93 protein-coding genes and 1 riboswitch (1 of these 94 only partly in view) are annotated in these 115,343 nt (G+C 58.6%); of the genes, 48 read left to right on the forward strand and 45 right to left on the reverse strand.

Features of this window, described 5'->3' with window-relative positions; translation table 11 throughout:
* Positions 1–272, reverse strand: a 272-nt coding sequence (locus F8N36_RS11250) for a hypothetical protein (RefSeq protein WP_291332907.1), incomplete at its 3' end; no start/stop codon positions are given.
* Positions 273–351: 79 nt separating this feature from the next.
* Between F8N36_RS11250 and guaB the strand changes: the two genes are divergently transcribed.
* The 10 genes from guaB to F8N36_RS11300 all read left to right on the forward strand — a co-directional run bounded on the left by guaB (position 352) and on the right by F8N36_RS11300 (position 9,230).
* Positions 352–1,809 carry an IMP dehydrogenase gene (guaB, locus tag F8N36_RS11255; protein WP_291332908.1) on the forward strand — a complete coding sequence of 486 codons (1,458 nt, stop codon included), beginning with the start codon at positions 352–354 and terminating at the stop codon, positions 1,807–1,809.
* 306 nt (positions 1,810–2,115) lie between these two features.
* A complete protein-coding gene (gene guaA / locus F8N36_RS11260; protein WP_291332909.1) occupies positions 2,116–3,651 on the forward strand; it encodes a glutamine-hydrolyzing GMP synthase in 1,536 nt (511 codons plus the stop codon).
* Between the two features lie 9 nt (positions 3,652–3,660).
* Positions 3,661–4,377 (forward strand): Sec-independent protein translocase protein TatB, encoded by a 717-nt coding sequence (tatB, locus tag F8N36_RS11265; protein ID WP_291332910.1) that lies wholly within the window; start codon positions 3,661–3,663, stop codon positions 4,375–4,377.
* Entirely contained in the window at positions 4,374–5,567 is a 1,194-nt protein-coding gene (gene tatC, locus F8N36_RS11270; protein ID WP_291332911.1) for a twin-arginine translocase subunit TatC, read from the forward strand. Before tatB ends, tatC begins: the two co-directional genes overlap by 4 nt.
* The gene (locus F8N36_RS11275) at positions 5,564–6,163 is read left to right on the forward strand and encodes an imidazoleglycerol-phosphate dehydratase (protein WP_291332912.1); all 600 of its coding nucleotides are present in this window, start codon (positions 5,564–5,566) and stop codon (positions 6,161–6,163) included. The genes tatC and F8N36_RS11275 overlap by 4 nt, the downstream gene beginning before the upstream one ends.
* Positions 6,163–6,822, forward strand: coding sequence for a hypothetical protein (locus tag F8N36_RS11280; protein ID WP_291332913.1), 660 nt, complete (start codon positions 6,163–6,165; stop codon positions 6,820–6,822). The genes F8N36_RS11275 and F8N36_RS11280 overlap by 1 nt, the downstream gene beginning before the upstream one ends.
* Positions 6,819–7,550 (forward strand): 1-(5-phosphoribosyl)-5-[(5-phosphoribosylamino)methylideneamino]imidazole-4-carboxamide isomerase, encoded by a 732-nt coding sequence (gene hisA / locus F8N36_RS11285; protein ID WP_291332914.1) that lies wholly within the window; start codon positions 6,819–6,821, stop codon positions 7,548–7,550. The genes F8N36_RS11280 and hisA overlap by 4 nt, the downstream gene beginning before the upstream one ends.
* A 347-nt stretch (positions 7,551–7,897) precedes the next feature.
* Positions 7,898–8,320 carry a multidrug efflux SMR transporter gene (locus tag F8N36_RS11290; protein ID WP_291332915.1) on the forward strand — a complete coding sequence of 141 codons (423 nt, stop codon included), beginning with the start codon at positions 7,898–7,900 and terminating at the stop codon, positions 8,318–8,320.
* Entirely contained in the window at positions 8,320–8,658 is a 339-nt protein-coding gene (locus tag F8N36_RS11295) for an SMR family transporter (protein ID WP_291332916.1), read from the forward strand. Before F8N36_RS11290 ends, F8N36_RS11295 begins: the two co-directional genes overlap by 1 nt.
* Positions 8,659–8,690: 32 nt before the next feature.
* Positions 8,691–9,230, forward strand: a complete 540-nt coding sequence (locus F8N36_RS11300) for a hypothetical protein (protein ID WP_291332917.1) — start codon at positions 8,691–8,693, stop codon at positions 9,228–9,230.
* Between the two features lie 36 nt (positions 9,231–9,266).
* Here the strand turns inward: F8N36_RS11300 and F8N36_RS11305 are convergent, their stop codons facing one another.
* The 10 genes from F8N36_RS11305 to F8N36_RS11350 form a co-directional block, all read right to left on the reverse strand.
* Positions 9,267–9,854: a histidine phosphatase family protein gene (locus F8N36_RS11305; protein WP_291332918.1), complete on the reverse strand. Its 588-nt coding sequence runs from the start codon at positions 9,852–9,854 to the stop codon at positions 9,267–9,269.
* Positions 9,851–11,083 (reverse strand): DVU_1551 family NTP transferase, encoded by a 1,233-nt coding sequence (locus F8N36_RS11310; protein WP_291332919.1) that lies wholly within the window; start codon positions 11,081–11,083, stop codon positions 9,851–9,853. Before F8N36_RS11310 ends, F8N36_RS11305 begins: the two co-directional genes overlap by 4 nt.
* A gap of 68 nt (positions 11,084–11,151) precedes the next feature.
* Positions 11,152–12,267 carry a DVU_1553 family AMP-dependent CoA ligase gene (locus F8N36_RS11315; RefSeq protein WP_291332920.1) on the reverse strand — a complete coding sequence of 372 codons (1,116 nt, stop codon included), beginning with the start codon at positions 12,265–12,267 and terminating at the stop codon, positions 11,152–11,154.
* Complete coding sequence (trsS, locus tag F8N36_RS11320; RefSeq protein WP_291332921.1) at positions 12,264–13,697, reverse strand: radical SAM (seleno)protein TrsS; 1,434 nt, start codon at positions 13,695–13,697, stop codon at positions 12,264–12,266. Before trsS ends, F8N36_RS11315 begins: the two co-directional genes overlap by 4 nt.
* Positions 13,694–14,158, reverse strand: coding sequence for a DVU_1555 family C-GCAxxG-C-C protein (locus tag F8N36_RS11325; protein WP_291332922.1), 465 nt, complete (start codon positions 14,156–14,158; stop codon positions 13,694–13,696). Before F8N36_RS11325 ends, trsS begins: the two co-directional genes overlap by 4 nt.
* On the reverse strand, positions 14,155–14,880 hold the full coding sequence (gene trsM, locus F8N36_RS11330; RefSeq protein ID WP_291332923.1) for a DVU_1556 family methyltransferase: 726 nt from the start codon (positions 14,878–14,880) through the stop codon (positions 14,155–14,157). The genes F8N36_RS11325 and trsM overlap by 4 nt, the downstream gene beginning before the upstream one ends.
* Entirely contained in the window at positions 14,877–15,092 is a 216-nt protein-coding gene (locus tag F8N36_RS11335) for a DVU_1557 family redox protein (RefSeq protein ID WP_192113326.1), read from the reverse strand. Before F8N36_RS11335 ends, trsM begins: the two co-directional genes overlap by 4 nt.
* Positions 15,089–17,644: a pyridine nucleotide-disulfide oxidoreductase/dicluster-binding protein gene (locus F8N36_RS11340; RefSeq protein WP_291332924.1), complete on the reverse strand. Its 2,556-nt coding sequence runs from the start codon at positions 17,642–17,644 to the stop codon at positions 15,089–15,091. Before F8N36_RS11340 ends, F8N36_RS11335 begins: the two co-directional genes overlap by 4 nt.
* A 254-nt stretch (positions 17,645–17,898) precedes the next feature.
* Positions 17,899–20,622: a molybdopterin-dependent aldehyde oxidoreductase gene (locus F8N36_RS11345; RefSeq protein WP_291332925.1), complete on the reverse strand. Its 2,724-nt coding sequence runs from the start codon at positions 20,620–20,622 to the stop codon at positions 17,899–17,901.
* A gap of 78 nt (positions 20,623–20,700) precedes the next feature.
* The gene (locus F8N36_RS11350; protein WP_366247049.1) at positions 20,701–21,726 is read right to left on the reverse strand and encodes a molybdopterin-binding protein; all 1,026 of its coding nucleotides are present in this window, start codon (positions 21,724–21,726) and stop codon (positions 20,701–20,703) included.
* Positions 21,727–21,854: 128 nt separating this feature from the next.
* Here F8N36_RS11350 and F8N36_RS11355 point away from each other — a divergent pair, with 128 nt between their 5' ends.
* From F8N36_RS11355 to hcp, 6 genes are all read left to right on the forward strand, one after another.
* Positions 21,855–22,013: a hypothetical protein gene (locus F8N36_RS11355; RefSeq protein WP_291332927.1), complete on the forward strand. Its 159-nt coding sequence runs from the start codon at positions 21,855–21,857 to the stop codon at positions 22,011–22,013.
* Positions 22,014–22,021: 8 nt separating this feature from the next.
* Positions 22,022–22,399: a DVU3141 family protein gene (locus F8N36_RS11360; RefSeq protein WP_291332928.1), complete on the forward strand. Its 378-nt coding sequence runs from the start codon at positions 22,022–22,024 to the stop codon at positions 22,397–22,399.
* 179 nt (positions 22,400–22,578) lie between these two features.
* Positions 22,579–24,276, forward strand: a complete 1,698-nt coding sequence (locus F8N36_RS11365) for an SLBB domain-containing protein (RefSeq protein WP_291332929.1) — start codon at positions 22,579–22,581, stop codon at positions 24,274–24,276.
* Between the two features lie 284 nt (positions 24,277–24,560).
* Positions 24,561–25,250, forward strand: coding sequence for a Crp/Fnr family transcriptional regulator (locus tag F8N36_RS11370; RefSeq protein WP_291332930.1), 690 nt, complete (start codon positions 24,561–24,563; stop codon positions 25,248–25,250).
* A gap of 162 nt (positions 25,251–25,412) precedes the next feature.
* Positions 25,413–25,766, forward strand: a complete 354-nt coding sequence (locus F8N36_RS11375) for a cupin domain-containing protein (RefSeq protein ID WP_291332931.1) — start codon at positions 25,413–25,415, stop codon at positions 25,764–25,766.
* A 61-nt stretch (positions 25,767–25,827) separates the two neighbouring features.
* On the forward strand, positions 25,828–27,453 hold the full coding sequence (gene hcp / locus F8N36_RS11380) for a hydroxylamine reductase (RefSeq protein ID WP_291333079.1): 1,626 nt from the start codon (positions 25,828–25,830) through the stop codon (positions 27,451–27,453).
* A 414-nt stretch (positions 27,454–27,867) separates the two neighbouring features.
* Here the strand turns inward: hcp and F8N36_RS11385 are convergent, their stop codons facing one another.
* The 6 genes from F8N36_RS11385 to F8N36_RS11410 form a co-directional block, all read right to left on the reverse strand.
* Positions 27,868–28,308 (reverse strand): hypothetical protein, encoded by a 441-nt coding sequence (locus F8N36_RS11385; RefSeq protein WP_291332932.1) that lies wholly within the window; start codon positions 28,306–28,308, stop codon positions 27,868–27,870.
* A gap of 287 nt (positions 28,309–28,595) precedes the next feature.
* On the reverse strand, positions 28,596–30,143 hold the full coding sequence (locus F8N36_RS11390) for an outer membrane homotrimeric porin (protein ID WP_291332933.1): 1,548 nt from the start codon (positions 30,141–30,143) through the stop codon (positions 28,596–28,598).
* A gap of 501 nt (positions 30,144–30,644) precedes the next feature.
* Positions 30,645–31,709 carry an ABC transporter ATP-binding protein gene (locus F8N36_RS11395; RefSeq protein WP_291332934.1) on the reverse strand — a complete coding sequence of 355 codons (1,065 nt, stop codon included), beginning with the start codon at positions 31,707–31,709 and terminating at the stop codon, positions 30,645–30,647.
* A gap of 2 nt (positions 31,710–31,711) precedes the next feature.
* Entirely contained in the window at positions 31,712–33,403 is a 1,692-nt protein-coding gene (locus tag F8N36_RS11400) for an iron ABC transporter permease (RefSeq protein WP_291332935.1), read from the reverse strand.
* 98 nt (positions 33,404–33,501) lie between these two features.
* Positions 33,502–34,557: an ABC transporter ATP-binding protein gene (locus F8N36_RS11405; RefSeq protein ID WP_291332936.1), complete on the reverse strand. Its 1,056-nt coding sequence runs from the start codon at positions 34,555–34,557 to the stop codon at positions 33,502–33,504.
* 140 nt (positions 34,558–34,697) lie between these two features.
* On the reverse strand, positions 34,698–35,687 hold the full coding sequence (locus tag F8N36_RS11410; RefSeq protein ID WP_291332937.1) for an ABC transporter substrate-binding protein: 990 nt from the start codon (positions 35,685–35,687) through the stop codon (positions 34,698–34,700).
* 279 nt (positions 35,688–35,966) lie between these two features.
* Between F8N36_RS11410 and F8N36_RS11415 the strand changes: the two genes are divergently transcribed.
* The 3 genes from F8N36_RS11415 to F8N36_RS11425 all read left to right on the forward strand — a co-directional run bounded on the left by F8N36_RS11415 (position 35,967) and on the right by F8N36_RS11425 (position 39,049).
* Positions 35,967–37,073 (forward strand): alanine--glyoxylate aminotransferase family protein, encoded by a 1,107-nt coding sequence (locus F8N36_RS11415; protein ID WP_291332938.1) that lies wholly within the window; start codon positions 35,967–35,969, stop codon positions 37,071–37,073.
* A 140-nt stretch (positions 37,074–37,213) separates the two neighbouring features.
* Positions 37,214–37,414: a hypothetical protein gene (locus F8N36_RS11420; RefSeq protein ID WP_291332939.1), complete on the forward strand. Its 201-nt coding sequence runs from the start codon at positions 37,214–37,216 to the stop codon at positions 37,412–37,414.
* A 12-nt stretch (positions 37,415–37,426) separates the two neighbouring features.
* Positions 37,427–39,049: a bifunctional diguanylate cyclase/phosphodiesterase gene (locus F8N36_RS11425; RefSeq protein ID WP_291332940.1), complete on the forward strand. Its 1,623-nt coding sequence runs from the start codon at positions 37,427–37,429 to the stop codon at positions 39,047–39,049.
* Between the two features lie 49 nt (positions 39,050–39,098).
* Here F8N36_RS11425 and F8N36_RS11430 read toward each other — a convergent pair whose 3' ends face one another.
* From F8N36_RS11430 to F8N36_RS11460, 7 genes are all read right to left on the reverse strand, one after another.
* Positions 39,099–40,370, reverse strand: a complete 1,272-nt coding sequence (locus tag F8N36_RS11430) for a glycosyltransferase (RefSeq protein ID WP_291332941.1) — start codon at positions 40,368–40,370, stop codon at positions 39,099–39,101.
* A 15-nt stretch (positions 40,371–40,385) separates the two neighbouring features.
* Positions 40,386–42,518, reverse strand: a complete 2,133-nt coding sequence (locus F8N36_RS11435; protein ID WP_291332942.1) for an HD domain-containing phosphohydrolase — start codon at positions 42,516–42,518, stop codon at positions 40,386–40,388.
* Between the two features lie 77 nt (positions 42,519–42,595).
* On the reverse strand, positions 42,596–44,638 hold the full coding sequence (locus F8N36_RS11440; protein WP_291332943.1) for an HlyD family type I secretion periplasmic adaptor subunit: 2,043 nt from the start codon (positions 44,636–44,638) through the stop codon (positions 42,596–42,598).
* A gap of 71 nt (positions 44,639–44,709) precedes the next feature.
* Positions 44,710–47,070 carry a type I secretion system permease/ATPase gene (locus F8N36_RS11445; protein ID WP_291332944.1) on the reverse strand — a complete coding sequence of 787 codons (2,361 nt, stop codon included), beginning with the start codon at positions 47,068–47,070 and terminating at the stop codon, positions 44,710–44,712.
* Positions 47,071–47,278: 208 nt separating this feature from the next.
* Positions 47,279–48,520: a TolC family protein gene (locus tag F8N36_RS11450; RefSeq protein ID WP_291332945.1), complete on the reverse strand. Its 1,242-nt coding sequence runs from the start codon at positions 48,518–48,520 to the stop codon at positions 47,279–47,281.
* A 584-nt stretch (positions 48,521–49,104) separates the two neighbouring features.
* Positions 49,105–49,680, reverse strand: coding sequence for a rubrerythrin (gene rbr / locus F8N36_RS11455; protein WP_291332946.1), 576 nt, complete (start codon positions 49,678–49,680; stop codon positions 49,105–49,107).
* A 113-nt stretch (positions 49,681–49,793) separates the two neighbouring features.
* Positions 49,794–50,303, reverse strand: a complete 510-nt coding sequence (locus tag F8N36_RS11460; RefSeq protein ID WP_291332947.1) for a hypothetical protein — start codon at positions 50,301–50,303, stop codon at positions 49,794–49,796.
* A 186-nt stretch (positions 50,304–50,489) separates the two neighbouring features.
* On the opposite strand from F8N36_RS11460, the gene F8N36_RS11465 reads away from it, so the two are divergent.
* Positions 50,490–51,560, forward strand: a complete 1,071-nt coding sequence (locus F8N36_RS11465) for a M48 family metallopeptidase (RefSeq protein ID WP_291332948.1) — start codon at positions 50,490–50,492, stop codon at positions 51,558–51,560.
* 108 nt (positions 51,561–51,668) lie between these two features.
* Here F8N36_RS11465 and F8N36_RS11470 read toward each other — a convergent pair whose 3' ends face one another.
* Positions 51,669–52,328 carry a TrkA family potassium uptake protein gene (locus F8N36_RS11470; RefSeq protein WP_291332949.1) on the reverse strand — a complete coding sequence of 220 codons (660 nt, stop codon included), beginning with the start codon at positions 52,326–52,328 and terminating at the stop codon, positions 51,669–51,671.
* A gap of 20 nt (positions 52,329–52,348) precedes the next feature.
* Complete coding sequence (locus tag F8N36_RS11475; protein WP_291332950.1) at positions 52,349–53,713, reverse strand: potassium transporter TrkG; 1,365 nt, start codon at positions 53,711–53,713, stop codon at positions 52,349–52,351.
* An 85-nt stretch (positions 53,714–53,798) separates the two neighbouring features.
* Positions 53,799–53,914, forward strand: a riboswitch (TPP riboswitch).
* 57 nt (positions 53,915–53,971) lie between these two features.
* On the opposite strand from F8N36_RS11475, the gene thiC reads away from it, so the two are divergent.
* Both thiC and F8N36_RS11485 read left to right on the forward strand, forming a co-directional pair.
* Positions 53,972–55,252, forward strand: coding sequence for a phosphomethylpyrimidine synthase ThiC (gene thiC / locus F8N36_RS11480; RefSeq protein WP_291332951.1), 1,281 nt, complete (start codon positions 53,972–53,974; stop codon positions 55,250–55,252).
* Positions 55,253–55,610: 358 nt separating this feature from the next.
* Positions 55,611–56,822, forward strand: a complete 1,212-nt coding sequence (locus F8N36_RS11485) for an iron-containing alcohol dehydrogenase (RefSeq protein ID WP_291332952.1) — start codon at positions 55,611–55,613, stop codon at positions 56,820–56,822.
* Positions 56,823–57,068: 246 nt separating this feature from the next.
* On the opposite strand, the gene ahpC is transcribed toward F8N36_RS11485, so the two are convergent.
* A complete protein-coding gene (ahpC, locus tag F8N36_RS11490) occupies positions 57,069–57,635 on the reverse strand; it encodes an alkyl hydroperoxide reductase subunit C (RefSeq protein WP_291332953.1) in 567 nt (188 codons plus the stop codon).
* A 325-nt stretch (positions 57,636–57,960) separates the two neighbouring features.
* Here ahpC and F8N36_RS11495 point away from each other — a divergent pair, with 325 nt between their 5' ends.
* Both F8N36_RS11495 and F8N36_RS11500 read left to right on the forward strand, forming a co-directional pair.
* Positions 57,961–58,422 (forward strand): transcriptional repressor, encoded by a 462-nt coding sequence (locus tag F8N36_RS11495; RefSeq protein ID WP_291332954.1) that lies wholly within the window; start codon positions 57,961–57,963, stop codon positions 58,420–58,422.
* 182 nt (positions 58,423–58,604) lie between these two features.
* On the forward strand, positions 58,605–58,817 hold the full coding sequence (locus F8N36_RS11500) for a hypothetical protein (protein WP_291332955.1): 213 nt from the start codon (positions 58,605–58,607) through the stop codon (positions 58,815–58,817).
* A 147-nt stretch (positions 58,818–58,964) separates the two neighbouring features.
* Here F8N36_RS11500 and uvrA read toward each other — a convergent pair whose 3' ends face one another.
* Entirely contained in the window at positions 58,965–61,919 is a 2,955-nt protein-coding gene (uvrA, locus tag F8N36_RS11505; RefSeq protein WP_291332956.1) for an excinuclease ABC subunit UvrA, read from the reverse strand.
* 223 nt (positions 61,920–62,142) lie between these two features.
* Between uvrA and F8N36_RS11510 the strand changes: the two genes are divergently transcribed.
* A complete protein-coding gene (locus tag F8N36_RS11510) occupies positions 62,143–62,754 on the forward strand; it encodes a hypothetical protein (protein WP_291332957.1) in 612 nt (203 codons plus the stop codon).
* A 162-nt stretch (positions 62,755–62,916) separates the two neighbouring features.
* Here the strand turns inward: F8N36_RS11510 and F8N36_RS11515 are convergent, their stop codons facing one another.
* Together F8N36_RS11515 and F8N36_RS11520 are read right to left on the reverse strand one after the other, a co-directional pair.
* A complete protein-coding gene (locus tag F8N36_RS11515) occupies positions 62,917–63,804 on the reverse strand; it encodes a DMT family transporter (RefSeq protein ID WP_291332958.1) in 888 nt (295 codons plus the stop codon).
* A 113-nt stretch (positions 63,805–63,917) separates the two neighbouring features.
* A complete protein-coding gene (locus tag F8N36_RS11520; RefSeq protein ID WP_291332959.1) occupies positions 63,918–64,508 on the reverse strand; it encodes an RNA methyltransferase in 591 nt (196 codons plus the stop codon).
* Positions 64,509–64,689: 181 nt separating this feature from the next.
* Between F8N36_RS11520 and F8N36_RS11525 the strand changes: the two genes are divergently transcribed.
* Positions 64,690–66,150 carry a sodium:proton antiporter gene (locus F8N36_RS11525; protein ID WP_291332960.1) on the forward strand — a complete coding sequence of 487 codons (1,461 nt, stop codon included), beginning with the start codon at positions 64,690–64,692 and terminating at the stop codon, positions 66,148–66,150.
* A 118-nt stretch (positions 66,151–66,268) separates the two neighbouring features.
* On the opposite strand, the gene F8N36_RS11530 is transcribed toward F8N36_RS11525, so the two are convergent.
* On the reverse strand, positions 66,269–67,660 hold the full coding sequence (locus F8N36_RS11530) for a radical SAM protein (RefSeq protein WP_291332961.1): 1,392 nt from the start codon (positions 67,658–67,660) through the stop codon (positions 66,269–66,271).
* A gap of 462 nt (positions 67,661–68,122) precedes the next feature.
* On the opposite strand from F8N36_RS11530, the gene F8N36_RS11535 reads away from it, so the two are divergent.
* Both F8N36_RS11535 and ald read left to right on the forward strand, forming a co-directional pair.
* Positions 68,123–69,208: a BMP family ABC transporter substrate-binding protein gene (locus F8N36_RS11535; protein WP_291332962.1), complete on the forward strand. Its 1,086-nt coding sequence runs from the start codon at positions 68,123–68,125 to the stop codon at positions 69,206–69,208.
* Positions 69,209–69,400: 192 nt separating this feature from the next.
* The gene (gene ald, locus F8N36_RS11540; protein WP_291332963.1) at positions 69,401–70,519 is read left to right on the forward strand and encodes an alanine dehydrogenase; all 1,119 of its coding nucleotides are present in this window, start codon (positions 69,401–69,403) and stop codon (positions 70,517–70,519) included.
* A 137-nt stretch (positions 70,520–70,656) separates the two neighbouring features.
* Here ald and F8N36_RS11545 read toward each other — a convergent pair whose 3' ends face one another.
* The 4 genes from F8N36_RS11545 to F8N36_RS11560 all read right to left on the reverse strand — a co-directional run bounded on the left by F8N36_RS11545 (position 70,657) and on the right by F8N36_RS11560 (position 75,319).
* Positions 70,657–71,691 (reverse strand): bifunctional methionine sulfoxide reductase B/A protein, encoded by a 1,035-nt coding sequence (locus F8N36_RS11545; protein ID WP_291332964.1) that lies wholly within the window; start codon positions 71,689–71,691, stop codon positions 70,657–70,659.
* A gap of 291 nt (positions 71,692–71,982) precedes the next feature.
* Positions 71,983–72,969 carry a UDP-glucose 4-epimerase GalE gene (gene galE, locus F8N36_RS11550; protein WP_291332965.1) on the reverse strand — a complete coding sequence of 329 codons (987 nt, stop codon included), beginning with the start codon at positions 72,967–72,969 and terminating at the stop codon, positions 71,983–71,985.
* A 164-nt stretch (positions 72,970–73,133) separates the two neighbouring features.
* The gene (locus tag F8N36_RS11555; protein WP_291332966.1) at positions 73,134–73,580 is read right to left on the reverse strand and encodes a flavodoxin; all 447 of its coding nucleotides are present in this window, start codon (positions 73,578–73,580) and stop codon (positions 73,134–73,136) included.
* Positions 73,581–73,870: 290 nt separating this feature from the next.
* Entirely contained in the window at positions 73,871–75,319 is a 1,449-nt protein-coding gene (locus F8N36_RS11560; RefSeq protein WP_291332967.1) for a radical SAM protein, read from the reverse strand.
* Between the two features lie 83 nt (positions 75,320–75,402).
* On the opposite strand from F8N36_RS11560, the gene F8N36_RS11565 reads away from it, so the two are divergent.
* Positions 75,403–75,795 (forward strand): hypothetical protein, encoded by a 393-nt coding sequence (locus F8N36_RS11565; protein WP_291332968.1) that lies wholly within the window; start codon positions 75,403–75,405, stop codon positions 75,793–75,795.
* Positions 75,796–75,868: 73 nt separating this feature from the next.
* Here F8N36_RS11565 and F8N36_RS11570 read toward each other — a convergent pair whose 3' ends face one another.
* A complete protein-coding gene (locus tag F8N36_RS11570) occupies positions 75,869–76,921 on the reverse strand; it encodes a glycosyltransferase (RefSeq protein ID WP_291332969.1) in 1,053 nt (350 codons plus the stop codon).
* A gap of 146 nt (positions 76,922–77,067) precedes the next feature.
* Here F8N36_RS11570 and F8N36_RS11575 point away from each other — a divergent pair, with 146 nt between their 5' ends.
* The 3 genes from F8N36_RS11575 (at position 77,068) to F8N36_RS11585 (ending at position 84,173) form a co-directional block, all read left to right on the forward strand.
* The gene (locus tag F8N36_RS11575; protein WP_291332970.1) at positions 77,068–80,577 is read left to right on the forward strand and encodes an AsmA-like C-terminal region-containing protein; all 3,510 of its coding nucleotides are present in this window, start codon (positions 77,068–77,070) and stop codon (positions 80,575–80,577) included.
* A 131-nt stretch (positions 80,578–80,708) separates the two neighbouring features.
* The gene (locus tag F8N36_RS11580) at positions 80,709–81,380 is read left to right on the forward strand and encodes an adenylate kinase (protein WP_291332971.1); all 672 of its coding nucleotides are present in this window, start codon (positions 80,709–80,711) and stop codon (positions 81,378–81,380) included.
* Between the two features lie 591 nt (positions 81,381–81,971).
* Positions 81,972–84,173 carry a diguanylate cyclase gene (locus F8N36_RS11585; protein ID WP_291332972.1) on the forward strand — a complete coding sequence of 734 codons (2,202 nt, stop codon included), beginning with the start codon at positions 81,972–81,974 and terminating at the stop codon, positions 84,171–84,173.
* A gap of 98 nt (positions 84,174–84,271) precedes the next feature.
* Here the strand turns inward: F8N36_RS11585 and F8N36_RS11590 are convergent, their stop codons facing one another.
* The 5 genes from F8N36_RS11590 to F8N36_RS11610 form a co-directional block, all read right to left on the reverse strand.
* Positions 84,272–85,459: a serine hydrolase domain-containing protein gene (locus F8N36_RS11590; RefSeq protein WP_291332973.1), complete on the reverse strand. Its 1,188-nt coding sequence runs from the start codon at positions 85,457–85,459 to the stop codon at positions 84,272–84,274.
* 176 nt (positions 85,460–85,635) lie between these two features.
* Positions 85,636–89,892, reverse strand: coding sequence for an alpha-glucan family phosphorylase (glgP, locus tag F8N36_RS11595; RefSeq protein ID WP_291332974.1), 4,257 nt, complete (start codon positions 89,890–89,892; stop codon positions 85,636–85,638).
* A 28-nt stretch (positions 89,893–89,920) separates the two neighbouring features.
* Positions 89,921–91,177, reverse strand: a complete 1,257-nt coding sequence (locus F8N36_RS11600) for a glycoside hydrolase family 57 protein (protein WP_291332975.1) — start codon at positions 91,175–91,177, stop codon at positions 89,921–89,923.
* Entirely contained in the window at positions 91,177–92,538 is a 1,362-nt protein-coding gene (locus tag F8N36_RS11605) for a glycosyltransferase (RefSeq protein WP_291332976.1), read from the reverse strand. The genes F8N36_RS11600 and F8N36_RS11605 overlap by 1 nt, the downstream gene beginning before the upstream one ends.
* Positions 92,539–92,547: 9 nt before the next feature.
* Positions 92,548–94,719 carry an amylo-alpha-1,6-glucosidase gene (locus F8N36_RS11610; RefSeq protein WP_291332977.1) on the reverse strand — a complete coding sequence of 724 codons (2,172 nt, stop codon included), beginning with the start codon at positions 94,717–94,719 and terminating at the stop codon, positions 92,548–92,550.
* A gap of 633 nt (positions 94,720–95,352) precedes the next feature.
* Here F8N36_RS11610 and F8N36_RS11615 point away from each other — a divergent pair.
* From F8N36_RS11615 to dapA, 16 genes are all read left to right on the forward strand, one after another.
* Positions 95,353–96,474: a branched-chain amino acid ABC transporter substrate-binding protein gene (locus F8N36_RS11615; protein WP_291332978.1), complete on the forward strand. Its 1,122-nt coding sequence runs from the start codon at positions 95,353–95,355 to the stop codon at positions 96,472–96,474.
* 160 nt (positions 96,475–96,634) lie between these two features.
* On the forward strand, positions 96,635–97,540 hold the full coding sequence (locus F8N36_RS11620) for a branched-chain amino acid ABC transporter permease (RefSeq protein WP_291332979.1): 906 nt from the start codon (positions 96,635–96,637) through the stop codon (positions 97,538–97,540).
* Positions 97,537–98,508, forward strand: a complete 972-nt coding sequence (locus F8N36_RS11625; RefSeq protein ID WP_291332980.1) for a branched-chain amino acid ABC transporter permease — start codon at positions 97,537–97,539, stop codon at positions 98,506–98,508. Before F8N36_RS11620 ends, F8N36_RS11625 begins: the two co-directional genes overlap by 4 nt.
* A complete protein-coding gene (locus tag F8N36_RS11630; RefSeq protein WP_291332981.1) occupies positions 98,505–99,275 on the forward strand; it encodes an ABC transporter ATP-binding protein in 771 nt (256 codons plus the stop codon). The genes F8N36_RS11625 and F8N36_RS11630 overlap by 4 nt, the downstream gene beginning before the upstream one ends.
* 3 nt (positions 99,276–99,278) lie before the next feature.
* Positions 99,279–99,989: an ABC transporter ATP-binding protein gene (locus F8N36_RS11635; RefSeq protein WP_291332982.1), complete on the forward strand. Its 711-nt coding sequence runs from the start codon at positions 99,279–99,281 to the stop codon at positions 99,987–99,989.
* Between the two features lie 194 nt (positions 99,990–100,183).
* A complete protein-coding gene (locus F8N36_RS11640; protein ID WP_291332983.1) occupies positions 100,184–100,450 on the forward strand; it encodes a PxxKW family cysteine-rich protein in 267 nt (88 codons plus the stop codon).
* Between the two features lie 159 nt (positions 100,451–100,609).
* Positions 100,610–101,851, forward strand: coding sequence for a M20 family metallo-hydrolase (locus tag F8N36_RS11645; protein ID WP_291332984.1), 1,242 nt, complete (start codon positions 100,610–100,612; stop codon positions 101,849–101,851).
* Positions 101,844–103,790 carry a tRNA uridine-5-carboxymethylaminomethyl(34) synthesis enzyme MnmG gene (gene mnmG / locus F8N36_RS11650; protein ID WP_291332985.1) on the forward strand — a complete coding sequence of 649 codons (1,947 nt, stop codon included), beginning with the start codon at positions 101,844–101,846 and terminating at the stop codon, positions 103,788–103,790. The genes F8N36_RS11645 and mnmG overlap by 8 nt, the downstream gene beginning before the upstream one ends.
* A gap of 37 nt (positions 103,791–103,827) precedes the next feature.
* Positions 103,828–104,760: a hypothetical protein gene (locus F8N36_RS11655; protein ID WP_291332986.1), complete on the forward strand. Its 933-nt coding sequence runs from the start codon at positions 103,828–103,830 to the stop codon at positions 104,758–104,760.
* A gap of 80 nt (positions 104,761–104,840) precedes the next feature.
* On the forward strand, positions 104,841–105,704 hold the full coding sequence (locus tag F8N36_RS11660) for a hemolysin family protein (protein ID WP_291332987.1): 864 nt from the start codon (positions 104,841–104,843) through the stop codon (positions 105,702–105,704).
* Positions 105,701–107,296: an apolipoprotein N-acyltransferase gene (gene lnt, locus F8N36_RS11665; protein WP_291332988.1), complete on the forward strand. Its 1,596-nt coding sequence runs from the start codon at positions 105,701–105,703 to the stop codon at positions 107,294–107,296. Before F8N36_RS11660 ends, lnt begins: the two co-directional genes overlap by 4 nt.
* A gap of 106 nt (positions 107,297–107,402) precedes the next feature.
* Positions 107,403–108,516 (forward strand): peptide chain release factor 2 gene (prfB, locus tag F8N36_RS11670; RefSeq protein WP_291332989.1). Its coding sequence is split into 2 segments (ribosomal slippage): positions 107,403–107,477 and positions 107,479–108,516, totalling 1,113 coding nucleotides; the frame shifts between segments, so codons are not numbered across the junction.
* Positions 108,500–109,312, forward strand: coding sequence for a GGDEF domain-containing protein (locus F8N36_RS11675; RefSeq protein ID WP_291332990.1), 813 nt, complete (start codon positions 108,500–108,502; stop codon positions 109,310–109,312). Before prfB ends, F8N36_RS11675 begins: the two co-directional genes overlap by 17 nt.
* Positions 109,312–110,124, forward strand: coding sequence for a MinD/ParA family protein (locus tag F8N36_RS11680; protein ID WP_291332991.1), 813 nt, complete (start codon positions 109,312–109,314; stop codon positions 110,122–110,124). Before F8N36_RS11675 ends, F8N36_RS11680 begins: the two co-directional genes overlap by 1 nt.
* Positions 110,125–110,237: 113 nt before the next feature.
* The gene (locus tag F8N36_RS11685) at positions 110,238–110,513 is read left to right on the forward strand and encodes an HU family DNA-binding protein (protein ID WP_291332992.1); all 276 of its coding nucleotides are present in this window, start codon (positions 110,238–110,240) and stop codon (positions 110,511–110,513) included.
* A 113-nt stretch (positions 110,514–110,626) separates the two neighbouring features.
* Positions 110,627–111,505, forward strand: a complete 879-nt coding sequence (gene dapA, locus F8N36_RS11690) for a 4-hydroxy-tetrahydrodipicolinate synthase (protein ID WP_291332993.1) — start codon at positions 110,627–110,629, stop codon at positions 111,503–111,505.
* 92 nt (positions 111,506–111,597) lie between these two features.
* On the opposite strand, the gene phoU is transcribed toward dapA, so the two are convergent.
* The 4 genes from phoU to F8N36_RS11710 all read right to left on the reverse strand — a co-directional run.
* Entirely contained in the window at positions 111,598–112,389 is a 792-nt protein-coding gene (gene phoU / locus F8N36_RS11695) for a phosphate signaling complex protein PhoU (protein ID WP_291332994.1), read from the reverse strand.
* A 96-nt stretch (positions 112,390–112,485) separates the two neighbouring features.
* The gene (gene pstB / locus F8N36_RS11700) at positions 112,486–113,241 is read right to left on the reverse strand and encodes a phosphate ABC transporter ATP-binding protein PstB (protein WP_022659457.1); all 756 of its coding nucleotides are present in this window, start codon (positions 113,239–113,241) and stop codon (positions 112,486–112,488) included.
* Positions 113,238–115,091: an ATP-binding protein gene (locus tag F8N36_RS11705; protein ID WP_291332995.1), complete on the reverse strand. Its 1,854-nt coding sequence runs from the start codon at positions 115,089–115,091 to the stop codon at positions 113,238–113,240. Before F8N36_RS11705 ends, pstB begins: the two co-directional genes overlap by 4 nt.
* Positions 115,092–115,188: 97 nt before the next feature.
* Positions 115,189–115,343: the 3' portion of a response regulator gene (locus F8N36_RS11710; RefSeq protein WP_291332996.1), read on the reverse strand. The gene runs 523 nt beyond the window's last position; the window shows 155 of its 678 coding nt (coding positions 524–678); the start codon falls outside the window, past its right edge; the stop codon is at positions 115,189–115,191.

The raw sequence follows: 115,343 nt of genomic DNA on the forward strand, positions 1-115,343 counted from the left end.
CCCTTGCAAAAATCGGCTAAAAGCAGTAGTTCGCCAGCACCCCGCATGAACGGTTCAGGCGCGCCAGCGCCCTGCCCGGCGGGTACGACCAGCGCGTAAACCGCACGCGCCCGGTGCCCAGGCACCCAAGGCGCGACAACATGCCCCGCAAGTGGAGCTTGCGCCCCAGCGGCACACCCTGCCGCCCATGTTTTTACGCTGAAACTGACACCGGCACGCACATCCTGCGCACCCGCTACCCCTTGTGGCCCAAGGGCTGGCGAGCGCTGCACTCATTGACATATGAGGCACAAGGGGATAATCTTTTGGATTATAATTTTCAGAATTATTACAGCCAATTACGAGGACGTCATGTTCACCAATCGCGGTAAGGCGCTGACCTTCGACGACATTTTGCTAGTCCCCGGCTTTTCGGACATCACCCCTGACGCCGTAGACATCTCCACCTGGCTCACCCCCGAAATTCCTCTGCGCATTCCCCTGCTCTCTGCCGCCATGGACACCGTGACAGAAGCCGCCATGGCCATTTCCATGGCCCGCATGGGCGGCATTGGTATCATTCACAAGAACATGCCCGTGGCCCGGCAACGCCTTGAGGTGGAAAAGGTCAAGAAGAGCGAAAGCGGCATGATTCTTGACCCCGTGACCATCTCGCCCAACAACACCGTGCAGGAAGCCCTGGACCTCATGTCCGACTTCCGCGTTTCGGGTCTGCCCGTGGTGGACGATGGCCGCCTGGTTGGCATTCTGACCAACCGCGACGTGCGTTTTGTGCAGGATGGAGCCGCAGTACGCGTTTCCGAGGTGATGACGAGCACAAACCTCGTTACTGTGCCCATGGGCACCTCGCTTGAAGAATCCAAGCGCCACCTGCATGAGCACCGCATCGAAAAACTGCTGGTGGTGGACGAACAGGGTCACCTGCGCGGCCTCATCACCATGAAGGACATCGACAAGGTTCAAAAGTACCCCAACGCCTGCAAGGACTCTAATGGTCGCCTGCGCGTGGGTGCTGCCATCGGCATTGGCCGCGACTGCGAATCCCGCTCCGAGCAGCTTCTTGAAGCTGGCGCAGATGTGCTGGTGCTCGACTCGGCCCACGGCCACTCGCTCAACGTGCTCAACGCCATCCGCATGGTCAAGGGCGCGTTTCCCAACTGCCAGCTGGTAGCTGGCAACGTGGCCACCTACGAAGGTGCCAAGGCCATCCTTGAAGCCGGTGCCGACTCCGTCAAGGTTGGCATCGGACCCGGCTCCATCTGCACCACCCGTATCGTGGCCGGTGTGGGCGTGCCGCAGGTTACAGCCGTTATGGAAGCAGGCCGCGCCGCACGCGAAATGGACCGTTGCTGCATCGCCGACGGCGGCATCAAGTTCTCTGGCGATATCGTCAAGGCTCTTGTGGTGGGCGCGCACTCGGTGATGATCGGCTCCCTCTTTGCGGGTACCGAGGAAAGCCCCGGTGAAACCATTCTGTACCAGGGCCGTACCTACAAGATCTACCGTGGCATGGGTTCCATCGACGCCATGAAGGACGGCAGCTCTGACCGTTACTTCCAGGAAAAGAGCAAAAAGCTCGTGCCCGAAGGCATCGTGGGCCGCGTGCCCTACCGTGGCCCCGTCATGGAAGCCGTGTACCAGCTCATGGGCGGACTGCGTTCCGGCATGGGCTATGTGGGCGCGCACAACCTGACCCACCTTTTTGAAAATACCACCTTCTGCGAGATTTCACCGGCGGGCCTGCGCGAAAGCCACGTGCACGACGTTGTGATCACCAAGGAAGCACCCAACTACCGCATCGAGAATTAGGAACAACCGCAGCCAGCGGTTTGCCCTCCGGCTGTGGGATTTCGCCTGCGCACCGGCCCTGCGCCGCAACAGCGCACCGACAGGCAGGCGGCCTTATTGGGCGGAGGTTAAAGACATCTCGTGGCGACATTTGCGGGAGGCGCAGCGGCTACCAAGCCGTTGCGCTTCCCCACAAGCCCCGGCACGCAACCGAACTGAGACCCAGGCCAGCAACAGGCCAACAGTTGAGGATCGGCAGGCAAATTACCGGGCGCACGGAAGCGGCGCACAGCAACAGGCCACGGCCAGCACCAGGCGAGGACACATATGCCCAGCAAAGTCATAATTATTGACTACGGCTCACAGGTTACCCAGCTCATCGCGCGCCGCGTGCGCGAAGCCGGGGTTTACTCCGAAATACACTCCTGCATCACCACCGCCGCGCAAGTGGCGGCAATGAAGCCTTCTGCCATCATCCTTTCCGGTGGCCCCGCCAGTGTGGGTGAAACCGACGCCCCGGTGCTCGACCCCGGTTTTCTTGATCTTGGTGTGCCGGTGCTCGGCATCTGCTACGGTATGCAGCTGCTTGCCCAGAACCTGGGCGGCCAGCTTGCCCAGTCGCTTACGCGAGAATACGGCCCCTCCGACCTTTCGCTCACCGCATCCTGCGCCCTGTGGGAAGGCATAGACTCCACCAGCCGCGTGTGGATGAGCCACGGTGACAAGGTGCTTGTACCCCCGGCGGGCTTTATCGTTACGGGCAGCACCCCCACCCTCGAAGTGGCGGCAATGGCCGACGAAACCCGCAAGATCTACGCCGTGCAGTTCCACCCCGAAGTGCACCACAGCGTGGACGGCGAGCGCATGCTGCGCAATTTCCTGTTCAAGGTGGCGGGCATCAAGCCTGACTGGACCATGTCTTCGTTTGTGGAGCGCGTGGTTGCCGAAATGGCCGAACAGGTGGGCGACCGCCATGTGGTCTGCGCCCTCTCTGGCGGCATCGACTCCACAGTGGTGGCCGTGCTGCTCAACAAGGCCATTGGCAAGCGCCTGCACTGCATCTTTGTTGATAACGGCCTGCTGCGACTTGGCGAAGGCGACGAGGTTGTCAGCTACCTGCGCGAGCACTTTGACCTCAACCTCAATTTTGTGCAGGCGCAGGATCGTTTTCTCTCCAAGCTTGCTGGCGTGGACGATCCTGAAAAGAAGCGCAAGATCATCGGCCACACCTTTATTGAAATTTTTGACGAAGAAGCCAAAAAGCTGCCCGAAGTGGAATTTCTGGCCCAGGGCACGCTGTACCCCGACGTTATCGAGTCGGTGTCGCACAAGGGCCCCAGCGCCGTCATCAAGAGCCACCACAACGTGGGTGGCCTGCCCGACACCATGAAGCTCAAGCTCATCGAACCCCTGCGCGAACTCTTCAAGGACGAAGTGCGCAAGGTTGCCGCAGAGCTTGGCATGCCCGATTCCATCGTGTGGCGGCATCCCTTCCCCGGCCCTGGCCTTGCCATTCGTGTACTTGGCGAAATCACCGAAGAACGCCTGCAGATCCTGCGCTTTGCCGACAAGATCGTGCAGCAGGAACTGCGCGAATCTGGCTGGTACCGCAAGGTATGGCAGGGCTTTGCCGTGCTGTTGCCGCTCAAGACCGTTGGCGTCATGGGCGATGGACGCACCTACGAGCATGTTATCGCCCTGCGCGTGGTGGACAGTGTGGACGCCATGACGGCCGACTGGGCACGCCTGCCCGCCGAGCTTATCGAGCGTATGTCGAGCCGCATCATCAACGAGGTCAAGGGCGTCAACCGCGTGGTGTACGACGTTTCTTCCAAGCCGCCGAGCACCATTGAGTGGGAATAGGGGGGCAGCATGTTTGGAATAGGAAGCTCTGAACTTCTGGTCATCCTGGTGGTGGCCCTCATTGTTCTTGGGCCCAAGAGCCTTGCCAACGTGTCGCGCACGCTGGGCAAGGCCATGGGCGAATTCCGTCGCGTTTCCACAGATTTTCAGCGCACGCTGAACGCTGAGGCCGAGGAAGAAGAACAGCGCAAGCGCAAGCAGGAAGCCGCCCGTGCGGCCAAGGAAGCCGCAGCCGCAGCCAAGGAAGCCCGCGCCGCCGAAATGGCCGCGGCAGCCGCTGCCGCGCCTGGGGCCACCCCGGAGAATATTCCCGCATCCGAAGCGGTAATTGATGCCTCCGCAACCCGCCCCACAGCAGAAGCCGGCCAGGCAGCCCCCGCGCAGCCTGCGCCAGCTGCTACTGCAGATAGTGCGCCAGCAGCAACGACAGACGCTACGGCAACGGCAGCGAACGAGGCCCAGCCGCAAACGGCTCCTGAAGCCGAAACCACTGTGGCCTCAACGCCGGCTGCGGAGGCCAAGGTTGTGGATGCACAGGTGGTTGAAGGCCCCGGCGCAGACGCCAAGGCAGAAGCCGCACCCGTCACGCCCCCTGCTGGCAGTCCGCTGGCCGAAGCCCTTGCCAAAACCAGGGCTCAGGCAGAAGCAGCCGAGGCAAAACAGACAGCAGCCCCCACAGGTGTGGCCCAGCCTGCCGCAGCCTCTGAAAATGGCGGCAAGGCATGAGCACAGACAAGCCCTTGAGCCCCGAGGTGGTCGCTGCTCCGTCTACCCCTGAGAACGCAGGGGATACGCAAAACCTCAATAATAACGAATCCATGGCGGCCCCGGTTGATCCGGTGGCCGCTACGGCTGTTTCTGCGGAGGCGCAAACGCCCGCTGCTCCTGAAGGCGCAACCGAAGCCACTCAGGAAGCAACGGCAGAAGCCGCCCCCGAAGCCGCGCCAGAAACACTGGCCGACGGCCAGCCTCCCCTGCCTCCTGTTCCGCCCGTAGGCGAGGCGCAAAGCCCTGCGGCAGATCCTGAAAATCTGCCCGCCCAGAGCGAAGGGACATCGCCCGCCAACCCGGAAAATGAAGAGGAAGAAGCGGAAGGCGACGACCGCCCCATGGGCCTCATGGACCACCTTTCGGAACTGCGTGGTCGCCTTGTGCGCTGCTGCCTGGCCGTCATGGTGGGCTTTATGGCCTGCTGGGCGGTTGTGGACCCCATTTTTGACGCGCTGGTAGACCCGCTGCTCAAGGTTCTGCCCGAGGGCTCACACGCCATCTACACAACCCTGCCGGAAGGCTTTTTTACACGCATGCACATTTCCTTTGTGGCAGGCGTGTTTGTGAGCAGCCCGGTCATTTTTTACCAGGTATGGTCATTCATTGCGCCCGGCCTGTATGAAGAAGAAAAAAGGCATATCCTGCCTGTGGCCTTTATGTCGGCCTTTTTCTTCATCAGCGGCGGCGCGTTCTGCTACTTTGTGGTCTTTCCCAACGCATTTGCCTTCTTTGTGAGCTACGCCACCGATTCCATTGTGGCCATGCCCAAGATCAGCGATTATCTGAGCTTTGTACTCAAACTCATACTTGCCTTTGGTCTTGTGTTTGAAATGCCCCTGTTTGCCTTCTTTTTGGCGCGCATGGGCATCATCACAGCCGAGCTCATGCGCCGGGTACGCCGTTACGCCATTCTTGGCATCTTTATTGTGGCGGCCATTCTTTCGCCGCCCGACGTGGTTTCGCAGCTGCTCATGGCCGCGCCCATGCTCGTTCTGTACGAAATAAGCATCTATGTTGCGGTGGCATTTGGCAAAAAGCCCCCTACAGAGGATGACGAATCTGAAGAAAAAGCGGATGATGCAGACAACGGCGACACTGCTGACAAAAAGACGGCCAAGGGCGAACACCCCTCGGAGGGAGCATGAGCAACACCGCACCCAGAACCTCCACACAGGAGCGTAAAAGTGCAGAAACCGACATCCGGCTTGAACTGAACCTTGACGGTCAGGGCATTACGGATGTGAAAACCGGTTTTGGTCTGCTCGACCACATGCTCACCCTTACTGCCTTTTGGGGTGGTATGGATCTGCGGCTGGTTTGCGAAGGCGACATGGAAGTGGACGCCCACCATACCACCGAAGACGTGGGCCTGCTGTTTGGCAAGGCCCTGCTCGAGGCCCTTGGCGACAGAACTGGCATTGCCAGGGTGGGCTATGGCCGCGTTCCCATGGACGAGGCGCTGGCCGAGGCTACCGTTGACCTTTCGGGCCGCCCCTGGCTTGAATGGCGCGGTGGCGAGCTGTTGCCCCCCGTGCTGGCAGGTGAAGAAAAAGACCTTTGGCGCGAATTTTACAAGGCCATTGCCAGCAGTGCCCGCTGTAACCTGCATGTGGAATTCCGCTATGGCCAGAACGGTCATCATCTGCTGGAATCGGCCGCCAAGGGGCTGGGGCTTGCCCTTGCCCAGGCAGTGCGCCGAAACGGCACAACTATCAGAAGCACCAAGGGAGGTCTTGATTGATGCAATCCCGACTTCGCATACTGTTGCTGCCCGCGCTCTGCCTGTTGATGATCGCCTGCGCCTGCAGCCGACGTCCCAGCAGCACGGCAGATGTGCCCCGTGTTATTTCTCCTTCATATGTCGTCTCGGTTGCGCCCTTTACCCAGCCGATCAACGCAAGCCAGCTTATCACCGGCCATATCCCCGAAGATCAGGGACGCATTGCCGACGAGCAGCTGCCCTCGCTTGACCGCCGCTTCCAGACCGTGCTCAGCTCCGATTCCAAACGGCAATTCAAGTTTATCAACAAGCTTGACCTGCCCAAGGATCTCACCCGGTTCCACAGCTCCGAGCAGCCTCAGGCCCTGCCCCTGTGGATCGCCTATGGCAAAAAGCAGGGCGCGCAGCTGCTGCTTGTGCCCCAGGTGCTCGACTGGCACGAACGCGAGGGCTCAAACGCTGGCGTTACCCAGCCCGCTCACGTGCGCGTGGAATTTTTCCTCATCAACATTGCCAACGGCTATGTGATGACGCGTTCGGTATTTGAGGAACGGCAGGAAGGGCTGGTGGACAACCTGCTCAACGTTGGCTCGTTCTTCAAGCGCCGCGGCCAGTGGGTCACCGCCGAAGAGCTGTCTGAAGACGGCATGCACAAAGCAGTAAAGGACATGGGTTTATGATTCTGTTTCCCGCCGTAGACATTCAGGACGGTAAGGCCGTGCGTCTCAAGCAGGGCCGCGCCCACGAAAGCACGGTCTTTGCCGAAGACCCCACCGATGCCGCAAAAGCCTGGGAAGCCCGTGGCGCCCAGTGGCTGCATGTGGTTGACCTGGACGGCGCCTTTGACGGGGCAGCCAAAAGCCGCGAGATCGTGCGCCGTATCTGCAACGAGCTCAGCATTCCTGTGCAGCTTGGCGGCGGTATTCGCGATATGGAAACAGCCCGCGCCTACCTTGATGCGGGTGTTACGCGCCTGATCATCGGCACGCTGGCTCTGGAACAGCCCGAGCTTTTTGCCGAAATGTGCCGCACCTTTCCCGGGCGCGTTGGCGTTTCGCTTGATGCCGAAGGCGGCAAGCTCAAGACCCGTGGATGGGTGGCCGATACGGGCCTGACGGTGGACGGAGCCCTGCCCCGCCTGCTGCAGGACGGTGCGGCCTTTATCATCTACACCGATATCGAGCGCGACGGCATGCAGTGCGGCGTGAACGTGGCGGCGCTTGAACACATCTCGCGTCTTTCCACTGTGCCAGTCATTGCGGCTGGCGGCGTGGCAACCCTGGCTGACGTACAGAAGCTCTACCCCCTCACCCTCACAACAAGTCTGGTGGGCGCCGTGAGCGGCAGAGCACTGTACGAGGGCACCCTCAACCTTGAGGAAGCCAACGCCTGGGTTGCAGCCCAGTAACCCTGGGTAGATTACCTGCTGCTGACTGAATGAGGCGGGCCACAAGGCCCGCCTTTTTTGTGGCAAGCTCTTTTCCTCATTTTGCACCGCCGCTGCAGGCAATGCCACTCGTTTGAGGTGCAAACGAATATAGCTGCCTTGACTCACCACATTTCAGGCCTTATATTTGTCTCATGTCAGTCTTCAACGCCTCTTTACTACCGCTTTTTGTCCCGAACGTATCGGGATTTCCTGAAGAACGCTACTGGCGTTCACTTCTGTAATATCTCTCGCAGATTCGTATCCTTGCGTATTTTACTGTTCTTATCCCATGAAGAACAATCCATTTCTTTTACTGCGAGAATATTATGCTTACTGCAAAACCATACCACTGGTACTGTCTGCTTGCATCCATAGCCCTGGAGGTGGGTGGCACTCTGATCATGAAGCTGGCGCAGGGCTGGGCATTTGCCCATGCCCAGCTGCTTGGACTTATTGTCATGTGGCTGGCCATTGGCCTGTCATATATCTTTTTGTCACGTGCAGTTACAGGCATTCCTGTGGGTGTGACCTTTGCCCTCTGGGAGGGATTGGGCCTCACCTGCATAACCCTGGGCGGCATATTTTTTCTGGAAGAAGCAGTGACATTAAACCGCGCGCTGGGCCTTGCCTGTGTACTTGGAGGCGCGCTGCTGGTTAACCACGGAACTGGGCACGGAAAAGCTCACGGCACTGAACGCACCGCAAACAGCACAGCTACCCCCACCGCACTCACAGAAGGGGGCAACTGATGGACTATGCAAACCTGTTTGACAATGCAGCCCTGCCCCTTGTCCTGCTGGCGGCAGCGCTCGATGTGACCGCCAACATGCTGCTGGTGCGCTCCGACAGTTTTCGCCGTCGGGGTCTTGGCCTGCTGGCTCTGGCGCTGGTGGGGCTGGCTTTCTATTGCCTTTCACTGGCAGTTTGTCATATGGATTTGGCCGTGGCTTATGCCATGTGGGGCGGTTTTGGCGTACTTGGCACATCGCTGGGCGGCTGGATTTTGCTGCGCCAAAAACTCCGGCCCAGCGCTTTTGCGGGCATCTTTCTGCTTGTGTGCGGCATGGTTTTGCTGCACTCAAGCTGAGTCAGCCCCAGCTGCTGTTATTGGGAGCGTATATGAGAAAAGGATTCTGGGATTATCTGGCGCACTGGCAAAAGATGTTTCCGCGGCGTCGCACGGTGAGCTGGCGAGATGGCTGGCTCCAAAACGGGTATTGCCGCGACTGTCGCTATTGCTGCGGCCCGCAGGATTCCAACGAGCCCTTTCCCATGGGGCTCTTGCCCGATCAGCTGCGCCCTGGCCTTGCCAACGACTTTTTTCTGCTGACCAAGGATACGGCCTTTATGGATGGCAGGGGCTGCCGCTCATGCACAAGCCAGGGTTGCCGCCTGCCGCGCCCCGACAGGCCGGTAGCCTGCGGGCTGTTCCCCTTTGTGCTCAATGCGGGCGAGCTGTACCTTTACCAGATATGCCCCGCCAGCATGTTTACACCCCTGGCCCACATGGCGGAACTGGGGCGCGAGGCTGCGGCGTGGCTGGCAAAGTTCAGCCAGCGAGAACAGGAGCACATTGCCCTCAATCTGCCTGCGGACGTGCTGACAGACCGCTACATCAAGCTGCATATCACCGTGTACAATCCCACCGCGTGGAGCTGAGCGCAAAAAAACAGGGAATACAACTGGCGACTGCCGCTACCATTCAGGCACAAAGGCCCGGCAACCATAGTATTGTGGTATCTGCAGCACGTGCCTGAGCGGCAGGGCAAGGTAATGGGCCAGCAGCGTGCCAATGATGCCTGCGTGCGAAACCACAAGCAGGGTGGCGCAAGGGTATGCCCTGCGCCAGCGCGCCAGCGCCGCCAGAGCCCTGCGCTGCGCCTGCATAAAACTTTCCCCCTCCGGGGGGCAATAATGGGCCATGTCCTGCCCACGGGCGGCGTATGCACCGGGCCATGCGCTTTCAATTTCTGCCTTGGTCATGCCCTGCCAGCGGCCAAGGCATATCTCGCGCAAACCGGGCTCCACATGCAGGGTGGGTCTGCCCTGTTTGCTGGTTGCAGGCAGGCTCTCAAGCAGCAGGGTTGCTGTTTCACGGCAGCGGTCAAGGTCAGAGCAGATGACTGCTCCCACGCCCTGCCCCAGTTCTGGCACAAACTGACGCGCCATGGCGCGTATCTGGGCGCGGCCCGCATCGCTTAAAGGAATATCACGCGCGCCGACCATGCGGCGCTCGGGGTTGGGCGGCAGGCAGCCGTGCCTTACCAGCCACATGCCGCTCATGCGGCATTAACCTGCGCTGCGCCGCAGTTTCGTTTCAACGCCCGCTCAGCCACAAGGGCGGGATCCCTGCCAATTTCACGCGCAAGGCGTTCTTCCATTTTTTTGGCGCGGGCCAGACGACCCTGAATGGCCTCACAGGCCGCAGCATCCTGCGCGTACGCATCAAGCTTGTTGCCAAAACGGCGTTCGATGGGCACAAAACTGCCACCGTAACAATATTTGTCGGCCAGATAGATCAGCTCGCGCTCGGTGATAGGTTCATCGCCCGGCAAGGAAAGATCACGGTGGTCCTGCACCAGCCGCGCCATGCCCGGCAGATCAAGTTGACGCAGCAATTCGCCCACGGCCTCTTCATGGCGGGGCTGCCCCTTGCAGAGGTCGTGCAGCAGACCGCCAGCCAGCGCCCAGCGCGGATCCACACCAGCATCATACCCGGCAATTTCGCGGGCGTGCGCCAGGGCTTCGGCCAGACAACAGGCCACAGCACCCACAGCGCGGGCATGACGCAGGCCTTTTTCCGGCACGTTGTACAGATGCAGCAACGATTCGGCTTCTATTGGCGAGAGCATTTGCCGCTCAAGGGCGAGGAACCGCAGGCGGGCATAATCGTCGGGGGTGTCCATGTCTTCCAGAATCATGGCATCGGGCACTGGCACATGACGCAGGGACGCGCCTTCAAGCGCGCCGCGCAGGCCGTTTTGTCCGGTGTGAGCCAGAATGCGCGGGGCGAGATGCATGGGAACAAGCGGGGGATGCCCCTCCTGCCCGTCAAAGGCGGGGATCAGCACCGGCAACGGTGCCGCCTTGCCGCTCACGGCCTGTTCCGCCGCGCGACCAGCCTCCTCCTGCTCAGCCGCCTCGCACAGGGCCCGCAGGGTCAGGGGGCGCACCAGCGGAATATCCACCGGCTGTACAAAGAAATATCCGTCAAAACCGCTCTGCGTCAGGGCCGCCACGCCAGTTCGCACAGACGAAAACATGCCCTGCTGGGGATCAGGATTGCGAACCGCCTTCAGCCCCAGCGCCACAGCCTCGCCTTCCACAACGTCGGCGTGATAACCGCTGACCACCACCACGCGCTGCACACCCGCAGACCGGTACTGTTTGACCAACCCCCGCAGGGCCGGGCAGTGCCCCCCATCGGGCAGCAAGGGCAGTGAAAGCAGCGCCTTGGCCGCACCCATGCGTGAAGCCATGCCAGCGGCAAGAACGATAACGGCAGTTTCCATGTGCTTCCTTCCTTGCGTCGCAGCGCGGATCAGCTCATCCACTGCGGCAGATACAGGATGCCAAAAAATTAGTGCAGGTCCGATAAATCAGGGATTTGCCATCCCCTGCCCTTGCTGGGGCAAACAATGCGCGGGCTTGCTCCCGCAGGGCGCTCGATGCGCCCAAGCACAGGCCCAAGCCTGAGCAGGGGGCTGCCACAGTCGCAGGGGCCGGGCAACAGGCGGGCCACATCACCAGTGCGGTAGCGCACCAGCGGCATGGCCTCGCGCTGCAGGGTGGTTATGACCACCTCGCCAGCCTCTCCTACGGGCAAAACCTTATGCCCCGATATATCTACTATTTCTATCAGAACGTCCAGCTCCCGCACATGAAAACCATTGTGCGCGGCACATTCTACCGCGCCGCCGTAGGCTGTTTCCGTAAGGCCGTAGTGATCCAGAACCTCGCACTGCCAGACCTGGCGCAGGCTTTGCCCAAGCGCGACATCCAGAGGCTCGGCGCTGGAAAGCACGCCCGCAATTTTTTTTGGCCCGGCAGAGAAAAACCACCCGAGCAGACAGGCCAGCTGTGCCGGGGCAGCCACAAGGCAATGCGCTTCGGCCTGCTCTATCCATTGGACAAGGGATTCACCTGGCTGACTGGACATATGCACCTGCGCTGGCGGAGCCACCACCTCCACTCCGGCGCTGACAAGGGCCTGCCGCAGCAGATCGGCCACACCGTCTGGCCGTTCCGCGCCCGGCAGCAGCACGGCCAGACGCTGCCCTGCCCGCACGAGCTGGCTCATACCCACAGCAAAAAAATCGCGCGTACGCGCAAGATCTGCATCCGTAAAGGCGAGCCGCTTGGGCTGACCTGTGGTGCCTGAAGTGTGCAGGGTTACCATGCGCTGCACGTCACCCTGCGAAACACACAAAAAATCACCCCAGTTGCGCAGGTCTTCGGCCGTAGTAAAGGGCAGGCGCGTCAGGTCTTCCAGCCTCGTAAACTCGCTGACACGGCCCTGCAAACGCGTTGCGTAAAAGGCCCCGCGCATGGCCTGCTCTACGGTGCTACGCAAAAGGCGCAACTGCATTTGCGCCAGTTTTTCGGGCAGTTCACAGCTGGCGGTTGCGCCGCACTGCACTGCCAGCCAGACATCCAGCGGGCACGAACCAAAACACGCGTCAATTTTTGCCCTCATGGCTGTTCACCATACAGGCGCGTGCCGTTGCTGGCCGTAAGATTGTGCAGGCAAAATGGAATCATGCGGCCATCAGGCCGCACCACATGGATGCAGCAGCCCCGAACACGGTCAAGGTCGAGGCTCAGGGCATCCTGAAAGGCCATGGACGAGAGCGTAAAGCGTTGTTCTGCCCCGGCGTGGGCCAGAAAGCGGCTAAAGCCGTCTGCGCCGGAATTTGGGGAAACACGGCTTTCGCCTGCGGTATCGTCGCCCTTCCAGTGCATGGCCACAAACTGCTTTGCCTTGCGCGCGCCCTCTTCGGCGGGTGGCGGCACGCTTGCCCCCACTGTCTGCGGCGCAGGCGAGCAACACGACTGCCCGGCATCGGACAACCATTGCAGCCCCGGTTTGCCGTTATGCTGCACACGACGGTAAACGGCACTGAAAGAACACAGTTCGTTTTCACACCCCGGCGGGTGCAGATGGCTTGGGCTGACCAGTTCCGGAGCCTGTCGCGCCAGCGCGGCCATCACATCGGGCAAGGTAAGACGCGGTGCTTCTTCCAGTTGCCAGGGGTAGCGGCCAAAAAATGCAGCGGGCTGAATGTGCAGCCCCCGCACCGCAGGCCCCATATCCAGCGCCAGTCGCAACAGGTCGCCCAGCTCACCATCGTTGACGCCGCGCACCACGGTTGCCACAAGCACCACGCCAAGCCCGGCATCGGCGCAATTGCTCACCGCGCGGCGCTTGAATTCGAGGCATTCCCTGCTGCGCAGGGCCATAAAACTGCTTTCACGTACGCCATCCCATTGCAGATAGACCGAATCAAGCCCGGCATCGCGCAGGCTGCGGGCATAGCCCTGCTGGCGCGCGAGCCTCAGCCCGTTGGTATTGACCTGCACCAGACCAAAGCCGCGTTGACGCGCCAAGCCTATGATTTGGGGCAGGTCGTCGCGCACGGTGGGTTCGCCGCCAGAAATCTGCACGTTGCACGGGCCGGACGCCCCCTTGAGAACATCCATCTGCATGGCGATGACATCCAGCGAGATATCGTCGGCCTCGCTGCGTAGGGGATTCGACACTGACCCCGCCTGTGCGTAGCACACGGGGCAGGCCATGTCGCAGCGCTTGGTGACCTCAAACAGGCCCGTGCAGGTATGCTGGGCGTGCGCGGGGCAAAGCCCGCAGTCATAGGGACAGCCATCGCGGATGGGAGTGCGGGGATTGACCGGATAGGAGGGATTTTTGGGGCGCGACCAGCTCGCAAAGGGCGGCGTGGCTGCCGCACCCTCGCCGGATTCGCGCCACACAGGCACACTGAACGTGCCGTGGTCAGGGCAGGTTTTACGCAGTACAACGGTATGGGCATCTGTGGCCGAATACACATAGCTGGCCTCTACCCGCCGCAAACACTCGGGGCAGAGGCTTTGGGTGCGGCGCAGGATCATGCTTTTTCCGTGAGATCCAGCTCGTAACTCTGAACCAGTTCCATGATTTTTCCCCAGCATTCGGCCAGCAGGTCGCCACAGGCCACGGGATTGGGCTGCTCGCCCGCTACGCCAGAAGTAGCGCCCAAGCCAGCCGCTATCTGCCCGCAACGCTGCCCGCCGTAAGCCTCTGTGCGGTCATAAAACCAGCTGGCATAATCGTTGAGCAGGGGGGTAAGCATGGGGTGCGCGGTTTCGTCCTCTGCGCCCTTGCCAGCGGCCAGCGCCAAAGCACAAGCACCGCCGGTCAGCAGGCCGCAGGGGCCGTCAGACTGGCCGATGCCGTGGCACAGTCCCTGCGCGGCGCGTACCACGCCGGGATTCTGCCTGTCCTGCGCCTGAAGCATGAGCAGAAGCAGCAACTGGCTGCAACAATAGCCCTGATGCACCAGGGGCAGCAGTTCCATCATCATGGGATTCATAGCGTCTCCTTTCGGGCGATCCACAGGCCGTAGCCAAAGGCGCGCAAGGCGTTGCCGGGGGTGTGGCCTTCGCAGGCGCAGCCCCTGCCCTGCCCGGTGGATGCATCGCCGTACCAGACCATGCGCGCGGCCAGTTCCACCAGCGCGCGGCTGTTGTCCTCAAAATGCACGATTGTAAAGCCCGCAGCTTCCATGAGCCCGCGCCAGCCAGCTTCGCCCCGCGCGCCCGCAAGGCACGAAGAACCAACTCCCCCAAGGCTGGAATCCGCCGAGGTCTGCGCGTACCCCTGCCGCAGCATAAGATCGCTGACCACCAGCACACCGCCGGACCGCAAGGCCGCAAAGGCCGCCTTTAAGGTCACAAGGGGGTCTGCCAGCAAAGAGAGCACGCATTCGCACAGCACACAGTCTGCGCAGGCCCCTGCCAGAGGTGGACGCGTAAGGTCCGCGCGCACAAGGGCGCAAGTAATGCCCAAATCTTCGCCAGCCAGCCGCTCTGCCCCGGCATATTTGTCCAGCCCCACAGCGCTGTAGCCCCGCTCTGCCAGCAGGCGCAACGTGGCCCCTGCCCCGCTGCCCATATCAAGCACCAGCCCGCCGGGCCGCAGCCAGCCGCTGGCCGCGCACCTGTCGAGCGCGCGGCAGGTCAGCACCACGCCACCGGGCCGCCACGCATCACCTGCGGCGCGCCGAAAATCGGGCCGTTCCCAGAGTGCGCTCACTTGTCTTCCAGCAGGGCTTCCACCTCAAGCATCTTGCCCTCTGCCAGAGATTTGGGAACCTGAGTGAGCCCGCACTTGGGGCAGCGCGGCAAAAATACGTCAAAAGCGCTGTTGAGATAAAATACGGGAACCTTCACCTGCTCAAGGGCAACACGACAACGTCCGCATACCCATTGGCCGCCATCCGGCCCGTAATTTGGCCCCATGCTCATGACTGTCCACCTCCCTGCACGCCAGATTGTCCGCTCCGGGAGCCCGGATTCTGCCCAAGATTCTGGCCAACCCTCTGACCATCGGTACAACACTGGTGGCTGTTGATGACATCCACGGCCTCCTGCCCGCCAGAACCCGGCACCACCATACGGTGACACCATGCATCGTGCAGGATAAAGCCCTCGCCCTGCGGCTGGTATTCCACCCAGAAAGTTACCTTTCTGGGTCGCCACGAACCAAGCCGGTGGCCGTTTTCCAGATTTTCAAACCAGTGGCCGCTGGCCTCGGCCCCCGCCACGGCTCCTTCCACGTCTGAAAGCAGAATATGCCGTTCTTCCATGCGCGCCAAGGCGTTGGGGCTTACCAGCACCCTACGCTTGCCCGCGTGGTCTGGTGCGGTAAAGGTAGCGCTGTTCAGTCCATACATGCTGCCGTATTTTTCCAGCAGAATGCGGCGCAGGGCCGCGCGGTTGGCCCGCCGGGCCGAAAGACCGGGGCCGGGAACTGCGCCCGACTGTCCCTTTGCAAATTCTGCATTGCCAGACTGCGGCAAAAGCAAGTCGAGCATATGCCAGCATTCCTTGCCGCTGGCCGCCATACGGTCGCGGCACATGATGCACGAGGCAAGACCGGGGTGCTCAAGCTGGGCCGCCCGGTGGTCGCTCATGGCTTTTGCCGTCTGCGGCTGGGCGCACCACACAAGGCCACCGTAACCGCAGCAGGCCGTGGAGGCTCCGCTGAGGCGGGGTTCCTCAACCGTGGCCCCGCACTTTCCCGCAAGACTGCGCACAGCAGCAAGCCATGCCTTGTCGTGCCGCGCAGTGCAGGGATCCTGAATGGAAAATATTTGGGGCAGATCTTTTGAAATGGGCGTGGCAGCAAGCCAATCCTGCGCCAAACCGTCCAGCACTTCCCACACAGATACGGTCTGCGCTTCGGGCAGGCCTTCGCGCAGGGCCGCAAGACATGAGGAACAGGCCGCCACAATGCGTGGCTTGCCCAGCCCCTGCCAGGCCTGACGGATTGTTTCCATGTGCTCGCTGAACAGGGCCGACCGACCGGCCCAGCGGGCAGGAATACCGCAGCACGAGAGCATTACGCCCACGCCCTGCCCATCTGCCGTGCCAAGCTTTGCGCGCAGCAGGTCGTACAGATCGACGGTTTGTTCTACCCGTGCCGCAGCCAGCTGACAGCCGGGAAAAAACAGATGAGATACCGCGCCGTGGGCCCCGGTTGCACCTTGGGCAGCCGGGGGCGGCAGCACCAGCGCGCATTCGGCCCCGCTGGCGCTCTCCATATCTTCCAGCGCAAATTCGTGCGCAGTGGGCGGCATAAAGCCGCGCTCCACCATATCTTCGCGTGCGGAAAGGCAGAGCTCGGACATGGAAAAATTCTCCGGGCAAAGCTCCTCGCACTGACCGCACAGGGCGCAGCCGTTAATGACGGCATTGGCCGTGTGCAGGCCTTTGACGATGGAGGCATTATTGTGGATCTGGCGCGCGTAAAGTCGAGGATACCCCTTGTATTTTTGCAGGTACACGCATTCGCGCACGCAGATCATGCACTGGCATTGCAGGCAGCGCTCTGCCTCGCGAACGGCCTCCTCTGCCGAATACAGAGGCTCCGCAAGGGCATTGCCAGCTTGCCGTGCCGCCTCCACGCGCGGTACGGGGTTTATACCCGTAACATCGGTGTGCAGCGGTCCCTGCGATTTGTCGCGCGCCGCGGTGAGTGAAACACCGCTGGTCACGCGCTCCATGGTCTGGGCCGCGTGCCGCCCCTGCCCTGCCTGACGCGAGGCAGAGGCGAAAACATGCCCCGTGGGGGTGCTGACAGGCCAGCCAGCGCAACAGATATTGTCACGCCACAGCAGGGTCTCGGCATCAATCTGGGCCTCGGCCGGTATCAGGTCGGGCGCTGCCGCCAACACAGCGTCGGCGTCCACCAGCACTGCATTGTATTCCACCGCCAGCTTTTCCAGCAGGGGCGCATCCAACGTTGCCTGTTCAAAAACTACCTTTTGGCGGGTGAGGCTTTCAAAATCTTCTGCCGCAAAATCCTTGGTGATGCCTGCGGCATCAGGTGCGGCAGCCAGCGCCGCGTGGCGGGCCAGCAAAAATTCCGCAGGTGCGCCCGCGTGAAATACCGTTACGGGATAGGCCTTGCGCGAGAGATCCCACGCCGCCGCAAGCCCCGCCAATCCTGCACCCATAATCGCCATACGAAATTTTTTGGGCGGCAGGGGCAGAGGACGGCCCTGCGGCCCCACAGCCAGCATACATGCAAGCTCAATCCCGTGCATGGCCACGCTGCCGCCAAGATCCTGCCGCAGGCAGGCATTTTCGCAGGGGTGGTCGCAGATACGGGCGATTATGCCGGGCAAGGGCAGATGCCGCTCAAGCACCTTGCGGGCCTCGCCCTGCTTGCCCTCGGCCATGCGGGCCATAAAGGTTCGCACATCCAGATCAAAGGGGCAGGCCACCCGGCAACGGGGCGGGCTTTCCTGCGTGCAGTGCGACTCTATTTCGTGCAGACGTTGTTGGTCCATCATGGCGATGTTTCTCGCTGGATTGGTGCAGGTGCGGTATTGCGTCAAAGAGTGGCGGGGCCGCTGCCCAAACGGCAAGCGGGGCTTTCAGAGAGCTCCCTGAAAACCCCGCAAACCGTGCCACCGTGGCAGCCCTTGTGGCTGAACCTCGGATAAATACCAAATATAACTCAGGGATCTTTATGCACTTTTGTGGGGGAGAACCCTTTTTGCAAAGGATTCTCCCCAATTATTCAGATGTTTGGCCTTAGCCTACGCTACTTGGGCATGGCCTCCAACACCTTTTCGGGACGGGCGGGCAGATGACGCACGCGCGCGCCGCAGGCATTGTAGATGGCGTTGATGATGGCGGGGTGCGGCGCGGTGAGGGGCATCTCGCCCACGCCGGAAGCACCGAAGGGACCAGCCTTGCGGGGGGTCTGCACATAGACGATTTCCATGTTGTCGGGAATCATCTTGATGGTAGGCACGCCCGCGCCAGCAAGGGTGCTGTGCTTCTTGAGGTCTTCGTAGTCTTCGGTAAGGGCAAGACCCACGCCCTGCGCCATACCGCCGTAGATCTGGCCGTCGACCACCAGCTTGTTGCACAGGGTGCCGATGTCGGCCACGCACACGAGCTTTTCAACGGTGGTCTTGCCGGTGGCCACTTCCACGGCCACTTCGGCCAGGAACAGGCCGTACATGTAGCAGGCAAAAGGTTCGCCCTGGCCCTTGAGGTCGCAATCCTTGGCCGGGGCAGACCACTTGCCGTCGTAGTGCACGGGGCGGCCTTCGGCCTTCATTTCTTCATAGGTAAAGAAACCGCCGCTGGGCTTGCGCATGCCTTCAATCAGCATTTCGCAGGCCACACGGGTGGCGTTACCCGTAACCACCTGTGAACGCGAGCCGCCCGCAGGACCGGAATTGGGGGTCTTGCTGGTGTCGTTCATGACCAGATGGATGCTTTCGGGCTTGATGCCCAGGGGACGCAGGGCTTCGTGCGCGGTGCCCAGAGTACCGGAATCAGCGCCCTGACCGTGGTCTTCCCACGAGTTGCCGATGGTGACGCTGCCGTCGGGGTTCAGTTCCGCCCAGGCCTCGGAGGTATCCGGCCCATCAAGGCCAGCGCCGTACACGCCAAGGGCAATGCCCACGCCGCGTTTAACTTCGGCGGTGGAGCGGGCTTTGACGGCCTTTTTGGATTCTTCGTAATAGGGGCGCATTTTTTCAAACATTTCGGGCAGGCTCATGACTTCAGGAGTCTGGCCCGAGGGGTTGGTATCGCCCTCGCGGTAGCAGTTCAGCGCGCGGATTTCAAAGGGATCCATGCCGAGCTTTTCGGCGAGCTCGTCCATGAGCACTTCAGAGGGGAATTCCGTTTCCGGCGCGCCGTAACCACGGAAAGCGGCGCCCCAGCAGTGGTTGGTGGCAACGGTACGGCCCTTGCCGCGAATATTGGCAATGCCGTAGCCAGCGCCAATGTACTGTGCGCCGCGCAGGGTGAGCAGATCGCCGAATTCGGAATAGGGGCCGTGGTCAACGCTCCAGTCCGTTTCCATGGCAAGAATCTTGCCCTGCTTGTTGGCGGCGTAGCGAACGGTTGTCCAGAAGGGCGAGCGCTTGCCGGTGTAGCTCTGCTGCTGTTCATAGTTGTAGCGCAGGTGGCAGGGACGGCCGGTGGCCATGACGGCCACGCCCACAAGGGCTTCCATGGTGGGGCTGAACTTGTAGCCAAAGGTGCCGCCGGTGGTGTTCTGCACCACGACCAGATCCTTGGGGAATTCCAGGCCAAGGCCGGGGGCGATCATCAACGCGTGCAGGTGGATGGCCACAGACTTGGAGTGGATGACCACCTGACCCTTGTCATTGATGTAGCCATAGCCCACATCGGGTTCGATGGGCAGGTGGGGCTGGCGCTGGGTGTAGTAGCTGCCCTCGGCAACCACATTGGCGGAATCATTGAAGAAGGGAGCGGTATCCGCGCCTTTTTCTTCAAGCTGTTCATAGTAAATATTGGGGGTACCGGGGTGGATTTCGATGGCGTCCGGAGCCATGGCTTCGGGGGCGCTCATGTATTCGGGCAGCAGCTCGAGGTCAAACTTGACCTTTTCGGCGGCGGCGCGGGCGTTGCATTCAGAATCGGCGCACACTATGGCAAGGGCGTCGCCGTACTGGAATATCTTGGTGTCGTTAAGGATGGGGCGTTCCCAGCCGTCACCCTTGTTGGTGGGGAAGGTGATGAGACCGGTGATGCGGTTTCTGCCCTTCACGTCCTTATGGGTGAGCACCTTGTAGACACCGGGCATTTTTTCGGCTTCAGAGGTGTCAATGCCCTTGATAAGGGCGTGCGATACCTTGGCTTGGGCCAGGGCCAGATGCAGGGTGTTGGCGGGCAGGCGATGCGCCGCGTCCGCGCCGAATTCGGCGGTGCCGGTCACCTTGGCAACGGCAGTGGGACGAGGAATGGTGGAACCCCAGATGCGGCCATCGGCAGGCATCTTGAAGGTCACGTCGTCCAGAGATTTTTCGCCGCGCATAAGGGCGGCGGCGTCCATAACGGCATCCACCAGAGGCTTGTAGCCCGTGCAGCGGCATACGTTGTGGTTTTTCTGGAACCAGTCGCGCACGTCCTCGCGACTGGGATTGGGATTGGAATCAAGCAGGGCCTTGGCCGAAACGATGAAACCGGGGGTACAGAAACCGCACTGGGCCGCACCGTGGAATATCCAGGAGTGCTGCAGGGGGTGCAGATTGGCGGGCGTACCTACGCCCTCAAGGGTTGTAACGGCGGCGTTTTCCGCCACGCGATTCATTTTGACAACGCAGGCGCGTACAACTTTACCGTCAAGAATAACAGAGCAGGCGCCACACTGGCCTTTGCCGCAACCAACCTTGACACTGGTGAGCTGCAACTGATCACGCAACACGTCCACCAGCATATCTTCAGGTTTAACCAGCAAACGCCGGGGGATGCCGTTAATCACAAGGGTTTTTGTTTCCATGCGCGACTCCTTTAAATGATGAACAAAGTTATATGCCTACGCGGAAAATCCGCGCCCGGTATCTGGCTTGTCGCCTCCCTACTTGCCAAAGGGACAAATGGGGTAACGGCATACTTCGCACTGCGAGCAAAAACCGCCGTGCCCCAATGCCGCCACATCGGCCGCACTTACCTCTATGCCCGCCAAAAGGCGCGGCACGATCAGGTCAAAGATGCTGGCCTTGTGGTACATGACGCAGCCGGGCAGCCCCAGTACGGGAACCCGCCCAGCAGCGCCCTCGGCATATGCCAGAAGAAACATGGCCCCAGGGTAGACCGGCGCGCCGTAACTTGCCACTTCTGCACCGGAAGCGCGGATGGCTGTGGGCGTGCGGTCGTCGGGATCTACAGACATGCCGCCCGTAACCACAATAAGATCAGCTCCTTGCTCCAGAAAATCCCTGATTGCCCCGGCTGTCATGGGCACTTCGTCGCTGGTGAGGGTTTGCCCCACCACCGTGCTGCCCAGAGCCATAAATTTTTTGCGCAGTACAGGGCCAAAAGCATCCTGTATACGACCATAAAAAACCTCGCTGCCGGTAGTGACCACACCAACCTTGGCGCGGCGTAGCGGCAACACTTCTATGACCGGCCCGCTCACAAACGCCTCAAGCTGACGCAGTTTTTCGTCTTCAATCATCAGCGGCACAACACGAGCCCCTGCAACAGAACGGCCCTTGGTGACATGTTGCATGGTGTGGATGGTTGCGACAGATATTTCGCCAAGGCTGTTGATGCGGTTGAGTACCGGCACATCAATGCGCAACAGCCCATCACAGGCGGCCTGCAGATCGATGCGGCCTTCCTTGGGGTCAGTGTGCACAAGGTTACCACCAGCAACGGCGGCAATTATGCGCGCGGCGGCGTCATTTTCGTGCACCATGCCGGGCAGGGATTCAAAAACGTAAAGATGCTCTTTTCCGACCTGTAAAAGCACCTCAACATCTTCCTGCCGCACCACATGGCCTTTGCGAAAAACTGGTCCTTTGCTTTCACCTGGCACAATTCTGGTGATGTCGTGGCACAAAATACTACCCACGGCGTCATGAACACGGATGGTTTTCATTGCCAATTTGGACATGACCTCTCCCGAAGCTGACTTCTAGATTGTGCATAAAATAGCACCCTCGCAACAAAATGCAAAATAAAATTCGTTATTTATTAATTGTGCTTTTGCTAACCGGCTGACTTGTCATGGTATCAACAGATAAATTCCTCTTTTTTGCAAAAAGCGTGATTATTGTGCCCGCAAGTGCCCGCGCCAGCAGACAGGCGGCATTGACAGCGGCCCTATTCTTTGCGACAGGGAAAGAAAACGCCGCCGCGATTTTTATGATCGCGGCAGTATTATGAGGAACGCCATGCAAACGCTTTCAGCATACTTGCCACTGGGCCAAGCCCGGCTTGCACTTTCCGGACTGGCGCTTTTTGCCACCCTGCTGCTCGGCGGGTGCGGCTTTGGCGGATCGCCTGCCCAGCCAGAAACGCCCCCCGGCCCGGTTACGGGATTCATGATTGCTTCCAACGTGGGCGAAACCGCTACTGTTGACGACCCAGATTTTGGCAAGGGCGTGCGCGTGAGCCTCGATGAACTTTTTACCTCGGCCAAGGGCGAAGACTGCAAACGCGGCACGGTGCTTGCGGGTCAGCGTGAGGCAGAGGTTATTGTCATCTGCCGCGATGCCACGGGCCGCTGGAACATGGCCCCACGCGTGTGGGGACAGGGCCTCTCGCAATAAAACACCCCTGAGCAGAGCCTTGAGGCATGCGGGCAAAAAAACGCCCATACCAGCATTGCCTCTGGCTAATCTGGGCAAATATGATTATTTATTGAAGCGCACGGCGGCTATCATGCCCGTGCGCTTCACTTGTTACGGTTGCAAGCCCTGCAACGGCGCTTTTCCGCATCGGTTGGCACATGGCGCTGGCCATTCCACCCGCGAACCGCGCCACAGGGCTGGTCACGGAACCCAAGGGCAACTGCCTGTTTGTGGAACCATTTCTGGGGGCCATGCAAGCCCGAACCCATTGCATCATCACTACCATGTCGCACAGAACATTTTTTGCTTTTCTGCTGGTATTTCTGGCCTTGTCGTGTACAGCCAAGGCCGAGGACGCTCCGCAACCCTATGCAGCCAACCTTTTTCAGGGCAATTTTTCGCAAAGCAAGGACGCGGCCAAAGACGCCAAGGATACCTCCATCATCGCCCCTGGCGACAGGGTGGTATTGCGTCTTTGGGGCGGCAACCTCAAGGTTGACAGCACCCTTATCGTAGCCGCCGACGGCCATCTTGACGTGCCCGAGGTGGGCGCTATTCCCGTTGCTGGGCTTGGCTACGACAAGCTGACAGAAGCCCTGCGCAGCAAACTGGCCGCCAATGGTCACTCTGACGCGCAGATCTACGCAGCCCCACTCGATGCCCGCCCTGTGGCCATTTTTGTGACCGGCGGCGTGGCCAAGCCGGGGCGCTACACTGGCACGCCCGGCGACCCCCTGCTGAGCTTTCTTGACAAGGCGGGCGGGCTCGACCCGGTGCGAGGCAGCTACCGTGACATTCGCCTTATGCGCGACGGCAAGGCCGTAGCCAACCTCGACCTCTACCCCTTTGCCCGCAAGGGCGTATTGCCAGCCGTGCGCGTACAGGAAGGCGACACTCTGGTGGTAGGCGACAAAGGCCCCACGGTTACCGCCATCGGTGCAGTGCGCACCCCGGCCAAGTTTGAATTCCCCAAGGGCAAATCTTCTGGTGCGGCCCTGATTGAACTGGCCGAGCCGCAAAACAGCGCCTCGCACATTGCCCTTACGGGCACGCGCAATGGCGCGCCCTACAGCACCTATCTGCCGCTCAAGGAACTGCGCAACCTCATGCTGGAAGACGGCGATCAGGTACAGTTTATTGCCGATGCGCCCGGCAACACCATGATGGTTGAAGTGCAGGGTGCTGTGCGCGGCGCCTCGCGCTTTCCCGTGCGGCGCGGCGCCCGCCTGCAGGAAGTAAAGAACTTCATTGCGGTTGAACCGGGCCGCGCCAATCTGCAGGCCATGTACATCAAGCGTAAGAGCGTTGCAGCCCGCCAGAAAAAGGCAATCGCCGATTCGCTGCGCAGGCTTGAGGAAACAGCCCTCACTGCTTCATCTGCCAGCTCGGACGAAGCGTCCATCCGCGCCAAGGAGGCCGAAATGGTCTCCAAGTTTGTGGAGCGCGCCAAAACAGTGGAACCCGAGGGTGTTGTGGTGCTCGATGGTGGCCCGGACAAGGCCGATCTGGCGCTGGAGGACGGCGACATTATTGTTATACCGCCCAAGAGCGACGTAGTGCTCGTGAGTGGCGAGGTCATGATGCCCCAGGCAATGCTGTGGGGCAAAAAGAAGGATGTGGACGACTACATCAAGGGCGCTGGCGGTTACACCAACCGTGCCGACCACGACAAGGTACTGGTGTTGCACCAGAACGGCTCTGTTTCGCAGGACGGAGACAAGATTCTGCCAGGCGATCAGGTTATGATTCTGCCAAGGGTGGAATCCAAAAACATGCAGGCCGTCAAGGATATTACCCAGGTTATCATGCAGGTTGTGGTTTCGGCCCGTCTGCTGCTGGGTATGCCATCCTTGTAATGAACACAAAAATAACGGCTGATTGCAGTGCAGTATCTACCCTGCCAGATCTTTCAGCTGTAGCTTTGCCGCAGGGCAGCGATGTGGAAAAAGCAGTCACTTGAGGTCACAAAAAAAATGCTGGCATCATTGGTCTGATATACACGTTGACTTGGGCAACAAAACCAGGGGGGCTTCGGCCCCCTTTTCAGTTTCGGCTACAAAATGTGCTCACGTGTGGTTGCGTCACAGACACAATTTGTTGTAAGCTGATTCAAGGTATTATGCATCTGTCAGAGGAGTACATGGAACGCGCATTGGAAGCCTCACCACTGTTTTCGGGCATGAGCGGGCACGAAGCCAGCCTGTGCCTTGCCTGCAGTGGAGCATCTGAAGAACAGCACGGAAAGGGCGCACTGATTTTTGCAGAATCAGACCCCCCGGAAAGGCTCTATGTACTGCTTGAAGGCACGGTTAACGTATGCCGAGAATCGGCGGAAGGCAGACGTGCGGTTATGGCCCGCGTAGAGGCCCCCGGCGATCTTTTTGGTGAGGTGCATGTTTTTTTGGGCCGCCCCAGTTATGGATGCAGCGTGCTGGCTGAAACCCCGGTGCGCGTGCTGGGCATACCGGCGCGGTTCTTTTACGCCACCTGCGAAAAATCGTGTTCTGTGCATTCGCGCATGATACGCAATATGCTGGGCATATTTGCGCACAAGGCTTTTTTTCTCACGCGTCGCATCTCGCTGCTTTCATCTGGCAGCCTGCGGCGCAAGATTGCGGCCCTGCTGCTTGAGCACCGCCAGCCCGACGGCAATGTTTCGCTGGCCATGAACCGCGAGCAGATGGCCGATTTTCTGGGGGTTACCCGCCCCTCCCTGTCACGCGAGCTGGCCTCCATGCGCGATGAAGGCCTGCTACAGATTGAAGGACGCGCCATACGCGTGCCCGACCCCGCCTCCCTGAATTTTCTGTGCGAGTACTTTCCGGCCTAAGCTATTTATTTTTTAATAAATATTGTGGTTTGAGATACGTGCATTCCGCTTTTGCAGCCTGACAGAAAATTTTTTTCATCTTTTTTGCGCATCCGTAACAATTGGTACGGAACCATTGTCCCAGCCTTGATAGAACGAAATCGTCAACACAAGGAGGGCCTCATGGAACGCATTCTCAAGAACCTTGATTACGCCGCAGCGCTGCCCCTGGCCGCGCAGGTCGAATGCCAACCCGGCCAGATCGCAAGCAAGACCCTTATCCAAAACGCCTCTGTGGGCATTACCCTGTTTGCCTTTGACGCAAACGAAGAAATCAGCGCCCATACCTCCACGGGCGACGCGATGGTTCTCGTTCTCGAAGGTGCCGCAGAAGTAACCATCAGCGGCCAGTCACATACGGTCAAGGCGGGTGAGGTTATCATTATGCCCGCTGGTCAGCCGCACGCAGTACGCGCGCAAGAGCGCTTCAAGATGCTGCTTACCGTCGTTTTTTCTACCCCCAAGGCCGCCGCTTAGGCGGATCACCCGCACAGCCTCCGCCTTGCGGAGCGTAAGGAGACTTTTCATGAGCAACGCCATGTTCTGCTACCAGTGCCAGGAAACCGTAGGCAATAAAGGCTGCACCCAAATAGGTGTGTGCGGCAAGAAGCCTGAGACCGCCGCCCTTCAGGACGTGCTGGTATATGTGACCAAGGGCCTTTCGCAGGTTGCCACCAAGCTGCGCGCCAAGGGCAAGACCGTGGGCCATGACATTGACCGCATGGTTGTGGGCAACCTTTTCTGCACCATCACCAATGCCAACTTTGATGATGACATGCTCGCCGAGCGTGTTCGCAAAACCTGTGCCGCCAAGAAAACCCTGATCGCCGAACTTGGCTCGAGCGATGGCCTGGCCGACGCCGCCCTGTGGGAAGCTGCCGACAAGGAAGCCATGCTCGCCAAGGCTGCCACTGTGGGCATTCTTGCCACCAGCGACGACGACGTGCGCTCCCTGCGCTGGCTCGTTACCTTTGGTCTCAAGGGCATGGCCGCCTATGCCAAACACGCTGATGTGTTGGGTAAGCATGATCCTGAAGTGGACGGTTTTCTGCAGGAAGCCCTTGCCAAAACCCTGGACGACAGCCTCTCCGTGGCCGACCTCGTTGGCCTGACCCTCGAAACGGGCAGCAAGGGCGTGAGCGTCATGGCTCTGCTCGACGCCGCCAACACCAGCACCTACGGCAACCCTGAAATCACCAAGGTCAACATTGGCGTGGGCACCAACCCCGGCATCCTGATTTCTGGTCACGACCTGCGCGACCTGCAGATGCTGCTTGAACAGACCGAAGGCACCGGCGTTGACGTGTACACCCACTCTGAAATGCTGCCCGCCCACTACTACCCTGCCTTCAAGAAGTTCAGTCACTTCAAGGGCAACTATGGCAACGCATGGTGGAAGCAAAAGGAAGAATTTGAAACCTTCAACGGCCCCATCCTGCTGACCACCAACTGCCTTGTGCCGCCCAAAGACAGCTACAAGGACCGCGTGTACACCACGGGCGTGGTTGGCTTCCCCGGCTGCAAGCACATTCCCGGTGAAATCGGCGAACACAAGGATTTCTCGGCCATCATCGCTCATGCCAAGACCTGCCCCGCTCCTACCGAAATTGAAAGCGGCGAAATCGTGGGCGGCTTTGCGCACAATCAGGTTCTGGCCCTTGCTGACAAGGTTATCGACGCCGTGAAGTCTGGCGCCATCAAGAAATTTGTGGTCATGGCCGGTTGCGATGGCCGCATGAAGGGCCGCTCATACTACACCGAATTCGCCGAAGGCCTGCCCAAGGATACGGTTATCCTCACTGCCGGTTGCGCCAAGTACCGCTACAACAAGCTGCCTCTGGGCGACATCGGTGGCATCCCACGCGTGCTCGACGCCGGTCAGTGCAACGACTCCTACTCTCTGGCCGTGGTTGCCCTGAAGCTCAAGGAAGTGTTTGGTCTGGCCGACATCAACGACCTGCCCATCGTGTACAATATTGCCTGGTACGAACAGAAGGCCGTTATCGTGCTGCTGGCCCTGCTTGCCCTGGGTGTAAAGAACATCCACCTCGGACCGACGCTGCCCGCCTTCCTGTCGCCCAATGTGGCCAAGGTGCTGGTGGAACAGTTTGGCATCGGTGGCATCACCAATCCTCAGGACGACCTCAAGGCCTTTTTTGGCTAAACCAGATTGCTGAAAGACACGGACGGCGCGCGTAAGCATGCCGTCCGTGTAACGCATCTGCGGCGTACCTCATACGGGGTGCGCCGCTTTTTTGTTGTGCCCCTGCCGTGTGGCAGTGCAAAACATACCAAGAAAGTAACAGAGCGTCGCAACAGGCAAAATAATTCACGCGAACGCAACGGGCGTGTCAGATGCATCAGGTCGAGGCACACCTGGTGCCAACGCATGACCCAAATGGGCATAAGCAACAGGGCCAGGGGCGTTATCAACGCTGAGCAGGCAGAGGGGGAACATCACAGAGGCATTGGCATCAATGCAAGATGCGGCAGATGCTCAGCTTTGATAAGGAGGATCAACAGGAAACAAAAAAGGGGAACCCGAAGGCTCCCCTTTTGATAGTAAGGCTGGGTACTCTTAGAAGGAGTACACGAAACGGACGTTCACGTTCCAGGGATCACGTTCCTGGTCGCTACGGCCGTTCATGCGGCTGGTGCCCCACACGCCACGGGACTGGTCAAGCCAGGTGGCGATGTAGGCGGCGTCAAGAGACACCGTGAAGTTGTCATACATCTTGTAATCGTTGGACAGACCAATTTCCAGCGCGGTGTCGTTGGTGGTCATGTACAGCGGATTGGCGCCAGCAATACCGGAGTTGGGGCCGGAGTTGCTGAAGGTGGTGTACGCACCGTTGTGGGGCGCCAGGTAACGGGTCATGGTGGTGCTGTTGGTACCGCCGATGAGGTTCAGGCGCACGGTGTGCTTCAGGTTTTCGATGAAGCTCATGTCCTTCAAGCGGGCGCCGATGCCCCAGGTGCCGGACATGTCGTAGCCAAGGATGGCTTCACGGGCGATCATGGGTCCGCCGTTAGGCTAAATAATTCACGCGAACGCAACGGGCGTGTCAGATGCCATCAGGTCGAGGCACACCTGGTGCCTACGCATGACCAAAATGGCATAAGCAACAGGGCCAGAGGCATTATCCACGCTGAGCAGGCAGAGGGGGAACATCACAGAGGCATTGGCATCAACAAGGCAAGGCATTGCGGGGAGTGACAGATACTCAGCTTTGATAGGGAGGATCAACTGGAAACAAAAAAAGGGGAACCCGAAGGCTCCCCTTTTGATAGTAAGACTGGGTACTCTTAGAAGGAGTACACGAAACGGACGTTCACGTTCCAGGGATCACGTTCCTGGTCGCTACGGCCGTTCATGCGGCTGGTGCCCCACACGCCACGGGACTGGTCAAGCCAGGTGGCGATGTAGGCGGCGTCAAGAGACACCGTGAAGTTGTCATACATCTTGTAATCGTTGGACAGACCAATTTCCAGCGCGGTGTCGTTGGTGGTCATGTACAGCGGATTGGCGCCAGCAATACCGGAGTTGGGGCCGGAGTTGCTGAAGGTGGTGTACGCACCGTTGTGGGGCGCCAGGTAACGGGTCATGGTGGTGCTGTTGGTACCGCCGATGAGGTTCAGGCGCACGGTGTGCTTCAGGTTTTCGATGAAGCTCATGTCCTTCAAGCGGGCGCCGATGCCCCAGGTGCCGGACATGTCGTAGCCAAGGATGGCTTCACGGGCGATCATGGGTCCGCCGTTGAAGGCGAAATCAGAGAAGCCGTTGTTGTTGTTGTTCACGCTGATGGAAGGCATGCGTTCGGAGCCGTTGGCAGGATTGCCGTCGTCACCGGAAGCGTACCACATGTACAAGCCGGGGATGGCCCAATCAAGCTTGTATTCAAACAGCAAAGAACCAAGCCAGCCAGCGCGGTTGGCGCGGGTGTCAGCATAGGAAACGGAACCGTAGTTGAAATCCCACGCGATGCGGAAGGGATCAAACGTGGTCACTTCGCCGGTCAGGCCAGCCCACACGGCGTTGCCGTAGGAACCCATGGCCTTGGTGCTGGCGGTGCCGTCCTTGTGACGGGCGCCACCAAGGGGAATCATGCCAGCGGTGGGGTAAGCATTGCTGGTGGCAGGCACGTTGCTGAAGTAGCCGTTGGAGCTACGGAAGGTGTTGGGTCCGATGGCAGCGTAGCTGACCCAGGGGGTCACTTTCACGCCGTCAAAGGTCAGGGGCACCAGCAGGGCAAACACGTCCATGTTGTCCAGGTAGTTGGTGCGGTTGCCGCCATGGTCGTTGGCATTGGTGTAGTTGTCGTTGTAAGGACGGGCCCACAGGGCGGTCACGCCAACGTTTTCGTTGAACTGGTAGGAGGCGGTGATGCCGGCCACGTCGTCGTTGAAGACGTTGCTGCCGGTGGTGAAGCTGGGCAGAGCCATGCCCTGAATGCCCATGCGGAACTTCAGGTCGGTCTGGGGAACGATCCAGTCGATGTAAGCGTTCTTCACTTCCACGACCTGACCGTCAGCACCAAGAGAGGCGCCCTGAGCGGAACGGCCCCAGGTCTGGTCGCCGATTTCGAAGAACACGGTGCCGGACAGGGCTTCAGAAGCCACGGCGTCCAACTGCAGACGAACGCGCTGACGCGCTTCGAATTCGTCTTCGTTGGCGTAGCGGTTGCCGCCGCCGTTGAAGCCAGTGCGGCCGTTACCGCCGGTGAAACCACCGTTCTGGCCGTAGTCGAAGCTCATGATCCACTGGCCCTTGGCCTTGAAGTCGATGGCGCTGGCGCCCGTGGCAGCGCCGAACACCAAGCCGGCCGCCAACAGAAGAGTAGCGATCTTTTTCATGGTTATCCTTCCTTTCTTTTGCCCCGCTTGGGACTATGGTTTCATATAAACGCCTGTGGAGCGGTTTCCCGCTTCGGTGCAAATATATGGAAGGGCTAAACACAATGCAAGCCCTATCGTGCAAAAATTTTTACCCAAAACGGCCTTAATGGAGCCTCAAATATGTATATACTTACATTTTAGCAGGTTAAAAAAACTTTAGACCTGAAAAAAATTTTTGTCACAAGCTTGCCACAGGGATTTTTTTTAGAGCTTGTAGCCAAAATTCCGCACTGCTGGCGCACAATCCGCCCGAAACCAGCTGGTTAAAAATTTTTTCACGCCATTTTTGTCGCCCCTTGATTGGGAAATATCAGGCAGTTTACAGCATTTCCCACATCCACAATATGAGTGGTCACGCACACCCTTCAATAAATGAAGGGGTTGCGTGACCACTGCGGAACCGTCAGTTGCTGATGCGGGCAGGCCAGCCAAGGCCGACCCGACATAAAGCAGGTATGGTCAGGCCTGTTCGTCCACAGGGAACCACAGGGGCTTCAAAAAATGCAGGCGGCAGGTTTCACCCTGATGTGGGCCACGGTCATAGCGGCCTTTTTGCACCCGTACGCTCTGCTCGCCCACACGAACCTGGTAGTCAAGCTGCTCACCAAGAAATGTTCGTCGCTCCACTATACCCGGCACGCCCCCCTCGTCGACAAATTCGATTTCGTTGGGTCGGCTGGCTATTATTCCCCGACCGATGTTCATAATCTGCGCGTCAGGCTCACACCCGACAGGGAAAGGGGCGCTCACGCCCTCCAGCTGCATGTGGGTTGCCGTCACGGTCATTTCCGTAAAGTTTGACAGCCCGATGAAGCTGAACACAAAACGGTTGGCGGGCCGCGTATATACCTCAAGAGGTGAGGCCACCTGCTGCACCACGCCGTTTTTCATCACCAGTATGCGGTCAGAGAGCGCCATGGCCTCCGACTGATCGTGGGTTACATACATGATGGAGAAGCCGTAGATTTTTTGCAGCTCCTTGATTTCAAAACGCATCTCTTCGCGCAGGTGAGGGTCAAGGCTTGAGAGCGGCTCGTCCAGCAGCATGACCGAAGGGTTGATGGCCAGCGCCCGGGCAAGGGCAACACGCTGTTTGCCGCCGCCAGAGAGATCCGCCGGGCTTTTTTGTGCCACGTCAATCAGGTTGGTGTGCTGCAGGGCCTCTGTGGTACGTTTGTGCAGTTCCGCCGCGCCCACCTTTTTGATGCGCAGTGGGAAAGCCACATTTTCGTACACGCTCATGTGCGGCCATACGGCAAAAGCTTGAAAAACCATGCCAAAATCGCGTTTCTCGGGCGGCAGATAATATTTTTTGCTGCTCGACGAAAGCAGCTTGCCATTAACGCTGATCTCGCCCTCGTCCAGGTCTTCAAACCCCGCCACCATACGCAGGGTTGTGGTTTTGCCGCAACCAGAAGGTCCGAGCATGGAAAAACACTCGCCGTCGCCTATTTCGAGGTTCAGGGATGAAACAGCCTTAACCTTGCCAAAATACTTGGTAACATTGCTTAGTGAAATGGACATGATCAGGCCTGCCTGGACTTGGCGAAGTGGTTGATGATGCTCTGGCCGGTCACGATGAGAATAAGGGCGATGCCCGCCAGAGCCGCCGAGGTAACAGTTTCGCCGTCTTCGTTAAGGGTGTAGATGGCAACGCCGATGGTGCGGCTGGTGGTGCCGTACAGCATGACTGAAACCGTCAGCTCGCGCAGGGCTGGCAAAAAGATGAGAAAGAACGCCGCCACCATGCCGGGACGTACCAGAGGCAGCACAACATCGCGCAGGGCCTGCCACATACTGGCGCCGCAGGCGCGGGCCGCTTCCACCAGCGAATCGTGCACCTGTTCAAGCGCGGCCGAGTTGGCCTTGAGCGAAAAGGCCATGTAACGCGCAATGTAGGCGATAAGAATAATCCATATGGTATTGTAAAGATTCACTCCAAAGCGGCCGCTCCAGGCCAGGATCACGCCAAGGGCAATGACCGAGCCGGGTACGGAAAACGGCAGCATGCCCAGAAATTCCAGTATGCCCTTGCCCCGCACCCGCATCTTTACGATGACGTACGAGATCATTACGCCTGCAAACATGGTTATGGTGGCCGCAGCCAGCCCGAGGCCTATGCTGTTCTTGATGGCCTGCTGGGTCTGATCCCACTCGAACAACACATATTTATAGTTGTCGAGCGAGAGGTTTTCCCAGGTAATGGGCACGCCGTAGGTTTTGAGCCCGCCCACAAGAAAGATTGTAACCGTGGGCAGCACAATGGTAATGGCGATGTACAGCAGGCAAAAAACAAACAGCGGCGTACGCAGGCCACGCAGCTTGAGCTCCATGGGGCGGAAGCTCTTGCCCCCGATGATCTGGTATTTGCCGGAGCCCAGCACCTTGCGTTGCAGCCAGATAATCAGGGCCGCCGTAACCACCAGCACCGAAGCCAGCACAGTGCCGGTGCGGATGGAGGCAAAGCTGCCCGCGCTTTCATGAATACGCTCGTAAATGAGCGTGGGAATATTATAGATGCCCACCTCAATACCAAGCACGGCCACAGTGCCGAAGTGCGCCATGGAATACAGCATGATAAGCAGCGCGCCAGAAAGGATGCTGGGCAGCACCAGCGGCAGGGTTATCTTGCGGGTGATGGTAAAGAGCCCCGCGCCCGAAATGCGGGCCGATTCCTCAAGCGTGGGGTCCATACGCTCGAGCGCGCCGCACACCTGAATGAACACAAAGGGGAACAGGTACATGGTTTCGATGCAGATGATGCCCGCGTACGAAAAAATATTAAACAGGGCGTCTTCCGCACCGGTAACATCGCGCCAAAGCCTGTTTATATAGCCCGCGCGAGGCGAAAGCAGCATCTTCCAGGCCAGTGCACCGATAAATGAGGGCAGCATGAAGGGCACCAGAAACATGCTTTTCATGAAACCCTTGTAGGGAATATCAGTACGGGTCACCAGCCAGGCAAAGAACGTACCCACGGCGGTGGCGCACAGGGTAACGCCGCTGGCGATGAACAGCGAGTTCATCAGGGCCTGATAGGTTTCACCTTCGCCCAGGGTTTTGACAAGGTCGGCGGCGTTGAACTGCCCGTTTACAAAAAAAGCGTTGAAGAAGATCAGCGCCACCGGAACCACAACCACAATAACAAGAATGGCGATGGACAGAAGCAGGATCACTTCTGCCAAACCCCACGAACGCTGCTGTTTGACTGCTTGCATACCTGACCGCCAAATTTGGAGTAAACCTGTGCCCGTCGTCCTGCCAGACAACGGATGTTATGCTGCGCCAGCCGGTGCAGCCTGATGCGCAATACCGCCTAGCTGAACCAGTGCGCGCTGCGCAGGTTGATGACGCACGCATCGCCCTCTGCCAGCAGCAGGTCACGGGCAAGAGCCTCGTGGGTATCCACTGCCGTGCGCACATGCTGGCCACACACGTCCAGCTGGTAATCGGTAAACGCCCCAAGAAAACTGGCACGACGCACGGTGGCGCGCAGGCCCTCGCCCTGCCGGCTCAGCTGTACGTCCGAAGGGCGGAATCCAACGCGGGCCTCGCCTGCCAGTCCCGGCTGCGGCGCAAGAGGAAAGGTGCAGCCATCAAGGCTTGCAAGTCCATCCGCCACATTGACCCGCAAAAAATTGCTCATGCCAAGAAAGGAAAAAACAAATTCGTCCGCAGGGGAGGAAAACACCTCTTCAGGTGTGCCAACCTGGCGGATGGCCCCCTGCTCGTCCAGCAAGGCCATGCGGTCTGATATGGCCAGGGCAATTTCCTGATCGTGGGTGACGTACAGGATGGTCACGCCCAGATTTTTTTGCAGTGCCTTGATTTCAAATCGCATTTCTTCGCGCAGGTTGGCATCAAGGTTATTGAGCGGCTCGTCCAGCAGCAACAGGCTGGGCTGGGCCACCAGGGCGCGGGCAAGCGCCACACGCTGCTGCTGCCCGCCAGAAAGCTGCGAGGGCAGGCGGTCTTCCATACCGGTAAGGTTCACATCGTCAATGCTCTTTTGCACCAGCGCCGCCGCCTCGGCAGGGTCACGCCGGGCGATCTTGAGCGGATAGCCCACGTTTTGCCGCACGGTCATGTGCGGCCACACGGCATAATCCTGAAAAACCACGCCAAGGCTGCGCTGTTCAGGCGGCAGGGCCGTGCCGCTCTGCGCGTCGGCCACCACTTCGCCGCCAATGCTCATGCGCCCCGCGTCCAGGGTTTCAAATCCGGCCATGATGCGCAGCAGCACGGTTTTACCGCAGCCCGATGGGCCAATGAGGGTAAAACACTCGCCGTCGCGCACCGTGAGCGACAGGTCCTTGAGCACCGTGTGGTCGCCAAAAGACTTTGATATGTTCTCAATAAGTATTTCCGCCATGAAATTTCCCGCTTGCGCTGTGCGCGTGGTATGGCGGCTGCCTGCCGCAAACCGCCATGCCCGCGCCACACTATGGTTGTCCCCGCCTCCGCCGTATCTCATCGCACGGAGAAAATCGCAGAGTTGTAACGCTGTTGTCGCTATTTCGACATCATTATGTCTGTAAATTTTTTAACAGTGGATTCTTTTTCGCTCAAAATATGCTGGTAATCAATTTTGATACCCCGTTCAAAGGCCTGCTCGCTGGTGGGCAAACCGAATTCAGCCGGGGGCACAATGCCTTTGCGCACAGGCAGGGTTCCCTGTTCGGCCAGAATCTTCTGTCCTTCTTCAGAAAGCAGGAAGTCCACAAACTTCTTGGCGGCCGCCAGATTGGGTGTGCCCTTGAAAATGGCTGCGGGGCTGGGGATAACCAGCATTTCGGGCGGGTACACCAGGGCGAGATCCGCACCCTTCTTGATCTTGTCATTCACGATGTAGTCAACGCCGATGCAGGCCAGAAGGTCGCCGGAAGCGGTATCGTCGATAACCTGGCCAGAGCCCTTGCCCATGCGCGCGCCATTCTTGTGCACGTTTTCAATGTATTCCCAGCCAAACTTGTCCACCAGCAGCTGAATGCTCATGTACGAGGTGCCTGAAAGGGCCGGGTTGGCAATGCCAAAGGCCTTTTTGAATTCGGGTTTCATCATGTCGTTCCACTGGGCGGGAGCTTCCTTGACGTGGCGCTTGTTGTAGGCAATGCCCAGCGTGCCCAGACGGATGGCGGTAAACGAGCCGTCAAAATCGGGGAAAGGATTGATAACCGCCTTGAGCTCCGGCGATTCGTATTTTTCCAGAATGCCCTCTGCCTTCATGTTGAAGAAGTCCGGCACTTCGCTGGTCCAGATTATATCGGCCATGATTTTGCCAGACTGGCGCTCGGTGGCAATTTTTGCCATAAGCTTGCCTGCGCCAGCAGATTGATAATCCATGGCAATATCAGGATATTTTTTAACAAAGGCCTCCTTGAGCGAACCAATAATGGATTCTTTCATGGAGGTGTAGACCACCAGTTTTTCGGCGGCAAAGGCCGAAAAAGCCGATACTGCCAGAAAAACGGCAGCAAAAAGAAGAGTGGTAATGCGTCTCATCTGTCACTCGCTCCGTTTGAAGGTATTCATAAAACACAGTCACATTCCGGCAATCTGCCACATGCTGCCGGAATTTTTCTTAAAGGTAGCGAATGCCCGCCACGAATACAATGCGTTTTTGTTCCATACGCTCTACTGCCAGTCTTCTGCCGGGCAGGTGACCTATTGCACTGTTCCGCATCGTCAATTTGCGTGATACCGTGCTTTATCCGCCGTCGCAGCAAGCGCCCGGCAAGGGTCTGCCGCACGCAGGCCTCTCACACAAACCAGGAGATTGTCATGACCACGGTTTTCGGAACATTGGACCATGTGCTTCTGATGGCCCCCGGCCCCAGCCCGGTTGCGGCCAATGTGCTTGAAGCCATGAGCCTGCCCACCCTTGGGCATCTTGATCCTGACTGCATCAAGGTGATGGACGCATTGCAGGAACAGCTGCGCGCCGTATGCAAAACGCGCAATGCCGTAACCTTTCCCATTTCCGGCACCGGTTCTGCTGGCATGGAAGCCTGCTTTGTCAATCTGGTAGAACCGGGCGACCATGTGCTTATTGTCAACAACGGCCTGTTCTGCTCGCGCATGGTCGAGGTCGCCTCGCGCCTGGGCGCTTTGGTGGATACCGTGGAATGCCCCTGGGGCGCTCCCATTTCTGTAGAAGCCGTAAAAAAACAGCTCGGCCAGAAAAATTATAAGATTCTTGCAGTGGTGCACGCCGAGACATCCACGGGCGTCAACAATCCCGTGGGCGAACTTGGCGCGCTGGTCAAAAACAGCGACACGCTCTTTCTGGTGGACAGCGTGGCCGGTCTTGGTGGTGTTGACGTGCGGGTGGACGAATGGGGCATCGACGCTTTTTACAGTGGCTCGCAAAAATGCCTTTCCACCCCTCCCGGTCTTGCGCCTGCCTCGTTCTCGGAAGCTGCCATGGAGGCCATGGCGCGCCGTAAAACCAAGGTACCCAACTGGTATCTGGACGTAACCCTGATCCGCAAATACTGGGAAGGCACACCCCGCACCTACCACCATACCGCGCCCATCAACATGTACTATGGCCTGCATCAGGCCCTGGACAACATGCTGGCCGAAGGTCTTGAAGCTTCGTTTGCCCGCCACAAGGCCATGCACGAACGCCTCAAGCAGGGCATGGGCAAGCTTGGCTTTAGCCCCTATGTTACTGAAGGGGCCGCGCCACAGGTCAACCTGTTTGTGCCACCTGCCGGTGTGGACGCCAACGCTCTGCGTGCCCGCCTGCGCAGTGACCACAAGATTGAAGTGGCTGGGGGCCTTGGCGCGCTGGCTGGCAAGGTGCTGCGCGTCGGAGTCATGGGCGAGGGCGCCCGCGAAGAACCCATCGACCGCCTTGTGGCGGCTGTGGCCGCCTGCCTGTAACCGGCACGTCGCCCAAAACCCGTCTTAAGCAAGCCCCCCGGCAGCAGGTCAACACCTTCACGCAAGGTGCAGCCAGGCCGGGGGGCTGGATTTTTCTGCCTGTAGTCCCCGGTCTGTTTCGGGCTGGCCAGGGGGATCAGATGAACGGCAACATGCAACTTCTGCGGGTTGTGGCTCATCCCATAACGCTGACGTTTGACTTTCTTCCGCCCAAAACACTATATTTGAAATGTCAAAACTGTGTAAGGCGTGAGTTCTCTGCCAATTCCGGCATTCCGTTGAGCTGCGGCTTGAAACGGCAAACAGTCAATGCAGGCAGCGCCGCCCCGTACAAGGGCTGAGGAATCCGTCAGATGCAGTCATTATGGCTCCCCTTCTTTCTGACCATGCTCCTGTTCTGCTGCCCTACCGTAGCCGTGATGCCTGCCTGGGCAAGCACAGACAAAGCGCAGACGGCAGCACAACAGACCGAGCAGGGCGTCTCCCCTTTCAATTCACAGGCCGAGCTGCCTGTTTACCCACCCGACGACCCCACAACATTTTCGGCCCGCACCAGTAAGAATTTTGACAGCATCGTGCACGACCACCCGTTGCGCTTCGTGAGCTTCATGAGCGTTATTTTTCTGGTGCTCATGCTGAGCATGCTTATTGCCCTTGCCAACAAGTGCGGCCGTATCTGCCGTATGGAAGCACAGCTGAACAAGGACGACCTCACGGGCCTGCCCAATATGGAAAAGCTCAAGTCGCTGTGCTCGACCCTGTTAGTTACCCAGGTCACGGCTGACTACATGCTGCTTTCTGGCGACATCTGCCAGTTCAAAACCATCAATGACCAGTTTGGATTTGGCATGGGCGACAGGCTGTTGCAGGCCTATGCGGCCATTTTGCAGCGCAATGTGCTGCCAGAGGAATGCTGCGCCCGCATTTCATCAGACCTGTTCGTTTTGCTGTTGCGCTTTGAAAACTGGGATCAGCTTACGGCCCGCCTGCGCGAGATGGACAACGAGCTGGACGAATGGCGCAGGCAGCAGTCGCTGCCCTACGCAGTGCGCACCGTCTTCGGGGCCTACCATGTGCCCAAGGCGCAGCACTACGACGTGCAGCTCATGCTTGATATGGCCAACTACGCCCGTCTTGAGGCCAAGCGCTCGTCGGGCATACACATGGTACTGTACAACGAACGTATGCGGCAGGAGGCTCTGCTCTGTCAGGAGCTTACCGGCAAGCTGGAAGAAGCACTGGTCAATGGCGAAATCGAGGTGTGGCATCAGGCCAAGGTGGACATGCGCACCGGCACAATAGTTGGCAGCGAAGCGCTTGTGCGCTGGAATCACCCCCAGCGTGGCCTGCTGCTGCCGGGTAGCTTTATTCCCCTGTTTGAACGCAATGGTCAGGTGACATCCATAGACTTTCACGTGTTCGAGCAAACCTGCCGCAGCCTGCGTAGCTGGAAACTGCGCAACCTTCCGATGCACACGGTATCGTGCAACTTTTCACGCCTGCACTTTGACCGTCCCAACTTCACCCAGCGGCTGGCCGACATAGCCGACCGCCACGGTGTTCCCCGCCATCTGCTGGAAATAGAGATTACCGAAAGCGCCATCATGAACAACCCGGATGTCGTCTGGGTGCAGATTGTGCAGCTGAAAGAGATGGGCTTCAAGACCGCCATTGACGATTTTGGCGCTGGCTACTCGTCGCTGGGTATTGTGCAGATGCTCGACACCGACTGCCTCAAGATCGACCGTAGCTTTATCCAGCGAGATCTGCCGGGCAGACGCGCCCAGATCGTGCTTGGCAACATTATCCGCCTGGCGGACGATCTGGGCATGAGCGTAATTTGCGAGGGAGTGGAAACAGCGGAACAATCCGCCATTATCATGAAGCTGGGCTGCTACACGGCTCAGGGATTTTTTTACGCCAAGCCGGAACCCACCCACGAATTTGAAGCGCGTCTGGCCATGCAGGGCCTGTAACCCCGACAAGTGACCAAACTTTATAAATACGGATCGGACCAGCCCGTTTCTAGCCTTCTGCCCTGCTCTGCATGCTTGCTTCTATCAAATCCATAAACCTGCGGGTCTGCACGTCCGCATCGTAAGAACGCAGCACTGTCTGCCGGGCATTGCGGCGCACATGGCCGAGCTGTTGCGCCCTTGCAAGCACCTCAGCCAGTTTTTGCGCCATGGTTTCATGATCCCAGAAATCGCACAAAAAGCCGTTTACTCCGTCCTGCACAACCTCACGCACGGGCGCGGTATCTGAGGCAACCACCAGGGTACCGCAAGCCATTGCTTCCAGCAGCCCGGTGGAAAAAACATGCGGCGCGGCCAGATACACATGGGCAGTGGAGTGCTGCAACATGGCCCTGTATTCCTTGAGCGAACGGGCGCCGAGCAGATGTACCCGCGAGCGAAAACTCTGGTCGATGCCCAGAATGTCCACAGCCCGCCTCATGGCCTTGCCTGTCTCCGAGCATTCTACCGGGGCGGGAACGGGGCCATTTTTTTGCCCGGTCTGGGCAATATCAAGCCAGGCCAGCACCACAAGGCAGTTGGGGCGCAGCTCGAGCAGGCGCGGCAGACATTGACGAAACTGGTCAAAACCGCGCGCGGGATCGTGCATGGGGCCGCAAAATGTTACCATCTCGTGGCTGGCACATCCCCAGGGGTCTTCGCACGCAGTGCCTGCCTGTTCTTCTTTTTTCTCGTCACCCGGCACAAAAAAACGTGTGTTGATGCCGCTTGGCACCACCTTGATTTCACGCTGCAATGCTGCCGGATACTGCGCCCGCTGCCACAGGGAGGTGGTTACGGGCAAATGGCACTCGCCAAGCGCATTGTATTCCCACAAATTGCTCACACGCAGGGGGGCAAAGTCCGCAGGAGGTCTGGGGGTGCCTCTGGTGAAAAAGCAGTGGTTTTCCCCATTGGTGTAAAACCAGTCGCCCAAGGCCACAATAAATGCCTTGGGGAATATGTCGCGCACATAAAAACTGCCGCCCATGCTCGCCGCGCCGCAGATGAGGTCGGGCGCAAAGCCGTTTCTGCGCAGGGAAAGCAGGGCATTGCCCGCACGCGCGGCACGCCGCAGGCGCATGACCATTTCTTTTTCTGCCGGGTCATCCCCTTCATATGGTATTGGCGGGGCAATCCGCAGCCGTCGCACACCGGGGATAGCCAACTTCTGCCCTGTTTCTGCAAGAAACAGCACGGTATTCTTGGGGTTGGCCCCAAAGGCCTGGGCAATGGAGCGAAAGCGGCCGGGGAAAACAGAATTCAGAAAAAGAACGCGCATAGAGACCCCTTCCGCTTAGGCGCTGTTTGGCTGCTGGTCTGCAAGCAACTGAGCCATAAAGGCCTTGCCCGGTTCCGTATCCAGATAATTCCGCAGCGCATTTACGATGGCAGCATCATACTTGGGCGGAGTCTCGCCGAGAATTTTCAGGGCATCGACCATGCCGTGCGCCTCGCGATACGACCGGGGCCGCACAAGGGCGCAGAAGGTATTGGCCACAGCCAGAATACGGGCATGCTGACATATGGCCCCGTCGCTCAGACCGGCGGGGTATCCACTGCCGTCGAGGCGCTCGTACATCTGGGTGATGGCCTCAAGCACGGGCAGACCAAAATCTATGTCGGCCAGCGCTTCGCGCGCGAATTCCACATGGTTTCTCAGCAGCGCACGCTCTTCGTCAGACAGGGTCCCTGTCTTGGTGAGCAGGTCCTTGGGCAGCCGGATCATGCCCACATGTGAAAGGTTGGCTGCCGTGCGCAAGGTGGCCAATGTTTCGGCATCGTTGCGCCCAAGTCCGCAGGCCAGAGCCACAGCCAATTGGGCCGTAAAGGCCGACTGCCCGCGAAGGTAGGTATCCACAGCCTCAATGGCCCTCACAAAGGCGTTGACCGTCTGGGCTACCATCTGCTGTGAACGCTGCTGGGTCAGGGCGATTTCCGTCATATCGCTATAGACGGAGACCATGCCGGAAAGGCGACCGTTTTCATCCCTGAACGGCGTGCACGATGTAAGAAAATAGTGCAGCTTGCCATCAACCAGCAGGGCCTCGGCAAAGCTGAAAGCCTCACCCGACCGATGCACTGCCAGTGTGTGCGAAACAAGACTGTGCGCCAGCTCCATGCCCAGTTCGGAATGTCTACGCCCGCGAAGCTCCGTGGCGACCAGACCACACATGCGGGCGAAGCTCTGGTTGGCGTAGTGGATGACACCGTTCAGGTCGTTGAGCACGATACCCGCAGACAGGGCGGAATTAACACCGTCCATGATCTGCTTTTGCTGGTTGACCACCAGATAGAGCCTGTGCATCTGCTCTGCAACCGCACGCTCATTGCGGCTGACGAGGCTCCACCACAGCGCCGCAAGCACCACGCCCGCGAGGAAAATCATAATTGCAGACGCCACCATGACGTTTTGACGAATTTCCGCAAACCTTTCGTCAATACGGCTCACGGGCAGGGTCTGCTCCACAAGCCAAGGCAGATTGGGTACTGGCAGAGCAAGTCCGTACGCCTCCTGGGCACCTTGGGGCAAACCGGGATCAATGCGCGTGCCGAGGGGCAGCATCCCGTTGCTGAGGGTCCAGCCGGGCAATTCCACCACGCCCGTGGCTTCGGTGGGAGCTATGCGCTGCAGGCCATCGTCCACCACCTGCAAAATGCGCGTATTGTACTGGCTGCTGCTCGATTCGCCCGTGGTGGCTGTGATGACGGGCAGCACGCTGTAGGTCGCCAGCAGGAGCGAAACCACACGGTCGCCCGTGGCATCCACATACAGAGGCGCAAAAATGGGAAATGCCACGTCCATGACCAGTCTGCCGTTCTCGCGGCGCACCGGCATGAGGACGGGCTGTTTGTTTTCAACCACCCCCATGAGGTAGGGCTTGAGCTCTTCGGGCACCTGCTGCTGGCCCTCGGGAGCGAGGTATATCTGCAGGTCAATATTAACAAGGCACACGCCGGTGAAATTGTTTTTTTCGGCGAATTCTTTCAGAAAATTAACCATCAACGGCAGGCGCGGGGCCAGTTTTTTCAGCCCGCTCTGGCTGCCCACACCATTTTCCCCGGGGGGGATGATGTTGTCGGCAAAATCGTTGTTATTTTCCTGGCTCTGCTGCAGCAGTTCCTGGGCAGAGACCCCCGACGCGCTGACCTCTGCCGCAAAAAGACGCAGCAAATCCTGTGATACAAATACGTTTACCTGACCGGCAAGCGTTCCAGACCACACGGTGAGCAGGGCCACCTTACCGGAAGCCTGCGAATTCATTTCCTGCCCCATTTCGCTCAGCATGTACTTGCGCGAATCCTGCAGATACCACCGGGCACACAGAAAAATAAGGCAGACCGCCAGCACAAACAGTGCCGACATGGTCAGTGCGGCCTTGCGATTGCGCTGGGCCACACCTGGAAGTGTCAATTCTTGGGGTGCCATATATGTCTTTCCTTCATAGGGCAGCTGCGGGCCCAAACGGCAGTTGCAGCCGTCATTGCCCGTGCATATCGCTGCTCTTACCGCTCGCGCAGGGCGTTCTGCTTGGCCTTGAGAATGGGCTTGAGCAGATAGTCGAGCACGGTTTTTTTGCCGATCAAGATATCTGCCGTAACCACCATGCCCGGAATAATCGGCAGAGATTCGTTATGGTAGACGATGGCGTTTTTCTGGGTGCGCACCTTTACAAGGTAAAAGTGCTCGCCCTTCTTGTCTTCAATGGTATCGGCGCTGATGGATTCGAGCTTGCCTTCAAGCCCGCCATAGATGGAAAAATCGTAAGCCGAAACCTTGACCATTACTTCCTGACCAGGACGCAGAAAAGCCACATCCTGAGGCTTGACCTTGGCTTCAACCACCAGGGTGTCGTCGAGCGGCACAAGATCCATGATGGGTTCGCCTGGCTTGACCACACCGCCAACTGTAGAAATGTAGATCTGCTTGACCGTACTGCGCACGGGAGCGCGCAATTCGGTGCGGGTGACACGGTCGCGCCCGGCAGAGAGGTTTTCGCGCAGCGAATTAAGCTCTTGCCTGCGCTTGTTGATTTCGTCGGTTACGGCTGCAATCTGCTCGGCCTTGCGTGAGGTTATCCGCTGCTTTGATTCATCTGCAGCTGCCTTGGCCTTGGGAATGGTGGCAGCCAGCGAATCGATCTGCCCTTGCAGCTCCACAACCCGCTGCTGCATGCCAAGATACTCGAGCTTGGAAAAGTTGTTGCGCTGCACAAGGGCATAGGCCGTGTTGCGCTGCTCTATGGAAAGTTCAAGGCTGCGGTCCAGTTGCAACTTGCGCGCTGTGAGTTCTTCCACATCATGCAGGCGTTGCACATACTGCGATTGCAGCACGTCAATTTCGGCATTGAGTTGATCGCGGCGGCTGTTCCAGGCATTTTCCTGGTCCTGAATGATCTGGCTCACCCTGCCAAGCATGGCCGGTTCCACCCTCCGCCCGATAACTTTTTCTGCCCAGACATCGACATTTTCAGGAAAAACCGGGCGCTCGCCCTTGATTTCTGACTCAAGACGGATAACAGCCAGGCTGTTTTCCATGGCCTTGTTGACGGCATCACGGTAAGCGCTTTCGGCCATTTCGTTATCGAGCTGGGCCAGAACAGTGCCCTTGTCCACAATCTGCCCTTCGTGCACGAGCACGGCACGCAGAATGCCGCCTTCAAGGTTCTGGATGGTCTGGGTGCGTTGCGAACCCACCACCGAGCCTTCGGCGTGGGTCACTTCGTCCACATCGGCAATGGCGGCCCAGATAATCAGGCACAAAAAGAAAACGGCGACGCTTATGGACAGCAGGCGTATGCCAAACTTGGGCCGCCGAGCCAGAGCCGCGTCAACCTCGTTGGCGTACAGGATATCGTCGGGCGTGAGCCCGTGCAGGGGAGCATCCATTGCGGCAAACAGGCCGACATTGCCCTGAAGCGGCCCTACGCCAGGCATGCCAGGCAGGCCCGGTACTCCGCCAGCAGCGCCCTGGCCCACGGCCTTGCCAAGCAACCTGTCGGCTGTTTCACGCAAAGACTGTCGCAGACTTTTATCGGGCTTCTGCTCTTGGTCACCGCCCAGCAAAAGCTGGCGCAAAAAAATCTCGAGGTTGCTTCGTTCCCTTTTTTTCGTTGTCAAAGCATCCATACCCAGAGGCCGCACCCCCCCGGCATCAGGCGCAAGACCGGCCATCAGGGTGGCAAGATCGGGCAAGGGCGCACCGGAGGTTCCGGACTGTGCCGGGTTGACGCCATCCGCACTGACCGGGGTGTCTTCAATACTTTCGCTACCGGGCATTTCGGGCAGGGGTGCATTCACATCTGGCCGCGAAAACTGCGAGCCAAAAGGCATGCCCAACGATGAACCCAAGGGGTGCCCGAGTGGCCTCCCGGCTTTGACAACTGGCTTCAAACCATCGCCCGCTGCCTTAACGGGTTCAGTGGGATACTGAACCATGGAAGGTATTTCCCCAGAGCTGTTGTTGGCCCCCTGTGCGACCGTTTGGGGCGCAGACAGGGGCTGTTCTTCAGCCTGTGGCATTATCTTTTTCTTCTGTGGCAACTGCATTGGCCCTACTCCAAAAACGCTCGGAGGGTCGTTTCAAAAATTGGCTTGCGTAAAAATCAGGCCATAGCCTCTCAGGCGCTTGCAGCATTTTCATGCGCATGCGGCGTGTCACCATGTCTGGCGGCCTGTTCCGCATTGTTCATATTTTTTTGCGAACGCTCGCGCAAAGTCTGCAAAACCACATCGCGCGGGCCGTCCAGCTTGATCTGGCCGTTTTCCATTACGATAAGCCGATCCACGATGCGCAGCATTGAAAGCCTGTGTGTAACCAGCACCAGAGTGCGCCCGCCGATAACTGCTTGCAGCCTTTTTTGCAGCATCAGTTCGGAATCCGTGTCCATATTGCTTGTGGGCTCGTCGAGGATAAGTACCTCGGGGTCGCGCACCAGTGCACGTGCAAGCGCCACGGCCTGACGCTGCCCGCCAGAGAGCGCCTTGCCCTGCTCGCCCACCTGGGCAGCAAACCCGGCGGGATTATTGCGCAAAAAGTCTGTAACACCAGCCAAGGACGCGGCGCGCAGAATGAGGTGGTCGTTTATTGTGGGGTCGCCCAGGGCAATGTTTTCGCGCACACTGCCATAAAACAGCACCACATCCTGGGGCAGAACACCCACGCGGCTGCGCAGCTCCATACTGGGAATCTGCCTGATGTCCACGTCGCCGAACTTCACGGCCCCGTCTTTGGGTTGGTACAGACCAATAAGCAGCTTGGAGAGCGTACTTTTGCCAGAACCCATGGGACCAATGACGCCCACCCGCTCACCCGGCTCAATCCGCAGCGAAATATTTTCCAGCGCCAGCCTATCCTGCCGGGGATAGGCAAAAGAAACCCCCTCCATGGTAAACGATGGCCGCAACATGCCAAAGTCCATGCAGGTTTTTTCCATCTGGTTTTCAGAAGGCAACATCATCAGCATATCCAAAGCCTTGAGCGCCACCTGCGAATTTTGCATTCGTGTGAGCAGCGAAGCCATCTGGAGCAGGGGCGCCATGGTGCGGCCCACCAGAATATTGCAGCCTATAAGCGCGCCCATGGTCATGAGGCCGTCAGAAATGCGGTACACGCCCCACACCACCATGGCCACGGTAACGATCTGCGTGACAAGCATGGAGGAAGTCACAGCCAGATTGTTGTATTTGCGCGAATCGCTGTTTGACTTTGCAGAAAGTCCCACCACCGATTCCCACAGCTTTTGCATGCGGCTTTCGGCCATGCAGCTTTTGAGGGTTTCCAGGCCGCCCACAATTTCGACCAGCAGGGCATTTTTTTGCATGTTCTGCTTGTAGCTGGCCTCGGCGCACTCGCGCGAGCGGTGCTGCAACAGCAGGCCGATGCCAATCATTACGGGCATGGCCCCCACAGACAGCATGACCATGGGGCCACCAATAAAGGCCGTAAGCAGCAAAAAAATAACCAGAAAGGGTAGATCGATGCAGGCAAGCAGGCTTGAAGAGCTGAAAAATTCGCGCAACTGCTCAAATTCACGCAGATTGTTGACCAGAGCACCGGTGGATTCTGGCTTGGCGTCAAGCCGCATGGAGAGCACTTTTTCAACCAGCGAACTGGAAAGCACAATGTCGGCATTGCGCCCCGCCACGTCCACAAAATGCGTGCGCAAGGCCGAAAGCAGGAAGTTGAACAGGTAGATTATGCATATGCCGCTGGCCAGTACCCACAATGTCTCAACGGCATTGTTGGGAACCACGCGGTCGTACACGTTCATGACAAACAGGGGGCTGCCGACGGCAATGAGGTTGATAACCACGCTTGCCAGTGCCACATGCCTGTAAATGGGGGCATAATAACGCAACACATCCCAAAACCAGCGCTTGCCGCGCCCTATGCTGAGGCGCTCGGTTCTGTCTTCGGGCAGGGCCTCCACAGCCGCAAACAGAGCATAGCCAGAGTATTCTTCCTTCAGCGCCTCTATCGGCACAAGCTGCGCGCTTTCGTAGGTTTCAGGAAAAACCACCTCGGCCATGTCGCCATCAAGAGCGGTAAGCACACACGAGCGGTCATGGCTGAGCAGCAGAATGCAGGGCAGTACCAGACCGGGGATATCTGCGAGTTCGGGGCGATAGGCAATGCGGCCAGTCAGACCGGCCTTGCGGGCCGCCCGCAGGCACGACTGCGGCGTAACGTTGCTGCCGGAGAGCCCGGCCATGAGCACGTGGGGTGAAACAGCACGGCCGCGAAGACGCAACAGAACAGAGAGGCTGCGCAACAGACCTGGCATAAAATCCACATCTGAAGGACGCAGCGGCCCCATGGAGGGTGCAGAACGCGGCGGAGCGGCAGCAGCCTGCTGGCTTATCTCCCTGTGCTCTGTTGAAGAATCAGCCCCGTTGTCAGCTGCCTGACTGCCGGTTGCATGGCCTGAAACAGGGGGCTTGGCCTGTTCGCCCGACCCCGGAGAAGAAAAATTGTCCATGCGTATTCCGTTGATACTAAACAGGAAAAATCAGCGTCACCACTGCATCTTGGCTGCACACACCAAAAAGCCGCACTCGTCCTGCATCACCAGCCACTGGCAGGTCGCATGATCAAACAGGCTTTGTCAGACAGCAAACAACAGCGGGCGGTCAACCACAAAAAATGCCACATGCCTCCCCAAATATGGAGGCATGTGGCAACAATTGTCAATTGAACCAGCCGGGTGCGAATTCTTCGCGTGGGTCTTCGGGATCTTTGGGGGCACTTTGCCCAAGCGGGCCAGTGTTGATGGACATTTCAGGCAGCATATTGCCAGTGAGGGCCGACAATCTGTACGCACCCACAAGAATGTTCCCACGGGCGGTTTCGGCCTGAGTTGCGGAGTTGTACAGTTCGCTTTCAGTATCAAGAACGTCCAGGATACTGCGCTTGCCAATCTGGAACTGTTCCCGATAGGCGGTGCGGGTGTACTTGTTGTACTCAATGGCTTTTGAATAGTGATTGTACTGTTCCTGGGCGGCCTGATAGTTGACCCATGTGCTTTCAACATCAAGCTTGAGGTCATCCATGAAGTTGTACATCACCTGACGAGTCTGGCGCATGCGGGCAGATGCAGCGCGGCGTTCGGCAAGGTCGGCCCCGCTGTTGAAGATGTTCCAGCGCACAACGCCCATAACGTCAAAACTGTAAACCCAACGGTCGCTGGCGCCACCGAGGTTGGTATAATTGGGCCCTGCCTCAAGATTAAGAGTGGGCGAAAAAGCAGCATCAGCCAGCTCGCGTGATGCACGCGAAGCGCGGATGTCCTGCAGGTAGGCAGCAAGCTTGGGATTGCTTTTCTTGGCCTGCTCCATAACCGCCTGCGTTGCCGCAAAAAGCTGGGGAGGCATGCTCACGGTCTGCAAACGGCTGGCAGCGGGCAAACCGGTAAGACGCGCATAGGTTTCTTCAGCCACCAGCAGGGCGGCCTTGGCCTCAGAAAGGCTGGAATACGCACGCTGCAGGCGCGACTGTGCCTGCGTTACGTCGGCAGCAGTATCAGCACCGAGGCTCGCGCGATCCTGGGCTTGCGCCACCAGCCCCTTGTGTTGGGCCACGTTTTCTTCAGAAAGTTCATAAATCTTTCTACGGCGCAAAAGATCGATGTGCGCAATAATTGCGTCCAGCGAGAGCGACGTAGCAGTGTCAAACACACGATATTGTTGAGATTCAAGAGTAGACTTGGCATTACGCACACGCGAGCGGGTGGCAAAGCCATCCCAAATGGGTTGCACAAGCTGGGCACTGTAGCCAATCTTGCCCCACATCTGCTTGTCCAGATTCTGGTTGCGGGTGCTGGAATCGCTCAGCACGCTGCCGCCAGCCTGCCCGGTAACGTCCACCCGGGGGCCAAAGCCAGCCTGGGCTCGCCGCACTTCATGAGACAAGACTTCGCGGTTTTCGATCATTCCGCGAAGGTTGTGGTGAGTACGCAATACGCCATAAATAGTGTCTTCGATCGAGAGCGCCTTCCCCGGAGCCGGGGGAGGAGGATAACTGTTTTCAGCAGCCACTGCCGATGAAGCCAAAAACAAAAAAGTCCCCACTGCAATAATAAAATGTTTCACAGTTAACTCCTCAGCTTGAAAAATGCACCGTTACACATTTCCCAGCTTGTCGGCACATCGACCATTATGGACCACATCATACGAATGGCAGTGTCCCTTCCCCATCCATATAACGACATGCCTTGTCATACTTGATAACCGTTTACCAAATATCCTGCAAGATGTTTGGTCGCAATTGCCTTCCCAAAATACTGAAAGCAACTACTGTTCCGCGCAGATTGCCATTAGCAGATATTTTTTTCGGGACATCCGATATTCCCCTCTAGAAAAACCTATTTGCAAATTCCAGGCCATATAAGCAGGAATTTTTCGCCGAAATAATGACGTCACTGCGACAAAAAAGCGCCAGATCTGCCAAGATCTGGCGCTTGATGCCACAGGGGCCAAATATTCGTCAGCCCCCATAAAACACAGGGGCAAACAGACTAGAACGAGTAGTTGAGTTCGGCAAAATACGCCTTGGGGTGGGCACAGGCCGGACACATTTCGGGGGCGTGGTCGCCCTCTGCCAGACAGCCGCAGTTAAGGCAGCGCCACACGGTGGGCTTGGTGCGCACAAACATGCGCCCTTCCTTGATATCGCTGGCAAGCGCAAGAAAACGCTTTTCGTGGTAGGCCTCGGCAATGGCGATATTGCGCATGACGGCGGCAACTTCCGCATAGCCTTCTTTGTCCGCGATGGCGGCATATTCGGGATACATGACGGTGTGCTCGTGGTTTTCACCACTGGCAGCGGCGATCAGGTTGGCTTCGCTGCCAGCGATCACGCCAGCGGGAAAAGCCGCGGTGATTTCCACATCGCCGCCTTCAAGAAACTTGAACAGGCGTTTGGCGTGTTCTTTTTCCTGCAAGGCGGTTTCAAGAAAAATTTCTTGCACCAGCACAAAACCGTCGTTCTTGGCGCGTCCGGCAAAGTAGTCGTAACGGTTGCGGGCCTGCGATTCACCAGCAAAGGCGGTAAGAATATTTTTTTCGGTCTGGGAACCTTTCAGTGACTTCATAGCGACTTCTCCTTGGAATGAGGGTGGCCGTGCGTTTTCTCACGCACAAAAAAAGAAGGGCATTACGTTGCACGCTCAATCTCCACCCACATTAATTAGGAATTATTCCTATGTCAAGAAGAAGTCTTCATCGCTTCAGCAAGCTGCTCCTCAAGCGAAGCAATCTGTGACTCAAGCGACTGTATCTTGCTTTCTACGGCTGCTTCATTACCGCTACCAGCGTGAGAGGCAACACTGTTGAGCTGACTCTGCAACGCCTGAATCTGTTTCTTGATACGCTCAACCGCACTGGTGGATGACGAGCTGTCACCTCCACCGCTGCCGCCGCCAACGCCACCAGACTGGGAAGAACCTTCACCACTCTTGGTTTCGCTGTCGGCGCTTTCTGTCGAGGACTCGCCCGAACTTTTGGAAGTTGAGGTGGCCGAGGCGCTGGAAGCCCCCTTGTCGTACATGTGTATTTTTTCAGAAAACAGCTTTTTGGCTTCGTCTGAAATATCCACAGTATCGCCGGAATCGGATGAACTGCTGCTGGTGCGGATGGTATTTGACCCCAAGCCCACCTTGTAAATGGCATCTGCGCTGCTTGTGCCCAAAAGACTGCCAATACCAGATATGCCCATGTTAGCCTCCCGCAGGCTGCTGCCCGCAATTGCCGTTTTTCGCGTTCACCGTCTGTTCCGGTGCAACGGCGGCATCGGGACAACACCCGGCAATAGTTGCCGGGTGCATCTTTCCGCAGGAGGTGCAGCAACATCCGTGCCGATGGCAGCCTTTACAGCCTTAAGCCACTGTGGCAGCCTTACGGCATGGCAGCCTTCAAAGCCTCATCAGCCCTCCTGCACGACCTCCCCGCAACTGTGGATTTTACCCTTGCTGACGGCACTCGTCTTACGGCTACGGTGCGTATTTCTGCCCGCGCGCGGCGCGCCCGGCTTTCGCTTTTGCCGCGCGGCGGGCTGGTGCTTGCCATTCCCATGGGCATGGGGCCCGAGCAGCTGAGGGCAAGCCTGCCTCTCTTTGTGCCGTGGCTCGAACGGGCCCAACGCAACCAGCTGCGCATCCTGCCCGCCCCGCAGCTGCCCGCGCAAATCCACCTGCCGCTGACGCAAGAAACTTTTACGGTAACCTGCGCGGGTGACATTGCATTTGGGCGCAGGGCTGCGGCTGGCTGCAAGGCTGTGAAGGGTTCTGCCGTCCACACCGCCGAAATGGTGCAATGCCGCACGCTGCAGGTATCACGCGGTGCGCGCCGTGTGCTGCTGCTGGAAACCCCCGGCATGCTGCGCCTGTTTGGCAGTGTTAATGACACCCAACTTTGCGCCCAGGCCCTGCGGCAGTGGGCACGTAAAAAGGCCGCGCTGCGGCTGCCGCCCTATCTTGACGGGCTGGCCGCCAGTGCTGGTTTTGCTCTTGCAGAGGTCAGCGTGCGCGACCAGCGGAGCCGCTGGGGCAGCTGCTCACGCCTTCGCCCGCAAAAACTTGCAACAGGGGTGCGCGGCAGACAGACCTATGACCGCGCCAGCGTGCTGGATCAGATATCTGCCCGCGTGCGCAGCTTTTTTTCCGCTCCGCCGGTTGAGGAACATGCGCCTGCCAGCATGAGCCGCAACGCTGCGGGGCAAGGCCCCGAGGGGCGTATCAGCCTGAACTGGCGCGCCCTGCTGCTGCCGGTTCCCCTTCTGGAACATCTGTGCTGGCACGAGCTGTGCCACCTGCGGCACATGAACCATTCTGCGGCCTACAGGGCAGAACTTGCCCGCTTTTCACCCCGCTGGCCGGAGCAGGAAAAAGCCCTCAATGCGGCATGGCGCGGCCTGCCCTGGTGGGCCCTGCCCGGCGACGACCCTTTGCACCCTCCGCAGGATCACGACGCATAACAACAAAAAAAACGACCTTCTCCGTGGCAACGGAAAAGGCCGCAGATTCTGCCTGGGCAGCTTACAAAAAACAGTCGTGGTCAGTGCACGGTATCCGGCGGAGGTCTCCTAGGGCTTCAGGTCGCTCATGGAATCGGCCCTTCCGGCCACCACTACAGCGTCCCCCTTGTGCAGCACCGTCATTGCTGGCGGCACAAACATGAATTCGTTTTTTCCCGCAGGGCGTATGCCCATGACCATTACGCTGAATTCCTGCATGAGATTGAGCTCCACCAGGGTTTTGCCATCCCAGTGGTCCACGCGCAGTTCCTGAATGGCAATGCCGCCGTACTTGGGAATAAGGTCGAGCATGCCGGGGTGGGTGAGCTGGTGGGCGGCCATGACGGCGGCCTCGGTTTCGGGAATCATGGCACGGGTAACGCGCAGGCGCTGCAAAATCTTCTTGTGCTCTTCGTTGGATGCCTTGACCCATATCTTGGGGCCGCCCAGTTCCTGCACGTTAAGGGTGATGCTGAGCGACTGCTCCACGCTCTGCCCGACGCTTATGACCACCCAGTCCAGATCCTGCACGTGCAGCGAACGCAGCACCGCGATACTGGTGGCATCGGCCTTGTATACTGAATCCAGTGTGCTCTCAGCCCGCTGCACGCGGGCCTCTGACATATCAATACCAATGACGGTATGCCCCAGTTCCACCAGTGTGGTGGCCATGCGCAGACCGAATTTGCCAAGACCGATAACGCCGATTTCCAGTTTTTTTTCAGCCATAATCCCTCCGCCGCAAACAGCTAGCCAATGGGCAGCTGGGCCTCGGCCACGGTGTAGGCCTTTTTGACCCGCAAACTCTGCGCCGCCATAAGCAGACTCAATATGCCAACCCGGCCAGCAAACATGCTAAAAATGATAATGGCCTTACCCGCAGTGCTCAGATCCTGCGTCAGATTGACGGAAAGCCCCACGGTGCCGAGAGCCGAAATTTCTTCAAACAGCAGGCGCAACACTGGCGGCCCCTGCGTACCCACAGCGCCCACAATGTCGCTTTCTGTAATCACAAGTAAAAAAAGGGAAAAAACCACAAGCAGGGTGTAGGCAAAAAACAGGGTCAGCGAACGGCGCACGTTTTCTGTGGAGACTCCGCGCCCCTCAAGCACAATCTGGCTATCACCCCGAAACTGGGCGGCAATATAGCCCGCAAGCACCCTGAAGGTAACAACCTTGATGCCGCCTGCGCACGAACCGGGCGCACCGCCAATAAACATCAGGGCAATGAGCACCAGCAGGGTTGCATCGCTCAGCACGGCAAAATCAATGGTGCTGAATCCCGCCGTGCGCGCCACCACGGAATGAAAAAACATGGTGATTCCCAGATCAAAACAGCCTTGGGCTGTGTGGGGCACGTTGCCCCGGCAGAATTCAATGGCAAACATGGCGCCCCAGCCAACCACAATAAGCATGAGACTGGTCTTTACCACCATGCGGCTGTACCGGCTCAAGCGGCGCACAGGCGCACCCATGCGCCCCCCCGTGCAGATGCCCAGAAATTCGCGCAGCACGCCAAAACCAATACCGCCCAGAATAACGCTGCCTGCGATAATGGCATTGACGACCACGTCATCCCTGAACATGGCCAGGTTGGTTGTGCTGAGACCGAAACCGGCGTTGCAGAAAGCCGAAACGGCGTGGAACACCGCGCTGAAGGGATAGAAAAAAACGGGGTCGTACAGCCACAGCAGCAGGGCGGCCGTGGCCTCAATGCCAAATACCAGCGCCAGCACCTGCCGCAAAAAAGTGGCAATGCTGAAGTCACCCCACAGCAGGGCCTGGCTCACCGCCTCGCGGCTGTTGAAAGGCACGTTGTTGCGCCAGAGCAAAAAAATAATGCTGGTATAGGTCATCACACCCAGCCCGCCGGTCTGGATAAGGCACAGCAGCACCCCCTTGCCAAATGGGCTGAGCACCGCGCCTATATCCAGCGGAGAAAGCCCGGTGACGCAAACGGCAGAAGTGGCAATAAAACAGGCATCAATGGCGCTTATGCTCTGCCCCTGGGCCCAGCTTGCGGGCAGGCCGAGCAATACCGAGCCTGCGGCAATGACCGCAAGAAAGGATAAAACAGGCCAGGTAAAGGGGCTTAAAAAACGTTTTCTTGCCATAGGTTGTCTATGCCAGCCAGCAGGTGCAAAAGCAAGGCGCATGGTGCGCGGGCTTTACAGCCACGGGCATAAGCGCTATTTATGCAACCAGTGCTAGGGGAGCCGTGGGCCGCAAGGTCTGACGGCTGAGAGTGGGACATTCCCAGACCCTATGAACCTGACGCAGTTCGCACTGCCGTAGGGAAGCCGCGGCCACGATGCTGTTCCGCGCTTGTGGCTTTTTTTGCGCCCTGCGTCGCAACCCGCGAGGCACACACCATGTCTGCATCTCTCCTTTCGCAGAACTCCGCCCTGAGCGGTCTGCTGGACAAATACCTCACCACCCTTGCTGAGGAAGAACAACTCGCACCGCAAACCATTGTCGATGCCATTGAGGCAGGCACAATGGTGTTGCTGGGCAACCCCGCGCACCCCAACCTCAAGCCCCTGCTTGTGGGCCAGCCCTCGCGCATCAAGGTGAACGCCAACATCGGCACGTCGCCCCTGTGCAACTGCCCGGCCACCGAAGAACGCAAGATCAAGGCCGCCCTCGAAGCCGGGGCCGATACCGTGATGGATCTTTCCATCGCGGGCGATCTGGACGCGCTGCGCCTTGGCATGCTCAAGGCCTGCCCCCTGCCCCTTGGCACCGTGCCCCTCTACGCCGTGGGTCAACAGATTCTGGACGCAGAGCAGGACATTGCCACCATGCAGCCCGATGCCCTGTTTGACGAAATCGCCAAGCAGGCCGAGCAGGGTGTGGACTTTATCACCGTGCACTGCGGCCTTTCCAAGCGCGGCGCAGAAATGGCCGTCAAGAACAACCGCGTGCTGGGCATTGTTTCGCGTGGCGGCTCCATGCTGGCCCGCTGGATGCTCGAGAACAACCGCGAAAATCCCCTGCTTGAATACTACGACCGTCTGCTCGAGATCTGCCGCCCCTACAACGTTACCCTTTCGCTGGGCGACGGCCTGCGCCCCGGCGCTGGCGTGGACGCGGGCGACGCAGCCCAGTGGGAAGAAGTCATCAACCTGGGCCAGCTTGCCAAATATGCCCTTGAGCGCGGCGTGCAGTGCATGATCGAAGGCCCCGGCCATGTGCCGCTCAATCAGGTGCGCACCCAGATTCAGGGCATCAAGCGCCTCACCAACAATGCCCCCCTGTATGTGCTTGGCCCCCTGTGCTGCGACAGCGCCCCCGGCTACGATCACATTGCCGGTGCCATCGGCGGCGCCATGGGCGTGGAGGCCGGTGTGGACTTTTTGTGCTACCTCACCCCCGCTGAGCACCTCACCCTGCCCGATGAGGCAGACGTGCGCGCCGGCGTGATGGCCTCGCGCGTGGCAGCCCATGTAGGCGAAGTGGCCCTTGGCCGCCCCGCCGCCGTTGCCCGCGAGGCAGCCATGAACGCCGCCCGCAAGGCTCTGGACTGGGATGCCATGCACAAGGCCGCCCTTGATCCGCAGATGCTCGAAAAACGCCGCGAAGACCACAAGACTGAAGAAGTCTGCGCCATGTGCGGCAAGTTCTGCTCTGTCAAAATGCTGCGCGGGCACTAGGCCTGGGCACAGCCACAAATGATACTGGGGGAGGCTCTGCGGAGCCTCCCGCTTTTCTTGCAGCAACGCCAGCTGCCATATTGTCCGCACCGCGGTATCCAAGATATCACGCCGTTTTCCCGCTCTTTCTGCCCTTACCCTGCCTGTCTTTTGTGCTGATTTTGGCCTCGTAAGTTTTGGCCCCCAATGGGCATTGGTCATCGCGCTTAATTATTTTGCGTGAAAAAAATGTTTGTGCGCTCAAAGAGCTTTACTATGCGCCCGATAATTCTTATAAAGACTGCATGTGAAAAAAATAACAAAAATCGGTATATCAGCCGCCTCTGCGGTAGCGATCTATAGCATCAAGGAGAAAACCATGTGGAATCAGGCAGAAGACTATAACAATGTTCGGGAAATTCGCGTCAAAACCACCACTTATCTGGGTGTGGGGGCCATTGATAAAATAGACGACATACTTGCCCAGCTCAAAAGCGAGGGCATCAACGCGGTGCTTTGTGTGTGCGGTGGCCGTTCGTACAAGATCACCGGCGCGTGGGACAAGGTTGAGGCCGCAGCCCAAAAGCACGGCATAACCCTTGCGCTCTATAACCGCGTTACCCCAAACCCCACCACAGACAGTGTTGACGAAGCCGCAGCCATGGGCCGCGAGGCCAACGTGGGCGCAGTGCTCGCCATTGGCGGCGGCAGTCCCATTGACTGCGGTAAAAGCGCCGCCATCCTGCTGGCAAACCCCGGCAAGACCGGCGAGGATCTGTACTGCTACCGCTTTACGCCACAAACGGCCCTGCCGGTTATTGCCATCAACCTGACCCACGGTACGGGCAGCGAAGTGAACCGCTTTGCCGTGGCCACGGTGACCAAGCTTAATTACAAACCCGCAATCGCGTACGACTGCATCTACCCGCGCTACGCCATCGACGATCCGGCGCTCATGACCGGGCTCTCGCCCGACCAGACGCGCTACGTTTCCATCGACGCCGTCAACCATGTGGTGGAGGCAGCCACAACCACGGTTACCAATCCTCTTGCCATTTCGCTGGCGGCAGAAACAATCCGGCTGGTGCACCAGTGGCTGCCCGCCGTGCTGGCAAACCCCGCCGACCTCAAGGCTCGCCACCAGCTGTGCTATGCGGCCATGCAGGCGGGCGTGGCCTTTGACAACGGCCTGCTGCACTTTACCCACGCTCTGGAGCACCCGCTGAGTGCTGTCAGCCCCGATCTTTCGCATGGCCTTGGTCTGGCGGTACTGCTGCCCGCCGTGATTCTTGAATGCTACCCCGCGCGACCCGATGTGCTGGCGCACATTCTCGCACCCATGGCCCCCGGACTTAAAGGCCTGCCGGAGGAAGCACCCGTGGCGGCAAAGGCCGTTGAGCAGTGGCTTGCCAGCGTGGGTGTAACGCAAAAACTTGAAGATATCGGCGTGACCGCACAGGATATTGAAAAATTCTGTGACCTTGTTGAGCAGACTCCTTCGTTGGGCCTGCTGATTTCTGTTGCACCGGTGGAAGGAACCCGCGAGCGCGTGGCGCGCATCTACACCAATTCTCTCAAACCATTGGCTTAAGAACAGATCGCCATTGCCAACGCAATTTGCGTTGCAATTAAAAAGGGCCAGCACGCAGATGCTGGCTCTTTCATTATCATAAAAAAACTTCTGCATATTTTGCGCCCCACCAGTAGCAGCAAGGCTGCCCAATGGAGACAAAAAAATGGATCAGCACTTGCGTGCTGACCCATTTCAGCGGGGTTGCCTGAGGAAGGGCATTTGGAGGAAGAAAAACGGCGTGTTATCTGCGTGCGCCGTGTTTGCCTACAGCTTGCCCACCAGATCAAGGCCCGGTTTCAGCGTGGCGCTGCCGGGTTTCCAGCGGGCGGGGCATACCTGATCGCCGTGTTCGGCCACAAACTGCGCGGCTTCAAGCTTGCGCAGCAGTTCTTCAACATTGCGGCCAATGGGCGTATCGTGAATTTCATAGGCCTTGATCAGGCCATCGGGATTAACCAGAAAACTGCCGCGCAGGGCCTGACCGGCTCCTTCAATCATCACACCAAAGGCGGTGCATAGCGCGCCCGCGCAGTCTGCCAGCATGGGATAGCGTATCTTGGCTATGCTGGGCGAGGCGTCGGCCCATGCCTTGTGCACAAAGGCGCTGTCGGTGGAGACGGAGTATATTTCGCAATTGAGCTTTTTGAACTGGTCGTAGGTTTCGGCCAGGTCTTCAAGCTCCGTGGGGCAAACAAACGTAAAGTCGGCAGGATAGAAGAAGAATACCGACCAGTGTCCCTTGAGGTCGGCTTCTGTAACCGTTTTCAGCTCACCGGCGTGAAAGGCCATTACGCTGAAAGGCTCTACCGCTTTATTGATGAGATTTCCCATGATTGGATCCTTACGACGAAGCAGTCTGCTTCGGCAGAGGTTGCTCTAACCTTGTTTTGAAAACAGTATTCAATCCTAATATTACTGTCAAGCAAATTCGACAGAAAAATTCCACCTCCTTTTTTTTTGGAAAGTGTGTCATATGCGGCTGCCCAACGGTAGCACTATTTACTGTCTGCAAACCCATGCCTGGCGGCATGTGCCCTTCTGCATTGCTTTTTGCGGTTTTTTAGGCCAAAAGGTATGCGTATGGTTACGGTAGCAAACCATATTTGTACCGCAGCTTTAACAAACGCACACTTGTTCAACCAGGGGTGGGCACAGAATGACAACGCAGCAAAATAACGCCTGCCTGGCGGATTTTTTGGATTTCATGAACCGCAAGGGACTGAACACCACATCCCAGCGACGCATCATTGCCGAGGCTTTTTTTGAACTGCCCGGCCACCACTCGCTTGAAGAATTTTATCAGCATGTGATCAAGCGCGATTCCGGCATCGGCCAAACCACGGTGTACCGCACGCTCAAGCTGCTGTGCGATGCCGGCATGGCAATGGAAATCCACTTTAGCGACGGCATCACCCGCTACGAAATCGCCAAGCCGGACAGCCATCACGACCATCTTGTTTGCCTTGATTGCGGCAAAATTGTGGAAATATGCGATCCGCGCATTGAAAAACTGCAAAAAGAAATGGCCGAAAAATACGGCTTCAAATTGCGCGGGCATGTGCACAACCTTTACGGCATCTGCAAGGAATGCCGCGACAAGGCCGCACAGGAAGACTAGCACGCTCATACCCGGATAATTCATAAAAAAGGCTGCCTCAGGGCAGCCTTTTTTATGGCCCTGGACAATTTTTTTATTGCCTGGCTTCAAACGAAGTTGACATTCATTTTCTATTGCAGCACACTTCAGGCACACATTCCCCACATGGCCGAAAGAGACCACCGGGAACAAGAAGGTGAAGCATGGATATCCAACTGATTGTCGTCATTTTGTGCATAGCGGCGGCAGCCTATTATTTTGGCCGCCGCATTTACACGTCCATAAGCAAGGGCAAGTGCGGCTGTTGTGACGGCGGTTGCGACAGCGCAAAAAAAAGTTCGTGCGGCTGCTCACCCACCGATGCCGAATCGCAACGCCTTGAAGGCAAGCGCATCAAGTTTGAGCTCAAAAAGTAAGCGCTGCAATTTTAATCCCCCTCCTGCGGTTCGTATGCGGCAGACCGCGAACCGCGAGCTTTTTCTTGCGTAATGCCGCAAACAAGCAAAAACCCGGATTCCTCCGGGTTTTTGCTTGTTCATGTCAGCTATTCTTGAAAACTGAGCCTAGTTGCGCCGTTTGAGCCTGTCGAGCCTCTCCTGCATGAGAAAACGCCCGGTAATGGAATTGGGATCGGCCACGATGGCCTCCGGCGTACCGGCAGAAACAATCTGCCCGCCGTTTTCACCACCGCCCGGCCCCATGTCCAGCACATGGTCAGAAGCCAGAATCATGTCGGTATTGTGTTCAATGACCACTACGCTGGCACCCCGGTCTACCAGGGCGTGCAACACTTTGATGAGCTTGCCCACCTCGTGCATGTGCAGGCCCGTGGTGGGCTCGTCGAGAATGTACATGGTCCCCGGCAGCGAGCGCTTGCCCAGCTCACGCGAAATCTTGATGCGCTGCGCCTCGCCGCCAGAAAGCGTGGTGGCGGGCTGACCCAGCCGCAGGTATTCGAGCCCCACTTCTTCCAGCACGGCAAGGCGGCGCTCGAGCGAGGGGTAACTTTCAAACAGCTGGCGGGCCTGATGCACGGTGAGATCGAGCACTTCGGCGATGTTCAGCCCCTTGTAACGCACCTCGAGAGTTTCGTGGTTGTAGCGCTTGCCCTTGCACACATCGCAGGTAACGTACACATCGGGCAAAAAGTGCATTTCAACCCTGATCTGCCCGTCGCCTCCGCAGGCCTCGCAGCGGCCCCCGCGCACGTTAAAGCTGAACCGACCCGGCTTGTAGCCGCGTTTGCGGGCATCCTGGGTCATGGCAAAGATATTGCGTATTTCATCAAAAATCTTGGTGTAGGTGGCTGGGTTGGAACGCGGCGTACGGCCAATGGGCGTCTGGTCGATGGCCACGATGCGTTCCACCGGCGCGGAGCCCTCTTCATATTCCAGCCCCGCGATGGTGCCGGGCTGGTCCACGCGCAGACCAAGATTCAGGGCCACATGCTTATAGAGGGTATCCACCACCAGTGAGCTTTTGCCTGAGCCGGAAACACCGGTCACGCAGGTCAGCACACCCAGCGGGATACGGCAGTCGATGTTGCGCAGGTTGTTGGTGGTTATGCCGTGCATGACCAGCGCCCCCTGCCCTTCGCGCCGCTCGTCGGGCAGGGCGATGACGTCGTCGCCGCGCAGATAGCGGGCCGTGAGAGTGTCGGCTTTGCCCAGCAGGTCGTCCACCCTGCCCTGAAACATGATTTCGCCGCCCTGCGAGCCAGAACCGGGGCCAAGCTCAATGACCGTATCGGCCGCGCAGATGGTGGCCTCGTCGTGTTCCACCACAAGCACGGTATTGCCGCGCGCCTGCAATGAACGCAGGGTTCCCAGCAGACGCTCGTTGTCGCGGGGGTGCAGACCGATAGAAGGCTCATCGAGCACATAGGTAACGCCCACAAGGCCAGAGCCCAGCTGTGAGGCCAGGCGGATGCGCTGGGCCTCGCCGCCCGAAAGCGTGGACATGGAACGCCCCAGCGAGAGGTATTCAAGCCCCACACTGCGCATGAATGAAAGGCGGTGGGTCAGCTCTTTCATGAGCGGCTCGGCAATAATCACATGCCGCCCCGTAAATTCCCGCTGCCCCAGCCATTCCAGCGCGCGCTCCACAGAAAGGTTGCAGAACTGCGCGATATTCAGGTCATCCACACGCACAGAAAGCGCATTGGTGTTGAGCCGTGCGCCGTGACAGTCTGGGCAATCCATGGTCTGCCGAAAACGTGCCAACGCCTCGCGCCACGCATCGCCGTACTGCATGCCGCTTTCGAGCAGGGGAATAACGCCGGGCCAGCGTTTTTCGCTCACGCCCACCTGCCCCTGCGCACGCAGGGCATCAGAAAAATGCTCGCTCTGGTAATCGCCGCCAGCCCCAAGAGCCACGCTGCCGCCCATCCAGTTGCGGCGCAGGCCAAGCGAACCGCGCGCGGGGCGGCCCTGCTCGTCCTCGCCATAAAACAGGGCGGAAAGCGCGTCTTCGCTAAACTGCTCAAGCGGCGTGGAAAGCTGAAATTCGAAGCGCTTGCCCAGGGCCTTGAGGGCGTCCTCGTAGCGGTTGAACATTTTGTCCGTGGCCCAGGGCAGCAATGCGCCCGTATTCAGCGAAAGCCCCATGTTGGGGGCGATGAGTCGCGGCTCAAAATAGTCTACCCCGCCAAGGCCCACGCAACGCGGGCAGGCCCCCTGCGGCCCGTTAAACGAAAAAAGCTGCGGGCTGGGGGCGGGCAGAGAAATACGGCAGTGCGCGCACACCGAGGTGGTGGAATGCACGGTGTCGGCCTCCTGCCCTGCGGTGGCCTTGTCCGGCTCGTGCAGCACAAGGCGGCCCTCACCATAGCGCAGTGCCAGCTCTACGGAATCGGCCAGGCGGCCCCGAATGCCCTCCTTGTTCACCAGGCGGTCAACCACCAGATCAATGGAGTGCTTCTTGTTCTTGTCGAGCGCGGGCACGTCGTCCAGCGTATAAAATTCGCCGTTCACGCGCACACGTGCAAAGCCCTCGGCCTTGAGCTTCTTGAACTTGTCCTGATGCGTCCCTTTTTGCAACTCAACCAGCGGGGCCATGACCATAAACTTGGTGCCCTGCGGCAGGGCCATGATGTCGGCAATTATTTCGTCGGCTGCGCGGGCCTCGATGGGCCGCCCGCACTGCGGGCAGTACATGCGGCCAAGACGTGCGAAAAAAACGCGCAAAAAGTCATAAATTTCCGTTACGGTTCCCACCGTGGAGCGCGGATTGCGCGAAACGCTCTGCTGTTCAAGCGATATGGCGGGCGAAAGGCCCTCGATCTTTTCCACATCTGGCTTGTCCATCTGGGGCAGAAACTGGCGGGCGTAGGCAGAAAGCGATTCCACATAGCGGCGTTGCCCTTCGGCATACACGATGTCAAAGGCGAGGGTTGATTTGCCTGAGCCCGAAGGCCCGCAGATCACCACCAGCTCGTCGCGGGGAATGTCCAGACTGATGTTTTTGAGATTGTGCTGGCGGGCCTTTTCAATGTGGATGCAGTGCTTGCTTGTGTTCATGAAAGCATATGTAAGCGGCCCAGGGGGCATTGGCAAGGGCTGCCACCGCGTATTTTTGCAGGTGCCGCAGTGGCAGTACGCCATGGAGCTGTTTGGCTTTTGACTCTCGCAGTCTGCTGCGCACTGGCTGTCAGTCTTTGCATGGACAAGCTTTGCCGAAAGCGGTATAAATTTTTTTACAGCACGTCTGTTCTCTGCAACCCTTTGTCTTGCGGGAGGATGTATGCCGCGTCATATACACTACCTATTGTTTGCCCTGTTGCTTGCCACACTCTCCTGCCCTGCCAGGGCCGCTGAAAGCGAAGTGACCGCTCGCAACATTTTTGCTCTGCTGCCCGAAAGTATTTTTGAAAACACGCCAGAAGGCTTGAGCCCCCCGGAAAAGCAGAAACTGCTCTCCGCCGGCCATTCGGAATTCTGGGAAGTGGCTGGCGAAACCGAAGACGTGATGGTTTTTGCCTCGCTGCCTTTCAGGGATACCGCCGTGGCACTGCGCCTGTTCCGCCACAGCACCGATGGCTCAGTGCTGGCGGCCTTTGGCACCCTGGGTGGTTCTGTCTGCACTCTTGAGTTGTGGCGGGTTGACGCCACAGGCCGCACGGTGCCAGTCGATACGCCGCAAGAGCCTGACATCAGTACTTTTTTTGCCCCTGGACGCAAAATGCCGCCCGATGTGAAAGCCACGGTGATGATCTGCCTGGGCCTTGGAGGGCTGAAGGCCCAACCGCTCTTCTGGACAAGCACGGGCATGGCCCATGTGCCGGTAGACAACGATGTGAGCTTTCAGTGGAACGGCAAGAATTTTGAAAAGCTGGTGCAGCCGCATACCGACTAGCCGCGCCGTGTAAAAATCAAGGGTTGGGTTCCCGAGAGGGGAAAAGCCCGTTGCAGCCGAAGTGTATCCAGCTGCAACGGGCTTTGTTTTGTGCAAAAAACCGTGTGGGGGCAAGCACGTTGGTATCTTCTCCGCTGACTCTGCCAGAAAGCAAAGGACAGTTTATCCCCTCTTGCCCGCAAGGCTGAACAGCAACAAAGCCCCCATGATGACCGCCCCGCCCATAAAGGTCGAGGCTTCGGGCAGCCCGCCTCTCACTGCAAAATCGAGCAGCATGGCCAAAAAGGGTGTCAGAAACATGTAGTTGGTCACAAGGCTGGTGCGCGGAGTTATGGCAAGGGCTCGTGCCCAGAACAGATAGGCCGCGGCACTGGGGAAAATACCGAGAAACAGCACCAGCCACAGGGCATGTGCGGGCGCAGCCCGCAGCTCTGCCATGGTTTGCGGCAGGCAATAAAGCAAGAACAGCGTACCGGCAAAAAAACTCCACGCCGCAATCTGCAACGAGCCGTAGTGCCGCAAAAGCGTGCGCTGCACAATGTTGTACAGGCTCAGCAAAACCGCAGCCACCAGTACCCAGCCCATGCCCGGCGCCAGCATAAAGCCGCGCCCGCCGCTATTCATCAGCACCACGCCGCCAAAGGCCAGCGCCAGCGCCATCCAGCGCAGCACAGGCAACCGCTCATCAAAAAACATGCGGGCCAGAGCTGCCGTCAAAATGGGCACGGTTGAAATAACAATGCAGTTGGTGGTGGGGTTGAGGCTGATGGAGCCTTCGTTGAATGCCAGCAGGTAAAGCGTAAAACCGCTGAGGCCAGATGCCGCGATCAGGGGCAGATGCCGCACGGCAGGCAGAAAAAAACCGCACCGTCCCTTGCCCATGACCGGCAGAATGACAAGAAATGCAAGTGATGCCACGGCGCAACGTACAAGGCCCAGCGGGCCGGGAGTAAAAAACTCGAGCGCTACCTTGGTGTACACATAGGCTGTGGACCACAATACCACTGTTGCAAAGGCATAGGCCTGACAGACCAGGGCTGGGTTGTTCATTACTATTCGCCGGCGGAATAGTTACACAGTGCAAAAGCCAGAAGTATCGCCCGCATACGCCGCGCGGGCGGCCCGGGCTTTTGTGGCCGGATATCGGCCAATTCGGGCTATCGCTACTTTTCCAACCACTCCCCAAGGCGGGTCTCAAGGGTTGCCGCGTCGTAACGGGGAGCGGCGTACATGCCTGCTGCCTCGCGCTGACGTGCTGCTTCTGCCAGAATAATGGCCGAAGCGACAGACACGTTGAAGCTCTGGATCATGCCGTACATGGGAATGTACAGCTCGCCATCGGCGGCAGCCAGAAGTTCCGGCTCCACGCCGCTGTGCTCGTTGCCCATGATAACAGCCGTGGGACGCGTAAAGTCCCAGTCACGCATGGGGCGCGCCTTTTCGGTAAAAGAGGTGGCAAGCACCTGCATGCCCTGACCGCGCAGCTCTGCCATCATGTCGTCGCAGGTCTTGTGGCGCTCGGTTTCTACCCATTTGCGGGCCGAAGCAGATGTTTTGCGCCCCAGCGCGGGAAATGCCGTGTTGGTATAATACAGGTGCACACGGCTCACGCCAAAAGCATCGCACGACCGGTAGATGGCCGAAACATTGTGCGGGTCGTGAATATTGGCAAGCACCAGCGTAAGGTCGGGCTGGCGGTGGCTCAGCACTTCAAGAAAACGGGCCTTGCGGCGGGCAGTGGGTTCTTTCGGCATGGAAAATACCTTAACTTTGTAGTTGATTGCTGCCCTTGTGTGGCAGAAAATGGCCTTTCAGGCAAGTGCGGCCCCCTACGGGGCATGGACTGCCCGCGCGCCTTGGGCTATGCTTGGGGCGTCGCTTCTGGCCGGTTTTTCTTACCGGCCTGCAATCCCTTCACTTTTTTTCAGGAGCAACATGACTCTATTCCGTTTTGTCACCATCATACTGAGCGCCCTTCTGCTCGCCCCCGGTATGGCCCTTGCCGCTGCCGACCATCTTTCCGTTCCCGGCACGCTCTCCGCCTGGTGGATCATCCCCTTCGGGGGCATGCTGCTTTCCATCGCCATAATGCCACTCACGGCCCACGTTTTCTGGGAACACCACCGGGGCAAGATATCCATTTTCTGGGCGCTGGCCTTTCTGGTTCCCTGTCTGGCCATCTACGGCCCGGGCGTGACCTTTTATGAATTCTGCCACAGCATCCTGCTGGATTACATACCGTTTCTTGTACTGCTGTTTTCGCTGTACACAGTGGCCGGGGGCGTGCGCCTCAAGGGTTCGCTGGTGGGTACGCCGCCGGTAAACCTGGGCATTCTGGCGCTGGGCACTGTGCTCGCAAGCTGGATGGGCACAACAGGTGCCGCCATGCTGCTGGTGCGCCCCATGCTGCGTGCCAATGCGCACCGCAAATACCGTGTGCATTCTGTGGTCTTTTTCATTTTTCTGGTGGCCAACATTGGCGGTTCACTTTCTCCGCTGGGCGACCCGCCGCTGTTTCTGGGTTTTCTGAAAGGCGTGGATTTTTTCTGGACAACCTCGCACCTCTTTCTGAAAACCCTGTGTCTGTCGGTCGCCCTGCTGGCGCTGTATTTCGTTGTTGATACGGTGCTCTACAACAAGGAAGGCCGCCCCCTGCCGCCCGCCGCACCCGCCCAAGAAACCGCAGGTGCAACTGCGGGGGCAAACAGCGCGGTACAGGAAAAGCTGGGGCTCGACGGCAAGATCAACCTGCTGTTTCTGCTGGGCGTGGTGCTGTCGGTGCTGCTTTCCGGCCTGTACCCGCTGGGCACAGTGGCGAACATTGGCGGCGTGCCCATTGAGGCGCAAAACGTGCTGCGCGATACTGCCCTGCTGTTTCTTGCCTGGCTTTCACTGCGCTATACCAGCCGCAACTGCAGGGAACTCAACGGTTTTTCGTGGGGGCCCATTGAAGAAGTGGCCCAGCTGTTCTTTGGCATTTTTGTAAGCATGATTCCGGCCATGGCCATTCTCAAGGCGGGCACATCGGGTGCGCTGGCTCCTCTGGTGGAGCTGGTTTCGCGTGACGGGCAGCCGGTCAACGCCATGTACTTCTGGCTTACGGGCATTCTCTCAAGCTTTCTCGACAATGCCCCCACCTACATGGTCTTTTTCAACACTGCCGGCGGCAACGCGCAAAACCTCATGCACCAGATGCCCGAAACACTGGCGGCCATCTCTGCCGGTGCGGTTTTTATGGGTGCATGCAGCTATATTGGCAACGCGCCAAACTTTATGGTGCGCGCCATTGCAGAAGATCAGGGCGTGCGCATGCCCGGATTTTTTGGCTATATTGCATGGTCTGTGTGCATTCTTGTGCCGATGTTCGCGCTGCTTACCTGGATATTTTTTGTGTAGGCTGCACGGCAACCGGGCTGACAGACGATCGGCAACGCAAAAAGGCGGGCATAATGCCCGCCTTTTTGCGTTGATCACAGAGCACGGTTGCGGCTGAGGGTTTGCCGCAAACAGTCTGTTAAATGAATTCGTCGATACGGCCTGCGCGCACCTTGGAGAGCAGGCGTTTGGCAGCGCCCAGCTCCACGGTGGTCATTTTTTCCAGCTTTTCCGTCAGCAGCTGTTCACCCATCATACGGGTGTAGGGCGTTGCGTAGTGCAGCAAAAATTCCTGGAAAGACGCGGCAGAGTTGGGGCCGCACTGGTTTTTCATGCCGCATTCGCGCACCATGGATAAAAAGTCTTCACCACGGCGGCCCAACCGGGGGCAGGCCGCACAAAAAGACGGCAGGTGACGGGCTTCCTCAAGCAGAAAACGCACAACTTCGTCCACATGGCAGTCTTCACCAATGGGAAAGGCAACCTTTTGGTCGGCATCTTCAATCCAGTTGCCGTAGGGGTTGGCCACGCTGCCGGTGAGCAGCTGCGAACCACCGGCGCTGCATCCGTCACGCCACAGGCCCGCAGGCTCCTTGGTAGTCAGAATGATGCCAGCGTAAGGAACAGCCAGACGCGCAATGGCCACGCAACGCAGGTATTCAGAATCGCTCACGGGGTAGGGGGTCTGCATGTTGCTGCCAGGTGCGCAACGCATGCGGTGCAGGCTCAGGGTGCGGCAACCGGCGTTGTAGGCCCGCAACAGGTGCGCCTGGTGCTGCACAACCCCAAGCAGATCATACTGCCACGGCCCAAGCCCCAGCATCAGACCGCTGCCCACATCGGGCACACCAGCCTGAAAGGCCACATCGGGCGCATTGAGGCGCGCGTAATAGTCGCTCTTGGGGCCCGATACGTGGGCTGCGCGGTAGCTGGCCTCGTGGTAGGTGTCCTGATAGATGAGCATGGTGCCCACATACGAATCAAGCAGGGCGGCGTATTCGTGCGATTCGAGAGCGCCCACATTGACGTTGACACTGTGCACTTCGCCCACGCCGTCAAAAGCGGTGTACAGAATGCTGATGGCTTCGGCCAGATATTCAATATCAGCATTGGGCAGCTGCCCGCTCACAAGAAAGATGCGCTTGTGCCCCTGCCGGATGAGCTTGAGGGCGGCCTGACGCATTTCAGGCGGGGTCATGTATTTGCGTTCAATGGTCTTGTTGCTCTTGCGATTCGCACAGTACAGACATTCGCTGCCGCAGTGGTTCGAGATGTGCAGCGGGGCGGAAAGCACAATGCGGTCGCCGTAGACCTTCTGCTTTACTTCGTCGGCCACAGCCATGATGCGCCCAATGCCCACGCCATCCTGCACGCACATGAGAGCCACTGTTTCTTCCATAGAAAGCGGTTGCAGCTCGAGCGACTTGTTGAGTATATCGCGCAGCTCTGCGTTGTCGGGCGCGGCTGCTCTTTCCAATGCTGTTTCGATGGCCTTGGGATCAAACCAGCTGGGCTGTGCATGAACAGACATGGGGACCTTCCTTGCAATAATTTTCAATTATTTCAGGCGAAAATGCCAACATGGCAAAACCGCACATCATGTTATTTTGTTCACAAACTGCACGTTATTTATTTCACATTTACAAGTCAAGGTATGTACGCCTTCTTGTTTGATTAATCAATGAACTTTTTCGTTAAAACTCGACCTCCACATATTAAATAATTTTAGCATATTACTATATTTCTGATGACTGCGACCATCAAATACTTACAGAAAAAAAGTTTTTTCTGCTTTTTTTCCACACCCTAGCCCGCTTGCACCCCAATTTGCGCAGCGCTATATTGCCGCGACATATACTGCCCCGGCAGTTATGTGCTGGGGCACCAGCCACCAGCCCCAAAAAAGCCTGTACGGTACCACCATCAGAGCCTCGCCAGAGCCTAATCAAAGCCCTGCGGCGACAGACACACCTCTCGAATGCAAGGAAACACCATGCCCACACTGCGCGTTGCCAACCTCCTGCTGGCCCTTATGCTTTTTGCCTGTCTTGCGGCTTTTTTGCCCGCCACAACCACCGCCGCCACAGATACGGACGCCAGCAAGCCGCAAGCACCGCTGCGCGTGGCCTTGCTGCTTGAAACTCCCACGGGCGACAACGACTGGAACGACAGTCTTGTGGAAGGCCTGCGGCAGGCCGAGCAGAATCTGGGCGTAAAACCCACGGTGGTGGTGGCCCAGCCGGGGCATGACGAAGCAGCCCTGCAGGAAATGTTTCGCACAGCAGCGGCCAGCAACGATCTGGTACTGGTGGCTTCCAGCGGCCTGCACGAGGTGCTGCGCAATAATGCCGCCAACTACCGCCGCACCATGTTTGGCTGCATCGACGCAGGAGTGCGCGCCCCCAACATCATGTCAGTAACCTTTGCTGACGAGCAGGCGGCCTACCTTGCTGGTGCCGCTGCTGCCATGGCGGCCCGACAGACTGCCCTTCCTGGCATGCGCGGCGGCAAGGTGATCGGCTGGATCACCGGCGAGGACTGCCCCGCCATGCGCTCGCTGCTGGGTGGCTTTACCGAAGGTGTGCGGGTTATCGACCCCGAAATGCGCGTGGTGAATGTGGTAACCGGCTCGTTCGCCAATGCAGAGGCTGGCCGCACGGCCGCGCGCAACCTGCTTGATCAGGGCGCGGACGTGCTGGTGCTGGCCAGCGGCATGGGCAACGGCCCTGCCCTGCAGGAAGTAAAAGCGCGCAATGCCTACGCCGTGGGCCTCAATACGAGCAAGGATGCCCAGCTGCCCGGCCATGTGATCACCTCTATCCTCAAGCATCCAGACAAGGCAGTTTATGAGATTGTGGCTGCGGCGGCTGCGGGCAAGTTTGCGGGCAAGGAAATTCTGGTGCGCGACCTGCAAAACGGCGGCGTGGATATTACAGACATGGCTGCTTTCAAGGCTGCTGCTGGCAAAAATGCCCCTCCGGATATTGACCGCCGGCTGCGCGAGCTGCGCGGCGAAATTCTGAGCGGCGGAGTGCGCCTCAAATCACTGCGCGAACGCACACTGTGCGACTGCCTGTAATATGTGGCCACTGGAATAATCAATTTTATTGCTGATAAACGTAAAAGAATATACGGTTTCCCATCGGGTGGTTCAGGCCAGCCCGTAAAGGCGTCATCCCCCCCTGCGCCCCAGACCATGGACAAATGCATGCAACCTGCGTGACCCCCAACATACGGTCACGCGCCAACCATAAGCTTGCGAGGATTATCCATGATTATTGGCGTCACCAAGGAGATCAAGGCCGATGAATACCGCGTGGGCATCACCCCGGCGGGTGTGAAGGCTTTAACCGATCACGGGCACAAGGTTCTGGTGGAAAGTGGTGCGGGGCTTGGCAGCCGCATTGGTGATGACGAGTTCGCCAAGGCTGGCGCAAGCATGCTGCCCGTGGCGGAGGTATGGGCCAAGGCTGAAATGATCATGAAGGTCAAGGAGCCCCTGCCCAGCGAATACAAATATTTCCGCCCCGGCCTGCTGCTGTTTACCTACCTGCATCTGGCTGCCGACGAGGAACTGACCGACGCCCTGCTCAAGTCGGGCGTTGTGGGCCTTGCCTACGAAACCGTACAGCCGCAGGACCGCAGCCTGCCCCTGCTGGCCCCCATGTCTGAAGTGGCTGGCCGCATGGCCGTGCAGATGGGCTCGTATATTCTGACCAAACAGGCTGGCGGCGCTGGCATGCTGCTGGGCGGCGTGGCTGGCGTGCAGCGCGCCCGCGTTGCCATTGTGGGCGGCGGCACGGTGGGTACCGAAGCTGCCAAGATGGCCATGGGCCTTGGTGCCGAAGTGACCATCCTCGACAACAATCTGAACCGCCTGCGCTATCTTGGCGACATTTTTTCCTCGCGCGTGCAGACCCTTGCCTCCAACGAATACAACATCGCCGGGGCCGTCAAGGAATCCGATCTCGTGATCGGCTCCGTGCTCATTCCCGGCGCCATGGCCCCCAAACTGGTGACGGAAGCCATGATCAAGACCATGCGCCCCGGCAGCGTGGTAGTGGACGTGGCCATTGACCAGGGTGGTTCTTTTGAAACCACAGCGGGCAGGCCCACCACCCACCACGAACCCACCTTTGAAAAGTACGGCGTCATCCATTACTCCGTTGCCAACATTCCCGGGGCCGTGCCGGTTACCTCCACCTATGCCCTGACCAACGCCACCCTGCCCTTTGCGGTGGAGCTGGCGGACAAAGGCTGGAAAAACGCCTGCCGTGACAATATCGCTCTTGAGCGTGGTCTCAACACGGTCAACGGCCAGTGCACCTTTGCCGGTGTGGCCGAAGCCTTTGGCCTGCCCTGCGTTTCTACAGCGCAGATTCTGCGCTAGCAGCAACTGCACAATAAAAGATGGCCCGTACCTGTCTGGAAGAAATCTTCCGGCAGATACGGGCCTTTTTTTATTGGAGCAAGCCAGCTAGTCATACCGGCAAGTGCCGTCGGTATGAATGCATCGTGTTATGGGGCCTACGGCTTTTTCAAACCGCTGCCAGACTCAACGGGGGTTCCGTCTGCCCGCTGCGAAAAACGCGGCACAGACATGTGGCACGCGCCCCGGCCCGTGCGGCGGGTAAAATCCTGATGGTAATCTTCTGCCGCATAAAAAGGCCCGGCGGGCTCGATCTGGGTGACCACCTTGTAACCAAGCTCTTTAAGACGGGCCACCAGTTTTTGGGCCACAGCCTTTTGCTCGGCGTTTTCATAAAACACTGCCGAGCGATACTGCTCACCCCAGTCTGGCCCCTGCCTGTTCAACTGGGTAGGGTCGTGAATTTCAAAAAAACGCCGCAAAATCTGCTCGTACGAAACCCGGGTGGGGTCAAAACGCACCAGCACGGCCTCCGCATGGCCGGTATCACCCCGGCAGACGTCCTCGTAACTGGGATTGACCGTATGCCCGCCCGTGTAGCCCGAGACAGCCTCGCACACGCCCGCTATTTTCTGAAAAGCATCTTCCACCCCCCAAAAGCAGCCGCCCGCCACAACTGCCGTGGCAGTGCAGCCGCCCGCAGCCGAGGTTTGGGTAGCAGAGGGTGTAGTAGCGGCAGCGCCAGAACCAGCTGTACCAGAAGGAGAGACGGCAGAGGCCTTGTTTGCCAGCCGGGTCAGAGCGGCTTTTTCTTCATCGCTGCCCGCCGGGGCAAACTTCATGGAAAGCGAGTTGACGCAGTGGCGCGTGTTCCGCTCAGTAAAACCCTCGCCTTCAAATACATGCCCCAGATGTCCGCCGCAGTTGGCGCAGGTTATCTCTACCCTGCGACCATCGGCATCGGGCACGCGGCGCACAGCGCCTGCAACTTCCTTGTCAAAGCTGGGCCAGCCGCAGCCTGATTCAAACTTGTCATCCGAATGATAGAGCGGCATGCCGCACTGGCGGCATATATAGGTTCCTGCCGCGTGATTGTTCAGATATTCGCCCGTGTAGGGCGCTTCTGTGGCCTTGCGCAGCAGCACATCGGCCTCAAGACCTGAGAGCGGCGGCATGGGATAGTTTTTTTGCATCACAGTCTCCTTGGCCGCTGCCAGGGCTTCGCCCGTTACCGGGGGCAAACCAAGACACAACAGCAGCAATGGGGTGCAAACTAGGAGAAAAAAGGCCCTCGCAAATGTATGCATGTGCTCCTCCCGGCGCATCGGTGGGTCGTCATGGTTGAACATAAGCACCGGGCCGGAACATGTCGAGGGCGAGGCGCGGCACAAAGTTATCGTACAACTGCAAGGGCGCGTTGCTGCAAACAAAAAGCGCCCACCCGCAAGGCGGGCAGGCGCAACTGTTTGCAACTGACGAACGTTCTACTCGTCAAAGCCGTCTGGGTGGCACGAATGCCACGTCCAAGCCGAGGCGATGATGCTGTCGATGTCAGCCCTGGCAGTCCACCCCAGCACATCATGGGCACGCTGGGCCGAGGCCACGAGCCGCGCCGGATCGCCGGGGCGACGCTCGCCAATGGAAACCGAAATCTCGCGCCCGGTAACACGCTGTGCGGCTTCTACCATTTGCCGCACAGAAAAGCCCGTACCGTTGCCAAGGTTGCACACTTCGCTTGCGCCGCCAGCGCGCAGGTAATCAACCGCGCGCATGTGGGCATCGGCCAGTTCCACAACATCGAGGTAATCGCGGATACACGTGCCATCGGGCGTTGGGTAATCGTCGCCAAAAATTGTGATGTGCGGCCTTTTGCCCAGCGGAACCTGAAGAATAATGGGAATCAGGTGACTTTCCGGCCTGTGATCTTCGCCAATTTCGCCCTGCGCCCAGGCGCCAGCAACATTGAAATAGCGCAGAATAACAGACCTGATGCCGTGCGCCCTGCCCACCCAGTGCATCATGCGCTCCATGGCAAGCTTGCTTTCTCCATAGGGGTTGGTGGGCCGCAGGGGCGCGGTTTCAGGAATGGGCACGGCATCGGGTTCGCCGTATACAGAGGCGGTGGACGAAAACACGATCTTGTCCACATGATGTCGAACCATGGCCTCAAGCAGCACCATCATGCCGTGGATATTGTTCTGAAAATACCTGAGCGGCTGCTCCATGCTTTCGCCCACCAGCGAGCAGGCGGCAAAGTGCAGCACAGCCTCAATGGGCTGCTCGGTAAACACGGCATCAAGCAGGGCAGGATCGCGCATATCGCCGGTGTACAGGCGCACACCCTGCGGCACGGATGCCCGGTGGCCAGTAAGAAAATTGTCGAGCACCACCGGTATTTCGCCACGCTCAAGCAGGGCACGCACATTGTGCGAACCGATATACCCAGCACCACCGCAAACCAGAACAGCCATATTCGCTCCGCTCCTTCATTTCGCCGCAATTTTGCGGATAGCAATTCTGCACTTGTAGAAATAATTTGGCAAGAGGAGATGAAAAGGCCCACCCAGAGCCCCATGCGAAGGCATGGCGGTTGTCTGGCGGGCCTTTGGCGAAATGCGGCAACACCGCAACTTGCTTACAACTGCTTTAGCACGTCCTCTGCAAACGAGGCCACTGCTTCAGGATCATTGGAGGCGTCGCCTTCCATCTTCAGGCCGTCAGCAATGATGACAGCCCCGAGCTCCTTGGCGCGTTCTTCAATGGCAGGCACCGCGCCGCAAAAATGTTCGTATTCCTGATCGCCAGAGGCAAAGGCCGCCACCTTGCGCCCGGCAAGCTTCATGCGGTCAAATTCTTCAAAAATGGAGGCAAAGTCGTCCTGCATTTCCAGGTCTTCCATGCCCCAGGCCGAGCAGCCAAAAAGGACTGCATCATAACCTTCTGCCAGATTATCCGCCGAGGCGTCAGCTGCGTTAAGCAGCGTGACTTCATGCCCGCCAGCTGCAATCAGTTCCTCAAGCTTCTGGGCGATGCTTTCGGTATTGCCGGTGCTGGAACCGAATACGATCAGTACCTTGCTCATGATATTCTCCTTGGCTGTCCTTCATATTTAAAAATGAAATTCATTTTCTAATCAGATAGAGATGTTCCATGCGGCTGTCAAGGCAAACCCTTTGGCCTGACAAATTTTGCCGAATTTTTCAGTACGTTCCACCGGATTATTTTCGTTCTTGCGATGGCAAGTGCTCCGCGCAAGTCCACATCAGCACCACAGCCACAAAACATCTGTGCCACACATCACAAAACTGAAAAAAAACAAAAAAAGCCCCGCTGTGTTAACGGGGCTCTGAGAAAGACATGTTCTGCGCTGGACTATTCTTGGCGAAAAGCCTCCGATTCTGCCGCATCCATATCAACGGTGTCCATTTCACCATCCTCGGTGTCGTCTTCCGGAACTGCGGCTTCGCGCACACGGGGGGCTGGCATGGTCCATTCACCCGGCATGGGCGCGGTCAGCTCGGCCTTCTCGCCAAGGTAGGGGTTAAAGTAGCCGTACCGCAGCCAGGGGCAGAGTTTTTTGAGGCGCTTCATGAACGAGGTAAGCCCCATGCTGGGTGAAAGCTCCAGCTTTTCCTGTCCTTCGCCGCCGCTCATCAGCTTGAAGTACCATTCGGGGTCAATGTTGAGATTGCGCCACTGAATCATGCTTACGCCGTTTTCGCCCACCAGATGGGCAAGCGCGTCGAGTTCTTCTTCCGTATCCGTAACGCCGGGAAACACCAGCAGGTTGAGCGAAACCCACACGCCGCGGCTGCGCGCCTCGCGTATGGATGCGCGCACGTCGTCAAACGAATAGCCCGAGGGCCTGTAATAACGGTTGTACAGCTCTGCCCTTGCGCTGTTGAGGCTCACCCGCATGCTGGTGAGACCAACCTCGGCAAGGCGGATCACGGCATCGGTGCGCGAGGCGTTGGTATTGCAGTTGACCGTGCCCGGGCCATCGCCCGCGCGGAACTGCCGCACGCTCTCTACCAGCAGGTCGGGATTCATGAGAGGGTCACCCTCGCAACCCTGGCCAAAGGAATAGATGGGCGTACGGGTTTCGCGCCCGGAGTGGATGCGCATGACCTCGGCAATTTCTTCTGGGCTGGGCGTAAAGGCAAGGCGGCACTGCGGGGTTGCCTGAATGGGCGAATCCTTTTCCTGCGCAGAAATACAGCCAACACAGCTGGCATTGCACGAGCGCGACGACGGCAGCGGGGCCTCGTAACGGCCCAGGGCGAAATTGCGGGCTGCCGGGCAATCATAGCGCGCCACGCAGTTATCCATGATGTGCCGGATAAGCCTGTTCTTGGGGTAATCGCGCAGCAGGCCGCGTGCCCCCTGCTCGATTCGCCCGCGCGAGATGTGGCTGAATATCTGGCGGGGCTCGGTGTCGACCCGGCGGGCGCAGATATAAAACCTCCCACGGGCATAGCCAACAGCCCCGTAAGCAAACAGGGGCAGCAAGGGAACCTTTTCGCCGCTCTCGTAAGCCGGGTGTGCCGATATTGTGTAGCCCGGCGCGGCAAAGGCCGCCACGGCAAGCTGGGCTTCGCCATCTGGCGGGGCTATAAGGCCGGTTTCCGGGTCAAGCCCCACGGCCTGACGACCCGGCAGCAGGAAAAATTCGCTCTCCTCCGGCAGGGGAATCAGTTCATCCGGGCGCGGCAGCCCCCACTGGGCTCCCCGTCGGCAAACCATGAGCAGATCAGGATCGTCATAAATATTGCCGCGCTCGTCTGCCATTACAAGATGCGGTTCAATGTGTTGCGCGGCCATAAAAGCTCCTTGCCCAAGTAGTGTTGAACGTATATAAAAACTGTCGGCCGGGCCTTCCCGGCCCGTATTTTTGGAGGCCTGCCATGTTTTCCATCATGCTTTTCATCTTTCTGTGCTTCTTCGGAATACTGGCTGTGCTGTACCACATGCTGCGCAGCCAAGAAAAACTTTGCAAATCCCTGCACGAAGAACATGCCCAAATGCGCATGCTGCTGCGTTCGCTTGAATCACGCCTTGACGCCATGGACGTTACCGCTCCCGCAGCGGTTGCCAACGGCAACGGCGCCACGCGTCTTGCTCCCCGCCCGGTGTCTCACGCGGCAACCCAGCCAGCGGAAGACCCCCTGCTGCGCCTGAGTTTTGACGACCCCGCACAGAGCGCAAGCCCCACCACGCCTGGCGTGGACCCGGCGCTTGATCTGCATTTTGACCCCGCCGTGGGCATCCCCGCGCCGCAACGTAACGGCAGGCACTAAGCCGGGCACATGTCCAGAATCGGCCCAGAGCCTGCCAGATTCTGCGCTGTGAAAAATGACAGCCTCGCGCCCGTCAGCTCTGTCCGGCCAGCCCGAATTCCCCTCTGGCCGCTGCCAGATAGGCCTCGCTTAAACCTGTAGCGCCCAACGCCTCTGCCCAGTGCAGATAGGGCAGCCGCAGGCATTCCTTGCGCACGGCCCCGGCCTTGCTGCGGCGGCGCGTCACAATATGCGGATCACGGGCCAGCAGTTCGCGCACCGCGCTGCTGAACGACCCGGCACGGTGTACCGCTCTGTGCGCATTGTCAATGCATTCCAGCGCAGCCCGCCCCATGCGCTCTGCCTCAGCGGGGTGATCAAGCAGGTGGCGCACCTGCGCCACGGCCTCGTCGGCAGCGGCCTCCACCGAAGCGCAAGCGCCAGAATCGCACGTATCTGCCGCATAGCAACGCAGATGCTCGCCCTCACGAAAAAGATCGGTCAGCCCGTGGCCTATGCGCGGAGTGACAAGACAGCTACCGCATCCCATGGCCTCAAAGACCCTGAAATTGAGATCACCGTGCTCGCAGTGGTTCAGCACCACCCGCGCGCGGGCGTACAGCTCACGGTACGCACCAGTGACAACCCGCAAACCCGGCAGTTGCGCGCCCACCCTTTCCAGAAAGGCGGCCCGCTGTGGCAGGTTGGCATTGACCGTGCCCACAAAAACACAGTCCATATCCTTCGCGATATCGGGTTCCGGGCCGTCATAGGGCCAGGCAAAGGCTGGCGACCACCACACCCTCTCCGCTGGCAGGTAGGCACCTGCAAAACGGTTCTGGTGGTCACGCAGCGAAACAAGACACGCATCGAATGCCTGCGCGTAATATGGCTGCCACGAATGGATGTGAGAATCCACACTGTAGAATACGGTGAGGCAGGGAAAGTCCTCTACCCCCAGCACGAAGGGGGCGCGGCTTTTATCGGCCACCACCAGCACGTCTGGCTCAAAACCGGCAATACACACCAGATCATGCCAGCCAAATACGGCCGCATGCTCAAAATTGTGCCGGGCCACTGCATCCCAGCCGCAGGAAGAAAGGGCATCACTGAAAAAAGGACTGCCTATCCACAATAGCCGCTGCATGCGCCCCTGCCTCTGGTAATGAAGTTCCGCGCCAAACGTGCCCAAATGCTTGGCATCCCACGCCTGGCGGTTGCCAACAGGCCCGATTTGCAATAGGTTCAAAACCTAGCCTCGACGCCCCAAGGCGTCAAGACGCGAGAATGTACATGCCGCTTAACTCCAGCCGATTTCGCCTGATAACGCGCATATTACTGGCGCTCCTGCTCACCCTGTCGGCGATGTCGGCGGGGGTCTTCTGGCTGTTACAGCGCAATCCGCAGGCGCTGGCCGAACATTATATAGAACAGATCGCCGCCAGCACAGGTCTGACCATCACGGTGGAATCGGTCAACGTGGCTCTTTTGCCTCTGCCCTCACTGGCTGTCAGCAATGCCAGCGTGCAGGGCAAGGGGTTGAGTTTTACCGTTGCCTACGCCACGCTGAGGCCCGACTTTCTGGCCCTTTTGCGCGGTGAACTTCTGCCTCGCAACATCACCCTGCTCCGTCCCCAGTTACAGGGCCAGGTTCCTGTTGCGCTGGCAAACTCCATGCTGATTCCCGACGATCCCGCGGCGGAGGCCGCCCCCGGCGCAGGCACTGGCTCAGCGGCTGAAAACGCTGCGGCCATGTCCGTTCAAACGCCAGATAAAACCACGGGCAAAACTTCGGTCAAGGCCACACCCAAACCCCAGGCAAACCATTCGGCCACGCCGGGCCAGCCACGTTCAAATGCAGCGCAGGATTCTCTCCCGCCCCCTGCAGATGGGTCGACCGCTCCCGCGCCAACCACTGCGCCAAACACTGATGCAGCCCCTGCTGCCAGCTCTGCCGGGGGAGAAACGTCGCTGCATGCATGGATTGCCCAGCTTGCCTCCGGCACCGGCGCGCAGACCTCGCTGCTGCCGGGGCGTTTCCGGCTGGCCATTTCGCAGGGTGAGGTAAACCTGACCGGGTCAGACCAGACCCGCCTGACCGCCACGGGCCTGCAGTGCGATATCGAAGCAGCAGAAGCCACGCGCCTGCAAGGCAACTTTTTTTGCGCCACAGCCGTTCTACAGCCAGAGGGTCAACCCGCGTCGAGGATCGACCATCTGACCATCGAGGGCAAGACCAATATCTCCGCTCCCCTGTCCAGCACGCCCCAGCTGACAGCCAAGGGCACGCTGCAACTGCCCATCTGGCTGGCCCGTCTGAACTTTTCCCTGGGTCTCAAGGCGGACGAACGCAGCTGGAGCCTCACCAACGATCTGGAAGCAGAACTGCGCAAGGATGAAGTGTTGCTGCCTGCCCACATCATCGGCACGATGGGGGGCCGCAAGGGTGACAGCAAGACCGTCTACATTGAAAGCATGCGCCTGCTGCTTGGCCCCGACGATGTGGCCGTAAACGGCACTCTGCAGCTGGGCGGTCCAGACATGTTTCTTGTGGAAGGCCGCCTGCAAATACAACGGGCGAGCCTCACCGAATGGCTGGGCTTTGCCCGCAACCTTGCGCCGGGGCTGCAAAACGCACTCGACGAGCTGACTCTTGGCAGCCTTGATTTTTCGCTGGACGGCAAGGGCCTGCGCGTGCCGCGCATAGACGTTACCGCCGCAGGCAGCCGTTTTCTTGGAACCGGCGGCGTTGCCAGCTGGGCCAAGCCAGAACTGGTACTCGACCTCAAGGCCGAAACGGTCAATCTGGGCCGCGCCATTCCCGAATCAGTAGGCGTGCTGCCCGCAGAACCCCGCTACGGGCATGGCCCGCTCACGCCCATGCCGGGCAAACCCGTTGTACCGGGCGAGGTGGGGCTTGATTACAACATCCGCCTTGGTGCCACCCGCGTCAATTACGGCCCCATCGTCATCAATGACGCCCTTGTGATCATAAAACAGGGACTTGTTGACCAGGTCACACACTTTGAAGACACCCTGCTGATTGTGGACGGCACTCTCTACGGCGGCACGGTCAAGGGCGACACAATTCTGGGCGGCAGCCCCGATACTCCCTATGCCATCCGCCTGCACATGCGTGACATTAACGGTGAAAATCTGGCCAAAGACCTGCCCGTCATGCCCGTGAGCGGCGGCAAGCTGCGCGGCGATGTGGACATCATGAGCCAGGGCCGCGAACTCGACGTATTTCTGGGCAAGCTGCGCGGCACGGTAACCGCAAAAGCCGAGCGCGGCCAGTTGCGCCCACCGAGCAATGCATCACCCAAGGCATCGCTGGGTGCCGTGGGCTTTAAAACGCTTGATGTGAGCCTCAAGGCCCGCACGGCGGCATGGGATCAGGGCCGTTTGGGACTTGAGGGGCAGTGGAATGCCACCATTGCAGATGAAGGCATTGATGCCGATGTAGCTCTCAATGGCAGGCTGTGGTTCAGCGGCGACGGGTCGGGCGGCGGCAACATGGATTTTCAGAGCCTGCCCGGAACGCTCAAGGCCAACCTGAGCGCAGAAAAATCCTTCCCGCCCGAGGGCCTGCAGGCGCAGGTATCGGGCAAGTTCAGCTGTCAGGCAGCGCGCAACCAGCTTTCGGTCAGCGATGCGCGCGCCAACGTGCTGGGGGCAGATGTTTCTGGCTCTGCGCAGTTGGGCATGGGCAAGGATGGACTGGCCTGGCAGGGTAAAATTTCCGCCCTTATCCCCGATTCGACCAAATCCCTGCGACTGCTGGGCGCGGCCAGCCCCAATGTGCCGCAACCCTTACGCCGGGTGGAGCTGGACACAACTTTCAAGGGCGATACCACGTCGCTTTCGCTCACCGAATTCAACGCCAAGGTGGACCAGAACGCCGTTTCGGGTTCCATTGGGCTGGACTGGCGCAAGGAGCTTGCGCTGCGCTTCAAGGTAAGCATGCCCCAGCTGGATCTCGACCGCTATATGGGCGACAAGGGCGGCTCTGGCGACAGCTCCAAACCCAAGAAACCCGTTGAAGGCAAGCCCTGGGATCTGCGCTTCATGAAGGCATTTTCCGCCGAAGGCGAGGCACAGGTCGGCCAGCTTACCGTGTGGAAGCTGCACACCCAGGACCTGCGCCTCAAAGTGAAGATGGACAACGGCAACCTGCGGTTTGAAAGCCTTGGAGGCAAGTTTTACGGGTCACCGCTGAACACGCACGGCGAGCTGCACTTCAACAAGGGTGTAGCCTTTGCCAGCTCTCTTACCATTGAAAACTTTGACCTTGCTGCGGCCAGCAGGGACAGGGGCGGCAGCTCGGCCCTTGGCGGTCAGGCCACCATCCACTCAGAAATGGACGCGGACGTTACGGCATCGGGGCAGATACCCGCGCGACTCAACGGCAAATGGCGTTTCAGTGTGCACAACGGTTTTTACCAGTCGCGCGAAAAAGACGGCCAGCTCAAGGGCAAACCCACACGCTTTGATGCCTCGGGCAGTTCCGGCACCGTTACCCACGGTGTAGCCAAAAGTGGTGATTTTTATCTCAAGGGCCAGGATATTACCGTTACCGGCGGTGGCTGGGTCGACCTGAACAACGACACCCTCGACTGCAATTTTACCGTCAACATGAAGAACCTGCCCGAGTTTCCCCTGCGCATGTACGGCAGCCTCGACAACAGCAAAACATCCATAGGTGCAGGCAAGTTACTGCTCAACACCATTGGCGGTCTCACCATGGGTGTTGTGGATGTGCTGGGCAGCGTGGTGGAAGGAACGTGGAAACTTTTTAGGTAGCCAGCCCACCCAAAACGCAACTTGCCGAGCATTCTTCTGAGTACCCGTTGACAGGGCCAGTTTTAGGGGATAGTGTGCCAGTTGTGTTCTTTTTTGCACAAACTAACTCGGTTCCGGCAAGGAGAGTACCAGTGAACATCCTTATTTTTGGCCCCAACGGCAGCGGCAAAGGCACTCAGGGCGACCTGATCAAGCAGAAGTACAACCTCGCCCACATCGAATCCGGTGCCATCTTCCGTGAACACATCGGCGGCGGCACCGAGCTGGGCAAAAAGGCCAAGGCTTACATTGATCGCGGCGACCTCGTGCCCGACGACATCACCATTCCCATGGTGCTCGAAACCCTGAAGACCAAGGGTCAGCAGGGCTGGTTGCTCGACGGCTTCCCCCGCAATACCGTGCAGGCCCAGAAGCTGTGGGACGCCCTTCAGAAAGAAGGCATGCAGCTTGATTACGTGGTTGAAATTCTGCTGCCCCGCGAAGTGGCCAAGAACCGCATCATGGGCCGCCGCCTCTGCAAGAACAACAACAACCACCCCAACAATATCTTCATTGACGCCATCAAGCCCACCGGCGACGTATGCCGCGTCTGTGGCGGCGAACTCTCCTGCCGCTCTGACGATCAGGACGAAGCCGCTATCGGCAAGCGCCACGACATTTACTACAATACCACCGACGGCACCCTGGCCGCCGCGTATTTCTACAAGGATCTGGCTGGCGCCGGCAAGACCAAGTATATCGAACTGAACGGCGAAGGCAGCATCGACTCCATCAAGGAAACCCTGCTTTCCAAGCTTGCCTAGTCTGCTTTTTTGCGGTTGCAGCGTAGCCGTCTGCCCCTAGCGGGTTGCGGCTGGCAGCTACTGCAAACAGCCATATGCAAGAGGCCCTGCCAGCGCGGGGCCTCTTGCTGCATTTATAAGGGCAACAGCATCTGAGAAAAATGAATATTTACAGTCTGCAAGACGCATTTGTGAGCACAGCACATTTTAATTAAAAATTTTACCAACTAAATCATCAAGTTAAATTTATTTGCTGCACTACAGTAATTATTTGTTAATATCTATTGACAATATTTGAAAATCATTCATAAAGGCAAGAAAATTTCTTGCCACTGTTTTAGCACATTCTTTGTATTGCCATACCAATGATTCAGGCCATGCAGAAACATAATTTCAATCCCAGTTTCAGCCTGTGATGCAGATTATTGTTTTCCGCGTGCCTTGTAACAGTTCTTGTCATTTCGCAGATGCATCTTGCTATCGTGCGCACGATTGCTCTCCGGAGTATCCGGGGGGGCTTTAGCCTCAACTGCAAAGCCCTGTTCAGCACCGCACCATGGAAAATGAGACATGTCAGAAATAGTCAAGCCATTGCTTTCTTTTGCAATTTTAGTGCTTCTCTTTCTTACGCCCATTTTCTTTATTCACGACTATGCTACCGACACCACATCAAACCTCTCGAGCAGCACCCTCACAAGACTGACTGAAGTCAACGCACGCGCCAGCAACAATTTTTATCAGACCGTTCGTACCAACATGATGGAAATGAACGGCATGACAAAGTATCTGGCTCAGCAGAACGGCAGCGCCAGCAAGGAAGACGTGCTTGCCGTCGCCCCACTTTTCTACGCGCACGGGGTACGGCGCTTCAGCATCGTTGACATTTGGGGCAAGGGCTATGACGGCAGCGGCGCGCCGGTTGATTTCAGCCAGGATACCGTTTTTCTGCTGGCCAGGGAGGGCAAGACCCACATAGACACAGCCTGTGACAACAGCAGGCAGCGGCTTTTGATCGTGGCCAACCCTCTGGTGGTGCAGGGCAGGATCAAGGCTGTCATCATCAGCGAATTTCCCGCCGAGGCCATAGAGACCAATATTGAAACCTGGGCCTTTGGCAACAATACATACAATCTGGTTATCAATGCCGCGGGCGAGCCCGTGTTTCAGGCTCCCCCGCCTGGTAAAACCATGGAGAGCCTTTTCCCCTCCTTTTCCGCAGGAGGTCTGCCGCCTGAAGTCACGGCCCGGCTAAAACAGGAGCTTGAGGAATCGCCGCAAACCTCCATGGCTTTTTCTGACAGCAGCCTGGGCCTGTATGTGGCGACCAGCCCAATAGAGCGGTTTGGCTGGCGCCTGGTGTCGCTTGTTCCCCAGGGCGTGGGTAATGCGGCGGTTTCCAAACAAACGCTTATCACCAACGAGCTGGTGTGGCGTCTGGCCGTGCTGGCGGGTATAATAATTACCTTTGTGCTGCTGCTTGAGCGCAACTCTTCGCGCAAACTGCGCCGTCAGCAAGAGGATTACCGCACGATCATTGCCAGCATTTCTGGCGGTGTACTCAAATTTTTTGGCCCAGACGGCACGTTTCTTTTCATCAGCCCCAACTACAAAAAAATGCTCGGCTTTACCGATGCGGAATTTGAAAAAAAATACGGCAACAGCTTTGCGGCCACCATTTATGAGCAGGATCGTGAAGCCACGCTGCGCATCATGCGCAGGCAGATTAAGAACGAGCAACCCATTGATGTGGAATACAGAACCCGCGCCAAGTCTGGCGCCCTGATCTGGCTGTACCACAAGGGGGCCGAGGTTCGAATCGAGCACGGTCGTTCATACATCCAGAGCATTGTTTTTGATATCACCAACAACAAGGAAGCCGCGCTTTCCAAACGCATATCCGACGAGCGCCACCAGTTTATTCTGGAACAGCACGACATCAATATTTTTGAGCAGAATCTTGTCAGCGGCTATTTTTCCTGTTCGCCGCAGTGGCTGCGCACCTTTGGATCGGTTTTCAACATACTGGAAACAGACACGGCCATTCCGCTGTTTCCCGATGACATGGAGCGCCTGCTTGCATTCCAGAAGGAAGTGCGGCTTGCGCCCCACCAGCACAAGTGCACGGTCGAGGTTCGCCTGCGCGCCGCCGGTGGCGAGTACCGCTGGTTTCGCGTTGAGGCCTCAAGCATTGCCAATTCACAGGGCACCCCCATCTACGCCATAGGCATCATTACCGACATAAACCAGCAAAAATCGCTGGAACTGCAACTGCGCACGCAGGCAACCCGCGACAGCGGCACGGGCATGCGAAACAAGATGAGTACCGAAAAAGCCGTTTCGCAGTTTCTGGAAACGCACGAATCTCCCCTGCCGCAAATGTACGCCATGTTCATGATCGACTTTGACAACTTCAAAGGCATCAACGACCGCTTTGGTCACGCCATGGGCGACAAGGCCATTTTTGACATGGCCCAGATCATTCGCCGGAACTTCCGTGGCGTTGATATTGTGGGCCGTGTGGGCGGCGACGAATTTCTGGTTTTCTGCACCGAAAAAATGTCACTGCACGCCATCCGTGAGCGGGCGTTCACCCTTGTGGAGCAGTTGCGCACAGAGTGCAGCGACCAGCATTCGTGCCTTACCATCACCGCCAGTGTGGGTGTATCGTGCTGTCCCAGAGACGGCACCACCTACGAAGAACTGTTCAACAAGGCAGACAAGGCCACCTATGCGGCCAAAAAAATGGGGCGCAACAGATGCATATTTTACAGGGAAATGAACGAGAGCACCCCAAAGGACACGCCGGTTCAGTAACATGACCATCGCGCACACAAAAAAGGCGGCTGTTGCAACAACAGCCGCCTTTTGCATTTTGGTCAGTGACTCAGAAAGTATCGTTCTGCACTTTACCCCTATTGGGCGCTACCCGCACCGCTCTGCCGGATTGCATTGAGAATTTCAGCTCCCAGAGCAATGGCATGCGAAATGCCCTTTTCATTGTTCACGCTGACCGCCACGGCGTAGCCTGTCTGCCGGTCATAAAAAAAGGCCGTACCAAAACCCGGGAATGAGCCAAGCTTGCCGATCAGGTCTATCCTGGGCTGGTCAAACAAAAAGAGCGTGCAGCCGTCAAGCTCGCTGCCGCGATAGTGATCGTTCTTGGATGTAGACACCGCTTCCTTGCCATCAGGCAACACCAACGGTTTGAGCGGCAGGGTTTCCAGCACATTGTTTTTCAGCAACCGGTCAATATTCACCAGGCGCACCACATCATCGGGCGCGGCTTCCAGATTGCCCGTGCCCATGGCAATGGCAATGCTAGCGGGCATGGGCAGCTGCATTTCGCCATTGCTGCCGCTATATCCCTCGACAAGGCGGGGCACGACAGCCCCGTCAACGCCAACAAGCAGCGTCTTCATGCCCAGACGGTCAACAAACAGCTCGCGTATCTGATCGGCAAAGGAGTTCCCGGTGATTTTTTCGGCAATGACAGCAAGCATGAGAAAGCCGGTATTGCAGTAGAGCTGCCGTGTGCCGGGGCGGAACAGGGGGGGCTGCTTTGCCACCATGCCAATCAGGTCTTCCGGTGACCAGTAGTGGGCCATATTCTGCTGTACAGCGGGCAGGGCGAGCATTTCGGGTATGCCCGAAGTGTGCTCAAGCAGATTGCGCACCGTAATGGCCTTACCATTGGGATATGTGGGGAAAAACTGGCTTATGGGCGTATCGTAGCTCAGCCTGCCCTCTTCAATAAGCCTGTGGATAAGTGTGCCAGTGAACACCTTGGTGACCGAACCAATTTTAAACCGCGATGCGGCAGTCACTGGCGTGGGGTTTTCCAGCGAGGCAGTCCCAAAGGCGGCATTTATGGGGGCATCCTGCCCATGACGCAACACCGCCACAGAAAGACCCGGAACATCCGGGCTGGCGGCCTGTTTGGCACCAAGGTTCATCACAATGCCGCGCACGCTGCCGGTCTCGTGCTGTTTTTTACCGGCACAGGCAGTGAGCAGCAGGCATGCCATGCACAGCACAACAGCCAGATGGCCAAACCGGGGCTTGAAACCAGGGCGGATCAGAATCGGGCAGGTGCGGATCATGCTTTTCCCCCAAAGTTGCGGTGCAGGTCGCGCAACAATTGACGCGCCTGGTTACGGGCATATTTGGCAAGCTTATGACATGGTACAAACATTGGCAACGAGCAGGCAGGCAAAGCGCCCGGCATCAACGATGCCGGGCGCTGTGAAACAGGGCAGCTCCCCAGCGGGACGGGGTGCTACGCCCAGAGAATAAGGTCTGTCTCCAGCGGCGAAGCCTGGGCCGGATGCACGGGCATGATGCGCACGCCGTACCGGTAATGACCGCTGAATGTGGGAATGTAGGTGGCGATATAGCGCATGCCGTTCTGGTCCCTGTCGCCACCGCGTGGCTCAAGACGCAGGATTTCGGGCTTTTCGCGGAAGCTGCCATTGGGCAGCGCCCTGCCTATGACAAGCTGCACCAGCACTTCATCGGCCTGCATATCGCCAAGCTGCAGGCGCAGCTGAACGCTCACGGGTTCGCCGCAGGTCATGGTATTTCCTTCAATACCGCTGATGGCCAGCTCATCCACCTTCAGTGTGCAGAAACGTGACGGCAGGCTGTTTTGCCAGCCAGCCAGCGCGCGGCATGCCTCCCAGTTGTTTTCACGCAGCATGTTGCGCCGCTGCGCGGCCCGCAGGTAAAACTGCCGGATATAATCGGTAAGCATGCGGTTACTGCTGTACATGGCCGTAAGACTTTTGAACGACCGCTTGGAGGTGTTTATCCATTCCTGCGGCAGGTCAGACTCGTTGCGCTCAAAATACAGAGGCACCACGGCAGTCTCCAGCAGCGAATACAGCGCTTCGGCATCGGCATAGTCATTCTGCTCGCTGCTGGGCAATTCGTTGGAAACCACGGGGCCGATAGTCCAGCCGTTCTGCCGGTTGTAGCCTTCGCACCACCAGCCGTCTGAAATACTCAGGTTGATGCCGCCGTTGACCGGCAGCTTCATGCCGCTGGTGCCCGAGGCCTCGTGTGGGCGCCGTGGTGTGTTAAGCCACACGTCGCAGCCCTGGGCCATGATACGTGAGACAGACAGACTGTAGTTTTCGATAAAAAAGATACGGCCCAAAAACCGCTCGTCGCGGCACATGCGCAGCACTTCCTGAATCAGGTTGATGCCAGCCTCGTCGGCAGGGTGCGCCTTGCCCGAGAAAACCAGCACAACCGGGCGGCTGGGGTTGTTGAGAATCTTGGCCAGCCTGTCGGGGTCTGCAAAAATGAGCGTGGCCCGCTTGTAGGGAGCAAACCGGCGGGCAAAGCCAATAATCAACGTATCTGGCCTGAGCATGGATTCCATGCGCTTGCGATCGTCTGAAGGCAACCGGTATTTCTGGATAAACTCAGGTATGCGGCGGCGCAGGTCGTCGAGCAGGGCTTCTTTCTGGTGCATACGGGCCGCCCAGTAGGCCTCGTCGGGTATCTGGTCCACCTTGTCCCATACGCCAGCGCCTGGAGGAGCCTGCATCCAGCCAGAGCCGAGATACTGGCGCAGCAGCTCGTTCATCCAGCTGCCCACATACGAGGGCACATGAATGCCGTTGGTCACGTGGCCGATGGGGGTTTCGGCCACCGGCAGGCTCTTCCACAGGTTGTTCCACATATGGCGCGAAACAACTCCGTGCAGGCGGCTCACGCCATTGGCCCAGCACGAATGCCGCAGGGCCAGTACTGTCATTTCAAAGGCATTGCTGTTGCCGCCCTCAATCTGTCCGAGCTGCACAAACTGCTGCCACGATATGCCCAGATTGGCCGCAATACCGCCAAAATACCGCTCCATGAGCTCAAGCGAAAAAGATTCATTGCCTGCGGGCACGGGAGTGTGGGTGGTGAACACTGTATTGGAACGCACCCGCACCGTAGCCTCGGCATAGTTCATGCCCATGCTCAGGCATTCCTGCATGCGCTCCATGGCCATGAAGGCCGAATGCCCCTCATTCATATGGAACACACTGGGCTTTATGCGCAGTGTGCGCAGCAGGCGCATGCCGCCCATGCCCAGCAGCATTTCCTGCAGCAGGCGCACCTCGCGGTTGGCCTCATACAGTTTGTCGGTAATACGGCGGTCTTCATCGGTATTGCGGCGCGTGTCGGTATCCATGAGGTACAGGGCTATGCGGCCCACAGCCAGCTTCCATACCCGCGCGAACAGCAGTCGCCCCGGCAGCTCAAGCTGCACATACACCGGCTGATTGTCAGCATCGTAGACCATCGAGATGGGCAGCAGCGCAAAGTTGTTTATGGGATACTGCGCCACCTGCCGCCCTTCGGAATCTATATCCTGCCGGAAGTAGCCGTTTTTGTACAAAAGTCCCACGCCCACAAGGGGTATGGCCATGTCTGAAGCCGATTTGAGATGATCGCCCGAAAGAACGCCCAGCCCACCGGAATAAATTGGTATGGACTCGTTCAAACCGTATTCGGTAGAAAAATAGGCAATGGGCGCTTCTGGCGTCACATCTGCGCTCAAGGAGCGGATAGGCTCTTCCATGTAGGCGTCAAACTTGGCGACCACCTCGCGGTAAAGACTCATGTAGTCTTCGTTGTCCAGCAGGTCCTTGAAACGCTCGGGCGCGGCCTGTTCAAGCATCTGCAAGGGGTTACGCCAGGTTTCCCACTGCGCGGGGTTGAGAGCCATGAACAGGGCCTTGGCCTTGTCGTGCCAGCACCACCACACGTTGCGGGCAATGTCGCGCAACCGTGACAGCTCTTCGGGCACTTCCGCCACGGCCATGATGGGCCGCAAGAATGGCGTGGTGGAACAAGAGGTGGAAAGCACACGCGCCAGCGCCACATGTCCGGCGTCGTAATTTACCCGGCTGGCGGCCTTTTTGAGTGCCATGGTAAATGCCGTGATGTAATTCTCAAAAAAGAACTGCCACGATGTTTTTTCGGCCAGCGCACGGGCCTCTGCCCGCCACAGGGGCAGGTTGTCCACCGCGCAGGTGGCCGCCAGCATCAGGTGGTCATGAAGCACCGTGGCGCTCTGTTCAAGATTCATGCCCCGGCGCAGCATGACGCACACGCCGTTATGCGGCGACGAGCTTTCCTTGAGCTGTTCCTTGGCCCACATGCCAAAACCGGAAAGATCGGTGGTAAGCGTGGGCACTGCCCAGGCCGCGCTTTCCTGCGGGGTATAGCCCCAGGGCTCGTACCACGAGGGGAAGCAACCCACGTCACACGAAGACATGACTTCATCATACTGCATGTTCAAAAAGCCATCGTCCCCGTTGAGCATGGCAGGCACAAAGATGACCTTGATCTTGTTTTCCGGCCGGTTGTTGAGCCCCAGACGGCGACAGGCGTTGATGATGGGGTCCTGCGGGGCATTCCAGGCAAAATGGGTACAGATAAAGGGCTGACCGTTGTCGTCCGCGCCGGGTTCGCCTGAAACGGCGGCCGTGTTTACGCCCGTGTGGCCGCCCATCACAAGACACAGCGCCAGAACAGACGCATCTGTACCTGCCAGACTCTGCTCCATGCGGGCAAGGGCCTCAAGGAAGATATCAACGCCCTTGTTGTGCATTTCGTAGCGGCCAGAAATGGCAAAAATACGGGTGGTTGCGGGCAGCTCGCAACGCAGGAAGCGGTTGGCCGCCTCCATAATGCGCGCCCTGCGCGCCTCGGGTAACGCACGGTCAACCGAATAGTCGGGCACAACCCGCATATCCAGACCGTTGGTGGTGATAACATCGGGCTGGCGGCCCAGCAAAACTGTGGATTCTTCACCGGTTATGGGGCTCACCGTGGTAAAAACGTCTGCCTCGCGCGCGGTTGCGCCCTCAAGCGACCACTTGGCCGTGATATTAAGGGCTGCGGCCTCGTTGGCCGGGTTGATGTTGCGCAGGTTTGAATAGATGTCGCGCCCGGTACCGGCCATGGCCCGGCCAAGCATGGTGGCGTGGGTGGTAAAGACAGTGCCTATGCCGGGCGCAAGTTTTTTGAGCGCCAGCAGGCCTGCGCCGCACATCCACTCGTGGAACAGGGCCACGCTGCGCCCTTCCATGGGTTCCACGCGGCTCTCGTGTATGGCGGCAATAACCGCGCCGCAGGCCGTGGCAAACATGACAGGCTCAATGTAATCCCAGCCGCCAGAGAGCGAATCCACGCCATACCCCTTCCACAGGTCGTACAACAGCTGGTTGCTTGAATACCTTTTGGCAAAATCGACAAGAATCACCTTGGGCCTGCCGGGTATGTTCCAGCGGCCCATGCGACATTTGAGATCCCTGGTGGCAAAGGCCATTTTAAGGGAATCCCACACGCTTTCGTCCGTTTCTTCAAAACCCGGATTTTCGGCAAGGGAAGGGCCCAGAAAAAAATAATCCTCTCCAAACTGCTCCACTGCCTGCAAGGCCTTGCTGCTTACAACCGAATAGATGCCGCCCACCTTGTTGCAGACTTCCCAGCTGACCTCAAAAAGAGTGACCGTATTATTTTCAAAATTCATGGTGTCTCCTTATGGAAATGCCATTCAATCAGACTGAGGCTCCAGTGCCAGAACTGAGGCTGCTGCGGCTTGCCCTGCGCGCCTTGCCGGTCTTGCTGGCCAGCTCTGCGGCATCAAGACGCAATTCAAGGTCTGCCAGCACATTCATGTAGGTGATATAGGCATCGTAGGGGCTGTCGAATGGATTGGGCCTGTCCTGACGCGGACCGGTAAACCAGCGGGTGGACATGTGACGGAAATGGTCGGCAGTCTGCAGCCGCTCGTAATCGTGCAGCAGCATCCTGTCGCCGCAGGCGCGTATGCGGGCGGCAAGGCTGTAAAGGGCGTGGATGGCATCTTTTTGCATGTCGTTGCCAAGCCACGAGGTGAGGTCGTTTCCGTTGTCTTCCCAAGACATGAACTTGGGCACGTCCACTTCTCCGGCGGGCTTGAGCTTTCCGGCAAGAGATGCGGGCGTGGCAAAGCTGAAGCGGCTGTCGGCCAGCAGGGCCTCGGGCAGGGCCGCCATAAAGTCGAATATGCCAGAATCTGACGTGTTGCGCAGACCGAACATATGCATATCATTAAAAATATTGATGACATCAGCAGTTTCAGCCAGGCTGTGGAGCCACGAGGCATATTTGTCTGCGGTCAGGGGCCAGCCAGTCCAGGTACTGTCGCCAAAACGCAGCCCCATATCGTCTGAAAGCGCCGCATTGCGCAGCAAAAGCTGCATCTTTGGGCCGGAAACCGGGCGATATACCCAGTTTGGACTGCGCCAGCCAAGCACATGATCTGTACCCTGAGCCAGAGCGGTCTTGAAACCAAGCTGCTGCAGGGCTGTGGCAAGATCATTGTTGAAAACGCACTCTGTGTGCATGAAGGACGTGGGCTTTTTGCCAAAAAGTTTCTTGAGGCGTGCGCTCTGCGCCTTGACCTGACGGTCAAATTCCTCGCGCGAATATAGGAACGCCAGCGAATGCGCCGAGGTTTCCGCCACAAATTCCACGCAGCCGGTGGCCGCCAGCGCGCAGAGGCTTTCTGTAACTTCGGGGGCGTACTGCTCAAAAAGATCAAGAGCCGTGCCAGAAACGCACAGCGACACAACAAACGCACCGTCAAACCGACGCACAAGCCGGAGCAGCATTTCGCAGGCTGGCAGATAGCACAGGCGCGCGGCGCGCAGCAAAGCCTCGCAGTTGCGGTCATCATCTTCGTAGACAGAGCTCTGCCCCATGTCGAAAACAGTGTAGCGGCGCAGCTGATACGGCTCGTGAATAGTGAAGCACAGACATAGCGCAGGCATCAGTGACCTCCAAGGACATCGCGGTAAATGGTCAACAACTGGTTGGCGGCATTCTCCCATCGAATGGACTTCATTTCTTCCCGGCAATTTTTCACCAGTTCGGCGGCAAGGCAGGGGTAGCGCAGCACGGCGCAAATCTTGTCGGCCATGTCGCGTGTATCCCAAAAATCTGCTTTAAGCGCGTGCTCCAGCACTTCCGAAACACCTGATTGGCGCGAGAGCAAAACCGGCACGTCGTACAACATGGCTTCCAGCGGCGTGATGCCAAAAGGTTCGGAAACCGAGGGCATTACATACAGGTCGCTGAGGGCAAACATGCGGTCTACATCCTGCCCGCGCAAAAAACCTGCAAAATGGAAGCGCTTGCCAATGCGCAGCTGCCCCGCCCTGCGGATGAGCTCTGGCAGCATGTCGCCGCTGCCCGCCATGAAAAAGCGTACGTTGGGGATTTTTTGCAGCACCAGGCGGGCCGCTTCCATGAAATATTCCGGCCCTTTCTGGAATGTCACACGGCCAAGAAACAGCACGCGTTTTTCGTGCCGTATGCGTTGCGGCACAAGGTAGTGGCGCTGGGCCTCGTGCCGGGCCACGGCGTTATGTACCACCACGACCTTTTCAGGCGGTACGCCGTAGCGGTCAATGACTGTCTTGCGGGTCAGGCGGCTCACGGCCACCACCACATCGGCGGCGTTGAGCCCGGCGCGCTCGATACCCGCCACCTGCTCGTTGATATTCAGACCGCTGCGGTCGTATTCCGTGGCGTGGATATGTGCCACAAGAGGCTTGCCCGTAAGCGCTCTGGCCAGCATGCCCGCCGGGTAGGTCATCCAGTCGTGCACATGGATAACGTCAAACTGCTCCTGTACGGCAATGGCGGCAGCCAGCCTGCTGTAGCGGTGCACCTCGGTCATGAGGTCCGGTCCGTAGCCGCCGTGCAGTTCAAACGTCACAGATTCATTGCCAGAAATGCTCTCGGTGGGGCTGCCGGGCAGATGGCCCACCAGCCGGTTGGTGACCGTGCACTGGGGCGCCTGCCGCAAATATTCAAGCGCCTCTGCATAGCCCTGGGGCGTCAGGTAGGGAACCAGCGGGCTTTCCACAGGCAGGCAGCGGATACTGCGGGCCCACACGTCCTGGCCGGCCGCGGCCATGATTTCGGCAACATGCGGGCTCACGGGCGTACCCGATGCCCCCCGCATGTGCAAAAATCCGTTCTGCCCTGCGCTGCCCTCCACACGGGGCAGCACAAAGATTATTTCCGCGCCTTTTTTTGCAAGGGCCTGGGTCATGCCAAAGCATGCCGTACCCAGCCCCCCGCTGATATGGGGCGGAAATTCCCAACCAAACATAAGCACTCGCATGACGAATACCTACTCCTCGCTGCCGGGTGTGGCCGATTCTACGGTTATGGTTGCCCTGCACACGCCGGTTTTGTCGCCAGAGGGGGGATTGGCAAGGCAGTGAGCCACCCTTCGCTCCCATTGGCTGTAAATTTCTGGTGCACCTCTCTGCAGATTTTTGAGCATGCGCTGGCACTCTGCCACGCTCCAGGCCTGTGCAGTACAACCACCCGGCGCATATGGCGGGGAGCCATCAAATACCTCTGAAATACTGCCCAGCCCCGCCTCGCACAGATGCTTGCAAAACAGCGGGGTAAGCGTATCAAGCAGGCCCTGCACCGCACCGTTCAGATCCCAGGCTGTCTGCAGCAGGGCATCAGCATAATGGCCCAGCAGCCAGGGCCACACGGTTCCCTGATGATAGGCTCCATCGCGGCTGTGGGCATTGCCGCCGTAGCGGCCCACATAGGCGGGGGCGTCGGGCGCCAGTGTGCGCAGACCGTATGGGGTGAGCAGCCTGTTGCGCACGCATTCCACAACCTGCGCGTGGCAATCGTCCACAAGCACCGCATGCGGCAGTGAAACAGCAAATATCTGGTTGGGCCTTACGCTACGGTCAAGATGACCATCGCGCCATACATCGCCCAGATGCCCGCCCTCGTCATTTGTCCAGAAACGGCGCAAAAAAGCATCCCGCAGGGCCGCGCGCTGGCGCTCGCCCGTGATCAGCGGTTCATGAAAGGCGGCGGCAAGGCTGTCGGCAAAGGCAAGGGTGTTATACCATAGGGCATTAACCTCAACCGGGCAGCCCTGACGAGGCGTGACAGGCTGACCGTCCACCTGGGCGTCCATCCAGGTAAGCTGGGTGTGGGCGTCGCCAGCGTGCAGCAGGCCTTCTGCATCCACAAAAATGCCCATGCCCGGCCCGCGCCGGTAGCCCTTGATTATGGATTTGAGCGCCTCCCACGCATGCTGATGCGCCCAGGCCAGACCGTCCGGAACTGTGGTCAGCATCTGTTGCAGGGCAAAGGCGTACCACAGTGAGGCATCCACCGAATTATAGGCGTGGTCGCCCGACTCCGAAAACATGTTGGGCACAAGGCCATTGCGAATATACTGCCCCAGATCGGCCAGCACGCGCAGGCCAAATTCTTCGCGCCCTGCGTGGAAGGTCAACCCCGGCAGGCTTATGAGGGTGTCGCGCCCCCAGGCGTCAAACCAGGGGTACCCGGCAAGCACGGCGGGCCTCCCCGAAGGGGTGGTTACGCAAAACTGCTCGCCAACCTGGGCAAGATGCCCCACCAGCCCCCTGCTCTCATGCTGGGCTGCGGTGCGCGAGCGGCTCTCGGCTTCCCACTGCCGGTCAACCCCTTCACAAGGCTCCGTGCCCGCGGCCACATACACATAGCCACCCAGAGGCAATGGCGGCAGGGCTATTTCGAGCACGCCCGGCATGAAGAGGTCTTCGCTATCGTCAAATCCGCGTTCGCGCTCTTCAAAATATTCCACATTGCGGAACCAGTCCGGCGCGGGCGTAAAGCTTACCGGCAGAGCCTCTGGCTGCTGGCCGTCTGCACCGCCACCACCGGCCATAATTCCCTGATCCAGAACCGACGAGGGTTCTGTCAGGGCAACGGCCTGCACAAACAGGGAAGGCAAGGCTTCATAGGGCCGTATGCCAAAGCCCCCTGTCACCTCTTGCGTATCGTGCCGCAGGCAGGTGTTGGCACGGGTGAGGGCATGAACATTGCGAAAGGCCAGCAGGGGCTTGATGCGCAGCACAAGATCGGGAATACCCGCGGGGCCACGCAGCTCATAGCGCAGCAGAACCCTGCTGCTATTCTTGCACAGCAATACCTCACGGCTCAGGCTTACCTCGCCCACGCGATAAACACTCTGTGGCCACTGATCCAGATAAAAGGCCTCAAGATACTCATGCCCGTTGGGATAGAGCGTGCCGGGGTGCTGACGGCTGGAAAAGAAAAATTCCCTGCCGCCGCCGTATACGGATTCTTCAAGGGTTGAAAGCAGCACATGCCTGCCCTGCGGCGTAGAGACCGCAAGCATACCGTGGTATTTACGGGTATTGCAGCACAGTATGCTGCTGCACGAGCAGTCGCCCAGCCGGTTGGTGAGCAGCCACTCCCGGTGCAGCGCCCTGCGCGTATTCTGGCAGGCTGCTTTATCAAAGCTGAACCGCATACGGCCTCCTTGACGCACGGGTTAAGGCGACGGCGAAAGCTGCGGAAGGGAGGAGCGGAGCGCAACTGCCGCCATACCGCCGGGCAGACGCTGCGGCGGGTAACTTGCGGCAATATATGTGGAAGGGTTACGGCCTGAAGGGCGCAGAGAGTAACTGAAACAGCCGGAACTCTGACCACAAAAACCGCAACAGGAAGAAAACATTGGGGTAAACCCCTTTTCTACCTGCATTAACGATTCTACCGTACCCCATAAAATTTTGAATGTCGAGCCAGCGCTCTTTTGTTTTTACACAGTGCGCCAGATAATGATCGACCTTTTCATGGTGAATGCACTGCTTGCAAAGATCACAAAGACATTTGACAAATCGCCAACAGCCCGGCGACAGCATTATTACAAAAACGATTTTTATTTCAAAAACACGCGATATGGCAAATGCGTGCACAAAAAAAACCATTTAATAATGACGCTTCGCTGCCATACAGACTCCCCTGCATGATCGGCGGCAAAGTCTGTAACCTTCCAGCCAGCGGCAAAGCACGGCCCTGCCGCACTGGGGGCTTTTTCTTTGTTCATTTTTAGGGTAAGCTTGTTCGTTGCTCACAATCTCAGCATACCTGACGGGGGTAGTTCATGAAAGCACTTGGTCGTTGGCTTGGGGCTCTGGCCCTTACCCTGCTTGTGCCTGTTGCGGCGCTGGCAGGTGACATCAAGGTTGGCCTCATGTGTCCGCTTACGGGCAAATGGGCGTCCGAAGGTCTGGACATGAAGAACATTGTCACCCTGCTGGTTGACGATGTGAATGCCAAGGGTGGCATCAAGGGCAGCAAGATTCAGCTTGTGGTCGAAGACGACGCAGGCGACCCGCGCACTGCCGCTCTGGCCGCGCAGAAGCTGGCTTCTGCCGGTGTTGTGGCTGTTATCGGAACCTACGGCTCTGCCGTGACCGAAGCCAGCCAGAGCATTCTGGACGAAGCGGAACTGGTGCAGATCGGCACCGGCTCCACCAGCGTACGCCTGACGGAAAAAGGCCTGCAGCTCTTTTTCCGCACCTGCCCGCGTGACGACGCGCAGGGCAATTCTGCCGCCGAAGCCATCAAAAAGGGTGGCTACAAGGCTGTGGCTCTGCTGCACGACAATTCTTCCTACGCCAAGGGTCTGGCAGAAGAAACCAAGGCCGTGCTCGACAAGGCCGGTGTGAAAGTGGTGTTTTACGACGCTCTTACCCCCGGAGAGCGCGACTATACCGCCATTCTGACCAAGCTCAAGGCCGCAAACCCCGACCTCGTTTTCTTTACCGGTTACTATCCTGAAACCGGCATGTTGTTGCGGCAGAAAAGGGAAATGGGCTGGAATGTTCCCATGATGGGCGGCGACGCCGCCAACCATCAGGATCTGGTCAAGATCGCCGGTAACGAGGCAGCCACCGGCTACTTCTTTATCAGCCCGCCGCTGCCTCAGGACATGGACACGCCTGAAGCCAGGGAATTCCTCAAGGCTTTCAAGGCCAAGTACAATACCGTGCCTGTTTCGGTGTGGGCCGTGCTTGCTGGCGACGCTTTCAAGGTCATTGAAGGCGCGCTTGAAGCTGGCAAGGACACACCCAAGGCCATGGCCGCCTGGCTCAAGGAGCTCAAGGGCATGCCCGGTCTTTCCGGCAGCCTTGGCTTTAACTCCAAGGGTGACCGCGTGGGTGAGTTCTACCGCACCTACAAGGTTGATGCCACTGGCAACTTTGTTTTGCAGCCCAAGTAGTAATACGGCGCGGCCACAGGCCGCACCCGTGCTGCACAGATACACGCCAGGGGCACAACCGCCCCGGCGAAAAGCGTAGCCCCCCTGCGGGCGCGTTCATTACGGCGGGTGACCGGTATGCCGGTCACCCGCCAAATGCCGAGTACCAACGCCGAACATTATGGAACAATTTCTCCAACAGCTTTTGAACGGCCTGGCCGTGGGCGGCATCTATGCGCTTGTGGCGCTGGGCTACACCATGGTGTACGGCGTGCTCAAGCTCATCAATTTTGCCCACGGCGACCTGTTTACCATTGGCGCCTATCTGGGGCTTACCCTGCTTGTCAGCTGCAACATGGCCGGTGCGCTCAACCCCTTTCTGGCGGTTGCCGCCGTTTTCATCATGGTTGCGCTGCTGGTTGCGCTCATAGGCTTTTTGCTTGAACGTTCGGCATACCGCCCTCTGCGCAATGCCAACCGTCTTTCAGCCGTTGTTTCGGCTCTTGGCGCATCCATATTTTTCCAGAATGCTGTCATGCTTGTGTACGGGGCGCGTTTTTATGTGTACCCCGACTATCTGCGCCCCGACTTTACGGTGAGAATGCTTGGCCTTGAAGTGCCCGGCGTGCGCCTGCTGGTTATTGCGGCCAGCGTGGTGCTGATGCTCGGTCTTTGGGCCTTTATCCAGCGCACTCGCACGGGTGCTGCCATTCGCGCTGTTGCCATCGACCCCGGCGCGGCCCAGCTCATGGGCATCAATGTTGACCGCATCATTTCGCTGGTATTTCTGATCGGCCCCGGCCTTGGCGGCGCGGCGGGCCTGATGGTGGGCATCTACTACGGGCAGATCGACTTCACCATGGGCTGGACCTACGGCCTCAAGGCCTTTACCGCAGCCATCCTTGGCGGCATCGGCAATATTCCCGGTGCGATGCTGGGCGGGCTTTTGCTGGGCGTTATCGAAGCCCTGGCCGCCGGCTACATTGCCATAGCCTGGAAGGACGCCATCGCCTTTCTTGTGCTTATTCTCATTCTGATCATCCGACCCACTGGCATTCTGGGCGAACGCACGGCGGACAAACTATGAAAAACATTCCGTGCAATACCGTTCTTTATGTGGCGGCGGGTCTCGTACTGTGCGTCCTGCCCTTTTTCTGCAACGCCTACTGGCTTGACGTATGCGTAAGCATCGGCCTGTACGCGGTGCTGGCGCTTTCGCTCAACATCATTCTTGGGCAGGCGGGCATATTCCACATGGGGCATGCCGCCTTTTTTGCCGTAGGCGCATACACCACCGCCATTCTCAACACCCTGTGCCACTGGTCCGTGCTGTGGATCATGCCTCTCTCTGGCGCGGCTGCAGCGCTGTTCGCCCTTGTGGTGGCCCGCCCCATCATTCATCTGCGCGGCGACTACCTGCTCATCGTGACCATCGGCATTGTTGAAATCGTACGTATTGCCCTGATCAACGATGTTTTTGGCCTCACAGGCGGTGCCAATGGCATATTTGGCATCAGCAGACCCATGTTTTTTGGCTTCAAGATTGTCAAAAGCATGCAGTTCTATTTTCTGGTGTGGGGCATGGTGGGCCTGAGCCTGCTGCTGTTTTACGGCCTGTGGCATTCGCGTTTTGGCCGCGCCCTCAACTACATCAAGGAAGACGATGTGGCTGCCGAAGGCTGCGGGGTCAATGTTACCCACTACAAGCTGGCGGCCTTTGTGCTGGGAGCTTTCTGGGCGGGCATGGCGGGCACGCTGTACGCCGCCAAGATGACCACCATCGCGCCTGAATCGTTCAACTTCATGGAATCGGTAATTATTTTTGCCGTGGTCATTCTTTCTGGCGGCAGCCAGCTTGGCGTGCTTATCAGCGCATTTCTGTTCATCGGCCTGCCCGAGCTGCTGCGCGAATTTTCCAACGCGCGCATGCTCATCTTTGGCCTTGCCATGATGGTCATGATGATCTGGCGGCCCCAGGGTTTGCTGCCCCCCCGGCAACGGCGCTACCGCGTAGACACGCCGCCCGCTGCCAGTGATGAAGGGAGGCCCGCATGACCCTGCTGCGCCTTGAAGAAATGAGCAAGATGTTTGGCGGCCTTGTTGCCCTCAACGATCTTACGTTTGATGTGGATGCTGGCAGCATTGTTGGCCTTATCGGCCCCAACGGCGCAGGCAAGACCACGGTTTTCAACTGCATTACCGGCAACTACACACCGGAATCGGGCCGCATATTCTTTGACGGCAAGTCCATTGCCGGTCTGCGCCCCCACAAGGTGGTGGAGCTGGGCATTGCCCGTACCTTTCAGACCATCCGCCTGTTCGGGCGGCTCTCTGTGCTCGAAAACGTGCTGGCGGGCCGTCACTGCCGCATGAAGTCGGGGCTGCTTTCGTGCATGCTGCACACCCCGGCCCAAAAGGCGGAAGAAAAAGCCGCTGTGGCCCGCTGCATGGAAGAACTGCAGTTTGTGGGTCTGGCCGACCGTTATACCGAGGCGGCAGGCGGGCTTTCGTACGGCAACCAGCGACTGCTTGAAATAGCCCGCGCGCTGGCGTCCGACCCGCGTCTGGTGATTCTGGACGAACCCGCAGGCGGCATGAACGATCAGGAAACCGCCGCCCTGGTGGATACCATACGCGCCATACGCGACCGGGGCATCACCGTGCTGCTTATCGAGCACGACATGCGCCTTGTGATGAAGATTTGCGAAAAACTGGTGGTGCTGGAACACGGCACCATGATTGCCCAGGGCAAGCCCGAAGACGTGCGCCAGGATCCCGCCGTTATCGAAGCCTATCTGGGCGCAGACGACGAAAAGTGGTAAGCCATGTCCCTGTTGCAATTGTCTAATGTGCGCGTGCGTTACGGCAGCGTTGAAGTGCTGCACGGCATCGACCTGAGAGTGGAAGAAGGCGAAATCGTCACCATTCTTGGGGCCAACGGCGCGGGCAAAAGCACTACCCTGCTGTCCATCAGCGGGCTGGTGCGCCCTTTCGAGGGCGAAGTCCTTTTTGAAGGGCAAAACCTGCTGCGCCTGCCAAGCCACAAGGTTGTAGGTCTTGGTATTGCCCAGTCGCCCGAAGGCCGCCGTGTTTTCGGCATCATGAGCGTGCTTGAAAACCTGCGCCTCGGGGCCTTTTGCATAGAAGACAAGGCCCGCAGGGAACGCACGCTTGAATGGATATTCGACCTGTTTCCACGTTTGCAGGAACGCAAGGACCAGCTGGCGGGCACACTCTCAGGTGGCGAGCAGCAGATGCTGGCCATTGGCCGCGCGCTTATGGCCGAACCCCGTCTGCTGCTGCTGGACGAACCTTCGCTGGGCCTTGCCCCTCTGCTGGTGCGCTCCATCTTTGAAACCGTGCGCGCCATCAACAAGCGTGGGGTTACCGTACTGCTGGTCGAGCAGAACGCCCGCGCGGCTCTCAAGCTGGCCACGCGCGGCTATGTACTTGAGGTTGGCAGCGTGGTGATGGAAGACAAGGCCGAAAATCTTTTGGCCAATGCCAGCGTTCGCGAGGCTTATCTGGGTGGTTAGCCGGGACTGCGCGCAACAAGTATCAGCAATACCGGGCAGTAAGGCAAAGCCTTGCGGCCAGCTGCTGACAAAAAAAATTCCTGCGCGTTTTACTTGACAGAAATTTGCTTTCAACTATATTTTTCCATTCCAACGCGGCGGCTCTTCCGCCGTTATTTTAGCAATACGGCGCTGCTGCGCATGGAGGTTTTGCTATGACCCCTCTGGAAAAAGCCACCAAAACCGCTGAAGGCGTGGTGGTCAACGGTTTTGTTCTTTCCCCGGTGGTGGAACAGTGTTCTGGCTGTGACCGCGTGCGCGAGTTCGAAGGCGAGCAGTTCTGCTCCAGCTACCCTGTCCCCGCCAAAAAGTGGACTGCCGGACGCTGCAACTTTGCCACCCACGTGAAGGCCACTGTTGCTGCCGCCGCCAAGGTCAACCCTTTGAAGGCGTCCAAGCGCGCCGCCAAGGGTGGCCGCTAGGCGACCAAGGCTTACATCGGTTCCGATACGCCGCTGGCGGCCTGCATGCGCACCATGCGCAAACGGGCCGCTGGACTATGGCTGTGCCGGAGCTGAAGACTTTTTCAAGGGGCTGCGCAAGCAGCCTCTTGCGCGTTGTAACGCCATACGGGAAACACCATGTCCAAGATACTCGACACGCTGCTGCGGGGGCTTGCAGGTCGCGAAGACCGCGTGGCCGAATTGCAGGCAGTTCTTACTGCCTGCCATGCTCTGGGGCCGGACAACGGCGGCCAGGGCGAGATGGAGAAGGTGCGCTGCATCACCAACTGGCTCAAGGCCTGCGGGGTCACCGCCCTTTCACGCGTAGACGCACCCGACCCCCGCGTGAGCGAAGGCCAGCGCCCCAACCTTGTGGCGCGCATTCCCGGCAAAAGCAGCCGCACCCTGTGGCTTTTTGGCCACACCGATGTGGTGCCTCCGGGCGATCTTGACGCATGGACCAGCAACCCCTGGCAGGTGCGCCGCGAAGGCGATTTTCTGTATGGCCGTGGTGTGGAAGACAACCAGCAGGCCATCGTAAGCATGCTGCTGCTGGCTGAGGAAGTACTGGCCCACAACGTTACCCCCGAACTTTCGCTGGGCCTTGTCTTTATGGCCGACGAGGAAACGGGCAGTCTGTTTGGCCTGGAGCATCTGCTCAACACGGCCCCGCACTTTTTCAACCCCGACGATCTCTACATCGTACCCGACGCCGGTTCGACCAAGGGCGATGTGATTGAAATCGCAGAAAAAAGCCAGTTGTGGCTCAAGGTGCAGACAACGGGCATCCAGTGCCACGCCTCTACCCCGCAAAAAGGTCGCAATGCCTTTCTTGCCGCGGCAGACATGGCCCTTTCGTGCCACAATGCCCTGCGTGCGGCCTTTGGCGATGCCAACCCGCTGTTTGATCCGCCGCATTCCACCTTTGTGCCGGGCAAGCACGAGGCCAACGTGCCCAACATCAACACGGTGCCCGGCAACGACGTCTTTTACGTCGACTGCCGCCTGCTGCCCCATGTTGAAATGGACAACGTGCTGGCAAAGATGCGCGAAGTGGCCGCCGAGGTGGCCGCGCGCCACTGCGTGCAGATCAACGTAAGCGTTGTGCAACGGCAAAACGCCACGGCCATTCCGCAGACCTGCACGGTGGTTACCGCGCTCAAGTCTGCCATTGCCAGCATTTACGGCGAAAAGGCCCAGGCTGTGGGCATTGGCGGCGCCACGGTTGCCTCGTTTTTGCGGCACAAGGGGCTGCCCGCCGCTGTGTGGGCCTGCCTTGAAAACACCTGCCATCAACCGGACGAACGCTCATCCATCACCGCCACCATCAAGGACGCGCAGGTGTTCGCCCATATTCTCATGAACACATCCCATGTCTGATTCCACATTTGACTGCATTGTCGCTGGCGGCGGCCACGCTGGCAGCGAAGCTGCCGTGGCCCTTGCCCGCATGGGCCACAGCGTGCTGCTCATCAGCGGCAATCTTGACCGCCTTGGCTATCTTTCGTGCAATCCCGCCATCGGCGGTCTGGCCAAGGGGCACATGGTGCGCGAAATAGATGCCCTTGGCGGCATGATGGGCCTGTGGGCCGACGCTGCCGGCATACAGTTTCGCGTTCTGAACATGAGCAAGGGCCCCGCGGTGCGCGCCACCCGAGCCCAGATAGACCGCGAGGCCTATCAGCGCGTGCTCAAAAAGACCCTGTACAACACGCCCGGCCTGCGCATCTGGCAGGATTCCGTCATTGACGTGACCACAGACGATGGCCGCGTTACCGGCGTGCGCACCGCCCAGGGCCTTGAATTTGCCGCGCGCCATGTGCTGCTGACCACGGGCACGTTTCTGGACGGGCGCATCCACATGGGCCTTACAAATCTGCCGGGCGGCCGCCTTGGCGACGCCCCGGCGCTGGGCCTTTCCGACAGCCTCCGCAAGCTCGGCCTGACCCTGGGCCGCCTGAAAACAGGCACGACTCCGCGCATTCTCAAGTCGTCCATCGACTATTCAAAACTCGAAGAACAGCCAGGCGACAAGCCGCCCCCCGGTTTCAGCTTTCGCGGCCCCGGCCCGGTGCTGGAACAGGTTTCGTGCCACGTTACGTGGACAAATGAGCGCGCCCACGAGATCATCCGCAGCGGTTTTGACCGTTCGCCCATGTTTATGGGCGTCATCAAGGGAACCGGCGCGCGCTACTGCCCCTCCATCGAAGACAAGGTTGCCCGTTTTCCGCACCGCGAACGCCACCAGATTTTTCTGGAGCCAGAAGGCCTCAACAGCGCTGAGGTATACGCCAACGGCATTCCCACCAGCCTGCCCCTTGATGTGCAGCTGGACATGGTGCACGCCCTGCTGGGCCTGGAAAACGCCGTGGTGCTGCGCCCCGGCTACGCCATTGAATACGATTATGCCAACCCCATCCAGCTGCGCCCCACACTCGAGACCAAGGCTGTACCCGGCCTGTGGCTGGCGGGGCAGATCAACGGAACCTCCGGTTATGAAGAAGCAGCAGCCCAGGGCCTGTGGGCCGCGCTCAACATATCGTGCAGCATGCGCGGGCTTGGCCCCTTTGCACCGGGGCGCGATCAAGCATACATGGCTGTTCTTGTTGATGATCTTGTGACACTGGGAACCCAGGAACCCTACCGCATGTTTACCTCGCGCGCCGAGCACAGGCTGCTGCTGCGCGAGGACAACGCCGATACGCGCCTGACCCCCATAGGCCGCGAACTGGGCCTCGTACGTGATGAACAGTGGCGCATGTTTTGCATAAAAACGGAATCTGCCGAACGTTTCAGGGATTACCTAGGCAAAAAACGCATACCCGGGCACAAGCTGCCCGATGATGCGTCAGAAACCCGCCTGCCAGCGGGCAAGACCCTTGCCGAAGCCCTGAAGCGTCCCGACGTGGACCTTGATCTGCTTGAGTCCATGCTGGCAGAAGCGCAGCACGGGGCGCTGACCGAGGTCGGAGCCGAGCTGGCCGCCGCCAGGGCAACAGCCGGTGCTGGCGCGTGTGAAAGTGTGCAGATTGAGATCAAGTACGAAGGCTATCTGGTACGGCAGCGCGAGCTGATTGCCCGCTCGGCGCGGCTGGAGGCAACAGCCTTGCCCCCGCAACTCGATTATGCGAAAGTAGCGGGGTTATCCCATGAGGTGGTGGAAAAACTCAACCGGGTACGTCCCTGCAGCCTCGGCCAGGCCGGGCGCATATCGGGCGTAACCCCAGCGGCAGTTGCCTGCCTTGAGGTTCATCTCCACAAACTCGGGCTGTTGCGTCCAGAGAAGCATGCCAGCGCCGCCGCGGCATCCCTGCCGTGATGGACAACGACATATAACTGGTGACACCGGTGGACTTATGACGGGCACAGAGCTTCTTATTGTTGTCGTCTTATTGCTTGTGGCGCTCAGCGTCACGCTCGTCGTTGTCAAGGGCCGGTTGCAGAGCATTCGGCACGAGGCCAAGCGCGCGGACATGATCCGTCACATGCTCGAGACAGCCCAGATACAAAACGAGATATTCGATCTCAATGTCGAAGAGAGGCACAGCCACAAGGGCATGGCTGGCACACTCACCAAGATACTGCCCACCATACTCGAGCTGGAAGTTCTTTCCTACGTTTCGCGCGAGTTCGAGGGGGCGCGGGCAGAAGTCTATTTTCGGGCCATGCTGCCTGAAGGCCCCGCATTCTTCAAATTCTACGCCACTATACAGCAGGTGAAGGGCAGCTACGAAAAATCGTTCCTGACGCTCTCAATGCCCAAGGAAATAGACGCCGGGCAAAAGCGTCATTTCATTCGCGTCAAGCCGCCCAAAGACCTGGTACGCGTCATCGGCGTGTGGGAAATGGACCCTGCCAAACCCATACCCCGCAATACCAGCGAAATTGGCAAGCCCCTGCTGCACTACAAGGCAGGCATGGAAAACGAGCTTGTACAGGTGGCAGACATTTCAGCCACGGGCATGGCCCTGAGTTTTCCCGCTGAATCGCTTGACGACAAGCCAGTTGACCTTAATAAAGGTTCACAGTTACTTTGTCTCATCATCTATCAGGTGAGCAAGGAGGAACGGGTCGTTACCTTCTGGTGCACATGCGATGTACTCAATATCCGCATGCAGACAGGCCCCGTTCCCGCTCTGGTTCTGGGTACGGAATTCAGCAACTGGGCTATCCTCGAGCAGGGCAAGAGCGACATCAACTGGTTTCACAGCACCCCCAAAAGCGGTGTTTCGCCCATCACCCAATGGGTTATGCAAATGGATATCCAGCAGCGCAAGCTGACAGGATAGCAGGAAATTTATGCCGGTCGGCCACGCCCCCCGGCAAACGCGCACTGCGCAAATTCGGCACGCCAACCTAGGAGGTTATTTTGGACGGCGGCACGGAAGGTCACAGTACCATCTGGTCGCGCCTGAGCAGGCTGTTTGGGCACGACGATCAGGAATCTCTCGAAAAAGCAATTCTGGAAGCACGAGCCGAAGGCGAGGTGGAACCCTACGAGGAATCCATGCTCCTTGGCATTCTGCGCTTCAACGATCTACAGGTGCAGGACACAATGATCCCCCGCACCGACATAGATTGTGTTCCCGACGACATGCCGCTGCAGGAAGTGGCACGCATCATTGTGCGATCCGGGCATTCACGCATTCCCGTATACAAGGACACCCGCGACAACATCGTGGGCATTCTGCACGCCAAGGACGTTCTCAGCAGCCTGCTTGATCAGGGCGACGACGTGCCTGCCGTGTCTACCGTCATGCGCGAACCCTTCTTTGTGCCCGAAACAAAATCCATACGCACCCTGCTGCAGGAATTTCGCGCCCGCAAGCAGCACATTGCCATTGCCCTTGACGAATACGGCGGCACTTCTGGTCTCATCACCATTGAAGATGTGCTGGAAGAGATTGTGGGTGACATTGAAGACGAACACGATGCGCCGCGTCAGGAAGACATTCGCCCCCTGGGCGAAAATGTTTACGAGCTCACCGGTCGCGCCCTGCTGGAAGACCTGGAAGATCTTGGCGTAGACCTGGATTCGGACGAGGTCGATACCATCGGCGGCTACCTGAGCATGGAGGCGGGGCATGTGCCCGGCCCCGGCGAAAGGTTCACGCTGCGTGGATGGACCTTTACCGTGCTTGAAGCAGACAGGAAGCTCATCATCCGCCTGCGCATGGAGCCAGCCGACCACGCCGCCCCCGCCATACAAGAGGAAGAAGCGGCCAAAGCATGAAGCTATCCCACCTTGAAGCCTCAAGGACCTCACTGCGCAGCTGGCTGTTGTGCCTTGCTGCCGCCGTGGGCTTGTGGCTGGGCTTTCCCAATGATTTCATAAGTTTTCCGCCACTGGTACTTGCATGGCCAGCGGCGCTGACCCTGCTTGGGCGCGAAGCTTCGAGCCGGGTCTCGGCATTGCGCATTGGCTGGCTTGCCACCATTGCCGGGGGCATTGCAGCCCTCTACTGGCTTACACTGCCTGTGCACAACGTGGGCGGCCTGCCCTGGCTGCTGGCCATCCCCTGCGCGCTGTTCATTGTTACCTGCATTGGCAGTGTTGGCGGCGTGTTTGCCGTGGCGGCCCACATGTTGCGCTCGCGCCCAGCCTGGGTTCAGGCCGTGCTGCTGGGGCTGTTGTGGTACGTGCTGCAAACCCTGTACGCCCGCGCCCTGGGCTTTCCCTGGCTGGACATGGCGGGCGCGCTTTCGCCCTGGCCAGTGCTGGTGCAGGCTGCGGATGTGGTGGGCGGCTATGCCCTTACCGGCCTGTGGACCATGGCGGCCCTGCTGTGCTGCCTTGGCTTTGCCGATTCGGCGCAGCGGTTTTGCCCCAACAGGGCAAGCCTGATACCCGGCCTGATGCTGGCGACGGTGCTTTTGTGCTATGGCGGCTGGCGGCTGCACGCCACCCCGCTCGACAGTAATCCCACCGGCCCCCAGAGCATTGACGTGCTCTATGTTGAAGGCAACGTGGACCAGAACCAGAAGTGGGTTCCGGCCTTTCAGAGGCAGACGGTTGACCTGTACCTTGGCCTTACCTATCAGGGCCTGGCCGAAAAACCGGGCATCAATCCCCTCATTATCTGGCCCGAAACGGCCCTGCCCTTCTTTTTTGAGGTCAACGGCCTGCATGCGCCGCGCATACGCGAGCTTGCGGCACATACCCGCAACCTGCTGCTTTTCGGCGCTCCCGGCCTGGAGCGTCGCCCCGGCAAGCGCGAACCGGACGTTTTCAACCGCGCCTTTCTGCTGGGGCCCAACGGCGACACCGTGGGCTATTACGACAAGGAACATCTGGTTCCATTTGGTGAATACCTGCCAGAATGGCTCAACTGGGGTTTTCTTGAAGCCCTTCTGCAAGGGGTGGGAGTGTACCAGACAGGCACTGCCGTCGCGCCCCTGCGCCATGACAATCTTGCTCTGGGAATGCTCATCTGCTATGAGGGAATATTCCCTTGGCTTGCCCAGAACCGCGTGGCGGACGGGGCCAATATTCTTGTAGATATCAGCAATGACGGATGGTTCGGCAATACCCCGGCTGCCCGCCAGCATCTCTATCTCACGGCCCTGCGGGCTGTGGAGCAGAACCGCTGGATACTGCGCGGAACCAACACGGGTATTTCCGTGGTGATAGACCCGCGTGGGCGACTTGCCATGCAGGGGGGCCAGTTCAAGGCTCAGGCCGTATGGGGCAAAGCCGCGCTGGAATCCACGCCCAGCGTGTTCCATGTTCTCGCGCCCTGGCTTTTGCCACTGGCTGTTGCGGCCTTCATGGGCCTGCTGCTGTTTGGCCCCGGTGGCCGCTTTGCACGGCGCACAGCCGTGTAGCGCCCTTTCGGACATGCGCAGACGCAGCCCTCATGCAAGCCGTGTCAGTTGCGTTGACAGACCCGCAACTCCGTAAACCTTCACATTTAACCCCCTAGTATCAACAATGCTGCAACTCAGTGATCTGCGCGCTACCTGCCAGCCCCTTTCTCAACGTTTTGCCACCCTTTGGGGGCGTCTTTGACGTTGCGGCCAGCCAGAAGCGCCTGCAGGATATAGAACACGAGATTTCGCGCCCCGGCGCGTGGGACAATCCCGAGGCCCTGACCCCAGTTTTGCAGGAAAAGCGCCGTCTTGAAGAAGAAATAGAGCGCCTTTCGCGGCTCAAAACCAGCCACGACGACATGAACGAGTGGCTTGCTCTTGCCTCTGAAAGCGAAGACCCCGAAGCCATGGAGTCCCTCGACCAGCAAACCCGCGATCTTGCCGCGCTGCTGGACGAAACGGAACTTGTGATGCTGCTCTCTGCCGAAGAGGACAATCAGGACGCCATCCTTGAAATCCACCCCGGCGCTGGCGGCACGGAATCTCAGGACTGGGCCGAAATGCTGCTGCGCATGTATACCCGCTGGGCCGCGCGCCACAAGTACAGCGTTGAAGAGCTGGACTACCTGCCCGGCGACGAAGCCGGGGTCAAGAGCGTGACCCTGCGCATTGCGGGCCCCCACGCTTTTGGCTTTCTCAAGAGCGAGCGAGGCATCCACCGGCTTATCCGCATTTCGCCCTTTGACTCCTCTGGCCGCCGCCATACCTCGTTTGCCTCGGTGGACGTGATCCCCGACGTGGGCAACGACATTGAACTGGACATCAAGGAATCAGATATCCGGGTGGACATTTTCCGCTCCAGCGGCCCCGGCGGGCAGAGCGTCAACACCACCAGTTCTGCGGTGCGCGTAACCCACATTCCCACAGGTGTTTCGGCCCAGTGCCAGAATGAAAAATCGCAGCACCACAATAAGGATACCGCCATGCGCGTACTGCGTGCGCGCCTCTACAACATCGAGCTGCAAAAGCGCGAGGCCGAACGTCAGGCAGAATATGCCGGCAAGGACGCCATTGCCTTTGGCAGCCAGATACGCACCTATACCCTTCAGCCCTACAGACTGGTCAAGGACCACCGTACAGGGTCTGAAGCTGGTGATGTGGAAGCGGTTTTGAACGGACAGATCGACCAGTTCCAGCACGACTACCTGCTGCACCGCCATGAGCAACAACGCTGATTTTGACGCCCTGGCCAACGAACTGCGCGCCCTGCGACAGGCAGACGGCGCAGCTTCGCGTTCCGGCACGGAATCCGTGCTGGTGGCCCGTCTGTTGCCGGGTTTCAGCGTGAACAGGTGGCGCGAATTTTTGCGCCGCTACCCCACAGGCCGCTGGTGTGCCCTGCCTGCCGGGCCGGGCCTGCTGCCCGACATGGGCGGCGGTACTGGCAACGCGCCAGACCACCTTGCCCACCTGCTTATGGCAGAAATGTTCACTGTGCAAATACAGCGCGAGCTACTGCGTCTTTCACGCACGGGAGGCGACCTCGCCCTCGTAGAAGCTGGCCTGTATGACCGCAGCAATCTCGAAGCCAAACTGGGCCTGCAGGGGGTTCTGGCTCTGGAAGCCCACCTTGTAGAGTGCCTGCGACAATGTCGCGAAGAATGCGACACCCTGGGCTGCACGGGCGTGGGCCGCTATGCCCTGCTACTGCCGGGCGTGGGAGTGTTGCGCGCCCGACTTATGGCCGAACAGATACAAAAGATATTTGCCGTACATGCCGCAGAAATTACCGCGGCCTCGGGCAAGGGCAAGCATGCGGCCAGGGCCGTGTGCGCCATAGGTATTGCCTGCGCCGACCAGGGGGGCCGACCAACCCCCGAAAGCCTGCAGGGCAAAGCCGTGCAGGCCATTAATGAGGCCCTTGCGCAAAAGCACGGCCACATTAGCGTTGCGGGCGGGTCTGCCCTTGAATCCAGAAACACGCTTGTACAATCCAGCGAAAAACGCTTTCTCTTCTTTGGGGGAAACTGATGGCCAATACGACATTGAGCATTGCCCTGCTGAGCGGCAAAGGCGGCGTGGGCAAAACAAACATGTCGCTCAATATAGCCTGCGCGCTGCACCAGATGGGCTTCAAAACCCTGCTGATGGACTGCGACCTTGGCCTTGCCAATCTTGATGTGCTGCTTGGCATCACGCCCGAGGGCAACCTGCAGACCGCCCTTCTGGGCGAGGCTGATATAACCGATGTGCTCTGCGAGATAGATGGTCAGGATTTTGCCGTTCTGCCCGCCGCATCGGGGGTTCCGGAACTTACCGAACTGCAGCCTGAAGCGCGCGACCTTTTGCTCGCTCGCCTTGAACCCGTGCTGCACAAGTATGATTTTGTATTCATGGATATTGGCGCGGGCATTTCCGGCACGGTGCAGACCTTTGCCGCCATGGCCTCGGTGCGCATTGTTGTCATTACCCCCGAGCCCACCTCGCTCACCGACAGCTACGCGCTCATCAAGGTGCTCAACAGCCGCTACGGCCTGCGCGACTTCATGGTGCTGGTCAACCAGGCAACCTCGCAGGCAGAGGCAAAATCTTCGTTCGACAAACTGGCTGGCGCGTGCAAACATTTTCTGCACATCGAACCGGTGCTGCTTGGGCACGTGCGCTCCGACAAAAAATTGCCAGAGGCCGTATGTCTGCAAAAACCGCTGATGGTGCACGCCCCGGGCAGCCCTGCTGCGCAAGACTTACAGACTCTTGCCGGGCGGTTACAGCGTATTCGCCTGGGAATGCTTGACTGGCTTGGGCCGCGTAATATCTTGCAACCCATGCCGATTCAGGAGTAGAATTTAATCCAAACAGTTTACCTTGTCCGAAAAAAGGTATAGGGTTGAATTACTAATAAATGCCCCAGCTTGTCCCCAATTGGGCAAACATGTAACGCGGTCACGGAGGCATGATGAACAAGAGCGAGCTTATCAAGGCACTGGCCGACGAAACCAACATCCCTCTTGACGATGCGTCGCTGGTGGTAACCACCTTTTTTGACGCCATGAAAAAATCGCTGCTTTCTGGAGAGCGTATCGAGATACGCGGCTTCGGCAGCTTCAAGATCAAGGAGTACGAAGGCTACGCCGGCCGCAATCCTAAAACCGGCGAAAGCGTCGTAGTTGCCTCCAAACGCCTGCCCTTTTTCCGTGCTGGCAAGGAATTGAAAGAATTTATCAATCAGTAAGGCCTTAGCGCTGCCGAACTGAGGTTCTGAGGAACCGCCCTGCCTGCGAAGGCCAAACCTTCGCGCGGGCTTTTGTTCGCTTTTTGCAGCGCGTGGACACACAGGAGCATGTAATGCAATTCTCAGGTGCATTGACCGCGCTTGTAACACCGTTCAGGAATAATGAACTGGACGAAGAAGCTTACCGCGCATTTATTGAACACCAGATCACCGAAGGCATTCACGGTCTCGTTCCCTGCGGAACCACCGGCGAATCTGCTACCCTGACCCACGAAGAACACGAAAGGGTTATTGAAATCTGCATCGACCAGGTCAAGGGCCGCGTGCCCGTACTGGCTGGCGCGGGTTCCAACAACACGACCGAGGCCATCCGCCTGACCAAGTTTGCGAAAAAGGCGGGCGCCGACGGCGCGCTGCTCATCACGCCCTATTACAACAAGCCCACCCAGGAGGGCATGTACCAGCACTTCAAGGCCATTGCCCAGGCAGTGGACATGCCGCTGGTTCCCTACAACGTGCCTGGCCGTACGGGCTGCAACCTGCTGCCCGCCACCCTGGCCCGTCTGGCCCACGATTTTTCCAACATCGTGGGCGTCAAGGAAGCCACTGGCGATATGATGCAGGGCAGCCGCGTGCTTGAATGCTGCCCCGAAAAATTCAGCGTGCTTTCCGGCGACGACCTTACTGCCCTTTCCCTCATGGCTCTTGGCGGCACGGGTGTGATCTCCGTTACCTCCAACCTTGTGCCTGGCCGCGTGGCTGCCATGTGCAACGCTTTCAACAAGGGCGACCTCAAGGAAGCGGCGCGCATCCACCATTCGCTCTTTCCCCTGCACGAGGCCCTCTTCTTCGAGAGCAACCCCATTCCGGCCAAGACCGCCCTGGCGCTCATGGGCCGCATGGAAGCTGAAGTTCGCCTGCCCCTCTGGTCCATGGGTCAGGACACCAAGCAAAAGCTCATTGAAGTGCTGCGCCAGCAAAACCTTATCTAGCGCCCAGCCTTCTGCACAAAATCAAAGCCCCCGAGCCTCTGAGGTTCGGGGGCTTTTTGCATCAGCTGTCAGGCACATACCGGAGGAATTGATCAGTTACGCCCTTCCTGCTCCACATCGGGGGCATCGTCGTCATCCACATTGCTGCCATGGATGGATTCGTGCGGCACGCTGGCAAATTTTGAGGCGGCAAGCCGGGCTTCTTCGACGCGTTCATCACCCTTGTGCTTCAGGCTTTCGCCCTGATTGATAAAGTAAACCTGTTCTGCAATATTGATGGAGCGCCGCCACACCCGCGTGAGCGAGCGGGCCACCAGAATGATGTGCATGGCCTGATAGGGATCAAGGCTTGATTCCGAATCAGACAGGCCTTCCATGATTTCCTGAATGATGCGCACTTCGCTCTGCACGGCTTCTTCATCGCCGCGCAGCATGAGCCGGGCTTCCTCGGCATTGTTCTCACGAAAAACGCGCACGGCCCGGTCAAAAGCTTCGCTCGCTTTATAAAACATTTCACGCACATGCGATATAACACCAAAACCGGGTTTGTCCTGCATCAGTATGGCCTGCTCGGCCATGCTCACGGCTTCATCGCCAATGCGCTCAAGGTCAACCACCATACGCAGCGCGCTGACCACAAAACGCAGGTCTCTGGCCACGGGCTGGGTGCGGGCCAGCAGTTGCAGGGCCATTTCGTCTATTTCGTTTTCAAGGGCATCAATGGCCGCGTCATTTTCTATGACAGAGGCGGCCCTGCCCGGGTCGCCAGCGGCCATGGCCTTACCGGCGTCTTCAAGGGCAATGCCCACGCTGGCGCACATGACCAGCAGCCTGGTACGCAGTGACACGAGCAGTTGTTGCAGATAATTGGCCTGTTGCTGCATGATCGTTCTCCCGGAACAGCTACGCTTTAATGTGAAATTTCCGTTGCGCTGCCATTGCGCGGCACGCGCAGTGTAGCCCGCACAGATGCGGCGCGTTTAGCCAAAGCGGCCGGTGATGTAGTCTTCGGTCTGCTTTTTGGCTGGCCGGGTAAACATGACATCGGTGGCATTGTGCTCGATGAGTCTGCCCATGTAGAAAAATGCCGTGTAGTCCGACACGCGGGCCGCCTGCTGCATGTTGTGCGTAACAATGATGATGGAAAGCGACTCGCGCAGCTCTCTTATGCTTTCTTCGATCTTTTGCGTGGCAATGGGGTCAAGGGCGCTGGCAGGTTCGTCCATCAGCAGCACCTCTGGCTCAACCGCCAGGGCTCGGGCTATGCACAGGCGCTGCTGTTGCCCGCCCGAAAGACCAAGGGCCGGGCTTTGCAGACGGTCCTTCACTTCTTCAAATATGGCCGCGCGGCGCAGCGAAAGCTCAACCTTTTCGGCAATGAGGCTTTCGTCGCGCAGGCCGTTGACCCGCAGGCCGTAGGCCACGTTTTCGTAAATGGTTTTGGGAAAGGGATTGGGCTTCTGAAAAACCATTCCCACACGGCAGCGTAGCGAAACCACGTCCGTATCAGGGCGGTTGACGTCCTGCCCGTCCAGCAGAATCTCGCCTTCCACGCGCGCGCCGGGAACCAGATCATTCATACGGTTGAGGCAGCGCAAAAAGGTTGATTTACCGCAGCCCGAAGGCCCGATGAGGGCCGTGACCCTGCGCGGCTCAAAATTGAGGCTCACCTCGTGCAGGGCCTTGTTTTGCCCGTAGTACACACTGACGTTGCGTGCCAGCAGATGCTCGTTCATGAAAGTGCCGCTCCGTGGACGGAAGAAAGGGTGAAAACAAGGGCCGTGCTGCCATCCTGCGTGGGGCTTTCCGCCCGTATGCGGCCGCCGTGCCGTTCAACAATGTGCTTGCAGATGGCCAGGCCAAGGCCGGTGGTCGCCTGCCCCCTGTGCCGCTCTACCTGATAGAAGCGTTCAAAAACCCGTTCCAGGTCAGCCTTGGGAATACCGGGGCCGTCGTCTACCACGCGGATGACAACATCCGGGCCGCTCTCGCGCGCACTGATGCGCACACTGCTGCCCTCTGGCGCATAACGCCCCGCATTTTCTATAAGATTTCTGAATACCTGGGCCAGGTGCGGCAGACTTGCGCGCACACGACAGGTTTCCGGAATGTCTACAACAACCGAACACCTGCGGCGCTCAAGGGCCTCGCGGCACATGCCCACCGCCTGAGATACAGCCTCACGCGGGTCAGTAGGGCTGAGCTCCAGACTGCCGGTCTTGCCCTCAAGCCGGGCTAGGGTAAGTAGGTCTTCCACCATACGGCTGAGACTGACGCCGTGCTTAAGAATGATCTCGCCAAACCGGCGGCATTCGGGCGATGCATCTAGGCTGATAAGGGTTTCGGCATAGCCCTGAATGGCCGTAAGCGGAGTGCGCAGCTCGTGGGAAACATTGGCCACAAAGTCGCGCCGCACGCGCTCAAGCCGCATGAGTTCCGTGATGTCGTGGAAAACGGCCACCGCGCCGATGCCTGTCTGACCAAGATGCTCCAGCCCGGTGGGGCGTGATATGCAGACCGACATGACCTGACCGGATGAAAGCTCCAGTTGCAGGTAGCGCTGCTGCCTGCAGTTTGCGGCATCGTCGGCAGCGGCATGCGCCTCGACCTCGGCAGAGCCTTCCACCTGTCCGCTGGCGGCTTCCTTCTGGCCCGGTATGGGGCATGCTGCCATGGCGGCATCCACCGCAGCCTGAAGCTGCGGCGAGGGAATGACTTCCACCACCTGCGCGCCCAGAGCCGATGCCGCAGCAGGAAATTCCCGCGCCAACGCGCGGTTGCACCTGCGTATGCGCCCGTGTGGGCCCAGCACCAGTACACCGTCGCTCATGGTTTCGAGTATGCTTTCAAGCTGCGCGGTCTGCTCTGCCGCCGTGCGCACATGGTCTTCAATATTTTCGGCCATACGGTTAACGGCTTCAGCCAGAGGCGCAAATTCCCTGCCAGGAATGCGCCGCAGGCGGCGCTGGAAATTGCCCAGCGATATGGCCTCAACAACAGAGACCATCTGCGAAAGCGAATTGCGCAAAGCGCCAGAAAGCAGCCCCGCGAGCACCAGCGAAAGCACCAGTGTAACAATGCCTATTCTGGTAAAAACCGCCACGCGGCTTTCTATTTCCTGCTGCAAACTGGCGAGTGGCAGGGCGATACGCAACAGATAACTGTCGTTTATGCGCACAGAGGCATAGGCCATATCAGTGCCAAGCGTGCCGCTTGAACGTATGGAAAAACCCTGCCCTTCCTGCATGGCAGCCCGCACTTCGGGCCGGTCGGCATGGTTGTCGAGCTTTGACACGGGCTGCGCGCCGGGAGCTGTGTCTGCCAGCACGTTGCCACTGTTGTCGAGCAGCGAAAGACGCTCTTGCGGCATGCGCAGTATGATCGCCAACTCGCGAACGCCAGCCGGGCTCGGCCCAATTTTGTCGAGAATTGCAGCCGACAGCGTGGTTTCGCGCAGCAGCCTTTCACGCGCGGCATCAACCTGGCTTTGCTCAAAGGAAGACCTGCCGTAGTAAACGGCAATTCCCGAAGCGATGAGCGCGGCCACAAGGACGCTGCAAAAAATTCGTGTTCTGAAGGAAAGCATGGTTTCTCTCACTCGTAACATGCTGTCATGGCCGTCACACCGCAGGCATACACTCTGCCCGGGCCCTAGCCCTTACACCCGTGTACAGGTTTGCCGTCTATTCCTTGATGCGGTAGCCCACTCCACGAACTGTTTCCAGCATGGGGGCCGCCTCGCCCAGCTTGGCCCGCAGCCTGCGCACGTGCGTGTCCACGGTTCGGGCGTAGCCTTCAAAGGAATACCCCCACACGTTGTTGAGCAGCTGCTCGCGTG

Source organism: Desulfovibrio sp. (genome assembly GCF_009712225.1).
Taxonomy (GTDB): domain Bacteria; phylum Desulfobacterota; class Desulfovibrionia; order Desulfovibrionales; family Desulfovibrionaceae; genus Desulfovibrio.

Bases quoted from the DNA above. Each gene is read 5' to 3' on its own strand.
- guaB (WP_291332908.1), top strand. From the start codon at position 352: ATGTTCACCAATCGCGGTAAGGCGCTGACCTTCGACGACATTTTGCTA.
- guaA (WP_291332909.1), top strand. From the start codon at position 2,116: ATGCCCAGCAAAGTCATAATTATTGACTACGGCTCACAGGTTACCCAG.
- tatB (WP_291332910.1), top strand. From the start codon at position 3,661: ATGTTTGGAATAGGAAGCTCTGAACTTCTGGTCATCCTGGTGGTGGCC.
- tatC (WP_291332911.1), top strand. From the start codon at position 4,374: ATGAGCACAGACAAGCCCTTGAGCCCCGAGGTGGTCGCTGCTCCGTCT.
- F8N36_RS11275 (WP_291332912.1), top strand. From the start codon at position 5,564: ATGAGCAACACCGCACCCAGAACCTCCACACAGGAGCGTAAAAGTGCA.
- F8N36_RS11280 (WP_291332913.1), top strand. From the start codon at position 6,163: ATGCAATCCCGACTTCGCATACTGTTGCTGCCCGCGCTCTGCCTGTTG.
- hisA (WP_291332914.1), top strand. From the start codon at position 6,819: ATGATTCTGTTTCCCGCCGTAGACATTCAGGACGGTAAGGCCGTGCGT.
- F8N36_RS11290 (WP_291332915.1), top strand. From the start codon at position 7,898: ATGCTTACTGCAAAACCATACCACTGGTACTGTCTGCTTGCATCCATA.
- F8N36_RS11295 (WP_291332916.1), top strand. From the start codon at position 8,320: ATGGACTATGCAAACCTGTTTGACAATGCAGCCCTGCCCCTTGTCCTG.
- F8N36_RS11300 (WP_291332917.1), top strand. From the start codon at position 8,691: ATGAGAAAAGGATTCTGGGATTATCTGGCGCACTGGCAAAAGATGTTT.
- F8N36_RS11305 (WP_291332918.1), bottom strand. From the start codon at position 9,854: ATGAGCGGCATGTGGCTGGTAAGGCACGGCTGCCTGCCGCCCAACCCC.
- F8N36_RS11310 (WP_291332919.1), bottom strand. From the start codon at position 11,083: ATGGAAACTGCCGTTATCGTTCTTGCCGCTGGCATGGCTTCACGCATG.
- F8N36_RS11315 (WP_291332920.1), bottom strand. From the start codon at position 12,267: ATGAGGGCAAAAATTGACGCGTGTTTTGGTTCGTGCCCGCTGGATGTC.
- trsS (WP_291332921.1), bottom strand. From the start codon at position 13,697: ATGATCCTGCGCCGCACCCAAAGCCTCTGCCCCGAGTGTTTGCGGCGG.
- F8N36_RS11325 (WP_291332922.1), bottom strand. From the start codon at position 14,158: ATGAATCCCATGATGATGGAACTGCTGCCCCTGGTGCATCAGGGCTAT.
- F8N36_RS11335 (WP_192113326.1), bottom strand. From the start codon at position 15,092: ATGAGCATGGGGCCAAATTACGGGCCGGATGGCGGCCAATGGGTATGC.
- F8N36_RS11340 (WP_291332924.1), bottom strand. From the start codon at position 17,644: ATGATGGACCAACAACGTCTGCACGAAATAGAGTCGCACTGCACGCAG.
- F8N36_RS11345 (WP_291332925.1), bottom strand. From the start codon at position 20,622: ATGGAAACAAAAACCCTTGTGATTAACGGCATCCCCCGGCGTTTGCTG.
- F8N36_RS11350 (WP_366247049.1), bottom strand. From the start codon at position 21,726: ATGAAAACCATCCGTGTTCATGACGCCGTGGGTAGTATTTTGTGCCAC.
- F8N36_RS11355 (WP_291332927.1), top strand. From the start codon at position 21,855: ATGGTATCAACAGATAAATTCCTCTTTTTTGCAAAAAGCGTGATTATT.
- F8N36_RS11360 (WP_291332928.1), top strand. From the start codon at position 22,022: ATGCAAACGCTTTCAGCATACTTGCCACTGGGCCAAGCCCGGCTTGCA.
- F8N36_RS11365 (WP_291332929.1), top strand. From the start codon at position 22,579: ATGGCGCTGGCCATTCCACCCGCGAACCGCGCCACAGGGCTGGTCACG.
- F8N36_RS11370 (WP_291332930.1), top strand. From the start codon at position 24,561: ATGGAACGCGCATTGGAAGCCTCACCACTGTTTTCGGGCATGAGCGGG.
- F8N36_RS11375 (WP_291332931.1), top strand. From the start codon at position 25,413: ATGGAACGCATTCTCAAGAACCTTGATTACGCCGCAGCGCTGCCCCTG.
- hcp (WP_291333079.1), top strand. From the start codon at position 25,828: ATGTTCTGCTACCAGTGCCAGGAAACCGTAGGCAATAAAGGCTGCACC.
- F8N36_RS11385 (WP_291332932.1), bottom strand. From the start codon at position 28,308: ATGATCGCCCGTGAAGCCATCCTTGGCTACGACATGTCCGGCACCTGG.
- F8N36_RS11390 (WP_291332933.1), bottom strand. From the start codon at position 30,143: ATGAAAAAGATCGCTACTCTTCTGTTGGCGGCCGGCTTGGTGTTCGGC.
- F8N36_RS11395 (WP_291332934.1), bottom strand. From the start codon at position 31,709: ATGTCCATTTCACTAAGCAATGTTACCAAGTATTTTGGCAAGGTTAAG.
- F8N36_RS11400 (WP_291332935.1), bottom strand. From the start codon at position 33,403: ATGCAAGCAGTCAAACAGCAGCGTTCGTGGGGTTTGGCAGAAGTGATC.
- F8N36_RS11405 (WP_291332936.1), bottom strand. From the start codon at position 34,557: ATGGCGGAAATACTTATTGAGAACATATCAAAGTCTTTTGGCGACCAC.
- F8N36_RS11410 (WP_291332937.1), bottom strand. From the start codon at position 35,687: ATGAGACGCATTACCACTCTTCTTTTTGCTGCCGTTTTTCTGGCAGTA.
- F8N36_RS11415 (WP_291332938.1), top strand. From the start codon at position 35,967: ATGACCACGGTTTTCGGAACATTGGACCATGTGCTTCTGATGGCCCCC.
- F8N36_RS11420 (WP_291332939.1), top strand. From the start codon at position 37,214: ATGAACGGCAACATGCAACTTCTGCGGGTTGTGGCTCATCCCATAACG.
- F8N36_RS11425 (WP_291332940.1), top strand. From the start codon at position 37,427: ATGCAGTCATTATGGCTCCCCTTCTTTCTGACCATGCTCCTGTTCTGC.
- F8N36_RS11430 (WP_291332941.1), bottom strand. From the start codon at position 40,370: ATGCGCGTTCTTTTTCTGAATTCTGTTTTCCCCGGCCGCTTTCGCTCC.
- F8N36_RS11435 (WP_291332942.1), bottom strand. From the start codon at position 42,518: ATGGCACCCCAAGAATTGACACTTCCAGGTGTGGCCCAGCGCAATCGC.
- F8N36_RS11440 (WP_291332943.1), bottom strand. From the start codon at position 44,638: ATGCAGTTGCCACAGAAGAAAAAGATAATGCCACAGGCTGAAGAACAG.
- F8N36_RS11445 (WP_291332944.1), bottom strand. From the start codon at position 47,070: ATGGACAATTTTTCTTCTCCGGGGTCGGGCGAACAGGCCAAGCCCCCT.
- F8N36_RS11450 (WP_291332945.1), bottom strand. From the start codon at position 48,520: ATGATCGAAAACCGCGAAGTCTTGTCTCATGAAGTGCGGCGAGCCCAG.
- rbr (WP_291332946.1), bottom strand. From the start codon at position 49,680: ATGAAGTCACTGAAAGGTTCCCAGACCGAAAAAAATATTCTTACCGCC.
- F8N36_RS11460 (WP_291332947.1), bottom strand. From the start codon at position 50,303: ATGGGCATATCTGGTATTGGCAGTCTTTTGGGCACAAGCAGCGCAGAT.
- F8N36_RS11465 (WP_291332948.1), top strand. From the start codon at position 50,490: ATGGCAGCCTTCAAAGCCTCATCAGCCCTCCTGCACGACCTCCCCGCA.
- F8N36_RS11470 (WP_291332949.1), bottom strand. From the start codon at position 52,328: ATGGCTGAAAAAAAACTGGAAATCGGCGTTATCGGTCTTGGCAAATTC.
- F8N36_RS11475 (WP_291332950.1), bottom strand. From the start codon at position 53,713: ATGGCAAGAAAACGTTTTTTAAGCCCCTTTACCTGGCCTGTTTTATCC.
- thiC (WP_291332951.1), top strand. From the start codon at position 53,972: ATGTCTGCATCTCTCCTTTCGCAGAACTCCGCCCTGAGCGGTCTGCTG.
- F8N36_RS11485 (WP_291332952.1), top strand. From the start codon at position 55,611: ATGTGGAATCAGGCAGAAGACTATAACAATGTTCGGGAAATTCGCGTC.
- ahpC (WP_291332953.1), bottom strand. From the start codon at position 57,635: ATGGGAAATCTCATCAATAAAGCGGTAGAGCCTTTCAGCGTAATGGCC.
- F8N36_RS11495 (WP_291332954.1), top strand. From the start codon at position 57,961: ATGACAACGCAGCAAAATAACGCCTGCCTGGCGGATTTTTTGGATTTC.
- F8N36_RS11500 (WP_291332955.1), top strand. From the start codon at position 58,605: ATGGATATCCAACTGATTGTCGTCATTTTGTGCATAGCGGCGGCAGCC.
- uvrA (WP_291332956.1), bottom strand. From the start codon at position 61,919: ATGAACACAAGCAAGCACTGCATCCACATTGAAAAGGCCCGCCAGCAC.
- F8N36_RS11510 (WP_291332957.1), top strand. From the start codon at position 62,143: ATGCCGCGTCATATACACTACCTATTGTTTGCCCTGTTGCTTGCCACA.
- F8N36_RS11515 (WP_291332958.1), bottom strand. From the start codon at position 63,804: ATGAACAACCCAGCCCTGGTCTGTCAGGCCTATGCCTTTGCAACAGTG.
- F8N36_RS11520 (WP_291332959.1), bottom strand. From the start codon at position 64,508: ATGCCGAAAGAACCCACTGCCCGCCGCAAGGCCCGTTTTCTTGAAGTG.
- F8N36_RS11525 (WP_291332960.1), top strand. From the start codon at position 64,690: ATGACTCTATTCCGTTTTGTCACCATCATACTGAGCGCCCTTCTGCTC.
- F8N36_RS11530 (WP_291332961.1), bottom strand. From the start codon at position 67,660: ATGTCTGTTCATGCACAGCCCAGCTGGTTTGATCCCAAGGCCATCGAA.
- F8N36_RS11535 (WP_291332962.1), top strand. From the start codon at position 68,123: ATGCCCACACTGCGCGTTGCCAACCTCCTGCTGGCCCTTATGCTTTTT.
- ald (WP_291332963.1), top strand. From the start codon at position 69,401: ATGATTATTGGCGTCACCAAGGAGATCAAGGCCGATGAATACCGCGTG.
- F8N36_RS11545 (WP_291332964.1), bottom strand. From the start codon at position 71,691: ATGCAAAAAAACTATCCCATGCCGCCGCTCTCAGGTCTTGAGGCCGAT.
- galE (WP_291332965.1), bottom strand. From the start codon at position 72,969: ATGGCTGTTCTGGTTTGCGGTGGTGCTGGGTATATCGGTTCGCACAAT.
- F8N36_RS11555 (WP_291332966.1), bottom strand. From the start codon at position 73,580: ATGAGCAAGGTACTGATCGTATTCGGTTCCAGCACCGGCAATACCGAA.
- F8N36_RS11560 (WP_291332967.1), bottom strand. From the start codon at position 75,319: ATGGCCGCGCAACACATTGAACCGCATCTTGTAATGGCAGACGAGCGC.
- F8N36_RS11565 (WP_291332968.1), top strand. From the start codon at position 75,403: ATGTTTTCCATCATGCTTTTCATCTTTCTGTGCTTCTTCGGAATACTG.
- F8N36_RS11570 (WP_291332969.1), bottom strand. From the start codon at position 76,921: ATGCAGCGGCTATTGTGGATAGGCAGTCCTTTTTTCAGTGATGCCCTT.
- F8N36_RS11575 (WP_291332970.1), top strand. From the start codon at position 77,068: ATGCCGCTTAACTCCAGCCGATTTCGCCTGATAACGCGCATATTACTG.
- F8N36_RS11590 (WP_291332973.1), bottom strand. From the start codon at position 85,459: ATGATCCGCACCTGCCCGATTCTGATCCGCCCTGGTTTCAAGCCCCGG.
- glgP (WP_291332974.1), bottom strand. From the start codon at position 89,892: ATGAATTTTGAAAATAATACGGTCACTCTTTTTGAGGTCAGCTGGGAA.
- F8N36_RS11600 (WP_291332975.1), bottom strand. From the start codon at position 91,177: ATGCCTGCGCTATGTCTGTGCTTCACTATTCACGAGCCGTATCAGCTG.
- F8N36_RS11605 (WP_291332976.1), bottom strand. From the start codon at position 92,538: ATGCGAGTGCTTATGTTTGGTTGGGAATTTCCGCCCCATATCAGCGGG.
- F8N36_RS11610 (WP_291332977.1), bottom strand. From the start codon at position 94,719: ATGCGGTTCAGCTTTGATAAAGCAGCCTGCCAGAATACGCGCAGGGCG.
- F8N36_RS11615 (WP_291332978.1), top strand. From the start codon at position 95,353: ATGAAAGCACTTGGTCGTTGGCTTGGGGCTCTGGCCCTTACCCTGCTT.
- F8N36_RS11620 (WP_291332979.1), top strand. From the start codon at position 96,635: ATGGAACAATTTCTCCAACAGCTTTTGAACGGCCTGGCCGTGGGCGGC.
- F8N36_RS11625 (WP_291332980.1), top strand. From the start codon at position 97,537: ATGAAAAACATTCCGTGCAATACCGTTCTTTATGTGGCGGCGGGTCTC.
- F8N36_RS11630 (WP_291332981.1), top strand. From the start codon at position 98,505: ATGACCCTGCTGCGCCTTGAAGAAATGAGCAAGATGTTTGGCGGCCTT.
- F8N36_RS11635 (WP_291332982.1), top strand. From the start codon at position 99,279: ATGTCCCTGTTGCAATTGTCTAATGTGCGCGTGCGTTACGGCAGCGTT.
- F8N36_RS11640 (WP_291332983.1), top strand. From the start codon at position 100,184: ATGACCCCTCTGGAAAAAGCCACCAAAACCGCTGAAGGCGTGGTGGTC.
- F8N36_RS11645 (WP_291332984.1), top strand. From the start codon at position 100,610: ATGTCCAAGATACTCGACACGCTGCTGCGGGGGCTTGCAGGTCGCGAA.
- mnmG (WP_291332985.1), top strand. From the start codon at position 101,844: ATGTCTGATTCCACATTTGACTGCATTGTCGCTGGCGGCGGCCACGCT.
- F8N36_RS11655 (WP_291332986.1), top strand. From the start codon at position 103,828: ATGACGGGCACAGAGCTTCTTATTGTTGTCGTCTTATTGCTTGTGGCG.
- lnt (WP_291332988.1), top strand. From the start codon at position 105,701: ATGAAGCTATCCCACCTTGAAGCCTCAAGGACCTCACTGCGCAGCTGG.
- F8N36_RS11675 (WP_291332990.1), top strand. From the start codon at position 108,500: ATGAGCAACAACGCTGATTTTGACGCCCTGGCCAACGAACTGCGCGCC.
- F8N36_RS11680 (WP_291332991.1), top strand. From the start codon at position 109,312: ATGGCCAATACGACATTGAGCATTGCCCTGCTGAGCGGCAAAGGCGGC.
- F8N36_RS11685 (WP_291332992.1), top strand. From the start codon at position 110,238: ATGAACAAGAGCGAGCTTATCAAGGCACTGGCCGACGAAACCAACATC.
- dapA (WP_291332993.1), top strand. From the start codon at position 110,627: ATGCAATTCTCAGGTGCATTGACCGCGCTTGTAACACCGTTCAGGAAT.
- phoU (WP_291332994.1), bottom strand. From the start codon at position 112,389: ATGCAGCAACAGGCCAATTATCTGCAACAACTGCTCGTGTCACTGCGT.
- pstB (WP_022659457.1), bottom strand. From the start codon at position 113,241: ATGAACGAGCATCTGCTGGCACGCAACGTCAGTGTGTACTACGGGCAA.
- F8N36_RS11705 (WP_291332995.1), bottom strand. From the start codon at position 115,091: ATGCTTTCCTTCAGAACACGAATTTTTTGCAGCGTCCTTGTGGCCGCG.